This is a genomic window from Paenibacillus lentus (assembly GCF_003931855.1).
Lineage (GTDB): Bacteria > Bacillota > Bacilli > Paenibacillales > Paenibacillaceae > Fontibacillus > Fontibacillus lentus.
Genome location: NZ_CP034248.1, coordinates 4,037,008 through 4,152,350 on the forward strand (window position 1 = coordinate 4,037,008; position 115,343 = coordinate 4,152,350).

Annotated in this window: 100 protein-coding genes and 3 pseudogenes (2 of these 103 only partly in view); 26 read left to right on the forward strand and 77 right to left on the reverse strand. The window is 46.4% G+C overall.

Going from position 1 to position 115,343, the window contains the following annotated elements; genetic code table 11:
• From EIM92_RS18250 to EIM92_RS18265, 4 genes are all read left to right on the forward strand, one after another.
• On the forward strand, positions 1 to 20 hold the 3' end of the coding sequence (locus EIM92_RS18250) for a molecular chaperone DnaJ (protein ID WP_125084038.1). The gene continues 859 nt to the left of window position 1, outside the view; only the last 20 of its 879 coding nucleotides appear in the window; its start codon lies beyond the left edge, outside the window; the stop codon is at positions 18 to 20.
• A gap of 129 nt (positions 21 to 149) precedes the next feature.
• Complete coding sequence (locus EIM92_RS18255; protein WP_125084039.1) at positions 150 to 1,208, forward strand: LacI family DNA-binding transcriptional regulator; 1,059 nt, start codon at positions 150 to 152, stop codon at positions 1,206 to 1,208.
• A gap of 92 nt (positions 1,209 to 1,300) precedes the next feature.
• Positions 1,301 to 3,736: a glycoside hydrolase family 94 protein gene (locus EIM92_RS18260; RefSeq protein ID WP_125084040.1), complete on the forward strand. Its 2,436-nt coding sequence runs from the start codon at positions 1,301 to 1,303 to the stop codon at positions 3,734 to 3,736.
• A 270-nt stretch (positions 3,737 to 4,006) separates the two neighbouring features.
• On the forward strand, positions 4,007 to 5,257 hold the full coding sequence (locus EIM92_RS18265; protein ID WP_125084041.1) for a methyl-accepting chemotaxis protein: 1,251 nt from the start codon (positions 4,007 to 4,009) through the stop codon (positions 5,255 to 5,257).
• 137 nt (positions 5,258 to 5,394) lie between these two features.
• Here the strand turns inward: EIM92_RS18265 and EIM92_RS18270 are convergent, their stop codons facing one another.
• The 3 genes from EIM92_RS18270 to EIM92_RS18280 form a co-directional block, all read right to left on the reverse strand.
• On the reverse strand, positions 5,395 to 7,590 hold the full coding sequence (locus EIM92_RS18270) for an alpha-galactosidase (RefSeq protein WP_125084042.1): 2,196 nt from the start codon (positions 7,588 to 7,590) through the stop codon (positions 5,395 to 5,397).
• 104 nt (positions 7,591 to 7,694) lie between these two features.
• The gene (locus tag EIM92_RS18275) at positions 7,695 to 8,801 is read right to left on the reverse strand and encodes a DUF4349 domain-containing protein (RefSeq protein WP_125084043.1); all 1,107 of its coding nucleotides are present in this window, start codon (positions 8,799 to 8,801) and stop codon (positions 7,695 to 7,697) included.
• A 145-nt stretch (positions 8,802 to 8,946) separates the two neighbouring features.
• The gene (locus EIM92_RS18280) at positions 8,947 to 9,264 is read right to left on the reverse strand and encodes a hypothetical protein (RefSeq protein WP_211344386.1); all 318 of its coding nucleotides are present in this window, start codon (positions 9,262 to 9,264) and stop codon (positions 8,947 to 8,949) included.
• 1,050 nt (positions 9,265 to 10,314) lie between these two features.
• On the opposite strand from EIM92_RS18280, the gene EIM92_RS18285 reads away from it, so the two are divergent.
• The 4 genes from EIM92_RS18285 to EIM92_RS18300 are packed head-to-tail and all read left to right on the forward strand — an operon-like array spanning position 10,315 to position 14,061.
• On the forward strand, positions 10,315 to 11,313 hold the full coding sequence (locus EIM92_RS18285) for a FecCD family ABC transporter permease (protein ID WP_246021038.1): 999 nt from the start codon (positions 10,315 to 10,317) through the stop codon (positions 11,311 to 11,313).
• A complete protein-coding gene (locus tag EIM92_RS18290) occupies positions 11,310 to 12,107 on the forward strand; it encodes an ABC transporter ATP-binding protein (RefSeq protein WP_164515147.1) in 798 nt (265 codons plus the stop codon). Before EIM92_RS18285 ends, EIM92_RS18290 begins: the two co-directional genes overlap by 4 nt.
• A gap of 44 nt (positions 12,108 to 12,151) precedes the next feature.
• Complete coding sequence (locus EIM92_RS18295) at positions 12,152 to 13,102, forward strand: ABC transporter substrate-binding protein (protein WP_125084046.1); 951 nt, start codon at positions 12,152 to 12,154, stop codon at positions 13,100 to 13,102.
• Between the two features lie 32 nt (positions 13,103 to 13,134).
• Entirely contained in the window at positions 13,135 to 14,061 is a 927-nt protein-coding gene (locus EIM92_RS18300; protein WP_125084047.1) for a ferrochelatase, read from the forward strand.
• A gap of 88 nt (positions 14,062 to 14,149) precedes the next feature.
• Here EIM92_RS18300 and EIM92_RS18305 read toward each other — a convergent pair whose 3' ends face one another.
• The 5 genes from EIM92_RS18305 to EIM92_RS18330 all read right to left on the reverse strand — a co-directional run bounded on the left by EIM92_RS18305 (position 14,150) and on the right by EIM92_RS18330 (position 19,518).
• A complete protein-coding gene (locus EIM92_RS18305; protein WP_125084048.1) occupies positions 14,150 to 14,869 on the reverse strand; it encodes a 3-ketoacyl-ACP reductase in 720 nt (239 codons plus the stop codon).
• 106 nt (positions 14,870 to 14,975) lie between these two features.
• Positions 14,976 to 15,974, reverse strand: a complete 999-nt coding sequence (gene bioB / locus EIM92_RS18310; RefSeq protein WP_125084049.1) for a biotin synthase BioB — start codon at positions 15,972 to 15,974, stop codon at positions 14,976 to 14,978.
• Positions 15,975 to 16,586: 612 nt separating this feature from the next.
• Positions 16,587 to 17,150: a histidine phosphatase family protein gene (locus EIM92_RS18320; RefSeq protein WP_246021039.1), complete on the reverse strand. Its 564-nt coding sequence runs from the start codon at positions 17,148 to 17,150 to the stop codon at positions 16,587 to 16,589.
• 527 nt (positions 17,151 to 17,677) lie between these two features.
• Positions 17,678 to 18,760: a saccharopine dehydrogenase family protein gene (locus tag EIM92_RS18325; RefSeq protein WP_125084050.1), complete on the reverse strand. Its 1,083-nt coding sequence runs from the start codon at positions 18,758 to 18,760 to the stop codon at positions 17,678 to 17,680.
• Positions 18,757 to 19,518: a class I SAM-dependent methyltransferase gene (locus EIM92_RS18330; protein ID WP_125084051.1), complete on the reverse strand. Its 762-nt coding sequence runs from the start codon at positions 19,516 to 19,518 to the stop codon at positions 18,757 to 18,759. Before EIM92_RS18330 ends, EIM92_RS18325 begins: the two co-directional genes overlap by 4 nt.
• 165 nt (positions 19,519 to 19,683) lie before the next feature.
• Between EIM92_RS18330 and EIM92_RS18335 the strand changes: the two genes are divergently transcribed.
• Positions 19,684 to 20,745 carry a helix-turn-helix transcriptional regulator gene (locus EIM92_RS18335; protein ID WP_125084052.1) on the forward strand — a complete coding sequence of 354 codons (1,062 nt, stop codon included), beginning with the start codon at positions 19,684 to 19,686 and terminating at the stop codon, positions 20,743 to 20,745.
• Here the strand turns inward: EIM92_RS18335 and EIM92_RS18340 are convergent.
• The 4 genes from EIM92_RS18340 to EIM92_RS18355 form a co-directional block, all read right to left on the reverse strand.
• The gene (locus tag EIM92_RS18340) at positions 20,742 to 21,206 is read right to left on the reverse strand and encodes a GNAT family N-acetyltransferase (RefSeq protein WP_164515148.1); all 465 of its coding nucleotides are present in this window, start codon (positions 21,204 to 21,206) and stop codon (positions 20,742 to 20,744) included. The genes EIM92_RS18335 and EIM92_RS18340 overlap by 4 nt on opposite strands.
• 100 nt (positions 21,207 to 21,306) lie before the next feature.
• Complete coding sequence (locus EIM92_RS18345) at positions 21,307 to 21,657, reverse strand: cupin domain-containing protein (RefSeq protein ID WP_125084054.1); 351 nt, start codon at positions 21,655 to 21,657, stop codon at positions 21,307 to 21,309.
• A gap of 22 nt (positions 21,658 to 21,679) precedes the next feature.
• Entirely contained in the window at positions 21,680 to 22,984 is a 1,305-nt protein-coding gene (locus tag EIM92_RS18350; RefSeq protein ID WP_125084055.1) for an ABC transporter substrate-binding protein, read from the reverse strand.
• A gap of 15 nt (positions 22,985 to 22,999) precedes the next feature.
• Entirely contained in the window at positions 23,000 to 23,914 is a 915-nt protein-coding gene (locus tag EIM92_RS18355; RefSeq protein ID WP_164515149.1) for an ABC transporter substrate-binding protein, read from the reverse strand.
• Positions 23,915 to 23,981: 67 nt separating this feature from the next.
• Here EIM92_RS18355 and istA point away from each other — a divergent pair, with 67 nt between their 5' ends.
• On the forward strand, positions 23,982 to 25,469 hold the full coding sequence (gene istA / locus EIM92_RS18360) for an IS21 family transposase (RefSeq protein ID WP_164514990.1): 1,488 nt from the start codon (positions 23,982 to 23,984) through the stop codon (positions 25,467 to 25,469).
• 1 nt (position 25,470) lies between these two features.
• Positions 25,471 to 26,196: an IS21-like element helper ATPase IstB gene (gene istB / locus EIM92_RS18365; RefSeq protein ID WP_125081065.1), complete on the forward strand. Its 726-nt coding sequence runs from the start codon at positions 25,471 to 25,473 to the stop codon at positions 26,194 to 26,196.
• A 53-nt stretch (positions 26,197 to 26,249) separates the two neighbouring features.
• Here istB and EIM92_RS18370 read toward each other — a convergent pair whose 3' ends face one another.
• From EIM92_RS18370 to EIM92_RS18380, 4 genes are all read right to left on the reverse strand, one after another.
• Positions 26,250 to 26,684: a type 2 periplasmic-binding domain-containing protein gene (locus EIM92_RS18370; protein WP_125084057.1), complete on the reverse strand. Its 435-nt coding sequence runs from the start codon at positions 26,682 to 26,684 to the stop codon at positions 26,250 to 26,252.
• A 31-nt stretch (positions 26,685 to 26,715) separates the two neighbouring features.
• Positions 26,716 to 26,868: a hypothetical protein gene (locus EIM92_RS23765; RefSeq protein ID WP_164515150.1), complete on the reverse strand. Its 153-nt coding sequence runs from the start codon at positions 26,866 to 26,868 to the stop codon at positions 26,716 to 26,718.
• Positions 26,869 to 27,022: 154 nt separating this feature from the next.
• A complete protein-coding gene (locus tag EIM92_RS18375) occupies positions 27,023 to 27,763 on the reverse strand; it encodes a GTP pyrophosphokinase (RefSeq protein ID WP_125084058.1) in 741 nt (246 codons plus the stop codon).
• A gap of 102 nt (positions 27,764 to 27,865) precedes the next feature.
• The gene (locus EIM92_RS18380; protein WP_125084059.1) at positions 27,866 to 28,525 is read right to left on the reverse strand and encodes a phosphatase PAP2 family protein; all 660 of its coding nucleotides are present in this window, start codon (positions 28,523 to 28,525) and stop codon (positions 27,866 to 27,868) included.
• Positions 28,526 to 28,812: 287 nt separating this feature from the next.
• On the opposite strand from EIM92_RS18380, the gene EIM92_RS18385 reads away from it, so the two are divergent.
• Positions 28,813 to 29,454: a copper amine oxidase N-terminal domain-containing protein gene (locus EIM92_RS18385; RefSeq protein WP_125084060.1), complete on the forward strand. Its 642-nt coding sequence runs from the start codon at positions 28,813 to 28,815 to the stop codon at positions 29,452 to 29,454.
• A gap of 78 nt (positions 29,455 to 29,532) precedes the next feature.
• Here the strand turns inward: EIM92_RS18385 and EIM92_RS18390 are convergent, their stop codons facing one another.
• The 4 genes from EIM92_RS18390 to EIM92_RS18405 form a co-directional block, all read right to left on the reverse strand.
• Positions 29,533 to 30,054: a tubby C-terminal domain-like protein gene (locus EIM92_RS18390; protein WP_125084061.1), complete on the reverse strand. Its 522-nt coding sequence runs from the start codon at positions 30,052 to 30,054 to the stop codon at positions 29,533 to 29,535.
• 138 nt (positions 30,055 to 30,192) lie between these two features.
• On the reverse strand, positions 30,193 to 30,402 hold the full coding sequence (locus EIM92_RS18395; RefSeq protein ID WP_246021040.1) for a helix-hairpin-helix domain-containing protein: 210 nt from the start codon (positions 30,400 to 30,402) through the stop codon (positions 30,193 to 30,195).
• A gap of 126 nt (positions 30,403 to 30,528) precedes the next feature.
• Positions 30,529 to 31,215, reverse strand: coding sequence for a phosphoribosylaminoimidazolesuccinocarboxamide synthase (locus EIM92_RS18400; protein WP_125084062.1), 687 nt, complete (start codon positions 31,213 to 31,215; stop codon positions 30,529 to 30,531).
• Positions 31,216 to 31,288: 73 nt separating this feature from the next.
• The gene (locus EIM92_RS18405; protein WP_125084063.1) at positions 31,289 to 32,029 is read right to left on the reverse strand and encodes an alpha/beta fold hydrolase; all 741 of its coding nucleotides are present in this window, start codon (positions 32,027 to 32,029) and stop codon (positions 31,289 to 31,291) included.
• A gap of 280 nt (positions 32,030 to 32,309) precedes the next feature.
• Here EIM92_RS18405 and EIM92_RS18410 point away from each other — a divergent pair, with 280 nt between their 5' ends.
• Together EIM92_RS18410 and EIM92_RS18415 are read left to right on the forward strand one after the other, a co-directional pair.
• On the forward strand, positions 32,310 to 34,196 hold the full coding sequence (locus tag EIM92_RS18410; RefSeq protein WP_425464165.1) for a rhamnogalacturonan lyase: 1,887 nt from the start codon (positions 32,310 to 32,312) through the stop codon (positions 34,194 to 34,196).
• 108 nt (positions 34,197 to 34,304) lie between these two features.
• The gene (locus EIM92_RS18415) at positions 34,305 to 35,702 is read left to right on the forward strand and encodes a M6 family metalloprotease domain-containing protein (RefSeq protein ID WP_125084064.1); all 1,398 of its coding nucleotides are present in this window, start codon (positions 34,305 to 34,307) and stop codon (positions 35,700 to 35,702) included.
• A 58-nt stretch (positions 35,703 to 35,760) separates the two neighbouring features.
• Here the strand turns inward: EIM92_RS18415 and EIM92_RS18420 are convergent, their stop codons facing one another.
• The 12 genes from EIM92_RS18420 to EIM92_RS18475 all read right to left on the reverse strand — a co-directional run bounded on the left by EIM92_RS18420 (position 35,761) and on the right by EIM92_RS18475 (position 54,741).
• On the reverse strand, positions 35,761 to 36,510 hold the full coding sequence (locus tag EIM92_RS18420; RefSeq protein WP_125085268.1) for a MerR family transcriptional regulator: 750 nt from the start codon (positions 36,508 to 36,510) through the stop codon (positions 35,761 to 35,763).
• 145 nt (positions 36,511 to 36,655) lie between these two features.
• Complete coding sequence (locus EIM92_RS18425; protein ID WP_125084065.1) at positions 36,656 to 37,531, reverse strand: arylamine N-acetyltransferase family protein; 876 nt, start codon at positions 37,529 to 37,531, stop codon at positions 36,656 to 36,658.
• A gap of 27 nt (positions 37,532 to 37,558) precedes the next feature.
• A complete protein-coding gene (locus EIM92_RS18430; RefSeq protein ID WP_164515151.1) occupies positions 37,559 to 38,101 on the reverse strand; it encodes a hypothetical protein in 543 nt (180 codons plus the stop codon).
• Positions 38,102 to 38,950: 849 nt separating this feature from the next.
• The gene (locus tag EIM92_RS18435) at positions 38,951 to 39,169 is read right to left on the reverse strand and encodes an MbtH family protein (RefSeq protein ID WP_125084067.1); all 219 of its coding nucleotides are present in this window, start codon (positions 39,167 to 39,169) and stop codon (positions 38,951 to 38,953) included.
• Positions 39,170 to 39,172: 3 nt separating this feature from the next.
• Positions 39,173 to 46,540, reverse strand: a complete 7,368-nt coding sequence (locus tag EIM92_RS18440) for an amino acid adenylation domain-containing protein (RefSeq protein WP_125084068.1) — start codon at positions 46,538 to 46,540, stop codon at positions 39,173 to 39,175.
• A 2-nt stretch (positions 46,541 to 46,542) separates the two neighbouring features.
• Positions 46,543 to 47,607, reverse strand: coding sequence for an isochorismatase family protein (locus tag EIM92_RS18445; RefSeq protein ID WP_125084069.1), 1,065 nt, complete (start codon positions 47,605 to 47,607; stop codon positions 46,543 to 46,545).
• 89 nt (positions 47,608 to 47,696) lie between these two features.
• Entirely contained in the window at positions 47,697 to 49,430 is a 1,734-nt protein-coding gene (locus EIM92_RS18450) for a (2,3-dihydroxybenzoyl)adenylate synthase (RefSeq protein WP_125084070.1), read from the reverse strand.
• Positions 49,430 to 50,704, reverse strand: coding sequence for an isochorismate synthase DhbC (gene dhbC / locus EIM92_RS18455; protein ID WP_125084071.1), 1,275 nt, complete (start codon positions 50,702 to 50,704; stop codon positions 49,430 to 49,432). The genes EIM92_RS18450 and dhbC overlap by 1 nt, the downstream gene beginning before the upstream one ends.
• 27 nt (positions 50,705 to 50,731) lie before the next feature.
• Positions 50,732 to 51,517, reverse strand: a complete 786-nt coding sequence (locus tag EIM92_RS18460) for a 2,3-dihydro-2,3-dihydroxybenzoate dehydrogenase (RefSeq protein ID WP_125084072.1) — start codon at positions 51,515 to 51,517, stop codon at positions 50,732 to 50,734.
• A gap of 87 nt (positions 51,518 to 51,604) precedes the next feature.
• Positions 51,605 to 52,417, reverse strand: a complete 813-nt coding sequence (locus EIM92_RS18465) for an alpha/beta hydrolase (protein WP_125084073.1) — start codon at positions 52,415 to 52,417, stop codon at positions 51,605 to 51,607.
• A 25-nt stretch (positions 52,418 to 52,442) separates the two neighbouring features.
• Positions 52,443 to 53,465: an ABC transporter substrate-binding protein gene (locus EIM92_RS18470; RefSeq protein WP_125084074.1), complete on the reverse strand. Its 1,023-nt coding sequence runs from the start codon at positions 53,463 to 53,465 to the stop codon at positions 52,443 to 52,445.
• Positions 53,466 to 53,514: 49 nt separating this feature from the next.
• Positions 53,515 to 54,741 carry an AraC family transcriptional regulator gene (locus EIM92_RS18475; RefSeq protein ID WP_246021042.1) on the reverse strand — a complete coding sequence of 409 codons (1,227 nt, stop codon included), beginning with the start codon at positions 54,739 to 54,741 and terminating at the stop codon, positions 53,515 to 53,517.
• Positions 54,742 to 55,183: 442 nt separating this feature from the next.
• Here EIM92_RS18475 and EIM92_RS18480 point away from each other — a divergent pair, with 442 nt between their 5' ends.
• Positions 55,184 to 56,422, forward strand: a complete 1,239-nt coding sequence (locus tag EIM92_RS18480) for an RICIN domain-containing protein (protein ID WP_125084076.1) — start codon at positions 55,184 to 55,186, stop codon at positions 56,420 to 56,422.
• Between the two features lie 171 nt (positions 56,423 to 56,593).
• Here the strand turns inward: EIM92_RS18480 and EIM92_RS18485 are convergent, their stop codons facing one another.
• Positions 56,594 to 57,061 carry a GNAT family N-acetyltransferase gene (locus EIM92_RS18485; protein ID WP_125084077.1) on the reverse strand — a complete coding sequence of 156 codons (468 nt, stop codon included), beginning with the start codon at positions 57,059 to 57,061 and terminating at the stop codon, positions 56,594 to 56,596.
• 202 nt (positions 57,062 to 57,263) lie between these two features.
• Positions 57,264 to 57,422, reverse strand: a complete 159-nt coding sequence (locus EIM92_RS23770) for a hypothetical protein (RefSeq protein ID WP_164515152.1) — start codon at positions 57,420 to 57,422, stop codon at positions 57,264 to 57,266.
• A gap of 324 nt (positions 57,423 to 57,746) precedes the next feature.
• On the opposite strand from EIM92_RS23770, the gene EIM92_RS24510 reads away from it, so the two are divergent.
• A complete protein-coding gene (locus EIM92_RS24510; protein ID WP_281279683.1) occupies positions 57,747 to 62,765 on the forward strand; it encodes a rhamnogalacturonan lyase family protein in 5,019 nt (1,672 codons plus the stop codon).
• A gap of 128 nt (positions 62,766 to 62,893) precedes the next feature.
• Here the strand turns inward: EIM92_RS24510 and EIM92_RS18495 are convergent, their stop codons facing one another.
• The 3 genes from EIM92_RS18495 to EIM92_RS18505 all read right to left on the reverse strand — a co-directional run bounded on the left by EIM92_RS18495 (position 62,894) and on the right by EIM92_RS18505 (position 65,067).
• Positions 62,894 to 63,685, reverse strand: a complete 792-nt coding sequence (locus EIM92_RS18495) for a lipid II flippase Amj family protein (protein WP_125084078.1) — start codon at positions 63,683 to 63,685, stop codon at positions 62,894 to 62,896.
• A gap of 205 nt (positions 63,686 to 63,890) precedes the next feature.
• Positions 63,891 to 64,283, reverse strand: coding sequence for an anti sigma factor C-terminal domain-containing protein (locus tag EIM92_RS24515; protein WP_125084079.1), 393 nt, complete (start codon positions 64,281 to 64,283; stop codon positions 63,891 to 63,893).
• The gene (locus tag EIM92_RS18505; RefSeq protein WP_125084080.1) at positions 64,243 to 65,067 is read right to left on the reverse strand and encodes a sigma factor regulator N-terminal domain-containing protein; all 825 of its coding nucleotides are present in this window, start codon (positions 65,065 to 65,067) and stop codon (positions 64,243 to 64,245) included. The genes EIM92_RS24515 and EIM92_RS18505 overlap by 41 nt, the downstream gene beginning before the upstream one ends.
• A gap of 175 nt (positions 65,068 to 65,242) precedes the next feature.
• Between EIM92_RS18505 and EIM92_RS18510 the strand changes: the two genes are divergently transcribed.
• The gene (locus EIM92_RS18510; RefSeq protein ID WP_125084081.1) at positions 65,243 to 65,806 is read left to right on the forward strand and encodes a TetR/AcrR family transcriptional regulator; all 564 of its coding nucleotides are present in this window, start codon (positions 65,243 to 65,245) and stop codon (positions 65,804 to 65,806) included.
• Between the two features lie 68 nt (positions 65,807 to 65,874).
• Entirely contained in the window at positions 65,875 to 66,285 is a 411-nt protein-coding gene (locus EIM92_RS18515; protein WP_125084082.1) for a DUF5360 family protein, read from the forward strand.
• Positions 66,286 to 66,389: 104 nt separating this feature from the next.
• Here the strand turns inward: EIM92_RS18515 and EIM92_RS18520 are convergent, their stop codons facing one another.
• The 18 genes and pseudogenes from EIM92_RS18520 to EIM92_RS18605 all read right to left on the reverse strand — a co-directional run bounded on the left by EIM92_RS18520 (position 66,390) and on the right by EIM92_RS18605 (position 82,024).
• Positions 66,390 to 66,947 (reverse strand): P-loop NTPase family protein, encoded by a 558-nt coding sequence (locus EIM92_RS18520; protein ID WP_211344387.1) that lies wholly within the window; start codon positions 66,945 to 66,947, stop codon positions 66,390 to 66,392.
• Positions 66,948 to 66,981: 34 nt separating this feature from the next.
• Entirely contained in the window at positions 66,982 to 67,128 is a 147-nt protein-coding gene (locus tag EIM92_RS24335; RefSeq protein ID WP_246021048.1) for a GNAT family N-acetyltransferase, read from the reverse strand.
• A 379-nt stretch (positions 67,129 to 67,507) separates the two neighbouring features.
• Complete coding sequence (locus EIM92_RS18530) at positions 67,508 to 68,155, reverse strand: pentapeptide repeat-containing protein (protein WP_125084083.1); 648 nt, start codon at positions 68,153 to 68,155, stop codon at positions 67,508 to 67,510.
• On the reverse strand, positions 68,139 to 70,367 hold the full coding sequence (locus EIM92_RS18535; protein ID WP_125084084.1) for a DEAD/DEAH box helicase: 2,229 nt from the start codon (positions 70,365 to 70,367) through the stop codon (positions 68,139 to 68,141). Before EIM92_RS18535 ends, EIM92_RS18530 begins: the two co-directional genes overlap by 17 nt.
• The gene (locus EIM92_RS18540) at positions 70,364 to 71,704 is read right to left on the reverse strand and encodes an ATP-binding protein (protein ID WP_125084085.1); all 1,341 of its coding nucleotides are present in this window, start codon (positions 71,702 to 71,704) and stop codon (positions 70,364 to 70,366) included. Before EIM92_RS18540 ends, EIM92_RS18535 begins: the two co-directional genes overlap by 4 nt.
• A gap of 37 nt (positions 71,705 to 71,741) precedes the next feature.
• On the reverse strand, positions 71,742 to 73,328 hold the full coding sequence (locus tag EIM92_RS18545) for a TerB N-terminal domain-containing protein (RefSeq protein ID WP_125084086.1): 1,587 nt from the start codon (positions 73,326 to 73,328) through the stop codon (positions 71,742 to 71,744).
• Positions 73,329 to 73,424: 96 nt separating this feature from the next.
• Positions 73,425 to 73,673, reverse strand: a complete 249-nt coding sequence (locus EIM92_RS18550; protein ID WP_125084087.1) for a hypothetical protein — start codon at positions 73,671 to 73,673, stop codon at positions 73,425 to 73,427.
• A gap of 113 nt (positions 73,674 to 73,786) precedes the next feature.
• Positions 73,787 to 75,127 (reverse strand): annotated as a pseudogene (locus EIM92_RS18555) (ABC transporter ATP-binding protein).
• 83 nt (positions 75,128 to 75,210) lie between these two features.
• Positions 75,211 to 75,534 (reverse strand): DUF5316 family protein, encoded by a 324-nt coding sequence (locus tag EIM92_RS18560; protein WP_125084088.1) that lies wholly within the window; start codon positions 75,532 to 75,534, stop codon positions 75,211 to 75,213.
• Positions 75,535 to 75,654 (reverse strand): annotated as a pseudogene (locus EIM92_RS24340) (N-acetyltransferase); the annotation flags it as partial.
• A 186-nt stretch (positions 75,655 to 75,840) separates the two neighbouring features.
• Positions 75,841 to 76,725 (reverse strand): copper amine oxidase N-terminal domain-containing protein, encoded by an 885-nt coding sequence (locus EIM92_RS18570; protein ID WP_246021050.1) that lies wholly within the window; start codon positions 76,723 to 76,725, stop codon positions 75,841 to 75,843.
• A gap of 69 nt (positions 76,726 to 76,794) precedes the next feature.
• Positions 76,795 to 77,601, reverse strand: coding sequence for a GNAT family N-acetyltransferase (locus EIM92_RS18575; protein ID WP_125084090.1), 807 nt, complete (start codon positions 77,599 to 77,601; stop codon positions 76,795 to 76,797).
• A 73-nt stretch (positions 77,602 to 77,674) separates the two neighbouring features.
• On the reverse strand, positions 77,675 to 78,556 hold the full coding sequence (locus tag EIM92_RS18580; protein ID WP_125084091.1) for a phosphotransferase: 882 nt from the start codon (positions 78,554 to 78,556) through the stop codon (positions 77,675 to 77,677).
• A gap of 189 nt (positions 78,557 to 78,745) precedes the next feature.
• A complete protein-coding gene (locus EIM92_RS18585) occupies positions 78,746 to 79,828 on the reverse strand; it encodes a DUF1835 domain-containing protein (protein WP_125084092.1) in 1,083 nt (360 codons plus the stop codon).
• Between the two features lie 29 nt (positions 79,829 to 79,857).
• Positions 79,858 to 80,313 (reverse strand): VanZ family protein, encoded by a 456-nt coding sequence (locus tag EIM92_RS18590; protein WP_125084093.1) that lies wholly within the window; start codon positions 80,311 to 80,313, stop codon positions 79,858 to 79,860.
• A gap of 38 nt (positions 80,314 to 80,351) precedes the next feature.
• Positions 80,352 to 81,002 (reverse strand): SMI1/KNR4 family protein, encoded by a 651-nt coding sequence (locus EIM92_RS18595; protein WP_125084094.1) that lies wholly within the window; start codon positions 81,000 to 81,002, stop codon positions 80,352 to 80,354.
• Positions 81,003 to 81,067: 65 nt separating this feature from the next.
• Complete coding sequence (locus tag EIM92_RS18600; protein WP_125084095.1) at positions 81,068 to 81,577, reverse strand: GNAT family N-acetyltransferase; 510 nt, start codon at positions 81,575 to 81,577, stop codon at positions 81,068 to 81,070.
• Between the two features lie 54 nt (positions 81,578 to 81,631).
• Positions 81,632 to 82,024: a VOC family protein gene (locus EIM92_RS18605; RefSeq protein WP_125084096.1), complete on the reverse strand. Its 393-nt coding sequence runs from the start codon at positions 82,022 to 82,024 to the stop codon at positions 81,632 to 81,634.
• Positions 82,025 to 82,686: 662 nt separating this feature from the next.
• Between EIM92_RS18605 and EIM92_RS18610 the strand changes: the two genes are divergently transcribed.
• Together EIM92_RS18610 and EIM92_RS18620 are read left to right on the forward strand one after the other, a co-directional pair.
• Entirely contained in the window at positions 82,687 to 83,016 is a 330-nt protein-coding gene (locus EIM92_RS18610; protein ID WP_164515154.1) for a hypothetical protein, read from the forward strand.
• 797 nt (positions 83,017 to 83,813) lie between these two features.
• Positions 83,814 to 84,524: an ABC transporter ATP-binding protein gene (locus EIM92_RS18620; RefSeq protein ID WP_125084099.1), complete on the forward strand. Its 711-nt coding sequence runs from the start codon at positions 83,814 to 83,816 to the stop codon at positions 84,522 to 84,524.
• Positions 84,525 to 84,683: 159 nt separating this feature from the next.
• Here EIM92_RS18620 and EIM92_RS18625 read toward each other — a convergent pair whose 3' ends face one another.
• From EIM92_RS18625 to EIM92_RS18660, 9 genes are all read right to left on the reverse strand, one after another.
• Positions 84,684 to 85,751, reverse strand: coding sequence for a polysaccharide deacetylase family protein (locus tag EIM92_RS18625; protein ID WP_125084100.1), 1,068 nt, complete (start codon positions 85,749 to 85,751; stop codon positions 84,684 to 84,686).
• Positions 85,752 to 85,926: 175 nt separating this feature from the next.
• Complete coding sequence (locus tag EIM92_RS18630) at positions 85,927 to 86,991, reverse strand: glycoside hydrolase family 11 protein (protein WP_125084101.1); 1,065 nt, start codon at positions 86,989 to 86,991, stop codon at positions 85,927 to 85,929.
• 322 nt (positions 86,992 to 87,313) lie between these two features.
• Positions 87,314 to 88,363, reverse strand: a complete 1,050-nt coding sequence (locus EIM92_RS18635; protein WP_125084102.1) for a protein-glutamate methylesterase/protein-glutamine glutaminase — start codon at positions 88,361 to 88,363, stop codon at positions 87,314 to 87,316.
• A gap of 20 nt (positions 88,364 to 88,383) precedes the next feature.
• Positions 88,384 to 89,196, reverse strand: a complete 813-nt coding sequence (locus tag EIM92_RS18640) for a CheR family methyltransferase (RefSeq protein WP_125084103.1) — start codon at positions 89,194 to 89,196, stop codon at positions 88,384 to 88,386.
• A 59-nt stretch (positions 89,197 to 89,255) separates the two neighbouring features.
• On the reverse strand, positions 89,256 to 90,128 hold the full coding sequence (locus EIM92_RS23940) for a methyl-accepting chemotaxis protein (RefSeq protein ID WP_211344388.1): 873 nt from the start codon (positions 90,126 to 90,128) through the stop codon (positions 89,256 to 89,258).
• Positions 90,125 to 90,871 (reverse strand): MCP four helix bundle domain-containing protein, encoded by a 747-nt coding sequence (locus EIM92_RS23945; RefSeq protein ID WP_211344389.1) that lies wholly within the window; start codon positions 90,869 to 90,871, stop codon positions 90,125 to 90,127. The genes EIM92_RS23940 and EIM92_RS23945 overlap by 4 nt, the downstream gene beginning before the upstream one ends.
• A gap of 137 nt (positions 90,872 to 91,008) precedes the next feature.
• Entirely contained in the window at positions 91,009 to 92,202 is a 1,194-nt protein-coding gene (locus EIM92_RS18650) for a transposase (protein ID WP_125081308.1), read from the reverse strand.
• A gap of 286 nt (positions 92,203 to 92,488) precedes the next feature.
• Positions 92,489 to 93,367, reverse strand: coding sequence for a GNAT family N-acetyltransferase (locus EIM92_RS18655; RefSeq protein WP_125084104.1), 879 nt, complete (start codon positions 93,365 to 93,367; stop codon positions 92,489 to 92,491).
• Between the two features lie 79 nt (positions 93,368 to 93,446).
• Positions 93,447 to 94,079, reverse strand: a complete 633-nt coding sequence (locus EIM92_RS18660) for a hypothetical protein (protein ID WP_125084105.1) — start codon at positions 94,077 to 94,079, stop codon at positions 93,447 to 93,449.
• A 280-nt stretch (positions 94,080 to 94,359) separates the two neighbouring features.
• Here EIM92_RS18660 and EIM92_RS18665 point away from each other — a divergent pair, with 280 nt between their 5' ends.
• On the forward strand, positions 94,360 to 95,718 hold the full coding sequence (locus tag EIM92_RS18665; RefSeq protein WP_125081064.1) for an IS4 family transposase: 1,359 nt from the start codon (positions 94,360 to 94,362) through the stop codon (positions 95,716 to 95,718).
• On the opposite strand, the gene EIM92_RS18670 is transcribed toward EIM92_RS18665, so the two are convergent.
• From EIM92_RS18670 to EIM92_RS18695, 6 genes and pseudogenes are all read right to left on the reverse strand, one after another.
• Entirely contained in the window at positions 95,688 to 96,311 is a 624-nt protein-coding gene (locus EIM92_RS18670) for a class I SAM-dependent methyltransferase (RefSeq protein WP_125084106.1), read from the reverse strand. The genes EIM92_RS18665 and EIM92_RS18670 overlap by 31 nt on opposite strands.
• A 50-nt stretch (positions 96,312 to 96,361) precedes the next feature.
• Complete coding sequence (locus EIM92_RS18675; RefSeq protein ID WP_246021054.1) at positions 96,362 to 96,784, reverse strand: hypothetical protein; 423 nt, start codon at positions 96,782 to 96,784, stop codon at positions 96,362 to 96,364.
• A 544-nt stretch (positions 96,785 to 97,328) separates the two neighbouring features.
• Positions 97,329 to 97,796, reverse strand: a complete 468-nt coding sequence (locus EIM92_RS18680; RefSeq protein ID WP_125084107.1) for a DinB family protein — start codon at positions 97,794 to 97,796, stop codon at positions 97,329 to 97,331.
• Positions 97,797 to 98,043: 247 nt separating this feature from the next.
• Complete coding sequence (locus EIM92_RS18685) at positions 98,044 to 98,601, reverse strand: histidine phosphatase family protein (RefSeq protein ID WP_125084108.1); 558 nt, start codon at positions 98,599 to 98,601, stop codon at positions 98,044 to 98,046.
• Positions 98,602 to 98,805: 204 nt separating this feature from the next.
• Complete coding sequence (locus EIM92_RS18690; protein WP_164515155.1) at positions 98,806 to 100,302, reverse strand: serine hydrolase domain-containing protein; 1,497 nt, start codon at positions 100,300 to 100,302, stop codon at positions 98,806 to 98,808.
• A 207-nt stretch (positions 100,303 to 100,509) separates the two neighbouring features.
• A pseudogene (locus EIM92_RS18695) lies at positions 100,510 to 100,941 on the reverse strand (GNAT family N-acetyltransferase).
• Positions 100,942 to 101,286: 345 nt separating this feature from the next.
• On the opposite strand from EIM92_RS18695, the gene ytxJ reads away from it, so the two are divergent.
• Entirely contained in the window at positions 101,287 to 101,625 is a 339-nt protein-coding gene (ytxJ, locus tag EIM92_RS18700) for a bacillithiol system redox-active protein YtxJ (protein ID WP_125084110.1), read from the forward strand.
• Positions 101,626 to 102,181: 556 nt separating this feature from the next.
• Here the strand turns inward: ytxJ and EIM92_RS18705 are convergent.
• Positions 102,182 to 104,881: an adenosylcobalamin-dependent ribonucleoside-diphosphate reductase gene (locus EIM92_RS18705; RefSeq protein ID WP_125084111.1), complete on the reverse strand. Its 2,700-nt coding sequence runs from the start codon at positions 104,879 to 104,881 to the stop codon at positions 102,182 to 102,184.
• Between the two features lie 675 nt (positions 104,882 to 105,556).
• On the opposite strand from EIM92_RS18705, the gene EIM92_RS18710 reads away from it, so the two are divergent.
• The 3 genes from EIM92_RS18710 to EIM92_RS18720 all read left to right on the forward strand — a co-directional run bounded on the left by EIM92_RS18710 (position 105,557) and on the right by EIM92_RS18720 (position 109,426).
• Positions 105,557 to 107,320, forward strand: coding sequence for a DEAD/DEAH box helicase (locus tag EIM92_RS18710; RefSeq protein WP_125084112.1), 1,764 nt, complete (start codon positions 105,557 to 105,559; stop codon positions 107,318 to 107,320).
• A 3-nt stretch (positions 107,321 to 107,323) separates the two neighbouring features.
• Positions 107,324 to 108,259 carry a YqhG family protein gene (locus tag EIM92_RS18715; RefSeq protein WP_125084113.1) on the forward strand — a complete coding sequence of 312 codons (936 nt, stop codon included), beginning with the start codon at positions 107,324 to 107,326 and terminating at the stop codon, positions 108,257 to 108,259.
• 156 nt (positions 108,260 to 108,415) lie between these two features.
• Complete coding sequence (locus EIM92_RS18720; protein WP_164515156.1) at positions 108,416 to 109,426, forward strand: hypothetical protein; 1,011 nt, start codon at positions 108,416 to 108,418, stop codon at positions 109,424 to 109,426.
• Between the two features lie 59 nt (positions 109,427 to 109,485).
• On the opposite strand, the gene EIM92_RS18725 is transcribed toward EIM92_RS18720, so the two are convergent.
• Complete coding sequence (locus EIM92_RS18725; protein ID WP_125084115.1) at positions 109,486 to 109,704, reverse strand: YqzE family protein; 219 nt, start codon at positions 109,702 to 109,704, stop codon at positions 109,486 to 109,488.
• A 238-nt stretch (positions 109,705 to 109,942) separates the two neighbouring features.
• Between EIM92_RS18725 and EIM92_RS18730 the strand changes: the two genes are divergently transcribed.
• Positions 109,943 to 110,632, forward strand: coding sequence for an N-acetylmuramoyl-L-alanine amidase family protein (locus tag EIM92_RS18730; protein ID WP_125084116.1), 690 nt, complete (start codon positions 109,943 to 109,945; stop codon positions 110,630 to 110,632).
• 29 nt (positions 110,633 to 110,661) lie between these two features.
• Here EIM92_RS18730 and EIM92_RS18735 read toward each other — a convergent pair whose 3' ends face one another.
• The 5 genes in view from EIM92_RS18735 to EIM92_RS18755 are tightly spaced (at most 16 nt apart) and all read right to left on the reverse strand, a layout consistent with a single transcriptional unit that may run on beyond the window.
• A complete protein-coding gene (locus EIM92_RS18735) occupies positions 110,662 to 111,120 on the reverse strand; it encodes a hypothetical protein (RefSeq protein WP_125084117.1) in 459 nt (152 codons plus the stop codon).
• Positions 111,121 to 111,125: 5 nt separating this feature from the next.
• Positions 111,126 to 113,159 (reverse strand): S9 family peptidase, encoded by a 2,034-nt coding sequence (locus EIM92_RS18740; protein WP_125084118.1) that lies wholly within the window; start codon positions 113,157 to 113,159, stop codon positions 111,126 to 111,128.
• On the reverse strand, positions 113,156 to 114,166 hold the full coding sequence (locus tag EIM92_RS18745) for an ABC transporter ATP-binding protein (protein WP_125084119.1): 1,011 nt from the start codon (positions 114,164 to 114,166) through the stop codon (positions 113,156 to 113,158). The genes EIM92_RS18740 and EIM92_RS18745 overlap by 4 nt, the downstream gene beginning before the upstream one ends.
• Positions 114,163 to 115,137 (reverse strand): ABC transporter ATP-binding protein, encoded by a 975-nt coding sequence (locus EIM92_RS18750; RefSeq protein WP_125084120.1) that lies wholly within the window; start codon positions 115,135 to 115,137, stop codon positions 114,163 to 114,165. Before EIM92_RS18750 ends, EIM92_RS18745 begins: the two co-directional genes overlap by 4 nt.
• A 16-nt stretch (positions 115,138 to 115,153) precedes the next feature.
• Positions 115,154 to 115,343: the 3' end of an ABC transporter permease gene (locus EIM92_RS18755; RefSeq protein WP_125084121.1), read on the reverse strand. Its footprint extends 746 nt past the window's final position; 190 of the gene's 936 nt are visible here — the last part of the coding sequence; the start codon falls outside the window, past its right edge; the stop codon is at positions 115,154 to 115,156.

Consider the following 115,343-nt stretch of genomic DNA (forward strand, 5'->3'; position numbering starts at 1 on the left):
ACTTGGAAAATATGAATTAAATGAATGATACGAGCACGAAGCGATTTCACCGCTTCGTGCTTTTTTAGCGCACTTTTTGCGATTGATTTATCTCTGGGCTTCAATTATGATATGGTTATAAACGCGCGTTTACAGAAAGAGTGATTAGCATGCGCAGCGAAGATATCGCTAAGTTGGCCGGGGTGTCACGCAGTACCGTATCCCGCGTCATCAACAATTATCCTAACGTCCCGGAGGCTACCCGGGCCAAAGTTCTTCAAGTCATTGAGCAGCACCATTACGAGCCGAACAGCTTTGCCCGTGCACTAGCCGGCAAGCGGACGGACACGATCGGACTGTTCGCGATCAGCATGAGTGAAAAGCAGGATGCTCGGCGCATATACCAGAACAGCTACTTTGCGCCGATCGTCGATCTCGTGGTCGACACAGCCAACGCCAAGGGATTTTACGTGCTGATCCACACGGTATACTCACGCAGTGATTTTCAGAAGGTCAAACAGGCATTCCAGCAGAAGCGAATAGACGGCGGGATTCTCGTGGGTACCCAAAAAGATATCGAACTCGTACGTGAAATGGTCGGACAAGGCGCACCTCTCGTTCTAATCGATTATGACATTGCGGAAATTACTGCTGAACGCCTCGACAAAAACCATTTAGCTATCATTAACTCGATGGATTATGAGGGTACGGTTGAAGCTATGGAATATCTGATTGGACTAGGCCATAAGCATATCGGCATCATCCAAGGACGACTGAATACTTATTCCGGTCGTGAGCGCTATATGGCATATGAAAATACGCTGAGGAGGCATCATCTGCCGATTCCAGAAAGCAGCATCCTTCAAGGTGACTTCCTGAAGGATCAAGCCTACACCGCGGTAATGAACCTGCTCGATTCCGGCAAAGAACTGCCCTCGGCCCTATTCTGTTCCAATGATGATATGGCAATCTCAGCCATGGAAGCCTTTACAGAACGCGGCATATCTGTTCCCAACGATCTGTCCATCGTCGGCTTTGACGATGCGCAGCTTGCCTCTCGCGTCAATCCCAAGCTGACCTCGGTCAGCCTGCCGATCGAAGAGATGTCCAAAGCCGCTGTGGACACTATCATTCGTCTTTGCAACGGGGAACAGACGGGTTTCAGCACGCTAAGCTTTCCTACAAGACTGGTGATTAGAGATTCTTGCAAACCGAGGCCAGCGCAGTAGCCAAATTAAAGGATCACAGGGTTCTCTCCCATGGAGAGATTCCCTTTGCACCAAAATAAACGCGCGTTCACAAGCGAAAGGAGCTAATAAATATGAAATTCGGAAAGTTTGACGATCAACGCAAGGAATATGTCATTAACACCCCAAAGACTCCTTATCCCTGGATCAACTACCTTGGCAACGAGGAATTTTTCGGTCTGATCTCCAATACGGCTGGGGGATATACATTTTACCGTGATGCCCGGCTACGCCGGATTACCCGCTATCGCTACAATAACATTCCGATAGATACAGGTGGACGATATTACTATCTGTACGATAATGGAGATTTCTGGACGCCGGGTTGGATGCCGGTCAAACGAGAGCTCGATTTCTATGAATGCCGCCATGGCCTTGGTTATACCTCCATTACCGGGGAGCGAAACGGCATCTCGGTTACACAGCTAGCGTTCATTCCGCTCGGATATCAAGGCGAGGTACATCGTTTAACCGTTAAAAATACCGGCAGCGAGACTAAAACCGTCTCCCTGTTCTCCTTTGCCGAGTTCTGCCTCTGGAATGCACAGGATGATATGACGAACTTCCAACGCAATCTTAGCACAGGTGAAGTCGAAGTGCAGGATTCCGTCATTTATCATAAGACCGAATACCGTGAGCGCAGAAATCATTACGCCTTCTATTCCGTCAACCGCCGCATCGACGGCTTTGATACAGATCGTGAATCTTTTGTAGGCCTATATAACGGCCTTCATGAACCACAGGCCGTCGTCTCCGGCAAGGCAACGAATTCAGTGGCCAGCGGCTGGTCCCCGATCGGTTCCCATGAAGTGAAACTGACTTTGGCTCCGGGTGAGGAGCAGAGCCTTATCTTCATTCTTGGTTATGTCGAGAACGAAGAGGATGATAAATGGGAAGCGCCTGGCATCATCAACAAAAAGCGTGCTCTTGCGATGATCGAACAGTTTGCCACCGATGAGGATGTAGAGCGTGCCATGCAGGAGCTTGCTTCCTACTGGGATGGCCTGCTGTCCAAGTATCAAATCCAAAGCGATGACGACAAACTAAACCGGATGGTCAATATTTGGAACCCGTATCAATGTATGGTTACGTTCAACATGTCACGCTCCGCATCGTATTTCGAATCTGGCATCGGACGTGGCATGGGCTTCCGCGATTCGAACCAGGATTTGCTCGGCTTCGTTCATCAAATTCCGGAGAGAGCTCGAGAGCGAATTCTCGATATCGCAGCTACCCAATTTGAAGACGGTAGCGCCTATCACCAGTATCAGCCGCTTACAAAGAAAGGTAATAATGAAATCGGCAGCGGCTTCAACGATGATCCGCTATGGCTGATCCTGGGAACGTCCGCTTACATCAAAGAAACCGGGGACATGAGTATCCTCGATGAGCAGGTTCCGTTCGATAGCAACCCCGACAATACAGCAACTCTGTTTGAGCATTTGAAACGTTCCTACTATCATGTTATTAACAATCTCGGCCCTCACGGTTTGCCATTGATCGGCCGTGCCGACTGGAACGACTGCCTCAATCTGAACTGCTTCTCCAAGGAACCGGGCGAGTCGTTCCAGACGACGGCCAATATTGAAGGACGCGTGGCGGAATCCGTCTTTATCGCCGGACTGTTCGTCTTTGTCGCTCCAGATTATGTGAAGCTATGCCGTCTGCGCGGCTTGGAGGAGGAAGCTGCTGAGGCTGAAGCCCATATGGAAGCCATGCGCAAAACAACGATAGAGCATGGGTTTGACGGCGACTGGTTCCTGCGTGCCTATGATCATTACGGCGAGAAGATCGGCAGCAAGGAGAACGAAGAAGGTCAAATTTTCATTGAGCCGCAAGGGATTTGCGTCATGGCGGGCATCGGAGTTGAGGAAGGGCTTGCCCAAAAGGCGATGACCTCCGTAGAAGAGCGACTCGATACAAAATACGGCATCGTTCTGCAGCAACCGCCGTATTCCAAGTACTACCTAAACCTGGGCGAGATTTCGTCTTATCCTCCGGGCTATAAAGAAAACGCCGGTATTTTCTGCCATAACAACCCTTGGATTATGATTGCCGAAACAGTGCTTGGCAACGGGGATCGTGCCTTCGAGGTATACTCCAAGATTGCTCCAGCTTACTTGGAGGATATTAGTGATATTCACCGGACGGAGCCTTACGTATACTCGCAAATGATCGCGGGTAAAGACGCGGTTAACCACGGGGAAGCCAAAAACTCCTGGCTGACAGGAACAGCAGCTTGGAACTATGTGGCGATTACACAAGCTATTTTGGGCATTCAGCCTGAGTTTGACGGCTTGAAAATTGATCCGTGCATTCCAACCTCCTGGAACGGATTAAGTGTGACCCGCGTATTCCGCGGCGATACGTTTGAAATTTCCATCAAGAATCCAAGCCATGTCTCCAAAGGCGTCAAGAGCATCACGGTAGACGGCAGGGCTATTGAAGGCAACATTATCGCTCCAATCGGCGACGGCCGCACGCATCAGGTCGAGGTTGTGCTTGGCTAAGCTTGCAGTTCTTATTAAATATTAACAATAATATGCCGCCCCCTATCCTTGGACAGGAAATGGAGGGCGGCTGCTTTCTTATGGCTAATAAAGATTAAGAACCGAGCTGCCCTATTCAGCAACAACAAATCACACGATGTTAAACTGTAAACATTTAGTTCGAATTATCTAAGTAATCTCTATGATCTCACAAAATCGTTGTACCCGCTTGGCCTTTCGAATGATATAATGGGATAAACATCCTATTTATTTAAGGAGGGTATCATTCTTATGTCATGGTTCAACAGACTTCCCCTCGGAGGAAAAATATCAGCAGCATGTTATTCCATCGCCGCCCTATTCGGATTTCCAACACTGATTACTTTCATTCTACAGGGCCACTTATTGACGGGGATCGTCTTGGTTGTCGTTCTGGGCGCACTTACTATCCCTCTTACTCGCCTCGTACAGAAAGCGCTTACGGAGTCGTTTGATGACATTTCAAATGCCTCGGCTAAAATTGCCAAGGGAGACTTCACAAGCCGTCTCCATGAATCAGGGAGCATGGATAGCTTAAGCCGTTCTTTCAACAGCATGGTCGAGAGGTTGCGGAAAATTTTGCAAGAGACTTCTGACATTACTCGTAAAGTCATGGATTCCAGCCGGGCGATTTCGGACAGAAACGAAGAACTAATCCATGTCATGGGCCAGGTAGCCCAGTCTTCCAATGAACTAGCGATTGGAGCCAATGAAATTTCCGAGGATGTAAGCGAAATGACTGATTCCATCCGGCAGATTGAAGAAAAAGTTAGCAACTACACCGACTCTACCAAAGCAATGAATGAGCGTTCCATCGAAACGCTGGAACTCGTCGAGCAAGGCCGGGATTCCGTATCCAGACAAGCGGATGGGATGCTCCGCAACATTGAAGCTACGCAGAAGGTAGCGGAGTCGATCAATGCGCTTGCTATTAATGCACAAGGCATCACCCGTATTACGGCGACAATCTCGGAGATCGCCGAGCAAACTAATCTGCTGTCACTGAACGCTTCGATCGAAGCAGCCAGAGCCGGGGAGCATGGAGCTGGCTTTGCCGTGGTTGCCCATGAGGTGCGCAAGCTGGCGGAAGAATCTACCGCTTCCACCAAAGAGGTATTCAACCTCGTACGCGGCATCGAGAACGACGTAAAGCTGGCCGGACAGAATATTAGAATTAACGAAGAAGTTGTTCAGCAACAAAATCTAATGATTCGGGAAGCCGAACAAATATTTCAACAAATCGTTCAGAGTGTTCATTACATTTCCGAGCAAATCGCCGCCTTCTCCAAAGAAAGCGAGAATATGCTGGAAAGCGCTCACCACATTTCCCAATCGATCCAGAACATATCAGCAATTACGCAGCAGTCCGCTGCAGGTACGGAACAGGTATCGGCTTCCATGAATGAGCAAATTCAGTCCATTCAGAAAATGGCGGAGGAGACGGAAGCGATGAAAAATGCCGTTTTCCAACTCCAAAAAACGATACATATTTTTAAATTCTAATTGCTGTTTTTACTTATTAACCAAATTTGAAGAAATGAATTTAAGAGAAATTGTTTGCTAAATTGCCCTAGTCTGGGCAGTGAAAACGATGAAGCCATGGTCAAAATGACCATGGCTTCTCTTGATTTCGATTAATTCTACTGAGAAACGGCTTTGAGGTGCACGACTCTACTCTCGAAATCGCCTCGAATAGAAGTGATCGGCAATCCAGCCGACATGAGCCTGTCACCGCCATAAACGGTACCCGTATCCCCCAGCTCGTAATCCAGCATCGGATCAAGACCTTCCAGCTTTACCCGTTTCAATGGTCCATTTGGCTCATTAAGCACATGGAAATAGAACAGCAGCGCTTCCCTACGATCCTCGCTGACAAACATCCAGGATGTCTCATTGCCTTCAAAAGGACTTAACAAGCGATACAAATCCCCCTGCTGGACTAATCCGCGAAACTTCTTATAGCTTGCAATCTGAGCCTTCGCTATCTCTACTTCCTCTGGGGTAAACGTCGTTAGATCAAGCTCATAGCCAAAGTTCCCAGACATCGCCACATCCCCGCGGAATTGCAATGAAGTTATGCGACCGACCTGGTGGTTCGGTACAGCGGAAATATGTGCCCCCATGGTGGATATCGGGTAAACAATACTCGTGCCGTATTGGATTTTCAAGCGCTCCACCCCATCAGTGTCGTCGCTCGTCCAGGTTTGCGGCATATAATAAAGCATTCCTGGATCGAAACGCCCCCCGCCTCCAGAGCAGCTCTCGAACAAGATATGTGGGAACTCGCTCGTCAAGCGTTCCATCAACTCATATAAACCCAGCATATAACGGTGAGCCGTTTCCGCTTGCCGATCAGCAGAGCTAAGGGCAGTTCCGATCTCCGTCATGTTGCGGTTCATGTCCCATTTAATATATGAAATCGGCACATTCGCAAAAATATCGCTTAACCGCTCATATAAGTATTCTCTAACATCCGCTCTGGACATGTCGAGAATAAGCTGATCGCGCGCCTCGGTTCGGCGATGATTCGGAACATGCAAGCACCAGTCCGGGTGGCTGCGATATAAATCACTATCCGGCGAGATCATCTCAGGCTCAAACCATAACCCAAATTGCAAGCCGGTTTGCTTAACCCGCTCCGCGAGATCCTTCAAGCCATCCGGTAGCTTACGCCGATCCTCAACCCAGTCGCCAAGGGAGCAGTTGTCAGAATCCCGCTTGCCGAACCAGCCGTCATCCAGCACGAACAGTTCAATACCAAGCTCTCCGCCCTTCTTGGCAATCGCCTCGATCTTGTCAGCGTTGAAATCAAAATATGTTGCCTCCCAGTTATTGACGAGAATCGGACGTTCCTTATCGCGATGCACACCACGGCACAATCTTGTACGGTATAGCTTATGGAACGTACGGGACATGCCTCCAAGACCTTCGGCCGAATAGACCATAACCGCCTCCGGTGTCTGGAAAGACTCTCCTGGTTCGAGCTTCCAAGAGAAATCAAACGGATTAATCCCCATTGAAACGCGGGTCGTGCCGAATTGGTCCACTTCAGCTTCCGCCACGAAATTACCGCTATAAATCAAGCTGAAGCCGTATACCTCGCCCTGCCGTTCGTTGGCATCGGGACGAAGCAGCGCTAGAAATGGATTGAATTGGTGCGAGCTGGCTCCTCTGCGGCTGTTAATTCCCGTAATCCCCGGAGCAAGTGCTCTTCGTTGAATATGACGTTCCCGTGCCCAAGCTCCAGATAAATACAGAGCATCATAACGGTCATCAGGAAGGTCGATTGAAGTGCTTAATGCCCTTTCCAACTTCATAGGCGCTGCCGCCTCGTTCGAGAGCTTGGCCGATCTTGCAATGGCGCTGAACTGCTCAAATACTGTATAATACAGCGTCACGCTTAGACCTGCATTGGCATCATGGAGCACCAGCTCCAGCGTCTCCGCTTCGCTCTCCTGCTCAGTATAAGTCGCTGGCAGCCCTTCCAGAGCCGGTTTACCAGCTACGATGCGATGGGAGTGATAGACCAGCTCGGTAACACGAGTTCCATCAGACAACTCAACCTGGTAAGCCGGGTTTCTAAAATCGCTTGTACCATACTGCGGGTATTCCTGCGGCAAAGTATCCAGCGAGATCGTCTTGTCGTCCGGAAAAGGGTTAGGGCAGAACGAGGAGCGCTCCACCCTGTACAGCAGATCGTCCAAATTACTTCCCTGACGAAGCTTAGGGCCAAAATATACATGTGCCGGCAAGCCCCGCACGAGTTGAATGACATAACTGGTTTGATGCGATTGTAAATGAAAAATACCTGATCCTTCATCATAATAAATAGGCATTCCATATCCTCCTATCAATAGCTGATACCATGTATTCTACTATGTTCGGCTTGTTACGTAACGTCAGTAAAGTGATATTCTATATGGAATTTTGTGTCCTAATTTTAGTTTGACGATGAGTCTGTGTCTTCTTTATGATCGTCATCAGACTTATTGGTCCGCTCCTTAGCCTGTTCTGGAGCGATGGTTTCGGCATGCGGATTGACTGTATTTTTGCGCTGAAGGCGATATTCTTTTACTTTAAGTATCCGCTTACGGTTCATGATCCAGATCGGTACGGCGATGATACCTAGGAGCAATAGAATCGGCAGGGCTCCGGACAAAATGACGACTAACCATTGAAAGACAGCTGCTATCGCTTGGAGGCTGTCGTTCAATGCATTCCATGCTCGCTTTCCGAGCGGCTCCGTTCCTTTTGCCGACGGGTTCACCTGGTTTACCTCCGGCTGATACAAGCGAATCTCGATCGTAGAATAGGCGACATTCTGATCAATATACCGCATCCGTCCCCTGATACGCTCAATTTCAGTCTGGATGCGCTCCAGCTCATTAGCGAACTCGACCATCTGACTGCTCTTCGTCGCTTCCTTCAGAAATTGCAGATATCTGGACTCCATAGCCTGTTTTACTTTAAGCCTTGACTCCAAATCGACATACTCCTCCGATACGTCCTGCCCCTGCATACCGCGCTGCATAGACTCATGCTCCAGCTTCTCCAGCCGATCCAAAAAGGATGAAAAACCGGAGGAGGGTACCTTGAGTATGATCGTCCCGCCTTGCTCGTGCTTCGACTGATTTTCCGTGAACTCTACAATGTAACCGCCTGACATAGCCACGAGATTTCTGATCTCCGACTGGGCATAGCCGTAGTCCTTAACCTCCATTACGACGTTCGCCCGATAGATCAATTTCTTATTCAGCCCGGCCGAAGTATCGAGCGTTTGAATACCCTGGCCTCCCCCAGCGGCTTCTATCACTTTGTTGTGCGAACTAGAAAGCTGCTCACTGCTGTCAGAAATCTTGTCCTGCTCGGTAGGTGCTGTCTCACTTAGATCCGTGGACACAGTCGAGGACTCCGCATTCATCGCAAAGCTGGTGTCTGACATGGTGTCGGCTGCTCCGCTGCTGTCACTCGCACTTCCGCACCCCCCAAGCACTAAAGATAACGCTATACCGGCAATACATAAAATAGATATCCATTTTTTCTTCATTATTATTACCCCCTTTGCCCTCTGGACGCTTCCATTGTCTGGATGGTTGCAGCAGCAGATAAAAATAATGAAAAATTAGAAGATAAAAAAGGCTCGAGCCTCAATGCCGAGCCGTTTCTTCCCCTTAGATGTATCTCATCTTAGCTTACTTATTCTTACCTTTACCACTAGTTCCCCCCGTTTCATATAAATCAAATTCATTCCAACTGCTCTTTATTTGTTCGATCTGCTTACGCATGCTCGTGCCTTCTAACTCAGCTACAAGTAAATATGTAATCCCCAATAATAATGCAATTGTGCTAAAAATGATAGGGCCGTTACCAATATAATTCAGCATGTCATTAAAATGATCCGTACTCCAGACAGGGGAGCTTGATCCATAAATCGCCGCAGCCAAATAACGCGTGCCGTACAGCAATGCAGCGATCATAATCAGAAGCATTCCTGTAGTCCTTCTATGCATGATTATTCACCCCAAGTATATGTATATAATGTCGGACATATGCATCATCTGTTGTCTATTGTCGAATTTTCTAGGTGTGCAGCTCCTTAAAAATCAGCGTGAATCGTCGCACCAAAACCTCCTTCGGGACTAAGCGATGCATGCCTATATCCTCATGTCACAATTTTACAAGCAGTCACTTACTTTATACAAGGGACTTAATTCACACTATGAGTTATGCTTTTTACACAAAATATAAGAAGGCAACGAGAAATATCCCGCTAACCTCCTATTTTAGCTGCAATTTTAACTAATTAAACCGCCAAATCTTCATCCGCTGCAGCCTCAGCGCGTTCAAGACAACGGAAACTGGGCTTAGCGCCATCGCAGCACGGCTACCCATGGTGCTAATAACCCAGACGCAGCAACTAAAAAGCTCAGCAAACTGTTGCTAAGCACTAAAAAAATGTCGAATATTGTTCAGCGTCTTGCCCCGTGCAACATAGTATGTACTATGACAACATCCCTCCCACATGGTATATATCAATCATTCATGTCTGCGAGATTTAGGGAACGATTAGCGGATAACAGTAAAGCCAAGATGAATATCGTTACACCTGTAAGCTTGACCTGCTTCTTAGCCCGTCTCCTCCTCATATTTTCTCCTCCTTCCCAAAACTCATCTCCTCTTCTAAACTCAGACGAAATCATGAAGCTATCATGAGAAATCCAAAAATGTTTCCTTAGGTAAAAAAATATAGCTATAATTAAAATAGTTTCAAAAAATCCATTTGTCAAGAAATAAATTCCAATTAATATAATTATTTCTTTTTAATCTTGACAAATAAAAAATCTTTTATTTATAAAAAGACTGTATATAACTCATGCATTTATGAAAAATCAGAGATTTACGATCTCTTTTTTGCCTAGGGAAACAATTTTGGTCTATACAAATAATTTTTCAAATATTATAATTATCTCTAATTTATTTATCGGGAGGCGAATAGAATTCTGGGTCATCTCACTGCTTACAGAAGAAAAATAAAATGGCAAACCATAACGCTACTCCTGTTGCTCATTACGCTTGGGTTAACTGCGATTGCAGCATGTGCGATTGGACCGATTAGCATTCCATTTCGAAAGACGATGGGAATTCTGCTGTCAGCCATGGGTTTCCCTTCATTTACTTCTTTTACAGATCGAGAACTGCTGGTCGTTACTGAAATGCGTTTGCCGCGAGTGCTTGCCGGAGGCTTAGTGGGGGCAGCTCTTGGGGTTTCCGGGGGCGCAATGCAAGGACTATTCCGTAATCCGCTCGTTGAGCCTGGTTATGTGGGGGTATCTAGCGGCGCTGCTTTAGGGGCGGTGTGTGCTTTATATTTTGGCTGGAATCAGTTCGGTTCATGGACACTTCCTCTGTCCGCTTTTCTAGGTGCAGCCCTCGCTGTCATGATCATTTTGGCCGTATGGCAGAAACATCGCCATAAATCCATCGCATTATTGCTGCTGCTTGGCATTGGAGTCAATGCTCTGCTATCTGCCGTGATCAATATGCTTGTGGCAAGTTCGAACAGCGAGCAGGAGCTGAGAAGCATTGTATTCTGGCTGCAGGGGGGGCTGGAAGCCCGAACATGGCATCATGTCCAACTGATTGCTCTACCCATTTTAGCGGGATGTGTGATTCTCTTTACATTCGGACGCGACCTTAACACCATGCTGCTCGGTGATGAGCAGTCAACTCACGCTGGCATTAATGTCGATAGAATGCGTCCGTTACTGCTTATCCTAATCTCCCTCATGACCGGATCGGCCGTAGCGATCAGCGGCATCATCGGCTTCGTAGGGCTTGTGGTTCCTCACGCCGTTCGTCTGGTTACCGGTCCGGACCACCGCTTTCTGCTTCCTGCGAGTGCCCTTGGAGGGGCGATTTTCTTAATCTGGGCCGATCTGGCCTCACGCATGATGCTTCAGCCTATCACTTTACAGGTCGGAGTAGTGTGCGCGCTTATCGGTGCTCCTTTATTCATTGCTCTAATTATGTCTTCTCGACGTGGAGGTGCTCTCAGGTGAACGTACTTGATTTTCGCGATGTTAGCATCTTGATTCAGAGGAAATCGATTCTACGAAACCTTTCCTTTGAAATCCCTAAAGGACAATTTGTCGGATTAATCGGCCCAAATGGCAGCGGAAAATCGACCCTGCTGCGTACGATGTCAGGATGGCTTCCGCGAGCTAAAGGGAGAATCAGCCTTTTCGGACAACCTTTGGAGAGCTATAAACGAAGAGATATTGCTCGTCTGGTTAGTTTTGTGCCCCAAGATACCGTGGTGGATTTCGACTTTTCTGTAAGGGATATTGTCATGATGGGTAGACACCCTTACATGTCCCGCTTTAAAGAGGCGACTCGCGAGGATTTGCTCGCTGCCAAGCGGGCTATGTCCACAACGGAAATTTCCCATCTGGCTAATCGCGCTGTAACAAGCCTGTCCGGCGGTCAGCGGCAAATGACGTTCATCGCCAAAGCATTGGCCCAAACCCCAAAGCTGCTGCTGCTTGACGAGCCGATCTCGGCGCTGGATATCCGGCATCAATTACACACGCTGGAGCTTGTCCGGCAGCTGACTTCTGACGGACTCACCGCCGTCGCCGCTCTTCATGATCTTAATTTGGCGGCGCGATACTGTGATCTACTGATTCTGCTCCATCAAGGGCAGATTCACGGCGTCGGCCTGCCCAAGGATGTACTTACTCCGTCGTCAATATTGGAGGTGTACGAAGTGCATGTTGAGCTCCAGCAAGATCCGTGGTTAGGCAGCTTATCGATAACTACGATCAACACAGAGGAACATTTTCACAATAGTTAGCTTCGATCCAAACAACTATATTTTTAATTGGAGGAGTATAAATTATGAATCTTATCAGGCTTACAAAGGTCTGGAATGTTATGATCATTATACTCGCAGCTGCTATCATTTGCGGATGCAGTAAACAGGCTGAGTCCAGCGGATTAACCAAGCAAGCAGCAAATTCCGCCATGAATCCCGACAAACCTATGCGGATTGCTGCTCTATCGCTCGATGCAGCAGAGGCAGTTCTGGAGCTCACCGATCCCTTGCGAGTCGCTGTATTGACACGCAGCGCCGCCGATCCTGATCTAGCTTTCAATGCCGACAAGGTATCCGAGGAGATCATTCAAATTGCCGGTGCCACCTCCCTTGATCCGGAAAAGATCATGTCCTATAATGCAGATTTACTCATAATGACCAAAGGGCATGAACAGGAAAAAGAGGCTGCGCAAATACTAGAGCAAGCTGGTGTTCCATTAATAAGCCTCGATATATGGGATACGTTCGAGAAGATGGAAGCGAACTACCATGTCCTAGGTCAAGCCCTTGGTGAAGAGGAAACCGCTGAGCAGATTACCTTTGAAATAAATAATAAATTAGAAGCAGCTCATCAGGCCGTTGCCGGAAAGGAACAGCCCTCGGTACTCGTAATTTCCCCCGTCGGCCCGGGGACTGGTCCCTTTCTGATCGGTTCATCCAACATTTCGTACGACATCGTAAGCCATGCCGGAGGGAATCATTTAGCCGATGAGCTATCACTCACCCGGTCAGCCAAAGCTTCTATGGAAGCTCTCCTCAAAACAGATCCCGATTATATTATCCTGCTACAATGGAGGCTGGGTGACGATTCAGATTTAGAAGAACTGACAGAGGCTGCTGGCTGGTCAACGCTCACAGCGGTGCAAAGCAACCGGGTACATACGATGTCCGTGAAGCAATTGCTGTATCCAAACCGTTATAACGCTGATACCGTCATTGAGCTCGCTCGCCTATTCCATCCAGATGCCTTCTAAATATCTTAGTGCAGGTATAAGGAGTGATTTTCATGAAAGCCGTACTGTTAATGTCTTACTGCCATTTGCCATCGATCGATGACATTCCCTTGTTCTATCATCATTTATATCATGGAAGGCTCCCTTCTCCCGACATCATGGAAAGAGCAGTCGACCGTTACCGTAATCTGGCGAAGCCAGATCCGCTCGGTTCCACTACCCTCCGTCAGGCCAGGGCTCTAGAGAGAAGACTGATGCAACATCTTGGAGAGCCAATTCCTGTTTATACGGCTCACAAGCATACACGGCCTTTCGTCCATGAAGCAATGGAGCAAATCATTGCGAGTGACGTGAAGCATCTGTATACTTTGCCGCTGTCACCCCTCTATTCTAAGACGGGAACCGGCAGCTATCAGCGAGCTGCCGAGCAGGCCCGCGATCAGCAGGATGCGGATGTATCCATTACGCATATTCCCGCTTGGCATCTTCACGATCGCTTTGTTGAAGCGCTAAGTACCCGATTAATCGAAGCGCTGCGCTGGATTTCCGCTAGAAACCGCAGTCGTACGGTCGTCATTTTTACCGCGCACAGCAAACCAGGCCTTCCCGCGCCACACCGGGATTACATCGCTGCCTTTACCGAGCTGGCTGAAGCGGTTGCTACACAAGCGAATTGCCATAATTGGAAATTAGCCTACCGAAGCGGCGGCCCCGCTCCGCAAAAATGGCTTGGGCCAGATGTACTTGAGGTCATGGAGAACACGGCCCAGGAAGGCGCATCCGCCGTCATCATTTGTGACCTGCTCTCAATGACCGAGAACATTGAGACTTTACAGAACTGCAGGCTCGATGGCTTAGTCAAAGCACGAGAGTTGGGACTGGAATTTGCGACTACGGAATTTCTAAATGATGCGGATGATTTTATGACAGCTCTTGAGGAAATCGTACTCGCCCAAATCCTACATGAAGCACCTCAATAAGCCCCACGCGATTCTACGCTAAATGAGGAAAGGCTTTGCACCTTTTCAAGGGTACAAAGCCTCTCCTTTCTTCTGATATTTCGCCCGTTTATTGCGGATTCGTCGTCCAAATGCCAGCGGTTTTCACAAATACGCGCTGCGGCAGCTTCAATGTCGCAAGAGCCAATTCCGCGACGTCCTCTGGCTGCATCATCCGATCCTCATCTCCAATATTCAAGCCTGCATTAACGGCTAGCTCTGTATTCACCGTACTTGGTGTCAAAGCCACTACGCGGATGTTATTTTTCCGCACCTCCTGCATAACGGCCTCAGTAAGACCCATTATCGCAAATTTAGATGCATTATATGCCGAGCCCGTCGCAAAGCCTCTCTCTCCGGCTGTAGAAGCTATATTGATGATATTCCCTTGATTTTGAACAATCATCCTAGGTAATACGGCGCGTGTCATATAGTAGGTTCCCATCAGATTCACTTGAATGATGCGCTCCCAATCCTTAGGATCCATCTCCACCAGCTTACCAAATTTGGCAATGCCGGCGTTGTTAATTAGAATGTCCACTCCGCCAAGCTCAGCCACAAGCGTATTCACGGCTTGCTCAGCTGCTGCCTGATCGGAAATATCCGCAGAAGCGATTGCCACCTTAATGCCATACGACTTTTTGAGTTCCGATTGCAGCGTCTCAAGATCCGAAGTCGTACGGGCGATTAATCCTAGATGAACGCCCTCTTTAGCAAGTGCTTCAGCGATCGCCTTACCAATCCCTTTCCCTGCTCCAGTAATGATGGCCACTTGATTGTTTAAGCTCATTCAACCCATCTCTCCTTTTTCTCATCCTATCATAATCATGGTTATGTGACTCCATGTTCTATTATAGGCGATAGGGTTGACCCATAACAAATTATGGAATGAAATATCAAATAGCGCATGACTCAATTTCAAAGCCCAGATCTTGGATCATTTGGTGATCTGTATTGATTTCTTGCCCTCCGGTAGTCAAATAATCGCCAATAAACCATGAATTTGCTGCATAGAGAGATAGCGGCTGCAAATGCCTTAAACTCGATTCCCGGCCCCCCGATACACGAATTTCCTTCGTTGGGCAAATAAAGCGAAATAGTGCCAGTACCTTCAAGGCATGCATAGGCGTAATTCGGGTATACGATTCCAGCGGCGTGCCCGGAATTGGAACGAGAAAATTAACAGGAATCGAATCGGCATCAAGCTCCCGTAAGGCATAAGCCGTTTCCACGATTTCGGCGGCGCTCTCCCCCATCCCGATAATAACTCCGGAGCAAGGCGACATGCCGGAGGCCTTCACCTTCTCCACCGTTTCTACACGCTGTTCATAGGAATGTGTGGTTGTAATGGAAGCATAATTCGTTTGGCTTGTATTCAAGTTATGATTATAGCGATGGACGCCTGCCGCCGCGAGCCGATCCGCTTGATCGTCCCGCAACAAACCGAGGCAGGCGCATATTTTAAGCGGCATTGTACTGCGAATTTCTGTTACTGCATCAATGACCTGATCAAGCTCTCGCGGAGTCGGCCCTCTTCCGGACGCCACGATACAATATGTCCCGGCTTGGCGAGCCATCGCTTCACGTGCACCCGCCAACAGCGACTCCTTGTCTAGTAGAGAGTATTTGGCAACCGGAGCGTTAGAAACGATCGATTGCGAGCAGTAGCCACAGTCCTCGGGGCATAGGCCGCTTTTTGCGTTCATAATCATGTTAAGCTTCACTTTATTACCAAAATAATAACTGCGCACTTTATAGGCGGCCTGCATTAGAGGCAGTAATTGCTTATCGTCTCCATCAAGCACCGCCAGCCCTTCTTCCATGGTCAGCCTTTCCCTAAGTAGCGCTTTATCTGCAAGTTTATCCCAATACAACACTTCAGTTACAAGACTCATGCTTCTATCATCCTCTCCTGCTTTCTAACAGCTATAATCTAAAAAAGTAGGCATGCTTCAATCGAATAAAATTGTTAACCATAATTAATCTATTCGGTTGACAATACGATTAAACGAGAACATCTTACCAGACTTGTTTCGATATTGTAAATAGTGAGGGAGCTCCCCTGGCAATATGTTCCGCCATAAAAATTTATAAATATGCATGACCAGCTTGAATTTCTCAGCTAAGCGTAATGATCGAACTCTCCTTGATCTGTTACCACCTTTGAGGATGTCATCGAGCTTGGTTTGCATCTATACCAATAAGTATATAATTGTTGATAGTGCTGCCGCATAAATACCCTCGCAATAACTAATAGATCGTTCGATGTCTCCTTCGTGTTGCGTGTAAATGACACTTATTGAATTCGATCTCTTCGTATAACCATTGGCAAAACGCAATAGCCAGCCCTCGTGAACAATCGTTCTTAAAGCCGGCCATGCATTTAATGAAAGTTCTTCAATCAATAATGACATTTGTACCGCCACTTTAATATTCATAGAATTGTATAAACATACATCGTTTCGGTTATACATTCAACTATGATCTCATTGACTCAAGCTAATCATTCAGTTATTTCTCCAAACACGTGTTACTCTATGAAACGATTGTTCTACAAAATCAAGTCGGTATACATCCGGGTTAGACAAGCTACTCCACTGGTCAAATCCAAATGTTGGGTCAAAATATCCGATAATTAATGACATAAGTGCGCCATGTGTTACAACTACCATATTTGATTCATCTCTTCTTAGCAGCTCGTTGATTACCTCGGCCCCCCGATTCATCGCCTCTCTCGTTGATTCACCGCCAGGAAATTTGAGATCCACATCGTCATAGGTGGCCCGAAGCTTATCCATCCAATTATCGAGATGCATTGAACTAAGTTCTCTTTCCTTCAAATTCTCTTCAATAATAAGCTCCAACTGTCTGACCTCGCATAATGGAGTAATCGTATCGACAGCTCTGACATAGGGGCTTGATATGCACCGTTCAACTTTAATATCCGTGAAGAAGTCCACTAGCTCCTTAGCCTGTTCTTTGCCTTCGAGCGTTAATTGGGCTTCCGGCTCCTGCCCTTCGGCCCTGCAATGTCTGATTAAGTAAATATGCTTCACTGTGCTCTCAGCCATAGCTCTGCCTCCTTATCATTTGAAGTACGACCATCTATAATCTCATTTCTAGTCATTGGCGTTAAGGTTAATCCGTGCTGCAATCATACTTCACTATTTTACCAATGTTTCATACCCTTCAGTTTGTCTCTTTTCATATGTATGGTTGGAGACACATTCACAATGCGTTGAAATGTCCGGCTACAATAAAACTCGCTGCTGAAGCCAACCGTAGTGGAAACCTCTTTGACTCTACTGCCTTCCTTCGCATAAAGCAGCAGATTTTCTTTCCAAGTAACTCTAAAATTTCTACAAACAAGTTGGCGCGATTTGACTCGGTTGATCATGTATGTCTTTTATTTCCAATAATCAGATCCGGCTTCAAGCAGTCGATCTTCTCTAAGTTAGTTTCGTTAACTGAACCGATGTTCTCGATTCCACAAGCACTGTAGGCACTTTCTTTCACGCAGTCAGCGAGAAGTAAAGTTTAATAACATTATATGAAGTACCCTTAGTACTACTCATCGATAGAATCAACATTGATACTGCTAATCCAAGTCATCCTCTATTTGAAGATCAAAGTAGGTGAATTGCCTCAACCAAATCTCCATGCTGCTGAGCTCGACCAACTGTTCCAAATGGTATACGCCAGGTATAAATTCGGAACGACACACCGTATCCGCTGTGAAGGCAGCTGCAAGTGCCGTCATTTCGGATTGGTTCCTTCCTTGCAGCATACATTGGATAGTAGCATCTTTCCCCCTTCTTCTCCCCCATGCATCGATTTTGATTGCAAATTTATCTTCTCCAAACCTCAGCTTATGGAACGCTCTAACGGCAGCTCTGCGCACCCAGTGGTTACGAAACACATGTGTAATTCCCCACGCTCTCAATTTTGCAACTATGGTTGTTACCGCGGCGGAATCAAAGCATAATCGGGTAGCTACATTCGGCACGTTTAAAGTCCTGGCAAGTGTCAGTTGATCTGAAAAAGGAAAGCGATAAACCTGTCTTGCACCGATTTCTAACCCGAAATTAATCGTTCTAGCATCGGTAAAACTAGCTACAATCTGTTTCTGCCCTTCTTTCACCACTTCAAAGCTTGCGTTTATCTGATCAATCGTCCACTCAATTGCAGCTGCCCCGTGGCGATCTCCAAGTCCAAGCATGATCGATATTTCGATCGCTTCCGTCTGTTCTAGACATTGAACTGCTCTCGAGGCTAGAAGGTTCGTTATACCAGGGGCCAACCCTACACTCAGAACAGCTATTGCGCCATGTCCCCTTGCTATATTCCCCAATTGCTCCACTTGATTTATAAAAGTGTATTTCGCTGAAATGTCGATATAATGGGTTCCCGACTGCAAACAGGTATGAACGAAAGCAGGATTCACTTGATCAAGGCACATAATGACGAGCTTAAATCGGCTTAGCAAATCCGGATCGACGGCCTTTTGAATATCAAGCCGCAGCGCTTTGACTTTACCGGCTGTTTCCTGTGATAGTTGCTTTGCACGCTGCTGGCTCCTGCCTGCTGCAACAACTTTACCTGGGAAAATATCACCTAGTTTTAAGCAGATGACCTTGCCGACATGACCGTATCCGCCCACTACCAGTATTTCGGTTTTCATAGACGCTCGTCGTCCTCTCCAGCCGATTTGACCACATACCAGGCATCGATCAGATAGGAGCCGAAATAATGGGTTACTTGTGTGAATCCGGCCTTCTCCAGAAGTTCTAGTACTTCATAATCCGGTATAGGATCGGATTCTCTGCCGATCGAAGCGGCAAATCGCTCCCATTCTTGTAGGGAGATGCCATTATCGAGCATATGGCCTTTCCATGCTTTCATTTGGATCGAGAACGGCGCGCTGCTCGGATTTCCATTGATTGAGGCGAGAAACAACGGCGCCCCCGGTTCTAGACGATCAGCTATGTCTTGAAGTAATTTGCGCTTGTTCGATTCTCCATGAATAAAATGAAGGACAAGCAGGCAAGTGGCCGCATCAAAAGCGGGCTGCGTTGAAAGCTGTTCAATCGTTCCCTCTTGAAGGGAGACTCTATGCGCTACTCCTGCCTCAGCAGCCCGCCGCCGTGCAATCTCAAGCATAGAACGGGAGGGGTCTATTCCTGTAAACGTCCAGTCTTTATGACGATTGCCTAACGTTACAAGTTCTTGACCTCCCCCAGCTCCAACAATAAGCAGCTTAGATGAATCTTGACTAAGGTGAAGATGTGCTCTTAACAGTCGTTCTGTCATCTCGTATAGAAGCATGTATCCGGGAATCTTCAAAGGGATCGTCTCTTCGTACCTCTGGACACGGGGATGCTCCCAGCTCATGGATTCATCCGGATTAGTTGTAGAGCTCTCTATCAATGGTTTGTTCATATCGCAATCTCCCATTTCATTTGCACCTCATTCTATACTTGTTGAAAAGATCAACTTTCCTATACACTTGTATTAATAATCGTTCTCATTATATAGGCCATACAATGATACATACCATCCCATGAATGTGGGATTTGTTACTATGACAAATTAGGGAGAGTCGATATGAAGGCACAAAACAATAAGATGAAACAAAGCATTTACCGATTATTTGACGCAGCTACCACTTCTCGCGACTTTAGAAAGGCGTTAATAGAACAGCTCCGCGAGCTGCTGCCTTTTGATGCTGCCTGTTGCACTACGGTTGACCCAGAGACGCTTCTGTCCACTGGGGCGGTTACGGAAATGGGGATCGAGGCTATTCATGACCATCTGTTCGAATATGAATATTTACGTGAGGATTTTAATAAATACGAGTTGTTGGTTCAAGAGGATATCCCCGTTGCCATCTTAAGCATGGCAACAACCGGAGAACTTGAACGAAGCAGTCGGTATCGTGAGGTACTACAGCCTGCTGGTTTTGCAGATGAAATGCGAGCTGCTCTGATATACGAAGGAAAATGCTGGGGTTACTTAACCTTATTTCGCCGACATTTATTTACGGAGATAGAGCGGAAGCTGCTTAATGATCTCATTCCCGCCATCGCCTCCTGCTTACGCACGACCAGCCTCTTCTTGCCCGAAGATGCTGTAACTAGAATCGGACAAGGGCCTGGCATAATGGTACTGTCAGACCAACTGAAATCATTCTCTGCGAATCAAGCTGCCAAGCAATGGCTAACCCTTATCCAGCAATGGGAAAATATCGACAGCAGAACACTGCCAAGGCCAATTCGGGCAGTCTGCTCCCGCTTGTTGTCTCAATCCATAGGGAATGCCATGAGCTCAGACGAGGCTAAAGTGTCTCTTTGCCTCCCTGACCTGCCATGTGTAACGATTCGTGCAAGCCGTCTGCACGGATCGGTCGATTCTATTGCGGTCTGGATGGAACAGGCAACCCCCTCGGAAATGCTGCCGATGATTGCAGATGCATACGGATTAACGAAGCGCGAAAAGGAAATTATCAGCGAGCTTGTAACAGGAGCATCTACGAAGGAAGTAGCCCACACACTCCATATTTCAACCTATACCGTACAGGATCATTTAAAATCGATTTTCGCCAAAACTGGGGTAGCTAGCCGCAGGGAGTTAATATGGCAGTTGTTCTCTAGATTTAGCTGCGTCTAAATCTTTTTCTCATAAATAACAATCTCTTTATTGTCTTTCATCGTGAACTTTACCGGCTTCATTCCTTGTCTTCTCCAAAAACGATGACCTGGTTTATTCTCGGAAATCACCCCAAGTCTGAACCTCTCGACTTGACGCACCCTCATCATGTCATAAAATAAATTCAATGCTTTATAGCCATATCCTTTGCCTTGGTGCTCCTTTTTGATCTCGAGCAAACCGAGCCAGGTATAACCGTCGTTAGGATTTCTCATTAGTATTTCCAATATGCCGACGTACTCGCCCTCCTCTTTAAGCAAATACCGTTCTACGCCTAGCTCCAGCGACTCATGGATCTCAGCCTTGATCTCTTTCATCGTGAGAATTTCTTTATCTTTGGCAATACGATTGTAATAAGGATCAGAATTAAGTATACTCGCTTCGACCTCTATCATGCTCATATTAGATTTTTCTAATTTCATCTTCGAACAGCCTCTCATGTAATGTTTGGGTTTACATTCTGCAGCTCCATTCTACTATTCAAGAGGTTCGAATTCTCTTTACAAGTTCATTTTATTTCCCTTAATTCCCCTCATCCAAATTAACCCTATCCCTGCTAGTATTCGGGTTTGAAATGACGAGAAACTCTACATCCCGTTCCGACTTATTAAATACTTGATGCGGTATTGGAGGCAGCACTTGGATTCCTTCATGTTCGCTGAGTTGATGCTCTGTTCCATTGATTTCAATTGTCATAACTCCAGATAAAACAAAGAAAAACTGCGTCGATTTCCGATGGTAGTGCCTGAGCTCTCTTGTCCCCGGGGGCATGCGTTCATGGATAATGCTTCTCTCTTCGTCATGAACCAGTCGCCAACCATCGCACTCATCACCCCAAGTGTAATGCTCGGCATTCTGCTTATTTTTCTTCATAAACTTCGCTCCCTTCCAAAGTTTATTTTGAATTGATCCTAATGACTAAATTCATTTCGTCAATTACTCTCTGCCCCTCTATTTCAATTTTATAAATGGCTTCGTCCACGGGGATTGAATTTTGTATAGCCTCCTCAACAATGCTTTGTCCGACAACTTTAAATGCATTTAAAATTTCATAGTCTATATAATCATAAGGATTATTGCTGTTAGCTACAGGATTTAATGTGTACAGCGGGCTTAAGTCATGGTCATCCACTGCTCTAATGAGTTCAGTTCTGGCAGGTAGTCCATAGATTAGTTGATTATCCATATTAGTTTTCATCTTTTGAATATCCCCTGTCATGAATTCAATTAATTTCCAAGCTTCTTCAGGATGATCTGCCGTTGAGGATATGCCGTAAATCTCCTGAATATCGTAGTAATCGCTTTGATCAGACATCCTAGTTGCAACAGGTACGGTTACCATATCCCACTTAATCGTCGGTGTTCCAACAAACTGACTATGAGCATCAAAGTTATATGCTGTCGAATAAGATTGAATTTCCATAGCAGCTTGGCCAGTTAACATTGGTGAAGGCACAATCTCGCCAGTCATAGTATCCTTTTGATCATAAACAACATCATATTGAAATAATTGAATAACGTCTGAGAAAATTGCCTTCCACTCATCCGATTGAAAATTAACTTTCAATGATTCAGGGTTAATAAATTGAAGTCCTTCCGTCTGACCCACCCGTAAAATCATAGAAAAAGCAATCGCCGTATAATAATTCGATTTAAACCCATATATACGCTCTCCGTCAGATCCTTGATTTGGAAACCTTCTTGCTAGTTCGAAAACTTCTTTCCATGTCATTTGGTTTTTAGGAAGTGGAATCCCGTATTTCTCAAAAAGATCTCGATTATAATAAAGAGCGTGACTGATAAATGACGGACTTAGTCCATATATACCTTCATCTATTTCTGAACGCAATGAATTAACAACTATAGGAGATAGCTCTGATATTGGATACGCAGTTTTATGTATATTGCTCTCCAAATTGATTAATTTTCCTTCTTCAATCAAACGGTTATAGACTTGTAGTTGATCGATAAATATAACATCGGTAGAAGGTTCAACGGACTGTTCATTCATATCTTGATGAACAACTTTAATTGTTATAAATGGATATTTTTTCTCAAAATCATGAGCATACATTTGGTAAAATTGTTGTTCAGAAGGGTAATTGATTGTGAGAGTAACAGGTTCATCCTGCTTCCCAAATGAACATCCACTCAGTGCCAACAATAAAATAATTAAGATCATTCGTCCCCTGCCTATCATTACTTTCCTCCTACATCATTTCCTTTCTCTCACTCCCCCTAGTTGTTGCTCAGCCTCGTGCTGTAATGCATCCAATCCTTCTTGTAAAGATATTGAACGATTTAATATCTTATCTATGATTTGACTGAATAGTTCGGAATCTTCTAGAATCAGTTCCTTGCTGTTATCGCTTATTGCAGGAGATAATTGATAAAATGGCAGAAGCTGATCCCGATTCACTATGTTTAATTGTTCCAAACGTGTGGAAAATCCATCATTTGATTGATAGTCCCAGCGTGCTGCTTCGTTGGAAACAAAAAACTTCAGTAACTCCCAAGCCGCTTCCTTATTACCTGTTGAGTTAACTATCGCATATATTCCTGGAATCCTTATCTCATCTGATCGTTCCGGCTGCTCTGGATCGACAGGCATAGTTACAATAGACCAATTGAAAGAAAGCTTTTCTTGCTCAATTCTCTTATACTCCTCATATGAAATGACGGCCATCGCTCGGTTACCGGAAAGAAAGGGAGATAAATAACTATTAAGATCAGCATTTAAATCAAGAGAACCAGTTTCGTAGGCTCGAAGCACATTCTCCCACACTGTGGCCCAAGAACTGCTATTCAAGGTTACCTGATTGGGATTACTAAAGAACTGAAGCCCTTCCACCCTTCCGATATGCTGTATTAACTCAAACGGGTCTGAATATCTAATAGAAATCCCCTTTAAATCGGGATTAATCGTTGAAAACTTGGCTGAAAGCGTCAGAATCTCCTCCCAGCTCATTTGGTTGTTAGGATATTCGACATTGAATTGATCAAAAAGTTCTTTATTAAATATAATGGCTCTACTATAAAAGGTAGGGGGTAAACCATATGTTTCTTGCATAATAAAAGTGCCTAATATTGCAGCGTAAAAATGCCGAACTTTGATGCAAAAAAGAGACACTTGTCAGCATCCCATTATCATCCTATCGTTATGTTTGCGACAACGTAGCGAGAGGAGAAATGAAAGGATGTTGAAAATGCCTCAACAAGACTATATCAGATTTCTACGCGAAGTAGAAGGCTGTTCTGTAAATGAAATAGCTGAACGTGTGGGGGTTCATTGGCGAACAGCAAAAAAATATGCCGATCAAACTAACTGGAATGTATCTGTGGCCAAACGAAAAAGTAGAAGTCCAGTCATGGGGGCATTTATGGAGATTGTCGATACGTGGTTGGAAGAGGACCGCTTGCTCCCCCGAAAGCAACGTCATACAGGTGTACGCATTTTTCAAAGGTTACGTGACGAACATCAATTTACAGGCGGACAACGTACAGTGCTAGCCTATGTGCAGAAACGAAAGAGTGAAATGGAACTGGAACGTGCCAAAACGTATGAACGACTAGAACATCCGCCTGGAGAGGCTCAAGTCGACTTTACGACCCTTGAGGTAAGCCAAGGGCACCAAATGCTTACATATAAACTTCTGGTGATGTCTTTCCCGCATAGCAACGCTGCATTCGTTTATCCGACACCGGCGGAAAATCAGGAATGCTTCTTAGAAGCGATGAAGCAATGCTTCGAACAGATGGGCGGTGTTCCTCAGCGGATATGGTTCGACAACCTGTCTGCCGCCGTCGTGCATATCGAGAAAGGAGGCGAGCGGCAATTAACCGAAGGCTTTCTGCGATTCTGTGCCCATTACCGGTTTGAAGCTGTCTTCTGCAATCCGTATAGCGGTCATGAAAAGGGGCATGTGGAAAATAAATGCGGCTACTCTAAGAGGAACTGGGCCGTCCCCATTCCCATCTATGAAAACCATGAACAACTTGTCGCGTATTTCGCTGAGCAGGCAACTCAAGATCACCAGCGTAAGCATTATGCTCAAAACCGCCGAATCGCTGATCTGTGGGAGGATGACCGACGTAAGCTCCTTACATTGCCGGAGCATGGATTTGATGCTTTTCGCTTGGCTGCTGCGGTAGTCAATAAGTACGGGGAAATTCGGATTGAAGATACGACGATTCCGTTACTAGGAATGGTTGCGCCAGGTAGCGAGGTGCTGATCCAAACGTTCTGGGATCGTCTGGTTATCCTGAACGGTCACCACCAGAAGATTCGGGAGGTGCCTAGACCTTACACGGGACGAACGGCGGACGTTCCGTGGTCGAAAGTATTTAGCGGATGGTTGAGAAAACCGCGCAGTGTTACACATTCGCAGTTCCTTCGCATGCTGCCGGAGACACTGCACGTGTATGTGACGGTGAAGGATCTGGCTGAGCGAAAAGAGCGCCTTCAGGCGCTGTTGCACTGGAGCGATGTGTACACCATAGAACAGATCCAAGAGGCAATCGCTTTGCTAGGCCAGGATGCGGCAGTTTCCCGCGTCACGGGTATCCTTGGTATGAAATATGGAAGCCGAGACTTGCCCATTACGTGGGAGGAGAAGCTGTCGCCCCCGGGAACTCGTTTGGAGGGCTCTCTTGAGCGCTACGACCAGCTTGTGGGGGTGAGCTAACATGCCAACAGAATTAGCCAATTTATGTCGGCAGCTACGATTGGCCCATGTCATGGACTATGTATCGCTTCAACAAAATGAAGAGATTCGAAGCATTGTGGAACAGATTCTAAGTGCGGAACTGGACGGACGCCGCCGTGCCAAGCTGGGAAAGCTCGTCCAGCAGGCAGGATTTCCGCATATTAAGACCTTTGAGGGGTATGCCTATGACCATATCACTTTTCCGAACGGCAGCAGTCCAGAGAAAATTCAGGGATTGGAATGGTTAGAGCGCAAGGAGAATTTACTCTTAATGGGTGCCGTAGGCACAGGCAAGACGCATATGGCAACGGCATTGGGTGTGGAGGCTTGTCGCCGTGGCAATGCGGTGCAGTTCTACCGAGCCTCCGATTTAGTTGCCATGCTTCAGGAGAAATTTACGACGGGAACACTTAACCGATTTCGAGATAAGTTGAGAAAAGTTGACTTGCTCATTCTTGATGAGGTTGGTTACGTCCCATTCAACCAAACCGGTTCTGAACTATTATTTAACGTGATAGCGGATTGCTATGAACAAAAGAGTGTGATCGTTACATCTAACTTAGAGTTTGGTCAATGGACATCGATATTCGGCGATACCAAACTCACGTCAGCACTCGTCGATCGTCTGGTGCACCATGCTCATATTCTTTCCTTCACAGGTGAGAGCTTCCGCTTCAAGCAAGCAATGGAACGAATTCCTATGTAACTTTGATGCTGGCAAGTGGGTTTAGCACTTTTGGCTGCAAAACTAAGCATTTTCTACTTGCAAAACACACCATATAACTTTCCGTTCCCATATTCTTTTGTTAGTTCAATAACACTAGGTACAAATTGTTCTAAATTCAATTGATCTCTCTTGATAAGAGGCTCAATATCGATAAGCATTCCAGATTCTATGAAATTCTTTATTCGAAATGATGGGATAAAGATGATGTCAACGGGATTTTGTTTTACCCATGATAAAGAGTCATCTGACTGGATTAGTCCTTTCGTGGATACGATATTCAACCGCATATTAGGATACTCTACTTCAAGCAAATTCGAATATCTTTGCTTAAAATGTTGTTCGCTCGTATATGCAATATCAATTTCAAGCTTCGCATCCTTTGGAAATGGTTCCGTTGCTCTCATAGAGCAACTGGTTATAATCACGGCTATTAATACAACAATTGCCATTAGTGGAGCTGATTTCATCAAATAAAACCTCCGTGAATTTTTCCCACATTCATTTTATTTCGTTATTACCATTTACTTCCGTAAGTTGATCCAGCTTCTCAATGAGTAGCTTATCTCTCTCCTCCATTTTCCTTAGTCTGCCGTCAATACTGAGTATTCCAAAAAAAATCAACAATAGCATAATAACAGTTAAAATATCCATAAAAACTGCTCCTCCCCAATAATAACTCTCAAATTTCTTAAACCTGATTATTGCTGCGCGTCCTGATACTATAAAAACAACCCAGCTCTAAGATCACTCTTATCTTAGGCTGGGTCGTCGTTGGTTTATTAAATTTATCCTTACTTGCTCTTGCTTACTCCTGCTTGCCTAATACATCAATCAAGGCCCGCGGCAAGTTAAACTTCTGATTATTAATTATAATGCTAGTAAGATCTTCTGCCGAATTTTCGTCATGCAGATCCTTGATCGTCTGAACCTCATTCATTAAGCGCTCCATTTGATGATCCAATTCATCCGCGGTATCTGCCGCATCCTTAAGCTCCTGCAGCAATCGCTCGGGCACGGACTGATTGTATTTATAAAAGATTTTATGCTCCAAACTGGCCCAAAAATCCATAGCGATCGTGCGAATCTGCACTTCAACACACACATGCTCCACTCGATCAGACATAAATACAGGAACCTCAATGAGTAAATGCAGACTTTTGTAACCATTGGGCTTAGGATTCTTGATGTAATCCTTAACTTCAAGCACCTTTAAATCACTTTGCTGCTTCAGCATATCACTTACTCGATATATATCGGAGATAAAGGAGCAGGTAATGCGCATTCCTGCGATGTCCTTCACCGTTTCCCGGATGGATTCAAAGGAGAAATCTGCACCCTTACGATACAGCTTACCCATAATGCTCTCCGGCGATTTCAACCTCGTTTTCGTATGCTCGATCGGACTATAATCATGGAGGGATTCAAACTCTTCTTTTAAAATCTCAATTTTCGTTTCCATCTCATCTAAAGCAAATTTGTAGCTTAATAAAAATCGTGTAATTTCATTACGCATGATTTTTAGTTGTTCCAGTTGTCGTTCGCTCATTTAGCTTTCCCTTCCTGCTCATTCACTTTTCCTATTATTATAACGAATTCGGATTGACGATGCACGAAAGCTCAGGCAGCCTTGTCAGCTATTACAGAAACGCTATCTCGACACCGCAATAGAGCGCCCTTTATACCATTGGAAAATCCCAACCATCACGTTTAACCAAAGGCCGCTAGCCAATAAAGCTCCCACAATGTCGCTTGGATAATGAACACCGAGATAAATTCGGCTTATACAAATCATAAAAACCATTAAGCTGCTGAGAATGATAAGTAGAATGCGTCCCCATCTTGGTTTAATATGACGCCATAAGAGAAAAGCCAACGCCCCGTATAAAGCGAAGGCTGCCATGGCATGTCCGCTAGGGAAGCTGAAGCCTGTCTCCTCTACCAAACGATGAACAATTGGCCGCTGCCGCTGAAAACTAAGCTTCAATAGCAAATTCAGTAAAACAGCCCCGCCTAAAGAAACGAAGAAAAATAACAGTTCCATCCGATGCTGCAGGACAAAGAACAAGGTGCCCATGGCCAATAATGCGATGAGAATCGTAAATTTCGTTGAACCGAGCATAGAGAAGAACAGCATAACACTGGTCAAAGGCTCTGTCTCAAGGCTCTGCACCCAAGCAGCGGCATTGAGATCATAGGAATTTAACGGATACTTTACGGCTATAACAGCCACAGTACTAAAACCTATTAAGGCTAATATGCCAAAAATAAAGTTTGGAATCAAAGGTCCTTGTTTCTGCGATTGTCTCATTCCATCTCCTCGCTTCCTTTTACAAATAAATTTCCCAAACAGTCCACCAGAACCGAATGGGTTATTAGCTTTCCCACCTATTCTTTCACTTCAAAAATGGAGTCATCGATGGTCGGCAAACTCTCTCTCACCGATACAGCCCCAAATACCGAGCTCATTGCGGTTTGTCTAGCGAATTCGATCAAGTCAAGCATCCCTGTTGTATTCTAGATCTTATCACTTGGACGAGATATACCGATATAATTAGTTATATATGTAAATATGATAACTCATAAGGAGACTGTACGATGAAAAAGATTCTAGTTCTTCTTGTCAGTCTGACTTTACTGCTCTCCGCCCAGACGGCGGCTCTGGCTCATCCGGGTAGAACCGATGCCAGGGGCGGACATAACTGCTCCGAGAAATCGAAGCAAAAAGGGCTCTGCAGCGGCTATCACTACCATAACTCCGGCACGACCCAGTCAAGTTCAAAATCAAAATCCACGACAACAAAATCAAGTACTTCCACCAAGAGTAGCTCATCGACCAAAACCAATACAAACCATAAGAAAACCGCACCTAAAAAAGCTTATATCACGGTGGACATTACATTGATTATCAATGGCCATGTCGTACCTTTGGATCAAAAAGCAGTTGTCGTCAACGGCACGATACTCATTCCATTAAAAAACATGTTCGATGCCCTTGGTGCAACGATCGAGTGGGATCAGGCCACAAAGAAAATCACCGCCTCCAAGGACGACACAACCGTTGAACTGACCGTAGACAGCACAGCAGCGCGGAAGCAAGGCAAGCAGCTTACATTACAGGCCAGACCCATTGTAATCAATGGCTATACGATGGTGCCTGCCCGCTTTGCTGCTGAATCGTTCGATGCCGCCGTCGATTGGGATTCGCAATCGAGTACCATTACGACTACAACTCCGTAATGCATTCGAACCGGTTGCCGAACGGAGCTCTGAACAATCGAATTTTCATACCCTGGAATCGGAGGATTCCGGGGTTTTTCACACCGTTCTTAATAAACGATCAATACATGCCACAAGCAGTGGATTTAACTCTTCTTCGTACAATGTGATTTTTCTAATGTAAAGTTCGCTCAGCGATTTACTGGTTATTTCAGCGCATAACTTGTGCTGAGTTTTGTTCATAATGCGGGTTCTCTTGTCCAGCAAATCTTTGGCAACCTCGAACGATTGGCCGTTAAAAGTAAAAACAAAACGGGGATTCGTTCTTACGACACTCTTATCCTCTAGCATAAATTGCTGTTCTTCCCCGGCAACGGTACACGTCACCAGCCACTTGTTCCTTCCAAACCATACCCACATATCAGACAACTGAATAGTACATCGCTCGGCTTCTGCCCAAAAACTTATTTCCCAGCTATCTATAATCCAACTCATAGTTTTGCTAAGGCGACTTTTAAATGTTCTTGTCATATAGCCGCTATCATCGCCATTCTCGCTTGTCAATTTTACGGGAGCACCCGACATTTTCATTACCGGAAGCTTATAATAATATAATTTCATTTCACGTCTCCATATAAAAATAACCCAGCCCAAGATCATCATTCTCTTTGGCCAGGTCTCTGTGCTGTACAACTTCTTTCATGATTATACATCAAGACTACTTCATGCCGAAAGGGTTATACCGTGCGCTGTCTACTTCTAGCTTTCGCTAAACGCCAACCCCTTCTCTTCCAATACATTTTGAAGTTTCTTTATCGCATTCGGGCCTATCCCGTGCAGCTGCAGCAATTCCTTCTTACTATAGGCTGCAATCTGATCCAAGTTAGTAATACCTGCATTAGCGAGTGCTCGAAGAGCTGGCTTGGCCAGACCTGCTGGAAATCCATTTTCTAATTCTGAATTCATCATCTATCTGCCTCTTTTCGGATGAACTACGGACTTTGGATTGCTCGGATGGCCGTCCTACAATAATAGAACAAAGACCCGGCCTAACAAGCCGGATCCTTGCGTTATCATATTCTTTATTTTGGCTAATTAACCTTCGACGATTAATTTTTCCAACTGCAGCGGCTCTACATATTGCCCATTCTTATAGGCTCGCATATTTCCGCCGGAAATTTCATCGATCAGGACGATTTGTGCGCCGTCATCGACTCGGCCAAATTCAAACTTGATGTCATACAGCTCAATATCTTTCTTCGCGAGCTCAGATTTAACCACGTCACCAATCGTTTGAGTCAGCTCTTTTAACACCTTATACTCCGCGGAGGATAGTAATCCCAGCATATCAAGCGCATCCTCAGAAATCGGCGGATCTTGGCGCTCATCGTCTTTAATCGTAACCTCTACGAAAGCGTCCAACGCTTGCCCTTCCTCGGCATACATGCCATAACGGCGCAAGAAGCTTCCTACCGCTCGGTAGCGACAGATGACCTCAAGTCCTTTACCGAATACGGTAGCAGGCTTTACAGTCATCGTGGCATTGTCAATATCAGCATCTATATAGTGTGTAGGAATTCCTTTTTCCTTCAGTATTTCAAAGAAATATTTCGTCAATCGGAGTCCTGCTTTTCCCGCGCCTTCCAACGTGAGTCCAACTGTATTTGCACCCGGGTCGAATACCCCGTTCTCGCCTGTCACATCATCCTTAAATTTCAGCAAATAGTTCCCGTCTTCTAAAGCATATACATCTTTTGTTTTACCTGTGTAGACCAATTTCATTCCTGTTGATCCTTTCTCGATAAAATATTTTATTTACAATATAGCATGCCTGTGAGTGGCAGTACCAACTTTTTTAGTCCAAGAACGATTCAACGATTCTATGGAATAACTCTGGCTGAGCCAGTGACACGCCATGACCAACATGAGGTATGATTAGGCTGCGGCAATTGGAGTTGCTGTTCTCAATATCTGCTGCAGATTTCCTCATCATACTGCGTTCATTCTCTCCCACGGTAACGAGGATCTTCGTCTCTACTTTATGAAAGTTCCCCGGAATTTGAAAGGTCATATTCTCCTGCAAAATATCGACGAGGGTATCAGCCTTCATTTGGCAAGTCTCCTCATAATACGTCTCAAATATGTCCGCTCCAATGTATAACTGCCTGGCCTGGAGCTTTGAAAAGCTGCGAAGCTTGGTCAGCCCATGCGTCAGCCTGATCAAAGGCCGAATTACATGGCTTGCTAACGGTACAGGTCTTACCAGAGCACTATTAATCATTGCATATTCTATACGATAGGGTGCCATACCCAAAATTTGGAGAGCGATTTGGGCTCCAAGCGAAAAACCGATCAAAATCACCGGCTTGTTCTTTGCCTTAAATTCAATCAAATTGATCAGAAGTCCAGCACTGCCAGCGATAGAAAAAGCCATGCCAGAGCTCCGTCCATGCCCCGGTAAATCAGGCACCAAGCAATGGTAGTGCTGAAAATACTCCGTTTGCTTATCCCACATCCAGCCGCTCACCCCGCCGCCATGCAAAAAAACGAGAAGGGGCGCGCTCATATCTCCCGACTCTCTGAAATATAGTTCCATTCCCCGGCACCTCTTAACTACGATGGTTAACACTTTATTTAACTAAAGATAACATTGATATTTCTATATGTCTATGAATCTGCAATTTACGATAAATGACTACACTTATTTATGAATTAATTTAAGGTTTTTCATAAATGCTATTCATTCTGCATTATTTTTTATTAATTTAGTCTAAAACTATTGTAAAAAATGTAATTTATGTTTAATATTTCTTTATGTAAGCCCTTTCTTTTCTGAGCAATAAAAAACATTTTAATCATATTAAGGAGGTTGGCACATGAACTATTCTACGAGAGTGAACGGAAGAAAATCAATGGTTTGCTTTTTGACCCTACTATTAGTACTGCCTTTGTTCGTCTTCGGAGGAAGCTCTGCCTCTCATGCAGCATCTGCCAGGCAAATGGAGTCGCTGAAACGCGGCGTGGTCGCAGTAAAAGTAAGTAATGGGGTTTTCGTAAGCTGGCGATTGTTCGGTACTGAGCCGGATAACATCGCCTTCAATCTCTATCGGGGAAGCACTAAGGTCAATGCTAGTCCCATCACAAACAGCACCAATTATGTTGATCCGCAAGGGACAAGCAGTTCCACCTACACCGTAAGAGCAGTTTTGAACGGGCAAGAGCAAGCAGCTTCGGAGAAGGCAAACGTCTGGGGACAAAATTATTTAACTGTCCCGATTCAACAGCCTCCTGGCGGAACCACACCGGATGGGGTTGCCTATACGTATAGCGCAAATGATGCAAGTGTAGGCGATCTGGACGGGGACGGAACTTATGAAATCGTGCTCAAATGGGATCCTTCCAATTCCAAGGACAACTCCCAAGCCGGATACACGGGCCCAGTCATTATGGATGCCTATCGCCTCGACGGTACTCGCCTATGGCGGATCAACCTTGGCAAGAACATTCGCGCTGGCGCGCACTATACACAATTTCTCGTCTATGACTTCGACGGAGACGGAAAAGCGGAAGTCGTGTTCAAGACGGCTGACGGAACGGTGGACGGTGTTGGCAAAACGATCGGCAATGCAAGTGCGGATTACCGCAACTCCAGCGGGTACGTATTGTCTGGACCCGAATATTTGACGGTTTTTAAAGGAAGCAACGGCGAAGCTTTAACGACTGTCAACTATGAGCCGCCTAGAGGTAAAGTTGCCGACTGGGGAGATAGCTACGGCAACCGGGTAGATCGTTTTCTCGCCGGAGTCGCTTATCTAGACGGCCACCGTCCAAGCATCGTGATGGCTCGCGGATACTACACACGAACCGTGCTCGTTGCTTACAATTGGCGGGACGGAAAGCTCACCAAGCTCTGGACTTTTGATTCCAACACGTCTGGGAACAGTGCTTATGCTGGCCAAGGCAATCACAGCCTTAGCGTCGCCGATGTCGATAATGATGGCAAAGACGAGATCATTTATGGCTCTGCGGTCATCAATGATAACGGCAAGGGGATCTATACGACAGGGCTTGGACATGGTGACGCGCTTCATGTGAGCGACCTGGATCCCGACCGTGCCGGGCTTGAAGTATTCGGAGTTCACGAATCGACCAGCGCGGCATACGGGGCAGAAATCCATAATGCGGCTACAGGTCAAATCTACTGGGGCATTCGTACCGGAGCGGATACCGGACGTGGTCTCGCGGCTGACATTGATCCGCGGACGAAGGGGGCGGAGCTGTGGGCTTCTGGCATCGGCCTCTACTCCGTAAAAGGTGTAAAAATCAGCGATGCGACGCCGAACTCCACCAACTTCGCCATTTGGTGGGATGGTGATTTATTACGAGAACTGCTGGATCATACCGGCGGAACGGGTAAAATCGATAAATGGAACTACAGTCAAAGCACCACACAGCGATTGCTGACCGCCACCGGAACGGCGTCTAATAATTCCACTAAAGGCAACCCGAGCCTTCAGGCCGACATCTTCGGCGACTGGCGGGAGGAAGCCATCTGGAGAACCGCCGATAATACTGCGCTGCGTATCTACACGACAACTGATGTGACTTCCCACCGCATTTACACTTTAATGCATGATCCCGTTTACCGCCTGAGTGTGGCCTGGCAGAACGTTGCCTACAACCAGCCTCCGCATACGGGATTCTACCTCGGAGATGGAATGAACACACCGCCAAAGCCAAATATTTATCTGACAGGTAATTAATATCCAGAAGTAATGCCGTCATTGTTTAAGAGAGAACTGAACTGAATCCTCTCTTTTGCATAGTCATATGTTGATTACCAATACTAAACCATAGAAAGGAGAATCGTTATGAAACAATTACGCCAAGTCCCACCCTCGCCGGAGGTCACTGCTTATTTGGTTAACGAGTATCATAGAAACTGGAAATCTGCCGGTTTTACCTATAATCAGTTTCTGATCGCCAGAGGTTACCAGAACCCTGCCCATAACCATCCGGGAATGGATGACCACGTAACAGGTATGGCTCCTGCAGGGGCCGAGCTGATTCATACGCCGCGTAAACCGGTTACCGGCGAGCTGAACGTCAAGGTGCTTCTCATCGATTTTTCCGATATGCAGGGCACGCTGTCCAAAGAGCATTATGAAGACTTGCTCTTCTCCCGCAATACCCACACAACCGGCAGTATGGCAGATTATTATGACGAAGTTAGCCGTGGGCTGGTGCAAATCCATGGTGAAGTGCATGGCTGGCTCAGAATGCCACAGACATACAGCTATTATACGAACGGCAACTCAGGTCTTACCGATAAGTTCAATCGGGAATCCTATCCGCGGGATGCCAGAAAACTCGCTGAGGATGCCGTCGATGCTGCACTGGCCCACGGTGTTTCTTTCTCATCCAATCTGGATGCCCTAGACAATGGTACGATTACAGCGTTATTCATCGTCCATGCCGGACGCGGAGCTGAAAAAATCCTCCCTCCGCTGAGTGGAAATCACATTTGGTCCCATAAATGGCAAATGGTCAAGCCTAAAGTAGTTGCCCCGGGGCTTACCGCCGTTACTTACTTAATGGTGCCTCAAGAAGCCCTGCTCGGGGTGTGCGCGCATGAGCTTGGGCATCTAGCTTTCCAATGGGATGATTTCTATGATCCGAACTATGATTCAGACGGTGATCATTGGGACGGTAACGGGATGTGGGATGTGATGGCCAGCGGGTCCTACGCCGGCAGGGAGATGCGTCCGGTTCATCCCGCAGGGCTCCATAAACTGCAGCATGGATGGATTGAAGGCGAGAAGATTCATCAGAGCCGGAGCGGGCTGACACTGCTCCCGGTAACATCGGCCGAAGGGAAAGTGGTCAAAATTAAAGGGCCGGGCTATGCCAGCAGCCAATATCTTCTACTGGAGAACAGAGTCCGGGAGAAATTCGACGGTGAATTGCCAGGTGAAGGTCTGTTAGTATGGCGAATCGATGAGGATCGTGATCAAACGAGAAGCGCTGCAGCCGGCATGTATTTGATCCAGGCGGACGGGAATGAGGACTTGAATGATCCGAGCGACCGCAATAGCGGCGATCGGGGAGATCCTTTCCCGGGAAGCAGCAACAACACCGAGCTTCTGGATCATGGAAGACTGTCGACATCATTTCCAGGGCAGCCATCGGGTATTTCGCTGAAGAACATTGCCTTTGACCCGATAACGAAGGAAATAAAGCTTGATATTGAAATTGAAGAGAGAACATGACGACGGAAAAACAAGATCCGGCTCTTAGCGGTTTATTGCTAAGGCCGGATCTCTTATTTTATGTCATATCCGCATAAGACTCGGCCGCTGCCGCAAGATAATACGCCAGCCCTGTCTGCTGCCCCTCCAGCATCTGTAGATGGAACGAGTCGCTGAGGAAAAAACGCGTCTGCCCCACAAAATCCTGAGCCGAAACTGCGTGGCCGTGACGGTTCATAAATTCCAAATGGTTGCAGATCAACTGACCTGTTTCCAGACTGTTATGCATCACGCCCATTTGTAAGTTTCGGGCCATTTCATCCATAAAAGCCTTAGCTTCCCGAGCCTGCTCATTCATGTCCTGAACCTCGATCTGTGCCAACTCCAGTTGATCAAATTCATATCTCTCCTGCAAATGTGCATTATGCTCTTTCAAGGCTTCCCGCCATTCTTCCTCCCGAGCAAAGCCCATAAACAATTCTGAATTATCCATAGATTCTCCTTTCTCCATACAATGGATGGAATGCCTCAATGTTGCGATGACTGTCTGCAGCCTGTTCTGCCTAGTCAGAAGCAGTTCCTCCTGCTGCTTAAGAACGGATAAACGCTCGGGCTCTCGTTCGAGTAGCTGCTTGATCTGTGCCAATGGAAACTCCAGTTCGCGGTAAAACAAAATTTGCTGCAAACGTTCCAGCTCTTCTTGACCATACAAGCGGTATCCTGCTCCACTTATTTTACGGGGCAAGAGCAGGCCAATTTTGTGATAATGATGCAGCGTCTTGACCGTTACGCCGGATAGCGAAGACACCTCTTTTACCGTGTAGAGCATTTGGTATCCTCCTTTCAATTCCACTTTACTGCCTCCCCTAGCAGGAGGGTCAAGGCCTTAAATTGTCATCGAAAGATGAATTGGTGTTCAGGGCTAGCGGGATATGTTTTATGGTGGGGGTTGGTAAAAACAGCAAAATAGCAGCCTACTGAGTCCTTTTCCCTTCCTCATGGGCTTTTAATGCCTTCGCCCATAGCTCGTCTTTCTCAAGCTGGCTAAAGTGGTTCAGCGGTTCTTTAAATACCTCGCTTAGCAGATCAAACCATTCAGAGCGATTGGTAATTTCATTTTTGACCAGACCATGCTCATCGCGTCTGCTGTACACGCATCCTCTGAGTTCATTGCTCCCTGATTCATGCCTATTGCGTACCAACAGCATATTGATCCAAGTCGATTCCGGAGACATACTTAAATGCGCATGCTTAGGGATGAATTCATCCATATTCCGCACTGGTATAGAGTCGATATCCACTCCAATAAAAGCTCCTTGGGGGTCATGCTCCAATCGCCACCCTGAGGGATTGACAGAGGACTGAGCGAGCTTATAGGTATGAAAACCCTGTTTATGCACGCCAAACCTAAGCGGTATAGGCTCATACAGCATATCGCCTAATCCAACGTCAACCAACCATATTTGCATTTCCTCGTGCCCATATTCACTTTGCTCTCTAGCCCGAATGCATACGGAGAGAGACAAGTGATAGGAGTCAATTCTCGGGTCTTGGCCACGAGACTGCACTCCAGCCCGATGCCAAGACACCTCATATCCCAGTGCACGCAGCAGGAGACTGAATGCCCCATTCAGATGGAAGCAGTATCCTCCTCCGTCATAGACAATATGATGAATCAACTCTTCAGAGTCAATCGGAACTGGCTTCCCTGCAAATATATCAATCGTGTGCCAGGCGACTCTCTCTACATGTGCTCGGTGCAAAGCAAATAAAAACTCTTGCGTTGGCGGCTGCCGCTCAAGGCTTAATCGCCGCAAATAATCCTCGGTTTGTTTTAAAGTTAACCTCATCTCACTCCACAGCTCCTTTTGGCAGGCCTATTCTTCGGCTCTGATCTTAATCTCTTTATCCAGTTCAAGATTGATGGTTTCTGTGTGTTGCCGCCCTTCGTTATCTTGCCATATGATCTCTAGCAAAGAACTCTCATAGTTCGCCCTGCCCTTCTCTAATTCACCATGGGAATATTCCCCTGTTAATGATCCAGTGTCCTTGATATTATTTAATATTGACAATGGCCCGTTGTAGGAACGAAATTCATTAGCGTAAACGACTTCCTTCTCTCCTCGGTCATTATTTTCATAAAACTTATATTCGAAAAAAGTACTCTGACTAAGCTCCGCAGGGTCTCCTTTATAACTTAAAGAGGCATGGCCCCTTAAAATTTTATCCGGCGTAATTATGATTTTATAATCGTGTACATCCCAATTTTCGCCTGTTCCATGAAGGGAATAAAAACTTACATCTGAATTGAGGGCAACTTCGACATCCTTATCCCAATACAAATAGAGCCAAAGAACATTAGTAATAACAATAATACTAGATAAGAGTAAAACAGTTTTCTTCATGATCCTTTTATTCAAAATGATTCTACTTCTCAAAAAGTACCTTCACACGTATAGTCAGTACTGAATCGAGGTCAACGCCTTCCAGCAAGCAATTCAGCATTCCAATCCTTCGAACATTCGAGCATGCTTTCGAGGTCGAATGAACTGAAGTCATACCCGGTTTTTGGGTAGATACAATAATTAACGACAAGCTCAAAGTGAGGTAATCCCTGAAATACATATGAGGTAATGGAATTCATGTATCTAAATACGCTTTAAACGAGTGGTCGGGGGATTAGATGGATTTTATGCACATAAAATTAAGAACTCAGGCCATGATAGGTATTTCCCCTTCTTTTTACGACATGAAATCCATTTAAATCTACTTTCCCTTCTTTTATGCGAAACTAACTACTATAAATCCATTAATATAAGTTGAGGCATTGATATCGATGTGAGCAATATTACTTAAAATATCCCCCCGATCGTTATTGTTCCAAATTCCTTCAAAGATGTAGGCGCTTAATAGGAGAAATCTGGTCATAACGGCGACCACAAACGCAATTCCAAACTCAATTTACCAGCTCAAGCTCAGGCTCAGGCTCCCGAGGCAGCTCTCTTTTCATAAAGCTATCCGTTTCTGCGGAAGTATTTTTCTCTTGTTCATCCCATTCTTTAGTTCATCTTATATAGCGCTGGCTCCTCATCCAAATATAACACCGATCCCCGAGCCATTTCCAGAAATTCCAATAATAAAGCCTCCAAGCATCACATGAGGTGATCCTGGAGGCTTTATGTGAATGATGCGCCGTCCTGCAGTTGCTTCGCGCTTTGAAAGGCGGCTGTTTCGTCCTGCTCTATGCTAGACGTGCAGTATCGTTGGCGTTAAATCGCATCTACTGGTGCTGCATATTGTAAAGAAAGGGGGCGCATATCTTTCCAATTCGATTCAATATATTCAAGACATGCCTCTCTCGTGTTCTCGTTCAGAGCAACCTTCCAGCCTGCAGGCACCTGAATGAATGCGGGCCAAATGGAATACTGCCCTTCCCTGTTCACAAGTACAAGATAAACGCCATCTGCTTGTTCAAATGGATTTGCCATGGCTTATTCCTCCTCGTTTCTGTATACTTCCAATCTTTGCGCAGCTTGCAATTTGGCCAACAAAACTTCGCCGATCTCCGCTAGAGGCCCCGGTTGACAAAGATCCTTGTGCCGGCAAGCTATATCATGCCTCTCTATCTCTCCACCGATATAAGGAGCCCACATCTCCGGTTCGATCGGATCGAACCATTCCGGAATAATCGTCGAATGGAAGAAGAGAAGATCTCCCTCGAATTTTTCCGGGACAAAGGCACTCAACAGACGCACCGAATTTTCATACGTATTTTTCAAATTTAAAATGATTTCCTCATCCAAACTGGCAAGAGCACTGCCGTCACTGCGTAAAATCTCAATCGCCCGGGCGATATCCAACGGGCCGTCTTTTATCGAGTCGGGATCATAACCACCTAGGGCTAGCAGGGCAATTAAGGCTTCATCCTCGCTGGCTTCACCGCGTAGCGGTAAATAATGGCTTGGAAAAGCATCCAGCATCGCTAAAAATGCCACTTCCTCTCCCTCGCGCTGCAGTTGCACCGCCATGGCCTGGGCAACGTTTCCTCCAAACGACCAGCCCAGCAGCCTGTACGGTCCCTTCGGTTGAACGGTGCGAATCTGCGCAATATAATCATCCGTCATTTCCTGCAATGTTCTAGGATACTGCTCGGCTTCGGCAATGCCTCGAGCCTGAAGGCCGTAAATTGGGTAATCCATACCCAAATGCTTCATGAGGCCTGCATAACACCAGCTCAGCCCTCCTGCGGGATGCACACAAAATAGCGGGATTTCCTGGCCTTCCGTACGGAGCGGGAGCAATACCTGGAGTGCACTTTGGCTTTGTTCCGAGTACAGCTTCTCTGCAAGCCCAGCTACGGTCGGTGCCTCGAAGAGCAGGCCGATGCCTAGCTCCCTGCCCATCGTTTCGCGAATTCGGCTCATTAGACGCACCGCTAGTAGTGAATGACCGCCAAGCTCAAAAAATCCGTCATCGATGCTGACTCGCGGCAAGCCAAGCACTTCAGCAAACAAATCGCATAGCACTTCCTCCTGCGGGGTTCGCGGACCTCTGCCATTCGGCATTAGGTTGAATTCAGGCGCAGGCAAAGCCTTGCGATCCAGCTTCCCATTCGGGGTAAGCGGCAGCGCATTCAGTTGAATCATCGCCGCTGGCACCATATACTCCGGCAGGAGGGAAGCCGCATGACGGCGCAGCTCAGCTGGTATAATCTCCGCTTCCGTGCCAGGCACGATATAGGCGGCCAGACGTTTGTCCCCCGGCTGATCCTCCCGGGCGATGACCGCCACCTGCTCTACGCCAGGATAGCTGGCCAGCACCGCTTCAATCTCTCCCAATTCGATACGGAAGCCCCGAATTTTAACTTGTTGATCGCTACGGCCCAAATAGTCAAGCGTGCCAATTGCCGACCGCTTGGCCAGATCCCCGGTCCGATACATTCGCGTGCCCGGCGGTCCATAAGGATCGGCGACGAAGCGCTCGGAGGTTAAATCTGGCCGGCCCCAATAACCTTGCGCCAATCCCTCGCCCGCTACGTACATCTCTCCGATAACGCCCGGAGGGACGGGCTGCAAAGATGAATCCAGCACGTAGACCCGAAGATCAGGTATCGGGCGGCCGATCAGGCTGCTTCCTGCTTGTAGGGCACTGCTCTTGTCCAGCTCAAGATAGCTAACATGCACGGTAGTCTCGGTAATTCCGTACATATTGATGAGCTTTGGCGCATCATCAGGATGACGCTCATACCAATCCTTCAGGCGGCCAAGCTCCAGGGCTTCGCCACCGAAAATCACATAACGTAGGGCGAGTGATCGCCCTAACTCAGCATTGTCCCGATCCGCCTGCATAAAGGCGTAAAATGCCGACGGCGTCTGATTGAGCACGGTAACCTGCTCCTCTACCAGCAGCTGCAGAAATTGTGCTGGCGATCTGCTGATGTCATGCGGCACGACCACGAGACAGCCACCATGCAGCAACGCGCCCCAGACTTCCCATACAGAGAAATCAAAGGCATAAGAATGGAACAGCGTCCAGACGTCATCAGCCCCGAAGCGGAACCACGAGTCCGTGGCCGTGAACAGACGAATGACATTGCTATGCGGAATGACCACTCCCTTTGGTTTGCCTGTCGAACCCGAGGTATAGATCATATAGGCCGGACTGAGCGGACTGACGACGCCTTTGCGTTCATGGTCGCTCGGATTCAGCGTAGAGAAATGGCTTAACCGCTCCTTTGTTTCTGATTCATCGAGAACAATCTTCTGAATTCGAAGCATGCCGGACATCTGAGCAGCTGCCTGCATATTCGTAATCATATATACCGGCTTCGCATCCTCAACCATCCATTCCAATCTTTCCACAGGATAATCAGGATCGAGTGGAAGATAGGCCGCACCGGTCTTCAACACGGCCAGCAAACCGACGACCAGCTCCAAGGAGCGCGGCAGTGCCAGTGCTACCATTTGGCCGGCGCCGACACCTCCCGCAATCAGTAAATGCGCAAGCCGATTAGCCTCAATGTTCAACTGTTCATAGCTTAATGCACGACCTTCGCAGACAACGGCTACTGCCTCAGCATGCCTGGATGCTTGCGATTCAAACAACGTAAACAAGCTGGTCGAGGGCTGGGGCTCTTTGCGTATTAGCTCCTGCGTTAGTTCGTGTGTTTGTTCATGTGTTTGTTCATGTGTTTGTTCATGTGTTTGTCCATGTGTTTGTTCATGTGTTTGTTCGTAAGTTTGTTCGTGAGTTATTTCGCAAGTTGTTCCGTGAGTCGATTTACGGGTTGCTCCATACGACCATGCCGCTTCCATCAAGAAGGCTTGGCGCTCCGCCGGGGTAAGAATATCTACTCGGCCAATTGGCTGCTCAGGCTCATGAACCAATGCTTCGAGCACCTGTATAAACCGGTAGACAAACGCTTCTGCCGTTTGCTGTTCATATAAATCCTTGCTGTATTCCAACAACCCGCTTAGCCCGTCAGGAGTTCCATCCGTGCTGCGCCGTTCGTTGAGCTCTACGGTAAGATCGAATTTTGCCGTGCTGGAGTTCACCAAGTGCAAAGAGGTGGTCGCATCCGGAAGCTCCAGCGGTGCTTCCGGCGTATTTTGCAGGACGAGCATAATTTGGAACAATGGATGCCTTGCTCTTGAGCGTACCGGATTCAACACCTCGACCAGCCGTTCAAACGGAAGATCCTGATGCTCGTAAGCGGCAAGGTCCGCTTCCCGGACTCTGGCAATCAGTTCGTAAAAGGTCGGGTTGCCCGACGTATCGGCTCGCAACACGAGCGTATTGATGAACATACCCACAAGCCCACCGAGCGCGTCATCATTGCGCCCAGCAATCGGGCTTCCGATCGGGATATCGTCGCCTGCGCCGAGGCGGGAAAGCAATGCAGCCAGTGCGGCGTGCAGCACCATAAACAGGCTCGCCTTATTGTCTCTCGCCGCCTTCAACAGCCGGGCATGCAATTCCTTGTCGATCTCAAATGGAATTACGCCACCGCTGTAGCTAGAGTATGCCGGTCTGACATGGTCGGCAGGCAGTTCCAATTGATCCGGCAACCGATGTAGCGCTTCCTTCCAGTACTTTAGCTGACGCGCATAGAGACTGTCCGGATCGCTTTCCACCCCGAGCAAATGCTCCTGCCACAGCACATAATCGGCATACTGCACAGGCAGCGGCGACCAGGCCGGACGCTCCCCACGGCACCGCGCGGCATAAGCAGCGGACAAATCGCGGCCCAAGGGAACCAGCGACCATCCATCGCCTGCGATATGATGAAGCAGCAGAAGCAGTACATACTTCTCCGGGCCGAGAATGAACAGATGCGCGCGGAAGGATGGCTCCGAGGATAATTCGAAGCTGTAGCTAACGCTTTCTGCCAGCCTATCCTGCAGCTCAGCCTCGGTGATCCTTGATACAACTAATCGAGGCCTAGCTTGTGCAGCCTCCAAAATCCGTTGCTGCGGCACCCCCATCACATCAGGAAAAATAGTCCGCAAAGACTCGTGCCGCTCCACCACATCGCCAAGCGCTTGTTCCAAGGCTTCTACCTGCAACAGGCCGTTAATTCGAGCCGTCCATGGAATATTATAGGTCGGATTCGGCCCTTCCATCCGATACAAAAACCATAAGCGCTGTTGGGCAAATGATAGTGGAATCCGCTTCGGGCGCGCAACTGAGCGAATCGGAGGCCTAGCATGCTGCGCATGATCCAAATGCTTGATTAAATTGGCCACCGTCGGATTTCCGAATAATTCGCGAATGCCTATTTCCGCACCGAAGACATCCCGAATCCGGGCGGTCAGCCTGCCCGCAAGCAGCGAGTGGCCCCCCATTTCAAAAAAGTCATCATCGATGCCGACGCGAGCCTGCCCCAGCACCTCCGCGAACAATTGGCACAGCAGCTCCTCCTGCGGCGTCCGTGGATCGCGCCCAGCAGTATGAAGCAGATCGGCTGGAGCTGGCAGCGCCTTGTGATCAATTTTTCGATTCGGCGTCAGCGGCATTTCGGAGAGCTCTACGAAAGCCGAAGGAATCATATATTCGGGCAAATGCTCAACGGCATATCGGCGCAGCTCCGACGAGTCAACAGCGCCTGGTGATGCAAGTACCATATAAGCGGTCAAGCGCTTCTCACCAGGCTGATCCTCCCGAGCCATCACCGTGACTTGCTCGATGGCAGGATGCCGGGATAACACGGACGTGATTTCGCCGAGCTCAATGCGGACGCCACGAATCTTAATCTGTTGGTCGGCACGCCCGATATAATCCAGGGAGCCATCGGCGAGCCAGCGCACAAGATCGCCCGTTCGGTACATTCGCGAGCCAGCTTCTCCGTATGGATTAGCGACGAAGCGTTCGGCCGTCATGGCCGGCCGCCCTAAGTACCCGCGGGCCAAACCCGCCCCAGCAATATAGAGCTCACCTGCCACGCCAGGCGGAACGGGCTGCAGCACCTCATCCAGCACATACAGCTGCGTGTTTTGCACCGGCCCACCGATCGTTGGCTTCGCTATTCCTTTATCCAGCCGGCCGGCTGTCGAATAGATCGTCGTTTCCGTCGGTCCGTACTGGTTGTTCACCTGACAGCCAAGCCCCTGCAGTCCTAACTTCAACCCTACTGAAAGCGGCTCGCCTCCCGAAATAATGGATAAACCTTCAAATGGTTCCGGCTGACTGGCTACGAGCTCCTGGAACAAGGTCGGCGTGGCCTGCAGTAGGGTAATCTGCTGCTCCCTGATCCGTTTGACGAGTGCAGAAGAATTCAGGACCGTCTCCTTCAAGGCGATGTCCATGCAAGCGCCCGTGGTCAGCGGCAAATAGACCTCCAGAACGGAAATATCAAAAGCGATCGTCGTTACGGACAGCATCCGATCCTGTTCGCTTAACGGGAATCTTCCATGCATATCCACGATCAAGTTAACAAGGCTGCCGTAGGTGACCATAACCCCCTTCGGCCGGCCCGTCGAACCAGAGGTATAAAGGACATAGGCGGGATGCAGTGGCGATAACTGTCCTCTACGCACCTTAGGATCTTTGCATTCAGCTTTACTCAGATTGTGGGTAGGGTACTTCTCCAGCTTAGCTCGAGTTGCAGGTGCATCGAGAACTAGTCCTAGCAGCTCGCAGGAGTCTGGTAAACATTCGACGCTCGCTTGATCGGTCAGGACATAGGTCGGTCGGGCATCGCCAAGCATATACGCGATTCGTTCCGCAGGATAATCCGGGTCCAGCGGCAAGTAAGCGGCTCCTGCCTTATGCACCGCTAGAATGGCTGAGACCATCCAGACCGAGCGGGAAAGGGTCAGAGCCACGATATCCTCAGGGCCCACTCCCTGTTCAATCAAAAAACGAGCGAGCTGATTCGCATGAGCGTTTAGTTCAGCATAATTGAGGGAGTCTTCCTCACATACGACCGCCACAGCCTTAGGAACTGCTGCAGCTTGCTGCTCAAACAGCTCTGCCGGACTTGTATAGACTACTTCTTTTGCCGTTTGGTTCCAGCCCTCCAGCACCTGCTGGCGTTCTTCGGCTGGCAGCCAATCCATTCCCATAATGGGTCGCTCCAGGTCAGCAGGCGAAAATTGCTCCAAAACCTGAAGAAAACGCCGTTGATGTCCTTCCAGTGCGTCAGAAGTATATATACCGGGGTTCCCATCCATATCGATTCGCAAGCCTCCGCCGGCAGTTTGATGGCGGACGTGAATGAGCATATCATCCACCGGTCCTGCCGACAGATTGTGAACCGTGCCGCGAGCCCCGTTAAAACTTAAATCATCGTCAAAAGGCATAATATTCAAAATCGGGCCGAACAGCCGATGCTGCTCGCCCAGCAGTTTGAGCTCGCGCCGCAAATCCTGGTGCCGATACTTTTGATGCCGCCTAGCGGATCTCAGTTCCTTCGACACCTGTGACACAACTTCCAATGGACTCATATTTTTATGCACCGACAAGCGGAGCGGCACCAAATTCATGACCATCCCCGGCACACGCAGGGAAGCAGAACCTAGACGGCACATCATTGGCAGACCGAGTATGACATCCCTAGCGCCGGTAACCCGGTGCATATATACGGCCGTCGCCGCAACCACCATCTCTGCCCAGCTCGCCCCGGCGGACTGCGCCGCCGCATGCAGTTGAGTCATGCTGTTTGGGGTAAACCACGAGGATTGGCGCAGAAAAGTGCTAGCCGTACGTTGTACCTTATCGCTCAAACCTACAACATCAGGATGATCGTCAAAACGCCCCAGCCAGAACTTTCGGTCCTGCTCCTCCTGCCGGGAGCCGCTATACTCCGCGGCTTCCTGCAGTACGGCTTGCCATGAGTCAAAACTCCGCCCCAACGGCTCATCCCGAGCAATTGCTGTATAAATTTGGGCGACTCTTTTGGCAATAAGCGAGAATCCAAACCCATCAATCGCAATATGGTGGATCTTTTGATACCAGATGAAACGGTTCGGCTCGATCTGCAACAACGCCTGCTGGAACAGAGGCCCTTGCCGCAAATCAATCGGAACGGTCATATCCTGCTTCATCCATGCTTGCGCGGAAGCGAGGGGATCTTCCTCCTCGCTGATATCCACGAAGTGAAGACTCCAACCAATCTCAGCTGCGTCTACCAAACTCTGCCATGGGCCGTCCTGATCTTCACCGAAGCGCAGATGCAAAGCCTCCGCCTCCATTACGGCCAGTCTCAAGGCCTGCTCGAAAATCTCGCGCTGTACCGGGCCGTCGATTTCAATATACTCACCCGTATTATAAATAGGATTATCCGGGTCAAGCTGCTGGGCGAACCATATTCCTGATTGCGCCCCTGTCAAAGGAAATCGAACCTCCGTATGAACAGGCATGCTTACACCCCTTTTCTAACCATAAAGTAGTCTACGTTCGGAATGGATGGGGACATGCGGGCAGACAGGAGAGCCCACCATCCCTCCAGCGTCGGCCGTTCTGCCAATTCCGCAAAGCTGATCTCCAGTCCCTCACGGCTGAACCGTTCAGCCAAGCTCATAATACGGATCGAATCAAGCCCCCAGTAGGCGACCAAATCATCCTGCTCACCGATCGATTCTGCAGCCTCCTGCAATAGGTTGGCCACCTCCTCGCGCAATTGCTCATAGGACAATGTCCATGAAGCCTGGGCCGCTAAAATAGCGGTTTCTTCATTAGCCCCATTAGAATCCAAGGAGCTGGTAGACGACGCGTTTAACTGCTTAGAGGAGGACAATGTCGATTTTTCAGCAGAAGAATCGTCCGACTGTTCCGCTGGCGCCCCCTCCCCAAGCCCGAGTGCATCTAACAACCGCTGCGTCGTCAACGTAACTGCACAGCGTTCAGCAGCGTAGGTGAGAGCCTGCTTATGTTTTTCTAGCGAGAAATCGGCAACCGCATCGGCAACGAAGAACGACTGAATATCCTGCATGAAGGCTTCACAGGAAGTTAGAAGACAGCCAATGTGTGCATAGATACCGCAAACGATCAACTGGTCGCGTCCATGCTCTTTGATGACTTGCAGTAGATTCGTTTTTTGAAACGCGCTGTAACGCCATTTGGTCATAACAAGATCCTGTTCGCTCGGGGCTACCTCATCCGCGATTTGTGACTGGAACGGATCTACCCCCATCCCCGGCCCCCAAAAATCCAGTAAAAGCCCGCGCTCTTCCTGGCTCTGTCCCCCAATTTGGGCCGAATAAACAACGGGAATGCCCAGCTTAGCGCATTGTTTACGCAGCTCCGAAATATTAGAAAAGAGCTCGGTGACAGGCGACTCCTTCGTGTTATAAGCCTGCAAAAAGTAATTTTGCATATCATGAATAAGCAGCACTGCCCGCTGCGGCTCCGGCCGCCAAGCGACCTTATTTGCGGGAAGCTCGGCTTCGACAGGCATAGAGTATGGAAGGATAGCAGGAATACCCATGTTGATCATCCTTTCGACGGTTAATTTTGGACACCCGAAACTATGCTGACCCACAAAACTTTAATAATGATAGAATCAATCCGTTTCATTCAACAACGCTGCTTCTCGGCAAGAAGCTCACGCAGCGCTTTTTTACTTACCTTGCCTACCTTTGTTTTAGGAAATGAATCCAAAAATTCGATGCGATCAGGGATTTTATAAGCCGCAAGACCCCGATCCGTCAAAAAAGCCCTAATTTGCGCACTCGATGGCAGCGAGTCAACTGTTGGCTTTGGAATGATAAACGCGCAGGTTCGTTCACCCAAATACTCGTCCAGCATGGCTACGACAGCCGCATCATGGACTCCCGGATGAGCGAGCAGATGATTCTCTACCTCCTCGGCAGCGATTTTCTCTCCCCCACGGTTAATCTGATCCTTGTCACGTCCCTCAACAACGATATAGCCGGCTGCATCGATACGTACAAGATCCCCGGTGCGGTAAAAGCCATCGCTCGTAAAGGCTCTGGCATTATGCTCCTCCGCTTTGTAATAGCCGCGAATCGTATACGGGCCCCGGGTAAGCAAATGGCCGACCTCGCCCGGTTTCACCTCGACATCCTCGTCATCAACGACGCGAATTTCATCCCAAGTCGACATCGGCCGCCCCTGAGTATTTATAATGGTCTCGTCCGGGTCATCCAGCCTCGTATAATTGACCAGTCCCTCAGCCATCCCGAATACCTGCTGCAACTGGCAGCCTAATAACGACTTCACGCGCGACGCCGCTTCCGCGCTGAATTTCGCGCCGCCGACCTGTAGAACCTGAAGATGAGGAAAACTAGGCTTGATACGTGCTGCCGCGTCGAGCCAGACTAAAGCTAGTGGTGGTACCAGCGCGGTAATAGTAACCCGTTCTCGAATCATTAAGGGAAACGCCTCTTCCGGACTGGCTCCCCGTGCAAGCACAACGCGGCCTCCAGCGTATAATGTCCCAAGCACGCCCGGCGAGCTAAGGGGATAATTATGTGCCGCAGGGAGTACGGCCAGATAGACGCTGTTTTCGTCAAGTCCGCAAATTTCCGCACTGAGGCGCAGGGAGTAAATATAATCATCATGCGTACGCGGTATTAGCTTCGGCAAGCCGGTTGTTCCTCCCGACAACTGCAAAAAAGCGACATCCTCCGGCCTTGGCTCAGCCATGCTGCTGCCCACTTCCTCGAATTCCTCCCGGCTTCTAAGCTTAGACTTCGTAAGCTGACTAGGGTCGTCTGCGCGTTCAGCCTTCTCATTTTCTTTGCATGAGTCAGCTTCATGGCCCGTTTCAGGCTCCATATACAGCTTCTCCAGAGCAACGAATTCCTCCGGTTCACCGACCACCAGAACATGGTCCAGCGTAGGAACCTCTCGAATGACTTCTCTGGCCAGCTCACGATAGTCGAAACCCGCTTCGCGATCCGTTATAATGTAAGCTTTCGCTTCGGAAAACTCGGATATATAGGAAATCTCATGCCTTCGATGCAGGGGTAAGGCGAATACGGGTAATGCACCGATCCGGAATAACGCGAATATCACTTCAAAAAATGCTGCAACATTGGGCAGTTGAACAACCACCCGATCCTTAGGGCGAATTCCAATTCTCTTCATTCCTTCTGCCAGACGATCTGTCCGTGCGTCCAGCTCGGCATAACTGATCCGCCGTTCACCACTAACAATCGCAATCCGATCGCCGTACACCTTTGCACGCTCCCGAAGCATTGACCCAAAGGTCTCGCCGCGCCAGCAGCCCTCCCGGCGGTACAGCTTCGCAAACTCTTCCGGCCAAGCAGAGCATCCAGCCAACATCAAATTCCCTCCTTCTTTCTAACAGCCAGCTGTCGGTCATTTAGCCCCATAGCCAGTAGCAAGGTACGAAACTTTGCGGCCGTCTCAGCAAGCTCGGCCTCGGCACTAGAATCCGCCACAATTCCTGCGCCCGCATAGAGGCGAAGTTTTCTTCCCTCCACCTCTGCACAACGTATCGTGACGATCCATTCACCATCCCCTTGGCTATCGCACCAACCTACCATACCCGTGAAGAAGCCCCGTTCAAAAGGCTCTATTTCACGAATAGCTTCACGCGCCAGCTCCGTAGGAGTTCCACAAATCGCCGGCGTAGGATGCAGAGAGAGCGCAAGGTCAAGCACATTAGTCGCGGAATCGGCAAGCTCACCGTAAATATCCGTAGACAGATGCCACATTGTTTGAGTTTGCACAAGTGACGGTTTTGCGGGTACATCTAAGCTCTTGCAATACGGTCGAAGCGCAGCCTCAACGGCCTCCACGACCAGCCTATGCTCGAACTGATCCTTGGCCGAAGCGAGCAATGCAGCGGCCCTGCGTTCATCTTCAACGGGATCATTGCTGCGCGGTGCAGAACCTGCCAGCGGGTTCGCCCGAATTTGCAGCCCGGTTTTAGTGATAAGCAGCTCTGGACTGGCTCCAAGCAAAGTCCGAACTTCCGCTGCTGCCGGCTCGGCTCCCTCCTTCAAGGACGAAGCGCCTTTCTCTCCGCCCAAATTAACCGCGAACGTATAGCCGTGCTCATTATGGCGGGCTAAATTTCGCAGCAGACGGCGAGTATCCACGGGTTCAGCTGAGTTCAGCTCCAGCGTTCGAGACAGTACGACTTTTTGCAGCATATCCTGCTTGAGTCGTTCCAACATCGTGTTCACAATCGCTTTATAAAACTCAGGATCGGGATGCATGTTCATTTCGTAGTCCAGCTCAGATGCAAACTGTCCACTTCCCTCACTTCGTTCCTCTTCGCTAAAACTCAAAGAAGCGGCCCATTCCGTGGACAAAGGTACTATCAGCTCAGCAGGCTTGGCAAGGTCGAACGGAATTGCACCAACGACAATCTGTTCACTGTGGGAACGGGTGGCAGCGGCCAGCAGTTCTTTGACTCGATTTGACAGAGCTCCTGGAGTTCCGTCTTGCGAATCAGCCCACAATCTAGCCCACTCCCCCTTTGCAAGTAACGTACGTTTTGGTGAGGATAAAAAGAAACACAATCCCGATTCGTATTCCTCGAGAAGTTGTGCCGCCGTTTTTTCATATACAGCTCCATGGTTTACCATTTTCCTTAAACATCCCCTTTCAAGTGGTTAGACTCCCAATGTCGCCCCTCCATCAATGCATAAATCCAACATTGTGATTTGCCGCGCTCGATCGGAAGCGAGAAACATGACCGCATCGGCGATATCCGAAGGGGCTGCAATCCTACCAAGCGGTATGCCCAAGCGGAATGCTTCGGGTGATCCAGCAACAACCGACTGGCCCCCATTTGAATCGTTCCACAGCATTCGCTGCATCACCGTATCCGTTGATCCTGGCGACACAATATTGCAACGGATGTGGTTGGTAGCCTGCTCCAGTCCTAGGCATTTGGTGAACATGACTGCCGCAGCCTTGGAAGCGTTATAAGCCGCCATTTGCATGCGCGGTATCCGCGCTGCGTTGGAACCCACAGTCACGATTGAACCGGATTTACGCACAGCCATTCGTTTAACAACAGAACGGGATACATAGAATACTCCGTTTGCATTAACGGCAAAAGCGGCAGCCCAATCCTCATCACTAAGGGCCTCAACGCTTCCAATTCGCAATAGACCGGCTACGTTAACGAGAATTTCGATCGGGCCGAGCTCCCGCTCAACTTGATCGACAGCCGCCTCAACAGCATGGCTATCAGCAACATCGGTGACGAATACAGAAACTTGGCAGCCTTGGGCACGAAGTTCTGCCGCAAGACCCTCAAGTGCTTCTCCATTCAAATCTAAGGCAGCGACGATGGCTCCTGCACTCGCCAAAGCTCTTGCGACAGCTTCGCCAATCCCCTGGGCTGCTCCTGTCACCAAAGCAACCTTTCCTTGGATCCCCGTATACTCCACCTCACTATTCCACCTTTCTCCTCTGCGAGATAAACATTATTTTAGCGGCTCCCTCTCCTTTTTTTACTGATTCCTCCATCGCCATCCTCACGGTTGAAAAGCAAACTGCAAGGCCCGACTGATCAAGGCTGGCAGCACTGTCACATGCCCCTCGCCTTCAAACTCCTTAAAGCTGGATGTAATTCCAGAGCTCGTGAACATCGATAGACGCTCAGCCAGCCTTCGCGCATTTTTACTATTTTGGGAAATATGATTTTGCTCCAACTCCCCTACACCAAGCAAGACTTTCACATCTAATGCTTCCTGCTGCAGGCGGTTAACAAACATCTCCTCAGCCTCACTGATCATCGCTTTGTTCCAGTGGAACGAAGGGCTGCCAGCAATATAGCAGGTGAAGGACCCAGGGCTCGTAAACAGCGTAAACAAGGTAAATAGTCCTCCTAGCGAATGGCCAAACAGCGTCTGCTTGCCTGGATCGATGTTGTATTGCCTTTCAATTTCTGGTTTCAGTTCTTTCTCGATAAATTGCAAAAAAGCTGCCGCCCCCCCCTGCTTCGGCAGGGGAGTTCCGTCGGGCCTGAACCGATAGTCCGGACTTGTCTCCGGTGTATAATCGTAATAACGCTCCGCTGGGAACAGGTCCAATGTATCGTAGCCAATGCCCACAATTACCGCGGGAAATACCCCCGTGTTATGGGGGCAGCTCCCTTGCAGACGCGCAGTTTCGGCCATTGTGCCGAATACGGAATTCGCATCCAGCACATAAAATACCGGATAACCTGAAGGCGGAGGCGGCTCGGAGGGCGTACTTACCATAATTCGAAACTTGCGGCTTTCCACGCGAGAATGCATAAACCATTCTGCTGCACGGGGAATGACCATTTGCTTTCCGTCAGCCATTTCCTTCCAATCCACCTTTATTCGGTTATTCAGTCATTAGCTTGACTGTATCGTCGATGATTTTTTCATAAGCGATCAGGCCGCTTCCGAGCCAGTATTCATCGCTTACTTCGTATACATTCCCTTGCTGCACGGCAGGGATGCTCTTCCAAATGCTGCTTTCCGTCATTTCTTTCATGCGTTCTGTACCTTGTCCATAAGCATTGATGACAAAAATATAATCTGCGTCCATCTCCGGCAATATTTCTAGGGATAAGTTCAAGCTATTCTCGTTTTCCGTCAGCTTAGTCATTTCAATGCCTAGCTGCTGATTCAAGACATAACCACAAAAGTAATTGCCACCCATCAAGCTCACACCCTTGGCAGCAAAACGAACAATCGCTACTTTTTTACCCGGTGCGTTCTTCTCGATCACCGCTTTGGCCTCGTCAACCTTCTGATGGTAGGACTCTATTGCTTGTTTGGCCTCCTCACTCTTCCCTAGCAGTTCCCCCAACGTCTCGAGCGATTTTTCAACATCACCCGCAGCGTTACTGAACACATAGGTCGGTGCAATTTTAGAATAGTTCTCGTATACACCGTTGCCAGCATAATTGGCCGTATGCAGAATAATGAGGTCAGGCTCGTAAGATAGCAGTACCTCTGAAGACGGTGCCCCGCCTGAGAAGTCAAGCTTCGGTACATCCTGCAATTCCCCTTGCAAATAATCATGACCAAGATTTCCATTCGACCACTGCGCTACTGGCTTAACTCCCAGCTTAAGCAGCGAATCTTCCAAATATGGTGCGAATACGCGCTGGGGCTGAGCCGGAATTTGAATCTCATGGCCAAGTTCATCCTTGAACGTCTGCTCTCTCTTTGCCGCATCCCGAGTATTCTCCCCGGATACGGTAGCCTCCGTCGCACCCTGATTCGCTGCCGGCGACTCGGATGAACTCTTTGCGGAATCCGTACCGCACGCAGTAAGCACACTTCCCGCAAGCGCAACGCACAGCAATAAATAATGCGGTTTAAATTTTTCTCCTATTTTATAAGTAACTCCCAACATGGTGACCCCTCTTCTCTTGATAATGATTATCATTGAGAATGATTATAGATCATATTCCCTTGGTAGCACCATGGACAGTATCCTGCAAAGCCTTTGGACATTTTCCTGTTAACATGAGTAGTGCTTCATCCAGCATCCGGCTTATAGCCACTGCCGAATATTCAAACCAGGGGTCGGATGGAATCGGGTGTACTTGGCCATTCTTTACCGCTTGCAATTGCTTCCACTCCTTAGAGTGCTGCAGAGATAGCCAGTACGTGCGGGATACCGTTTCTGCACATACGACCACCAGCAGCCGATCTGGATTGATTGCCGCCAATTGTTCGAGCGTAAGCTCCGTGTTGACTGATGAGCAAAGCGGCCAGGCTGGCTTTAAATTTAAATCTTCGTATAGAACATCTCCAATTCCACGATTCCAGTAAGTATGAATATGACCTCCGTAAATCCGCAACACCATAATTTTGTCGTTGCCGAGCGCCTTATTGACCTCTCTTCTCGCTGCCTGGACTTTTTGTTCATAGTCTTCGATCCACCGTTCCGCTCTCTCTTCCAGTTCCAAAAAACGGGCAAGCAGGCGAAGCTGATCCCGCCATCCGTAGTGCTCCGTCGGGACGAAGAAAGTCGTCGCTATACTAGTCAGTTTGTTTTGCTCGATCCTCCCCAACTGCTCCGATCCAATTATTGTATCTGGACGAAGCGCAGACAGCTTCTCCAAATTTGCCTCGAAAGAACGAGGACTATACGGATCCATCAGTTGCAGATGATCTGTGATTTCCATTCGATAGTCGTTGTAATAATAAGCCGTCCACTTTGGATCGAGCGGAGCAGCTACCGGAATAATATCCAGAGCAAGCAGTAAACCTGCAATTTCCGGAGAACATGCAGCTACCCGCTGCTTGGCTTGCTTGATATAGTCGGTAGGAGACAGGCCAACCTCTTTTTTAAATTTGCGGCTAAAATAAAATTCATCGCTATAGCCTACCATTAAGGCAATTTCACGCAGCCGCAGCTGCTCCCCCGATGAAAGCAGATAGCGCTTAGCCTGATTGATGCGAAGCTCAGATAAATATTTCATGGCGCTTTTCCCGAAATTCTTCTTAAACAGATCGCCAAAATACTTGGGGCTGATATTGGCCATTTCAGCTAATTGTGCAATAGAAAGCGGTTCATGAAAGTGCTCCTCCATGTATTGCTTTATCTCCGACAACTCTTTTTTAACATTCCGCTCATCCCCGGCGGAGAATGGATGTGATGTATATGAATGATCTGAAAGCAAGATATTTACCCCCCTGAACATAAAGAAATCGCCTTCGATTGAAAATGATTCTCAATATCAAACTCTATTCTACCCAATCTCTGCCAATAGAAGCAATAGCTGATCATATTCCTTTCGAGACCCTATATAAATAAAAAAAATCCATTCACCTCAGTTGTGCCAAGGCATGCAAACCAAATTTGCTCTGCAACTCAGCAACTACATTTAAAAATAATCTGGCGCGGTATAACCGACATTTTCTTCACTATTTTATAATCTCCCGGCACAGCGGTGAACCCTAGTTAATAATTTTAGTTGAATTTCCATTAATTTGAATCTATAATGAAAGTGCAAGTAATGATAGCGTTATCATTTCAAAAAACGAAACCGGTTTAGAGTCTCTGCACGCCAGCGCAGCGTGTACAAATTATGCAGGCAACTTTATGAAAAGGAGCGAAAAATCATGTTAAAACACAGTAAATCATTATATCTTTTTCTGCTGTTAGCTCTTCTGATTTCTTTCGTGCCCGCTGGAAGTACTAGCGCTGCAACCTCTTGGAATCTAATATGGAGCGACGAGTTTGACGGCAGCTCCCTGAATACCACCAACTGGACTGCTGAAATCGGCACAGGGAGCGGTGGCTGGGGGAACAATGAACTGCAGTACTACACGGACCGCCCACAGAATCTTCAAGTAACGGGGGGCAATCTCGTCATTACTGCTCTGAAAGAGTCCTACGGCGGCATGAATTACACTTCTGCCCGGATCAAGACCCAAGGACTAAGGAACTTTACCTACGGAAAGGTCGAAGCCAGAATCAAGCTCCCTTCCGGGCAAGGGTTGTGGCCTGCCTTCTGGATGCTGGGCTCCAACATTACGACGGTCGGCTGGCCGGCATGCGGTGAAATCGATATTATGGAGCGGGTCAACAACAACCCTTTCGTGAATGGTACCGTGCATTGGGACGCCAATGGCCACGCCGAGTTTGGCCGAACTTCGGGAAGTCTCGATTTCTCCCAATACCATACGTATAGCATTGAATGGGATCCGAACTACATCCGCTGGTTTGTAGACGGGGTTCAGTATAATGAATTTTATATCGCCAACGGGACCGGAAACACAGAGGAATTTCAAAAGCCGTTCTTTCTGCTGCTAAATCTTGCTGTTGGTGGCAACTGGCCAGGGAGTCCTAATGCATCGACGCCATTCCCGGCGCAGATGCTGGTTGATTATGTACGGGTATACCAGGCTGATAGCGCGCCGAACATCGTTAGCGGTGGCGTTTATACGCTCACCTCCAAAGCAAGCGGCAAGGTACTGGACGTAGTAGATGTCTCCACTGCCGATGGTGCTAAAATGCAGCAATGGACCAACTATAGCGCCAGCAATCAGCGCTTCAAAGTGGAGAGCACGGGAGACGGATATTATAAGCTGACAGCCATGCACAGCAGTAAAGTACTAGACGTCCCAAGCTCAAGTCCAACGAGTGGCGTACAACTGCAGCAGTGGACAGACAACGGAACCAATGCCCAAAGGTGGATGCTTGCCGATGCGGGCGGCGGATATTATAAGCTAGTATCCAAAGCCAGCGGGCTGGTCATGGACGTTGCCAGTTCGTCGACGGCCGATGGCGCAGCGGTTCAGCAGTGGACGGATAACGGCACGGACGCTCAGAAATGGCTGTTTACGAAGGTGAATTAACGGCTGCTGATTGCTGAGCAGTTGCAGACGCTTTCCAAAAATGAGGAGAAACCCACCGTCATTTGGCGAAGGGTTTCTTTTTATTCTGTTCGCTAAATTGGCAATCGGACATAGACTTGGAGCGGCTTCCCCACCTCATCCCCCTGATATTTCTATGAGATAACAAACAGTTCATTGCTTTAAGATATCAAGACTTAACCTGATCATGTCCCTGCATTGAATTCCGTTCTCAAATATCGCTTGATCATAATGTTTGATAAAATAATCGCGATCCACCCCGGTAATTCTAAATCCGCATTTCTGATATAGCCCCAACTGGCTCAAACTCGAGTTTCCGGTACCTATTTCTACGGTGGCTGCCTGCTGCTCCTTAGCTTTTTCGATTGCGCTTAACACTAAATTTCTGCCGATCCCCTTGCCCTGAAAATGCTCTCGGACGGCAATATTCACGATCTCGATCGTCCCTGGACGTGTTCTGAGTAGTACAAATACCCCGACGGCTTCGAGCCCATTCGCAGCAACATAGCATTGGCCCCTGCGCAAATACTCATTTACGTTCTCCTCGGAAGGATCAGCTAAAAATAACAAGTCGTACGGGGCCTCCTTGATATTTTCAAGTAAATCAATCGAAAGCTTCATATAAAAAATCTCCCTTTACTCGCGACAAAATATTCCTTCTTTAATCTTATTGTTCTTGCTCCCGATATCTAATTCCTCCCTTCATACAAAATCGATATATTTCAAAACATAGCTTTTCTCAAATTATAATTTCCCAAGAATATAAGGGCACCCCTCGGTTTTCTAACCGTCAGGCACCCTTATATTCTCAATTTAAGCCGTACTATTCTTCCTGCTCGGTTTGCTCCTGCCCGAAAGCAGCCTTGGCATCCTCAACCATTTCTTTTGCGAATTCTTCTCTTTGCTTATCGGGAACCGGCATTTTATTCAGCGAATTCCGCTGAACTTCATACTTACTAAGCCCTTGATCCTTCTTACTCATAACGTATCTGGCACCTCCTTCGATGTTAATATAGTCCAACTGTAGGATGCGGAGGCTATAGCGTTTTTATGCATCACTTATAGTAGCCCCGAAGATGCAAAAAGTCTGATTTTTAAGGAAAGTTAACGGTTTTGTGAACCTTTATTACAGAATAAAAATGCTATTATCTTAATTGTAATTAACAGATATTTCAATTTTTTCAGGAGAGGGGGAAAATTATTAGTAGAAACGAAGCAAAGGAGGGATTGTTTCCAACTTAATTTGTAACCGCTTACAGGTTGGGGTTCTTAACAAACTACATTTAGAAAGAGGGTATGGCAATTGATGAAAAGCAGTGTGTATAAGCATCCATTCCTTGTTTTCTTAATCTCGGTTATGCTCTTCACCACGGTACTACCCTTCGGATCCAGTGCCCGTGCCAATGAGACGGAATCCTTGGATGATCCAGCTCCTGGTACCGTCACAAGCGCAGTTTATGACTCTCCTGGATCATTACTGGCTAGCGAGGAGCTTCGCTTCGACTTCGGGCCAGGCAGTTCGGCAGACGGTTACACACAAGTTACAGCGGATACACCTTACTCCCCGGCTCTTGGGTATGGCTTCGCCGATCCGGCCATGGTCTCCGAGCAAGATCGCGGGACAGCCCATCCGTTGAAAACCGATTTCGTCGTACCGAAAAACACTTCGTTCATCGTGGATCTTCCGAATGGTGACTATACGGTTTCCCTCATATCCGGTGATGAAGGCGGACCGACCGATATTGCCATTTCAGTGGAGACCATTCAGAAGGTACAACAAACGGCCAAGCTCCCAGGGCAATATTTGGAGATGGACTTTCAAATTGCATTAATTGACGGCCAATTGAATCTGGACTTTACGGGCACGGTACCAAATATGAATGCACTTGTCATTCGCAAGCAACTGGAGCGTGAGCCTGGAGAGAAGCCCGTTGTTTATCTCGCGAGCGATTCTACGGTTCAAACCTATGATTCCTATTGGCAGCCGCAAGCAGGCTGGGGCCAAATGATCGACCGTTACTTTACGGATGATGTTCGCATCGATAACCGTGCCATCGGCGGCCGGAGCTCAAGATCGTTTGTCTTTGAAGGCCGGCTGGATGAAATTCTGCAGGCAATTCGGCCCGGCGATTATTTACTCGTGCAATTCGGCCATAACGATGCGACGATCAGCAGGCCGGAGCGATATACCTCGCCTGAGGATTTCAAAATCTATCTAAAATCCTACGTTCTCGGCGCCAGGCAGCGCGGAGCTACTCCGATTCTTGTTACCCCTGTCGGACGGAGAGATTTTAATGAGACAACAGGTAAATTCAACGTCAGCTTCCCCGAGTATGTTGCATCTATGAAGGAAGTTGCTAATGAGCTTGATGTGAGGCTGGTCGATTTAAGCGCGCTAAGCGTCGCTTACTATGACTCTATTGGCCCGGAGGCCACCCGTTCCGTTTTTCTACATGTCGATCCGGGAGTATACCAAGCCTTTCCGAACGGCGCTGTAGACAACACTCACTTCCAGGAGTACGGCGCAATCCAGATCGCCAAGCTCGTTGCCGGCGGCATAGAGCAACTGGGATTATCACCGCTCTCAAACAATGTGAAGGAAACCGAACAGCCAGAGCACGTCCCCTCCAAGCCGCAAGGTTTAACAGCAGGCAGTATTAGCAATGCCGGTGCGGTCCTGAAATGGAATGCGGTCGAAACGGCGGAAATCTACAAGGTATACCGTAAGCTGGCCGCGGAACCGGAATCCGCCTATAAGATGGTCGGAACTTCAACTCTTCCCTCTATTACAGTCAGCGGTATGACGGAGGGCACGGCCTATACCGTTCGCGTTACAGCCATCAACGGACGAGGTGAGTCCGAGCCTTCGGATGAAATTCGCATCGGAACCAAATCCGCGCAGTACAAATACGATTTCGGCCCTGTCGGCGCTCCGGTCGCCGAAGGCTATACGGAAGTAACACGCCATAGCCTGTATACGCCGGAGCTCGGTTACGGCCTGACCTCCAGCGCTGGCATGGATGATCGGGATCGGGGAGGCGCAACGGATGTGCTGCGCCGGGATTTCGTCATCTATTTTAGCGGAAGCTATGAATTCAAGGTCGACCTGCCGAACGGCTCCTACTCCGTCAAAACGTATACCGGAGACTGGATCGGCTCCACGAGAACCAATGTCCATATCGAAGGAATAGATTACGGCACAGTCTCCTCCGGCAAAGAAAGTATTGCCGAGAAGGTGTTCAACCAAATCGCCGTCACCGATGGACAGTTGAACCTGGTGTTCAGCGGACAGACTGCACACCTCAACGCCCTGGAGATCACTCCGATCCTGCTTGCACCGGATGCGCTGCAGTTGGATGAGCTGGAGCTCTCTAGTGATCCTATCACAGTGAAATTGTCCTGGAAGGCAAGTGCGACGGATGCGGTCAAATACCGGGTATACCGGCAAACGGAAGGCGCAGCCTATCTGGAGCTGGTCGGCGAAACGCCCGATACATCCTTCACCGACACCAAGGCGGATGTAGGCCTGAGCTATGTATACAGCGTAACCTCGATCGACAATGGCGGATTTGAATCCGTTCCTTCGAATGGGCTTGCTGTAACGACGATCGATCCGAACCATCCCCTGGCACCAGTGCCAACCGCGCTAAGCGTTCAGGCGATCCATAAGAACGATGTTACAATCGCCTGGGATGACGTTGAAGAAGCGCGGTTCTACAACGTATATCGTGCTGCCCAAGAGGATGGCGAATATATGCTAATAGGCAAGGCAAAGTCAGCTTCCTATACAGACACCACCGTGCTTACGACCATTCCTTATTACTATAAAGTCGCTTCGGTCAATGCCGGCGGAATTTCCAATTTGTCGGATGCGCTGAAGACCGAAGCAGTGACAACATTATACCGCGAGATGGAGTATATAGACCGGGCTCCCGTTGCAGTAAAAACGAACGGCGGCAACTATATCGGCTGGCGAATGCTCGGCCTGGATCCAGACGATATCGCTTTCAATATATATCGCGACGGAGTCAAGTTGAACAAGAAGCCGATTGCAGACAGCACCAATTTCACGGATAAGGAAGGCAAAAATCATTCCGTATATAAAATAACGACAGTCGTGGACGGCAAGGAAAAGGACGCCAGCAGCAAGTTTGGCGTATGGCAGCAGCAGTATCTGGCGATCCCGCTCCAGAAACCGGCTGATGCTTATACGAAAGACGGCCAGCCATACACGTATATAGCGGGCGATGCCAGCGTCGGCGACCTGGACGGGGATGGCGAGTACGAAATCGTGCTGATGTGGTCGCCTTCCAATGCCAAGGATAACTCACAAAGTGGTTATACCGGAATTGTCTACTTGGATGCTTACAAGCTGGACGGAACACGGCTGTGGCGCATTAATTTAGGGCATAACATTCGGGCCGGAGCACACTACTCCCCCTTCCTGGTCTATGATCTGGACGGAGACGGCAAAGCTGAAGTGGTCCTGAAGACAGCTGACGGAACGCTTGACGGCCAAGGCAAGGTCATCGGCGATGCTTCCAAAGATCACCGCAACAGCTCGGGTTATGTGTTGCTTGGCGACGAGTTCCTCACCGTATTTGACGGCGAGACCGGCGCTGCATTGTCTACCGTGGATTACGATCCGCCGCGCGGAGATGTAGGTGCATGGGGCGACACCTATGGCAACCGGGTAGACCGTTTCCTGGCCGCTGTCGCTTACTTGGATGGCGAGCATCCTAGCGTTATTTTCAGCCGCGGTTATTACACTCGAACCGTACTGGCCGCTTACAGCTTTAAGGATGGACAGCTAACGAAGCAGTGGCGCTTTGATACGAATGATGACGGCAATGGAAGCTATGTCGGCCAAGGCAACCATAATCTATCGGTCGGCGATGTGGACAATGACGGCAAAGACGAAATCATCTTTGGTGCCATAACCATTGATGACAACGGCCAAATACTGTATAGCACAAATCTCGGGCATGGCGACGCCATTCACTTCGGGGATCTTGACCCGACTCGTCCTGGGCTTGAGGTATTCGGAGTTCATGAGAGCACGGGTGCCAAGTACGGGCTGGAAATGCATGATGCGGCCACCGGTGAAATTCTATGGGGCGTATTTACGGGCAGAGACACCGGCCGTGGCATGACCGCCGATATCGATCCGAACTATCCGGGCGAAGAAGCGTGGGCGTCGACGATTACGAACGAGGAACATATTCCCATTACAGGTCTATACAGTGCGCGAGGCGAGTTGATCAGTGAGAGTATCCCGTCCTCCGCCAACTTCGGAGTCTGGTGGGATGGCGACCTGCTGCGCGAGCTGCTCGACCATCAATGGAATACCGAAACCAAGACAGGTACGGGCACAATCGATAAATGGGATTACAAGAACAAGACGACCATCAACCTGCTAACGGCCGATGGCACCCTATCGAACAACTATACCAAAGGGAATCCATCCCTGCAGGCCGACTTGTTCGGCGATTGGCGGGAAGAAGTCATCTGGCGATCCGCAGACAGCACGGAGCTTCGCGTCTACACGACTGTAAATCCAACAGAGCATAAACTGCGCACCTTGATGCATGATCCGATCTATCGCCTTGGGGTCGCCTGGCAAAACGTTGCCTATAACCAGCCGCCGCATCCAGGCTTCTTCCTTGGTGATGGCATGGAGCAGCCTGAAGCCCCGTTGATTACCTATGTAGGAGCGCCGAATAAACCCGAGGAGCCTGTTCAGGCAACCGGCGTTCCAGGCAAACCGGTATTAAGCGATAATAATGGTTACAATACAGGGCTGCTGGACGGAGACTATACGATTACGATGAATATGTGGTGGGGCAATAACGGCAGCGAATACAAGCTTTATGAGAACGGAAAATTGATCGATACGCAGAAGCTTATTGACGATTCTCCTTCCGCACAGATTGCTTCCACGGAAATCACGGGTCGGCCAAACGGCACCTATACCTACACCTGTGAACTTACGAATAAATTCGGTACGACCGCTTGTGAAGCTAGAACGGTTACCGTGAAGTATGCGGCACCAGCCAAACCGGTGCTTTCGGACGACAATTGGGACGGCGATGGCAACTACCAGTTGACCATGAATTTATGGTGGGGCACGAACGCCGCCATCTACCGTCTTTACGAGGATGGCGTTCTGGTCGATACCCAGACTATAACCGCTTCTACTCCACATGCCCAATCGGCTGTGACGAAGATTGAAGACAAAGCCGCAGGCGTGTATAAGTACCAAGTCGAGCTGGAAAACAGCAGTGGAATCACGAAAAGCGATATTTTAACAGTTACTGTAAAATAAACCGGGCGACGCGCACTCGCTGGATAACCAGACGATGCTAACGACATTACTCTATGACAAGAGCCGATCCGAATTAAATCGGATCGGCTCTTTTTTTGCAACAATATTAAGTTCTCTACCCCTGCATGCTAAATCAGTCGAATAATCACGCTTATGAAATAAGATGCAGGAAGGATTAAGGCTTGCGCAACCAAAGTGCCTAACAGCCTTGACCCCATCAGCAGCAAATATATTTTTCCTAACCGCTCTCGGTACGTTTCGTGATTTAGGGCCCGGTCAGTAATTAAACCTACTTGAGGATCGATAAATATAGTCAATAGAATCGTCGCGATCCCATTGATCAAACCGGAAGATTGCGATGCCATGGTACTTAATTCTGGAACCAAATGAGCCGCATAAAGGGATGACAATACACCAACCGTGTAAATTGCCGTTACAATCACATTTAAAAAAATAAACCTCTTAGAAATACCCAAATATCTAAACTCTCGTAATCGAAACGTCGGCTTCGCGATATAATGCTTCGTATTTCTGAGCTGCGTTACTGTAACACTGGAAATCAGCCGCGGCAGCGAACCTGCTACTTCCAGCTTCGAAATTACTCTCATCCAAATGTTCACAAACGTTGGAAATAGAACAATGGCGATGAAAGTCCCCACCGAGGCGGCGATCAGTATAACTCTGAGATATCCGAGCACGTTAAACGTAGGATCAATTCTGGCAAAATCAATGAACTTCGCCGTGAGCGGCGCTTGTATCAAATTTGCAGTTCTCGAGACAAGCACCATAATTCCTGTTAAGGAGAGGGCTACCGCGATTTTATTTATTTTTACTCCGGCATACCTTAAAGAATAAGACAGCGTTTCAGCGGTATGAATAATCATGGTGAGCATAAAAATGGTGATTAAATAATTTGTCATTGTGCCATCTCCAACCAGCCGTTCCCATTCCCATCGCTAATACCTTGAACGTTTATGGTGATCATTCCTTCGCCTATTTTTAACCTGGCACGCATAAAAAAAGACCCCGCCGTAAATAGCTCTAATTGGGGCCGGATCATCTGTTAGCTGAGCTTCTTCCATGATTATACATCTGACAATCGAATCGCGGTAGCTCTAAATCTATTTAATATTTTTCCACCACGGAGCCTAAAGTGACTCCTCTTACATAAGTTTGATCTATTAGACTATAAAAATCTTGTACGGAGCCCGTAACGACTACGCCCAAAATACGTACGTCCGTTGCATCCGGCTCGGCTTTATCCTTTTTGAGATAGTCGTAAATTTGGCTGAACTCGTAATGATATCTCCCTTTTGCTTTCACCCCCCACTCCAAAGCATCAAGAAATTTCTGTTCGCTCACTTCGCTGGGATCAGCATGTAAGATGCCGAAACCTCTGACGGTGTCCTCACTATGAGGAGTCGCATAACTTTGATTGCCATTGCCGTCTATATACGGTTTATAAAAATCTTTGTTGCTACGTATCCACCCAATACCAGGTCTGAGTGAGTCCGCCAGGAATCATCTGTTTCAATTCGCTAAGCGTATAATCCCGGTCAAACGATATGGCCATTTCCACCAGCTTGTTTTGATCCATATCTTGAAGCAAGGACAGATCGTTAAGTATTTTTCCGTTGTAATCCACTTGAGGAATGTAAAACAACATTTTTCGTTGTCCATTAGCGCTGTTATAAGCACGGGTATATTCGTAGCCTTCTTTTTTCATTTCAGCATCAGGAAGTGTTATGCCTGGTTCTGTACTGCTTCCCCCCAAAGCCGCGAATGCAAAGAAAGGAATGACCTGATAATCAACTTTTTTACTGGGCCAAGGTATGGGTACGCCTTCGATTACTTTAACTTTATGAAACTCCAGTATGCCGGACAAAAGGCCCTGCTCATCGGTATATCCCGTGCCTGCCAAATTCGGCCCACTAATTTCCTCCATCATCCATTCATCGTTCATGGCACGGCTGGAGCTCCAATTGACTAACTGAACATTGCCGATCATCGCTCCAAACAGCACAAAGACGGTGACCATCAACGAAATAACAACCGAACGGATCGTTGATTTTCGCTTGGCTTTTTTAATCATTTTTGTCATTTCCAAATGGTTAATAGCCACCTTGTACAGCCATGCGCTGAACTTTCCATTTTCAATGGAATCTATGTATAGAAATGCTTTATACACGGTCTCCTGTACGATATCCTCCGCATCCGAGGAAGAAGCGCCCAGACGAATCAAATAATTCCGAATTTCTCTAAGCTTTGGCTGCAGTTGTTCATAAAGCTGTCCGGTGTCCATACTTCACCACCTTTCATTGACTATAACGAGCGAAGATCTAAAATGTTAAAGGAATAATTAAAAAGTTTTGAATCCCTTTGTACTGCGACTTGACATTTCGTATATGAGCACCATAATAAAACTTGTGGTACCAAAAAAACAAAAACGGTACCAAGATCAAGTAAGGAGGTCCTTCTTGAAGAAGAGATTACAAGAAACAGTACTTGAGTTAATTGTACAAAAAGGGTTGAAATTCACGATGAATGATATCGCGGCAAGGCAAGGGATAAGTAAAAGAACAATCTACGAGCATTTCAACTCGAAACAACACATCATAGAGACCCTTGTCGACGATGCAATTAAAGAAGTAAAACAACGCGAACAAATGATTTTTCAACAGAAAAATTGGAGCTACGAACAAAAGTTGAAAGCCGTATTATTGATTGTTCCTAGTGGGTTGCGCTTTGGGGATACCGAAGTATTAATGCAAATGAAACGGTTCGCTCCTAATGAATGGGAAAAAATCGATCATCTTCTTCAAGATGAGTGGAAAACCGTTCAACAAATTATAGAACTTGGTATTCAAGAAGGGGAGTTTCGCTCACTTCATGTTCCAAGCGTCATTCAATTATTGCGAGGGGCATCTATGGCCATTTTTGATCCTGACTTTCATACTCATGAAGTAAAACCCTTGCCAGAAGCCGTAGCAACGATGGTCGATGTTGTCATGCATGGAATGATAAACAAGAGAGAGCTGTAGGTTTGAATTTTGCCTTAAACACGATTGGGAGATTCAATTGAATTTACAACATAAATTGGAGGTATAATATGGATTCGACTCAAAAAGAGCCATCAATGCGTGTGTTAAAATGGTTTTTTCTCGTGATAGATTTTTCCTTTATTTTATATTTCAGTGCAACAGCAATGAAATTAATTCCCGTTGAATACGCATATTCTGATTACACAAATCCGATTTTAGTCGCTTGGAACTGGTCCTTCTTTCCACTTGATATGGTCATCTCCATTACAGGTTTGAGTGCAATTTATTTACATCGAAAAAGATGTTCGGAATGGAAACCAGTCGCATTAATTTCACTTGTTCTTACATTTTGTTCTGGATTAATGGCAATATCATATTGGTCGTTACGCTTGGAATTTGATCTTACATGGTGGATTCCGAATTTAGCATTGATGCTTTACCCTTTGTTTTTCATCCCTCGATTTCTAAAAGTGGGCTAGAGAGCGGAGCTATTTTAATATCACTATAGTATTTTTTTACCATCCCAAATTGGTTTAATTAAGACAATGAATTTTGTTGGTCGTGGTTAGTAGAGGAGGGTACCTTAAAACCCTCTTTCCACACTTTTTTCCGAACCCTCTTCCCTCAACTCAAGTCTCATTTTAGCTATATGATCCGATGCTTCCTTGGATTTTTTAAATATATAAATCTGTTTCTGTTCTTTTGCTTGATCTAGCGTTTCTAATATTGTTGTGCCTCTGTTTCTTTTCCTAAAATTCCAAATCCATTTCAAAAATTCTAAATCTATTTTCTCTCGGCAGCCTTCTGCCATATCCTCTCTCACTCCTCCATGATTCAAAATCCTTCGTTTAATGACTCGATAGATGCATAATGAACGCGGCATATCGAAATAAAATACGACATCCGCATCGTGAAGCCGCTTGTTCAGTGTCCTTGAGTAGTTCCCGTCCATAATGTAGGACTCAAGCTTTAGCAATTCGTCCATCGTATCATCCCATTCTTCCTCTGTTGAAGCGATCCAATTAGGTTTCCAGTATAATGAATCAAGATGAATAACGGGTAGTCCAGTGACTTCTCCTAACTGGGATGAAAAGGTAGATTTCCCTGAGCCTGCGCAGCCTAATACAAGCACTTTTTTCATAAATTCACCTCATAGCTCCATAAGGTAAGTACCATCATTGCTTTCCTATTTCTACAACCATAGTAATGGACGTATCGATCTTGCCAACCGCCTGAAAGCCAAATCGTTGATAAAGTTTGACTGCGGCTAAATTTTCCGGTGCCACACTCAAGGATATTTTTCTTACTCCCCTAATTCTCAAATCATCTATTAAAGTTTTTAAAAGCGCCTGGCCTGCCCCAATCTTCTACGTACTTAGCCAGGAATGGCTCATGAATAATTTCTCTGCTAAACCTTTCTTGCCCTTCCGGTACATACAATGACTCATATAACATGTCCCATAAGAAAGGGATGTCCTGTGCGGTTACAGGTCTAATTTTAAAAGATAGAGTCATGATTTCACCTCACTTCTCCGTTTACAAAAAAACGTAGATAGCTTTATCTTAGGCTGAGTCGGTTGTTGTTTAAGCTACTTCCATGATTATACATCTGACAACTAAGGTATAAAAGCCCTTAACAAAAAAAAGACAGCCCTCCATAAGAGTTCTGTCTTCTCATTACGATAGTATATGCCAAGAAGGTTAATACTTGACCTTCACTCCGAACAGCCTAGCGAAACCGATCGCTTGCTCTGGCGACACGGTACAGCCCGCCAAAGCCGATACAGGGATATTAATCCGCTCATAAGTGCAAGTGCTGATATCCATACCTTTTAGCGAGGTTTCCGTAAAGTCCGTTTCACTCAGGTTGCAAGCATCCAGCTGTACCCCCTTGAACTTGCAGCCATAAAAATTAGCGTTCTGCAAAGAACAGTCGATCATCTTTACCTGCTTCAACGAAGCCTCCACCAGATCAACCAGATTCATGACGCAATTTTCGAACGTTACATGGCCAAGGTTGGCCTTGGACAAATTGACGCCCGTTAATTTGCAGTCCTTGAAATGAACGCGGTGAATCACACCCTTCTCTAGCACAGCGTTGGACAGGTCACAGTTTTCCAATACAACGTCCGTCATATCCATCCGCTCAAACCGGGTATTGGAGAAAGAGCAGCCACGAAACCGCATTTTGGCTAGGATGCATTTCTCCAAAACCTCATATTCCATTTGTCCTCCGCTAACTAATCCATTAACCATCTCTTGATCCTCGCTGTCGAGCAAATCACTGAAGTCGAATTCGTCCAAACCCGACGGTAGTTGAGGAACCAATACTTTAACTTTCGCCGCCATTCCCGGTCTCCTTACTATCATTTTTATCTGAAGCAAACGCCTCTGTCAGCCCTGTTACATCTAGCCCATCCACAGCAAAAGCTCGGCGCACCAACTCAGGGGGTACAAATTCATCATACTTGCCGAGGTATGGCGCTTCATCTGCAGCCAGCAGCGCTTCAGGATCAGCGACCACAGCCAGCTCAGCCTGAATACCTGCCAGCAGCTCTGCAGCGTCTGCTCTTCCTGAAACGATCATATAATACGGTTCCATCGGGACAATCTGACGCAGTCCCATCGCTTCTGCGAGATTATGCTTCAAAAGACGCTCCAAGGTACGGAATTGCTTGCTTCCCACCCAGGGCAAAATAAACAGTGAATCACCGCCAGCTGGAATGACCGGACTCCGCAGCAAGCCGCTTTCCCGGGCCAGCCTGCGCGCACGTTCCAAACGGTTCACCGCGCCGGGTGCCAAATACGGATACAGCGTCTGCTCCAGCAGCACCTGGCGCATTTTTTGCAGCACCCGTGTATGAATATCGCCCCCGGCTCCAAGCCAAAGCGTGTCCACCTTGCCTCTAGAGGATTTTACGTATACCGCCTTGTGCTTGCTGTCCACTTCCTCTACCTTCCACAACTTGCCGGCCAACGTGAAGCAGTATCCTGGCGGCGGTACAGTCGTGATGCTTCCGATCTCCTCAGAGCCGTTATACACCGCGTGTTCCTCGTCATCCTTAAACACCGCCAAGAATCGAAAGTTATTCACAATCTTCTCTCCGCCAAGCCCGATGATCAGCGTGCCTTCCTCCGTCTGTTGAATATGGTCGGTCTGCAGTAGATAGCGCAGCAACTGCTTGAACTCATCCGGCTCAATACCGCGAAATACCGGCAAGGTCAGCACCGCCCGCGCCAGTTCGGCAGGCTCCGCCTCGCCGATACTCTTGAGCGTGCTCATTGTCTGATGATAAAGGACGCCAATCGGCTTTCGGCGCAAATCCAGCGGCTCTACCCAGCGTTCGCGAACGTACAGCTCAATGACCGCGATTGCCCGCAGCAGTGTCCACGGCATCCGCGCAGGCAGCTGCGCCTCCTCATCCTCTTCTTCCGCGCAGAGAAACATCATCTCCGACGCCTGGTCACCTCGGCGGCCAGATCGGCCCAGCCGCTGCACAAAACTGGAGCAACTGTACGGCGCGCCGAGCTGTATGACCCGCTCAAGCTCACCAAGATCAATACCGAGCTCCAGTGTGACTGTCGCTGCAGCCACCGCTGGCCCAGGGCCAGAGCGAAGCGCTGCCTCCGTCTCCTCGCGAAGCATCGCCGATATGCTCCCGTGATGTACGTGGAACACGTCACGCTCCTCCCGCTTCGCGGCAATCCGGCGCAGCTCCAGCGTCGTCAGCTCGGCATCGGAGCGGCTATTGGTGAAGACGAGCGCTTTTTTTCGGTGGGTGTGATCATATATAAAACTGTAATATTGCTGCTTCGCCAGCTCTAGATGCTCAGCTTCCCGTTCATCCCGGGCATCCGGGAACGAAAAATGCTCCACCGACAGTTTTAATTTCCGCCCGCCCTGCGGAGACACCACCTCGACAGGCTGAGCGGTTCCCGCCCCAAGCCAGCGTGCCGCAACCTCGTAATCACTTAGAGTAGCGGACAGGCCAATTCGCCTCGGTGAACAGGAAGCCATTCGCTCTAAGCGGATCAACTGACTTAGCACCTGAATGCCCCGATCCGCCCCCATAAACGCATGAACCTCATCAATTAGGATGTACCTCAGATCATGGAACAAGGCGGGAATTGCATTCGGCCGATTCATGAGCAGCCCCTCCAGCGATTCGGGCGTAATTTGCAGGACGCCAGAGGGTCGCTGCATCAGCTTCGTTTTCTCCGCTTGGGAGACATCACCGTGCCAATGCCAAACCGGCACCTCTCCCTCCCGCAGCAGCTCGCTAATCCGCTCGAACTGATCGTTGATCAATGCCTTCAGCGGCCCAATATATAGAATGCCGACAGACCCGGAAGGACACTCGTACAGCTCCGTAAGTGCAGGAAAAAAGGCCGCCTCCGTCTTGCCAGAAGCCGTTCCAGAGGCGATCAACAGATGATGGCCAGTATCTAACAATACGCGGCAGGCCTCGATTTGCGCCTCGCGGAGGCTGTCCCATTTTTTGCGGTAAATGTATTCCTGGATAAACGGTGCCAATCGAGAAAAAAGAGAAATGCCGCTCATAGCTCAAACTCCGCCAGGAAATCGTCCAATTCATCCTTCTCCCCGCTCTTTCGGCCCCTCACACTGGCAGCATACTCCTGCTCCCGCTCCCCCATTAGCTCCTCAAACGAAAGCCCTTTATACTGATGCAGCATATGTAGCATGTCCATGAAATCCCGTACCACCTCACGGGTCGTTAGCAACTCCTCGGCACCCAGCCGATTCACCGCCGCCTGCATGAAGGCAACCAGTTGTTCATCCGTAAGCCGCGTCTCATAGCCGAAGTGCTGGGCATGAATGTCGCTCAGTTTTTGTAGTAATATTAGGATTTCCTCATGGGACAGCATGTCCAACTTTAGAATCGGCGAGGTGTACGTCCGGCGTGTACCACTGCTGTAGCGCCCGTCCATCAGCCGCGAACGCAGGGCATCATAACTGAACAGCCCTCTGCGCTCGTCCTCCACAAACTGTGGTGTACCTCCTAGGTAGATGCCGAGATGTTGGGCTTTGCCTTGCATTGTATCGTTGAACATCGTCAGCAGCTTCTCGTAATTGCTCTGACGGGAAATGCTGTTTGTGATTTTATACAAATTCACACCTTCATCAATAAACAGCAGAAGCCCCTTATATCCAATCCGTACCGCAAACTCTGCCCATAGCTTCATGTAATCATACCAATTGTCATCGTCAACGATGACGCCAACCCCAAGCTCTTTACGCGCTTCCGTTCGGGTCGGGAACTCCCCGCGCAGCCAGCGCAGCGCTGCCGCTTTCAGGTCATCGTCCTCCAGCTTGCAGCCTTTCCAATAAGCAGCGAGCACCTTGGCAAAGTCAAACCCATGCACCAGATTCTGCATTTCATTACACACTGCGTAAATCCGCAGCTCTACCGCTTCGTGCAGCGCCGGATCTCCGGGACGCAAGCCGGATGCCTGCATTTGTTCCTGCTGGAGCGAAGCGATCCACTTTTGCAGCATCGTCTCCAAAGCACCGCCGTCCGGTCTCGTTCGGGTAGATATATTCATCATGAGCTCCCGGTAGGTCGCCAGCCCCTGCCCTTTCGTTCCTACGAGCCGCCGCTCCGGCGACAGATCTCCGTCCGCTACGACAAACTCTCGATCCATAGCATAATTGCGCATCATTTGCAGCAAAAAGCTCTTGCCGCTGCCATACCTTCCGGTAATCAGACGAAAAGCCGCTCCACCTTCCGCGATGTTCTCCATATCCTGCAGGATCGAGGCTACCTCGGCTTTTCGTCCAACTGCAATATGTTCCAGTCCGACCCGAGGGACTACCCCCGCCGTCAGAGAATTCACCAGCGCCGTGGTAAGCCGTTTCGGAATCCGAATTTGCTTCACTCATATCACCTCATTGATTTGAACATATTTAGATATATTAAAAACCGCTGCCTCCAAGCATACTTTGGAGCTCTGCTCGGTACTCCTCCACAATCTCATCGCCATCGACGAGCAAGTCACCCATCCATTCCATGGATATTTCATTAATCTCATCGAGCAGCAGCTCAGGCATGGAGCCAGCCTGCTCGGCAATTCTGAATCGTGCCGCGGTATTCTCTCCATTAAGCAGAACGGAGAGCAATTCGCGATGAGCGCCGGAAAGCTGAGCAAATAGCTCACGCCATTCCTGGGAAAGCCCTGTCGCAGCAGCCTCGGCCGCGATTTCAACCTGCTTACCGCCTTCACTGCTAACTTCCTCATCCCGGCGCTTACTGTAGGCGCTCATAGACCCAGCACGAAGTACAGGCTCAATCTGAAGGCGCTCGAAATCGATCTCCACCTGCTCCTCTGCCATCAGCATATCCCGCACCTCATCCGATTCCCGCTGCAGCCTATGCAGCTTCACCGTATTTATCTTAACTTTGGACAGATGGACTCTGGCCTTCTCCACTTTGCGCTGCTCAAGATCTCTGTGCAGGTAACGGACAACCAGTTCCTCCACCGCCGGCTCGATCGTGATTCCCCTCAGCTTTCCCCTAAAACCTGCAAGCTCGCGCAGCTTGTTCTCGGTAAACCTGGCCAGTTGGGTCAAAAACGAACGCAATGGAAGGTGTTCACTGATCGGCAGGACACTTACCGAAATGCTGCGGCCATACAGCTCGTGATCATATACTGCAGTACGGAACAGCGGTCTGCTCACTTTTTTCTCGCGGGGCATAAAACGCTCCAGCAGCCTGGCCCCCTCAGATTTGAATAAATATGCGTCCACTATAGACACCACCTTCGGGACATAGAGCTGCAGATCCTTTCGCCCTTGCCCGGTATAAAAGCGACTCTTCTCCACATCATAGTCGATCATCGTCCGCAGCATGTCCCATGTCAGCACAAGCGGCTCAGCGGTAAACCTGCGTTTCCATTCCAGCTCCTTGAGCTCCCTGGATAAACCCCGTGGGAGCTTCTGAAGCGGTTCGGCAGGCGGCACCTCCAATTCGAACACCAGACTGTAATCATACAGCCATTCGCGTACATATCCATCCAGCTCCGGATAACGCTCGCGGTAAGCCAGCCAAACCCGACGCATCAGCTCATAGCCTTCCGCGGGTTCACTCCATCCAACTCCATGTATAAGCTCATACAAGTACACAAAAAGATACGATAAATCCGTATCCGGATACCGCCCGGAGCGTACCTCTCCCCGCCAATACAGATACCAGCGCAGTTGCCTCGGCTGCATTTGTTCATATGTGGGCCAGTATGCGTGAAAAGGGATGAACTCTGCCACTGCTTCGTTTTCCCACTCCAGCACCCGGGCTTGCTCGACAAATTGTCTTTCACGGGAGACATAGCGAAAATCGCGCTGCCAGTCCATTTCCCGTTCTTGATGATCCGAGCTGACCACAATGGATTTCGCCTGCTCCGGCCCCTGCTGTTCCAGCTCGATCTCAGCAAACGTAAGCTGATGCTCCTGTATTCTTCTTTGGTTATTATTTATATGATCAACGTGTCTATCCGCTCTATCGTTCATCGTCCACAGACCCCCATAGACTCACTACGACACTATTATACCACCAACACGAAAGTTTGTTCGCATTTTTCACAACGATTGAAGGACTATATTTCCTTATTGCTCTATGTCCTTCAGCAACTCATTTTCAATTTCTTCATCGCTCATATTAAAATCGTCTTTATCCTCGATTCCTAACTTTTCCTTGATTCGCTGAATATCGCTATACATCTCCCTATTCCTGATATACATGCTAAGCACCAATCCAAAACCAACAGATATGAGAGCCAGCGTTCCTGTAGGTCCTATAAATAGAGAAATCAATAAAGCAATAATAATCGCGACAATCGTGCCAATAGCACTCATTTTATTCCCCTCCTGTACTTGTTATTTGTTGTTTTAGACATATCCTCTGAAAAAAAGAGCGAGTTTGTGTTGGTCTTCCCACCATTAATCTCGCTCTAATCTTTATGTTAGCTTTATGCATGTTGATATTGATATTGCGCTTGATGCAGCCTGCTGTAAATTCCCCCGGCAGCAATGAGTTCAGCGTGCCGCCCTTGCTCAGCGATGCCGCTCTCGTCGATAACAATGATCCGGTCGGCATTTTTGATGGTCGCTAGACGGTGAGCGATAACCAGTGTCGTCCGTCCGATCGACAGCTCGGCCAGCGATTGCTGGATCGCCGCTTCGGTCTCCGTGTCCAGCGCCGATGTCGCCTCGTCAAGAATCAAAATCGGCGGATTTTTAAGGAACATCCTGGCAATAGCAAGCCGCTGCTTCTGCCCTCCAGACAGTTTAACGCCCCGTTCACCAATGACCGTATCCATCCCATCAGGCAATTGGCTAATCATCTCCTCCAGAGATGCCCGTCTCGCCGCTTCCCAGATTTGCTCCTCGGTGGCCTTCAGATCTCCGTACATGATGTTCTCTCGAATCGTGCCCGCGAAGAGGAACACATCTTGTTGAACGATACCGATATTTCTACGCAGCGACTGCAGCGTCATCTCTCGGATATCCATGCCATCCACCGTGATCCGTCCTTCGTTCACCTCATAGAACCTCGGCAGAAGGCTGCAAATCGTCGTTTTACCAGCGCCAGAAGGACCAACAAATGCCACCGTTTCCCCCGCATGTATTGACAGATTAATGCCATTCAGAATATTTCGATCCGGCTCATAGCCGAACGTCACATTTTCAAAACGAATATCGCCTCGCAGCTTATCGACCGCGACAGCAAGATAAAGGCCATAAATTCACCCAGCTCAATTTTCCCTTGGATATAAAACCAGGCCCCACACACCATGACAAAAATAGTAATCAGCCTCGTCAGCATGTAATTGACCGAGATGCTCTTGGCCATCGTCTTGTAAGCCATTAGCATCGTCTCGCGGTAATTCATGTTGTCAACTGCAAACAGCTTTTTCTCATGTTCTTCGTTCGCGAACGATTGCACAACACGAATTCCCCCAACGTTTTCCTCAATCCGGGCATTGAAATTGCCAACATTAGCAAACAACCTGCGGTAGGTCCTGGTCATCTTCCCTCCAAACACGATAATCAACCAAGCCATAATTGGGATGATGACCCCAGTAGGTGACGATATAGTTCAAAATAGTATTCAGTGCATAAACACATAGCAGCCCAACACTTGCAAGCACAATCATGCTCCAGTTTCCTCCCGGCAGCAGATCGTCGATAAATTTGCTTATGGCTAGCGGGAACCCAAGCTCCAAGACACCCGCGATGACCGCGCAGCTGAAATCCAGCAAAAATAAGCCTTTATAAGGCCGGTAATACGAAAAAAATCGACGCCACATTGCTATTATGTCTCCTCTTTACATTAGTTGACTTTACCTTGTTTCATACATGACACTTGTTTAAAGAACGATCGGGGAGAAATTTATTTTACGACAAAAAAAAGGGCTATTGCCATCAAGAAAAAAGGGAAGCCCAATAGAAAAAACGTAGAAGTTAACTTGTTTCTTAACTCTTTATCTTCAGCCGATTCAATCTTCCTATTGGCTCTCATTTGAACCCCGCTAATAAAAGTCCCGTTGAGAATGCCCGCTAGCAGCAGCATAATAACTCCTATTCCGCCCGTAATGTTTATAGCCAGCTTCCATTCCCAAAAGAAGCCTACGGATAAAGATAACAAGACACTTAGAGTTATTCCGAGCAGCAGCTTTTTAATCGTAATTCCTCCTATCTGCGAAAATGAGTTCATTCACCATAAATTTTTAGTAAAAATTATTTCGAGCGGAGCATTTTCTTGCATTAAACATCCGGCATCCTTATACCCAAGCTTTCTATAAAAGTGCTGTGCCTCTTCATCGGATTGCGTTGATATTCTATGTAAAAGTCCTCCAGATACGGATTGAGGAGTAACTACCATCTCTCCAAGATGAAGGCTTCTACATAGTTTATCCAATTGTAAACCATAGGACGCGGCACTCATAAATTTTCCAACCTCCAGGGGAACAAAATAAATGTTTAATCCATAGTTCTCTCCTTCGCTTTGACTAGTTCGCCACTAATGACGTTGAGGTCTGATATCTATACGGTTCTCCCCCTCGATTGACATGACTGAGTCCTTTAATCCATCATAATAGAACTTCCCCAGCTCCTTATCGTTCCCTTGAGCGTCCACAATTCCATAAGTAAATAAGCTAGCCATAAATTCATCTAAGAAATATACATAGCTTTTAAAATCTGGTTTCTTCCCCCACTCCCGGTTAGCTACGTGATCCATCTGCCACTTATGTATCGCGAGCCCTTCGTCATTGATTTCATAATAATGTTCGCTATAACCAGCAGCATTAAATGTAAACCGCAACGCTTCACCTTCTGGAAAGGTATAACGGAAGTCGTGATAGCCTTCTCCGAATTGGAGCTGTGGCGCTTCTCCATTTACTCTCGTTAGTTTGAGCGCAATTTTACGCGCTTCTGTAAGATCTCCTTGCATTAAAATTTCATATTGAGCCTGCCCTGTAGGGGTACGAACGATTACACGACCATTCTTAGCATTAAACTCAATATGCGCCCCAAACGTCTCCGTGATAAACCGAAGCGGCACATAGGTTAGGCCATTTTTATTAACAACCTCAGCATCTAATTGCATTTTTTTGCCGTTAACCGTAGCTGTCTTTTCTCCCACTCGAAGCTCAACTGTTGTGGTGTTATCTTTGTCATGGACCGAAGCGATTCTCGTCTTGGGATCATAAGCATAAACAAGCCATTCTTGGTCGGTCAATGCTCTTATAGGCACCCATATTCGTCCTCCCATCGTTATAGCATTATGCTGATATTCTCCATTTACGAAAACAGCAGGGGCTGCATATGCGGAAGAGCTCACAAAGAAGAAGCTTCCGAGGATTACGGAACCAATCAGGTATTTGATCCATCTTTTCAAGAACATCCCAACTCCTTTTTCAAATTTACAAATATTAGGACGTTAATATAGCGGAAAAGTTCCGTATCATTAAGTTCAAAGCTCTGTCCAAGTTGTTCTTACATAACCCATCTTCATACCTATAATCTCCATATTTCTATGGCTTTGGGTTAAAAAACCGGCCTGGCCAATTACGATATTGCAATGGGTTATTGTCGCTTCATATATTCTTCTTCGTATTAATGCTTGCTGAAGACCATTATTTCGGTATTCGGGCAATGTTCCAGCAAAAGTTAGAGACGCCACCGAATCCTTCATATACATGACACCTACGGCAGCCGGAATATCACTCTTCATGGCTACGAAAAATTTCCAGCCTGGTCTACCGCATAAAATGAGATTATTTTGAGCGACATGAGGAATGCCTTCATCGGGAAGTCCAGTACTCCGGCAATGAATAGTTGCATAGGTTTGAATTTCCTCTGCGGTAATCTCCCTGATCCTTATATCACTTAACTCAATAATAGAATCGTCTACTATTGGATAGTATAACGATGTATGGAATCCCGATTGATAATAACCGCGTTGGGCAAGTTCTTGTAATAGTGCCTGATTCACCCGCGATGGAACAATTTCAAATTGAACTTTTCGCTTTCTAGATTTATAAAATTCAACAATCTCGTCAAGTAATTCAATCTCATTAGTGTTAATGCCCTTTACCGTATTAAAAGCTGGCCAAGGCATTGTTTCACTATATAGCGCTAATGCGTTGCCAAACGATTTTATCTCAACACCCTCAGGATTTCCTGGTCTTTCTTGAATAGCTTTCATCCTGTCCAGCATATAATCCCGTTCAGACTTTTCTATTAAGTTGACTGTCTCTTGGGTTAAAGTTTGTGACATAGTGGAGCACCTCACCGTTTTGGATTACCCATAACCAAAGGTGGAATCCCTCGGCATTAGGGTTGTGACTATTTTAATATTCTTCGAGTTGTCTACATATTTTTTTCCAATCTTCCCATGCCTTTTTATATTCAGTAAAATCACTGGGGTGATGTTTTATGCTAAGCCCTATTCGGCAGTATAGTTGGATGAGTGTCTCCGCAATCAACCTTGATTTGTTTACTCGTCCCTGTTCAAGAGATTCATAAGCAGCAATTAGCGTCTCCTTATTAAGATCATCAGGCGAAGAACAAAAAGCATAAATAAAATCGTAAATGATAGGTCCAACCATAGGTGATGGATCAATTACACCAACCAAAGTTGAGTCATGATATACGAAATTATGAACCCCTGTATCTCCGTGCAAAAGGAATCGTTCTCCTTGCTCTAAGTCATTCGCAAACAAATGATCTGCTGTTGATTTAACAAGCTTGTAATCATCATTTGACAACTCGTTTCCGATATTTATTCTAGCTTCCTCAATACTTATATCATTGAATTCTTTCCATGACTGTCGCGGGTATTCTAGCCTTCCCCACATACTTTCGCCCTGATACTTAATATAATTATTGAATAAATCCTGAGTCAGTTTTTTTAGCCAACTCTTCTTTATTCCTCGATCTACATGTGTTGTACCTTCAATAAAAGAATAAACTAGATATGTACTGTCTTGTGATGAATGTAGGATATTGGGTAATAATATCGAATTTTTATAAACGCTCAACAATTGTTCTACTAATTGAATTTGCTTTGGGGAATCGTATTTCAAAATATATTTGTCGTCTTTAGATGATTCCACTCTTAAAACAAGCCCATCTGTCGTTCCTGACAATCTTCGTAGTCTAATGATTTCATCATTCATACCGTGTAGTCTAAATAGCTTATTAATTTCATTTAAGGTCGGTTCAAGTAACATTCTTTCTTCTCCTTATTCTCCACTAATCCATGCTTATTTTTCCTTTTCCATTAGAACTCGATGCTTTTGATTCAGGTCATCTAATGACCTTTGAAGGCCATCCATCCTCCTTAATCCCGCATATTGGTTTCCAATAATTCCTGCTAGTCCAATGAGAAGTACAATAACAAGAAGTAAATTCATATTTGTTCATCCCCTTTCAGAGCCTATTGAAGGTTTTCTTAGATCTTTTGATATTTTTGTTTTACCTTTGCGTCTAACGCTGTAATACCTCATTGCTGCAGGAACGCCCTTTATTTCAAGAACCCCTTTGTAAATCAGCTCCCTCAACCGGTATTCAAAATAAGAGTCCCCGATATACTGGTCGCAATAACCAAGGGCCTCTCCAATCACACGGGCTGCCTTAATAAACCCATTCCCTTCCACAGGAGGACTTATCTTGTCTAACTTCTCCAATAAATATTGATCGTAATAATCGTCAGGCACCCCAATCACTGCATCTTCCCGCCAAATACGCAGGACTTCCCCCTGCTCCGTGATCGCCTTCCATTCCTCAGCCAACCGATTGATGTCAGTACTCGGATTACTGCAGTCATCTACGCGAAGAAATACTTCCTGAAGCCGATCGGATGGAATTTCCTTCGAGTACATATAAACGATGGTCGTTTCCTTGTGCCTATAAAGCTCTTTACAAATTTCACAAGTATCATATACCGCGATTGTATTGCTGCTACCACGCAACAAATAAAGCGCATGCCTCATTCCCACCTGCTCGATGACACTGTTCCCCGTCCAGACAATAACTTTTGCCTGTTTAGGAATGTGCTCGAGCTTATTTAGAAGCTCATTATATTCTTCTTCAAATTCGGTGTAATCGATATAAGCATCCGTAATATTATCCCGGAACCAATCGCTTCGGGCTTTTCTTCCTTCTAGCGCGTCCAAATCTCTTAACGGGCCAATCGCGTAATTTTCTCCAAACGTAATCATCTTATGCGTATCCGCCCAGCCAAGTGCTTTTAATGCCTGTCTTATACTTCCTGAAAAAGAGTCGCCAAATGCAATATGGACATGGGTACAGTTCGGCACAGGATCCCAGAATGTTCTTTTTTCCTGAAATCTCATTAAATCATCATAGTACTCAATTAAATTAGCAACAGCAGTTTCATGCGATTCCTTCTGTTCTTTAAGCAGTTTAATCTCCGCTAAAATAAATCGCAAAAATGCCTTTGCTTCATCAGCTCCTATGTGATCCAATTGTTTTGTATTCATCTCTTTTTAACTCCCGATATATTTTATTCTCACAGTTGTGCTCTTATTTTTATGTAGCGAATTAAATCGTACATGCTAATGCCAATCAGACAACCTACGAAGTTTAGAATAATATCATCAACATCAAAATAACCAAGCATAGTAATAAACTGAAGAGACTCTATTCCTACTATACTAGCTAAGCAAACCACGCTTGTAACATATTTTCTGCGAATCCTTGTAAGACCTGATATAAAAAAACCCAGCGGAACGAAAGGTACTATATTTCCCAAAACATTAAACAACACATAATCACTATTTATATTTCTTAAATATGATTTAATACTCCGAAATGGAGTCAGGTTATAGTTCCAATACCCCTGATTCCTATTCTCTTGTATTGAAATAATTCTATCCACAAATGATTCATTAAATTTGAACACCACAAAAGATAATAGCAAAAAAATATAACAGAAAAATAATATCTTCCATGCTCTTGAATTCACTAGGGAACCTCCGGGATCTTAACACTTAATAGTAACCATTATATTTTTAATCCTAAGCCCTTTCTAAACTCTTCAGCATTTTCACTGTGAGGGTTTAATCCATCCTTCTTATTAACTACGAAAGGCAGCCACTGCCAATCTTCTCCACCCACAAAAGCAAGCCTCGACCATCTGTCAAGAAAATCAATATAATTTCTTCCTAGCGTATATCCGTGCCCATTCCCATCATCATGACTTAAATATACAACTGGTGGATCCTCATCCCCATTTAGATCAAACGCGATATAGTCTCCGTTCCCTACACTTAAAAAAGCCAACTTATTATGCCAAACTCTATCGTATGGATCATTGGGATTAAAGAAAACATTTTCGACCCATTCCTTCCTCTCTTTATCCAAATCAACCATCAGGTTTAATCCCAAATGAGGTGTCCCCCCGAATATTTCCCTTAAATTATCAGGCAAGCTATATTCATCGGGTAAAAACCACCAAAAACTAAAGTTAGACGAAAACTCTAACATCGCTTTTCTGAAACTATACGGCAGTCTGGATCCTAGCTCTTCTTCAACTTTTAAAATATCAATTTCTCTTGCGGGTCCATCAATTACTAATTCCGGGACTTTACCACCAATTTCAATAATCCTATTTGAAGTAGCACTGATTCTAGCTTTTAATAACCCAAAGTCCATGAATATCCCTCCATTTCAATCGATGTTATTTGCAATATCAACCATTCGCATAAATAGCCCCAAAATTATCGTGCGTCTAACTTGATCCAATATCGACAAATTCCATTTGTTATGGAATCAAGCTCCCCAGCATTTCTTTCTATTACTTTCCTGGAGGGTTCATTGATTTCATCGCAAGTAATTAATAGCTCATAAATACCTCGTTTAGTTGCTTGCTCAATCATTTTGCTGAGAACAAGCTTCCCATATCCCTTACCTCTCTCAGTTGGCCTAACGATGTACCCAACATGGCCTCCATACATAAGCAAACTCTCATTTAATTGATGCCTGAGCTTCCCGTATGCCACAGGTCTATCATCAACATACAACCAATAAATCGTCTCAGGCACATAACCTTCAGGGAGTTCTATTCCCTTCAAGCTTTTAACAAACTGCGGCAAACTTCTTTTAAATTCTTCAAAATCATGATCCGGAAAATGGGGTGTAAAACCATTCTCCCCTTGGCCTATTTCTTGTATCATCTCAAAAATATCTTGACCTTCTGCTTCTCTCAGCTCTTTTAATTCAACCTTCATCAAAATAACCTCCCTTGCAATGTTCTGCCCTAACAATACCTGGTTGCGCACATCCTACTTCCAAATTTCCATGCGTTCATCCAAGTTTGACGTGTGTAATTCTAGTTCAATTCCATCGGGATCCAAAAAATTAATACTCCAGCCTTTACCTCTCTTTATCGGGCCTCTTACAATAGTTACGCCTTTTCTCTCAATCACGCTTACTGCTTCCTGAAAATCATCTTCGTTTATATAAAATGCTACGTGATCGACGCCCATACCTTTTTCTATTTTCTTATTCAATCCTGGTCTTTGAATCAGGCAGATCCAGGCCGATCCCCACTCTAGATAAGCATCCGCTTTTCCTTGATGCCTCAATTTCATCATCAATAAATTACAATAAAAATCCAATGACCTATCCAAGTCACTTACATTTATCGTGACATGACTGAAGCCGACGACATTCATACTTGATTCCCCTTCTTAAGCCCGTTTCCTCATACCCTTCTCGTTTTAGACCGACTAAAATCGGTTCATATAGAACATCAACAAGTCTCCTTCACCTGTTTTCCTAATTGCAAAAAGACCCAGCCTAGGTGCTCTTCTCTTAGGCTGGGTCGTTTGTTGTCTAAGCTTCTTCCATGATTATACATCTGTAAGCCAGGGGACGGTAGACCCTATTGCGACAAATATACATCTTAGGGAAATTTAGTTTATCCGTATTTTAGAAAACAGCCCCCACTTGGACAGCGCATAACCTAGGCCGGGTTGCTTATTAACTTAGTTTCTTCCATGATTGCATATTTATTAACCATCAGACGGTAGGCTCTCAGCTCGACTTCCGCATTCAAAGTATTGTTATTGAATAAAATGTTTAATATAGGTATCATTATTATAACCATTGGCAATCTTAACCAATTTCTTGATAGGGGAAAATTAAAATGAGCTCAAGCTTAAAGCTTTACGCATCCATTTATCTCGTTCGAATAAAGAATATCACATGGCGTGACTGCGTTATAACACTGTTGCTCCTCCTTTTTCTACCCCGTGGGATGTATCAGTTCACTACAATGTTAGCTGCCAAAGGCTTCTCACCCTCATTTATTACGGCAAGTTGGGGGATATTTGGCATGATCGTCGGCATCAGTCTGTTTGCCGCCAGCCTGATGATGGCGGAAATGCGATTCTTATGGTCGCTAGGACGAGGTCCTGGCTTTTTAACATCATATATGCTTTGCAAAAAGTCCCCCATTGTTCTAGCGATTGTCTGGATACTGCTTGGTCAGTTGTTCTGGTCCCCGTCTTATAGCATCGAACTAGCATTCCTAATGCTGTTTCTTGGACTCTCTTGTGCAGAACTGGTAGTCTATTGCTTCGTAGCGCTTAGAGAAATGACGAGAAAGCGAAAAACCAGAGCGCTGTCTTTAGCATTACTGATATTAACCCGTACTGGCTCTTAATCTTTCGATTATGATGCTGCCCATTATATCTGTGGTCCGGTTGATTGTTGCAATTGTCATTACCGCTCTGCAATACTACGCCGCTTACCGAGCGTCACACTTCACTTGGCCACTCATGATAAGCGCAGCGCCACCGGCTGAATCCTGCGCCAAACAGCATATCCTGTCCCGCTATCCGTTACTTCGTAAAGAGATTTATTTTTTAACCCGCTTCAAAGATATGTTTCCTTTACTTATTTCCGTATGTTTATTACAGCTCTTTACCTATTATGCAGCAGTTGATACCACGATAGTTGTCCCGGTAGGCGCAGCCCTATTGCTCTGGCTGATCAGCGACGTTTGGGTGATCGGAAGCTTTGTTAACGAAGGCAGGGGACTAGCACTATACACCGCTACCTTGGATGCCTGGCGTAGAGGATTAAGGGCAAAATGGCTTTTTTATGGGGCAATAGGCATAAGTACATCAATCGTTCACACCTTAGTCTGGCAATCCCGCTTAGCCTGGTCTTGGACGGCATGGTCGTTTCCCTATTTATGTGCGCAGAGCCTGTTGCTCACTTCCACGTTTATTTCATTCAGTTTGCTGGTTGGATACCACTTTACAACTCAAGGGCGTATTTCACTGCACGCTCAGTTGTTAATTACACTTTGCATGTTTTTGCTAATATACTTGCATCACGCGCATCTAGTTTTATTTTTATTCATCTCCGTAGCTATACAACTCGGATTCTATCAACTTTACCGCCGTATACCTAGCAGTCTTCCTGTCAAATTTCCAATATGAGGAGAGAATAATAATGATGAAAAAAAATTTAGCGCTGTCCCTTCAATTGAAGCAAGTCAGCTATGCTTACGAAGGCAAGCCCATCCTGCACAACATCGACTGGACCCTGCAGGGAGGAGAAATTACAGTCTTGCTCGGCCCCAACGGAGCAGGTAAAACGACGCTATTGCATTTGCTAGCAGGGATGAAGCCGGCACAGCAAGGTAGCATTTTACTCAACCAACAAGTAGTGCATTGGCAGGACCAGCAATATAAAAAACGTATTGGCTATATGATGGAGTTTCCGTTTCAGTATCCGTTTCTAACCGTGATCGAAATAATGCGACTCATCGGCCAACTGCGCGATGTCCCCACTGGTCAACTGGAGGAATCTATACAGTACTGGCTCAAGCATTTTTTGTTAGAATCCTACAGCAACTACCCGATTGGCGCTTTATCTCAAGGAACAGCCAGGCGGGTCGCATTAGCATCTCAGCTGCTGCACGAACCAGATATCCTTCTTCTGGATGAGCCGACCAATGGACTTGACCCAGATCAAGTCATTATCGTGCGTGATACATTACAACAATATTGCTCGCGGGGGGCTCTTATCCTCTTATCCACCCATATCATGGGACTGGCGGAAAAACTTTCGCATCAAGCTGCTATTTTACGAAATGGACGTATTGTATATGCTGGCGAGTCTGATGGAGATTTGGAAAGTCTATATGTAGCAAGTAAATAGTCTGCAGATTATTGTTGAAAGAAAGCTCACCAACAGCTCTCAGTTCTGCCAAGAATACCTACAAAAATCCCAGCAGGAAAGATCCCGCCAGGATTTTGTTAAAAAACGATCAGAATTCAAGTCAGAATTTTAAAAGGATCATTTACCGCTTCCGCATTATTAATGAATCTCCAAATAATCAATGTAAGCATCCCATGTTCCGTTATCGGCGGTTACCACGAGTTCAACCTCTTGATTTCCTGTCCCATGGCTTACATTATTCAGGGTATAAACCGCAGGACTGCTTCCGCCGAAATAGAAGGTCCCCTTCGTCTGTCCCCCGATTTTCAAATCGACTCTGGCCATATTGGAGTTATTAGAAGCCCCCCGGAGTGAAAAATTATGAGTGTCCGTCGTAAAATTCTGCGTAAATTTCACGGAATCATTGTTAGCATATAAAGCGACTCCGTTGAACGGCGAGCTGATATTCCCAGTGTACTGACCGCTTTTTCTCATACTTTCGGCTTCCACTTTCGTTCCTGTGCCTGGGGAAGGAGCTGGGTCGCCGTCCGGTGCAACAGCCCGACCAGTGCTTGGCGAGATCATGCCCGAGCAAAGGCCGCGACTTTTGAGGTTCTGTGCGATCTGCGGGATCGCTTGAAGTGTAGTTTGGTACTGCTCGTGCATCAGGATCACATCGCCGTTTTGCATTCGCCCCGCTGCGGCTACAATCTGGGCAGTACTGGCACCATTCCAATCCTGAGAGTCAACGTTCCACAACACTTCGGTAAGATTATTTTGATTCAAGATGGATTTCAAAGTCGCATTAGTCGCGCCGTATGGCGGACGAAATAGCTTTGGAGCAGTTCCCGTAATCGACTGGATCGTCTGCTGCGTCCGAGTGATTTCCGCAGATATCTGCGAGCTGCTCATTGACGTTAGGTTCGGGTGTGTATAAGAATGATTGCCGACCCACATGCCCGCGGCCACTTGATCTCGTACAAGAGACGGGTTATTCTGCACGTTTTGCCCGACGTTGAACATCGTTGCGCGCAATCCGGCTTGCTTCAACGCATGGAGCAGATTTGTCGTGTTATTAGGATTTGGACCATCGTCGAATGTCAGGGCTACGTAACCATTCGGGCAATTCGCATCGGCAGCATTGGCGGCTGGCACCATTGGAATGGAAAACAACGTACTGAAAAGCGCAAAAGCCAATGCACCTTTTGCTAGTTTTGCTTTGAACATCATAATACCTCCTCGCGATTAAATACTAATATAGTTGTTCCGTCATTTCGAACCACTTCAATCAAGCCGGGGTATCCACAAAATCCCGGCGGTTTAGATCCCGCAGGGATTTTACTTGGAATAACTCTCAGAGTTCAAATCAAAACTCAAAAGAATCATTTACCATTCGTAGATTTTAATGAATCTCCAAATAATCAATGAAAGCATCCCATGTCCCGTTATCGGCGGTTACCACGAGTTCAACCTCTTGATTTCCTGTCCCATGGCTTACATTATTTAGAGTATAGACCGCAGGACTGCTCCCGCCAAAATAGAAGGTTCCCTTCGTCTGTCCGCCGATCTTCAAATCAACCCTGGCCATGTTCGAGTTATTCGAAGCCCCGCGGAGTGAAAAGTTATGAGTGTCCGTCGTGAAATTCTGCGTGAATTTCACCGAATCATTGTTGGCGTATAAAGCGACTCCGTTGAACGGCGAGCTGATATTCCCAGTGTACTGACCACTTTTTGTCATACTCTCGGCTTCCACTTTTGTACCTGTACTTGGATTTGTACCGCTGCCGCCGATTGTAAGTGTATTACTGTACACATTCGCACTTCCACTGCTTTGATAACCTTCTACTGTGAGCGCAACTTCGTACATTTTGCCCATGGTCATCCCTAAACGTTCCCACGCCTTAAAATGCTCACTAACGGATATGGTTCCACTTGTGCGCTTCGATGTCCGGACACTCCAATACTGCTTGAAAGTTGCCGTACCTTTAATAGAAGGCTGATTGACTCTGGTCGTTTCATAGATATCATAAGTTCCGCCGTCTACATTAATGGTGCCCTTTGGCGATGCTCCCGGTGGACGCCAGCTGCCCCAGCTATCGACGATATAAAATTCTACAAGCGGGTCAACCGTCCACCCGTAAACAGTTAAATATGAATTACCGTTTGGCTGATAAGTTGCTCCGTACGTTATTGACATATTTCCAATCTGCTGATGTGTCTGAGTCTCGTTGAATTTCTTGCCTTTACGGAATAGAATATTATTGATATTGCTCCACTCGGCACTGAACGTACCGCCGCTACCGAGGACCATAGTTCCGTTTCCACTATCCTTCCAGTATTCATAATCGTAACCGTCATGAGTGCCGACGGAATTACTAGTAATCGTTTGAGCATGTACTACTCCAGGCAATGTAAGTACAAAGCAAAGTAAAAAAGCAACAAATAACTTCATTCTCTTTTGTTTCATTGTTACTCCTCCTTTTTAGCTAAACTATTCCTTAGCGTTTTCATTAGCGTAACTATGCTGCAACGCAGCCCGTAGTAGGTCACACTGATAAATTATCACTTCCTTCCATTATTGTAATTGGAAGGTATTTCAAATTTTATTTTATCAGATGGTTCCTGCCCATTCTTGTAATAAACTAAAGTTCATATCGTCAAAAACTTAGGTTTTTGTCCAATTTCGGCGGGATGAGGTATATTTATTTTTCGAATAGTCAAAAAAGTAAAACCCGTACCTAATTGGTACGGGTTGCTTTAACTCCGTGCTCAAATAACACCTGCTTCAATTACAACATCATACTTAATACCCGTGGAATGTTGGACAATGAACTTTGCTTCTCCACCGCCCCAAGCTCAAAGGCAACCTTGGGCATTCCATATACAACTGAGGATTGCTCATCCTGCCCAATCGTTCTGGCGCCTTTGCGCTTCATGGAGAGCAGCCCTTTGGCTCCGTCATACCCCATACCGGTCAGAATAATGCCGATTGACTGGCTTCCGGCCTCCTTGGCCACCGATTCAAATAGCACATCAATCGAGGGACAGTGCCGATTCACCTTCTCCCCGTGAAAGCACTCCACCTTGAACTGATCCCCGGTTCTTCTGACACGCATATGCTGATCGCCTGGGGCAATAAGAACTTTCCCCTTTTCAATCCTATCTCCGGTTTCCGCTTCTTTTATATGAAAGGGAAAGGTCTTGTTCAATCGTTCCGCGAACATTTTCGAGAACATCGGGGGGATATGCTGAACAATGACGATACCGGGTATGTCGTGTGGAAGCGATTTTAATATCGCTTGTATCGCCTCTGTTCCACCTGTAGAAGCACCAATGGCAATCAGTTTCGTCGTAGTCTGCTTTGAAGCAGCCGACTTCATAGTAGCCATTGAAGGATTGCTGCCTGCAACCTCTGACATGGAGTTCTTTACAGGATGTACCATTTTAGCTTTGGAGGCAATCTTAATTTTCTCGATCAGTTCTTCTATAAAGTTCTCTACATTAGATAGTTGAGAATCCGGCTTGGATATAAAATCAATCGCACCAGCATTCAAAGCATCAAACACAGATGTACTGATAGCACTTACCACAATTACCGGAAGCGAATATTGGGGCAGCAACCTCCTGAGAAATTCAATCCCATTCATTCGCGGCATTTGAACATCACAGATCATAATATTCGGATGATATTTCAAAATTTTATCCCTCGCCTCGTAGGGATCCCCTGCCGTGGCAATTACTTCTATTTGAGGATCGGTCGTAATCCCTCTGGAAATGACTTCGCGAAATACCATAGAATCATCCACAACCAGAACCTTGATTTTTTCTCCCACCAGCATACGGGCAACACTCCAAATCGTTACTCTTTTCGATAAACGGCCGGCATCACATATTTGAACCTGGTGTCTTCTCTATTTATAGTTTCAGAGTGCCCAATAAATAGATATCCTCCGGGCTCCAAACTGTCATAAAATTTACGGATCAAATTCATTTTTGTGTCAGCGTCAAAATAAATCATCACATTCCTACAAAAAATAACATGGAATTTCTTCTTGAACGGAAACGACTCCATTAAATTAAATCGTCGAAACACAACTTCTTTCTTGATTTTGTTTGACACTTCATAGTGGTTGTCCGCATGCCGTTTAAAATAGGAATGCCTCCATCGTTTCGGCAATAGAGCGACTGCTTCACTGCTGTATATTCCTTTCTTGGCTCGATTTAACACCTTCTCGGAAATATCCGTTGCCAGAAGCTGCGTATCCCAGCCAATTCGTGCACTTCCAAGATATTCATCAATCAGGATAGCCAAGGTATAAGGTTCTTCTCCCGAAGAACAACCGGCGCTCCATACCCTCAGATCTTTATCCCTAACCCTGGGCAATAGAGAGGAAAGAACGGTATCCCTGAAGTAGTTGAAGTGGTCTGCCTCCCTCATAAAGAAGGTATGATTGGTTGTCATCTGATTTATAAAGGTTTTGGCAGCCTCCCCACTCTTATCAGCTATGATATAGTCCAAATAATCTGAAAAATTATTGATATTCAGCCTTTGCATAACCTGGCCCAATCTTCCCACAACAAGAATCTTTTTTTCATTATTCAGGTGAATTCCATAATTCACCTTGATGAAGTGGGCAACTCGCCGAAATTCTTTATCCGATATTTCAAACATACTTTCACCCCACAGTAAACGGAAGAGAGAGCCATTGGACTCTCTCCGCACCTCAACCCTTAATATTTGCCGAATTCACTGTCACTTAAATCAATTTTCGTAGGTTTAGCAACTGCAGCATCGCTGTTGGATTCGTTATTAGATTGATATCCAGCTTTCTTTTCAGACATTTTCTCGAACAATTCCAGGAGCTCAGGACTGATATCTTCAATTGCTTTATGGGAACCGCCCTGGCTTTTTAAATTAAACCGGTTGACCTGCTCCTCCAACAGAGCTGCCTGACTAGCCAGTTCTTCACTTGTAGCTGCACTTTCTTCCAATGTAGCCGAGTTTGTCTGCACTACCTGAGAAACCTGCATGATACCTTGATTAATCTGATTGATTCCGATGGACTGCTCATTAGATGCCGTAGCGATATCACCAATGAGTGTGGCAACCTTTGCAACGTCATCAACAATCTGTTGGAGCGCATTTGCCGTTTCATTCGCAATTTTCGTCCCGCCCTCGGCCTTTTTAATCGACCCTTCTATCATTTCGGTCGTTTCCTTGGCTGCATTTGCAGATCTTGCAGCAAGATTCCGAACCTCTTCGGCGACGACTGCGAAGCCCTTGCCGTGTTGTCCGGCTCTTGCCGCTTCAACAGCCGCATTCAAAGCCAATATATTCGTCTGGAAGGCAATCTCGTCAATGACTTTAATAATTTTTGAAATATTTTCCGAAGCCAGATTGATTTCGTCCATGGCGCTTAGCATTTCCTTCATTTGATTGTTGCCGATAATCGCATTTTGTTTCGCTGCTTCTGCAAGCTCGTTGGCTTCATTCGAAGAATCTGCATTTTGACGGGTTTGTGAAGCAATCTCTTCAATAGAGGCCGTCAATTGTTCCACAGAGCTGGCTTGTTCCGTTGACCCTTGCGACAAAGAAACACTCATTGCGGACACTTGCTTCGAACCTGTAGCAACCTGCTCAGCTGCATTTTGAATACTACGTTCAAATCCCCATCGGCAATCTTATCTGCTGAGTCAACCAGTTTTCTAACTGGCTTGCTGATCATTCTGGAAATGAATATGCCAAATCCAATATATACTATCATTATCAAGGCAATAACAATAACCATAATAATACCGGTTCTTTCCGTTTGAACCGTCAGTTGTCTAGATATCTCGGCCCCATTTTTCTTTCTTAAATCAAACATATCCTGGATGGCATTCTCAGTATCCCTTGCGTATTGGTCTCCTTCAGTTATAAGCATAGCTATCGCCTGTTCATTCTGGCCAGAGAGCGACAGGTTGATAACCTCGTCCCGGGCCTTATTGTATTGCTCCAAATTATTCCGCAATGACATATAAGCTTCATATGTATTCTCTGTTTGGATGGAATTCCCAAATTTATCGAGGTTACTCTCCATTACTTTTTCTATTTGTTGAATTTCATTATTTAGCGCTTTTTTCTCTTCTATATCATCCGTTAGCAGAATATTGGTCAGTCTGACCCGGATACTATTAAAGTCGATACCGGCTGAACCCAAATCTCCAAGTGACACGCCATAGTTTTCGTATAAATGCGTATAATCCTTATCCACACTCTGCATATTCCTTAAACCGAATACACCCAAAGCACCCGCTAATATAGATACAATGATAAATGACGAAATTAATTTTGTCGCTATTTTCATATTTGAGCATTTTGCATAATTCCCTATTTGAGAATTGAATAGCAGAACCTAGACCTAGTTGGTGGTGCATTTTCAGCTAAATCCACTCGGTTTTCAAAAATGGGCAGACCTGCAGAATTTTCTGCGCATTCAAAATTTTAAGCAGCGACTTTTCTGTATTTCTGAGCCATTGCCAGGGCAGAAGCCAGCAATACAATTGCATTTAAATATTGGTGAGTTATGACTTTCTCTATGCCCCAAACATGCATGGCGTCTGCGGTCAAATAGGTTTTCATTCGGGAGTTGCAGCGTTCTACACTCGTTCTTTCTTTGTAAAGTTCTTGCCAACGTTTCGTGTTCCGGTGCGGACTTGAATAACGGCGCAAATCGCTTTTTGTATCAACCTTGAGCACCATTCCATAGTTGGAAGATGAACAGGCTGCCATCCCCAGCGGACAATCCACCTTGCCGGTCGCATGGGGACACCGGAATTTCAGGTGATCGCCATCTACTCCCCAGTATGTCATGGCAAAACCCATGGAGCAGCAAGGTGTACCGTTAGATGTTATACCTGCAGGCGGTTCCTTCTCATTGCGAAGATTCATCGGGATAATCGCTTGCGCTTTGAGCTTCCGTGCCGCTTCATAGTTTTTAAGTTGGTCATACCCAGCATCAAACACAAAGAACTTCACTTTCGCATCGGCAGCCACTTGTTCCATAAGAGCGGGTGCCAGATCACCGTCATTGACATGAGCCGGTGTAACCGAGAGGGCCAGGGGCAGTTCGCTAGCGGTGTCGACAGCAAGATGAAGCTTATAGCCGAACCACTTGACCTTGTTACCAAAGGAGTCAAACTTCGCGCCCCAGTTGGCATTCCCCGTCAGCTCACTTTTGCGCTTCGGCTGTTTCTTCTCGTAGGCATGGATCGCTGCGCTGTCCATCGCCACGTGACTTCCATCGATGATTCCTTCCTGCTTACAGCGTGTGACGAGATCCTCAAACAGACGTTTTGCCAATCCCTTATTCGTTAGCTCAGTGAAAACGCGGCTTAATGTGGCGATTGATGGAGCTTTTCGATCAAGCCTGAGTCCGCATTGGTAACGGAAACGAAGATCCATATCCAGACGACGATGCAAGCCACTAAATGTATCCATGTTCTCCAGCGGCGCTGCAAGCAATGCGCGAAGAATCCCTTGTCGGCAGTGCCCATCGGCACCTCGGGGTGAATGACTTCTCAAATCTTTAGCATATGGCCGTAAGTCCAGGGCACTGAAGAAGATAGGCAAACGTTCTTTAAATTCAAGTTTTTGAAGTTCTTCAAAGGAAAATAGACTTTCTTGTAGAATATACATAGTGACTTCTCCCCCTTGGGTTTTCTTGTTTTGTCACTTGAAAACTTCTCCAAGTTGGGGTGAAGTCCTTTTTTTATGTTTGAAAACCTTTGTCTAGCAAGGGCTCAGGTTAATGCAAAATGCTCAATTAAATATCTATGCTGTTTGAATCAAAAAATACTTTACACAGGTATGTACAAATCATTCTTAGATGATCATATGAAGAAATACAAAATGACCCAACCAAAATTGCTCTAATCTTGGCTGGGTTGGCTACAGACGGCATAAAAGTAAGTTGGTTTTATTTTTATTTATGCCAATAAAAAGTATAATGTGAGTGCTGGTAAAAGCCTAATGACTTATAAAAATGATCATCGGAGATAACATACGCTTTTCTCGCCCCTAGGGTGCCACATCTTTTCAATGCCTCCAAAAGAACCGCTCTCCCCAGCCCCTTGTTTCGATATTGAGGGATAGTACACACTGGCTCGATATAAGCATAATCCGTATTCAAATTGTACCAGCAACCACAATAGGCAACATACTCACCCTCTTCATTTTCTGCAACAGTATGCAAGTATGAATTTAGATGAGGCGCTGAAAGCATTCTTTTTTGCTGATTAATAGTCGTTTCATCATTGGGCATCATCCCATCATGTCCAAATCCCAACCATAGTACTTTTTGATGTTTATACAAATCACTTTTAAGATCAAGGCTTTTTATTACGATTCCTTGAGGGATAGCATACTCAAAGCAAAAACTTTCGAACGTACACTCAAGTATGTTTTCTATGTTGTTATTTCTTTCAAATTGATAACTGCGTAATAAATCTATTGTTTTCGTATCCGTATCATTAACTGCAATTCCAAGGCCATCTCCATCGCTGAAGTTATTTACGGCATATTCTAATACATTTTTTTCAAGACCTGAATACCCTTTCTTAACTGCAAAAAATGCCTCGCCAAAATAATGGTCATAGGTTGTCATACCTACTAATTCATTGTTATTAAACCATAATCCTATTTTATTTGATAATTCATTATTAAAATCAGGGTGAAACACCATCCATTCCCATCTGGACCAATTCCAATTCATATGCCTGCGGTCGTCTTTAGATATTTCTATCAGGAAGTTACAAACTGTATCGTAATAAGAATGATCATAATTTCTAAAAATGGTTCTCATTAATTCTTCCTCCATACAGTAGTTCTACATGAGCATTCTAACTACCCTTGTTTTGTTACAGGGAATCTTAACACGGTTTTCAGTAATCATTTCTTTTTTCCACTTTTATTTTCAATAATAAGACTGTTAAGTCCTCGTCAATCATTTGTTTTATTGAATTCAATTCTTGATAGTCATAAGTTCTTAAAGTACGCTCACCTACTCGATAAACTGCTAGTATTTTGGTTTCTTCCGTTTCTAAACCAATGGGTCCACTACCAATGGCATAATCCCAGGTACTAATAGTTCCTCTTATGGAGAATTTAATGTCATCTATAGTATGAGGGGGGATGTTTCCTGATGGAGAATATAAAAAGAATGATGGATTATCGCTACTAGGGTTTATAATTCCAAACCCCATATGACCTTCTTCAATTTCATTAGGACTTAATCCATAGGACATTTCAGTTAGATGAATAGGTTCAGTACTCCCGTTTTTATACCCCTCAAGCCAAACAGTTACCCAACTTTGATTTGCATATGGTAACTTTAGTTTATAATCAAATAAAATCCCCAAACCAATTTGTTCAAATACCCGTTCGTTTTCTGAGTTGATATTCGCAGATATATAAGCAATTTTCTCTTCTTTATTAATTTGATTGCTGCACCCAGCTATAATTAAAAATAAAGCCAAGAGCATCGTTGACGAAATAATTAAATGATTTTTTCTCATACCGCTCCTCTTTTCGATTTATCAATAACTAGATCAGATCCTCGTAATTCACTAATTCAACATAAAAGAAATCTGATGAAAAGATCAGTTTCTCCTCTCACTTTTATTTCTTTAATATATAATCTCAACTTTCGCAGAGCGAAAATCGGCTTACTTGCTTGATGTGATTAGATAAACCCTGATTAGAATATGGATGTTGCAATAATAGAAAAACACCGCTTCATTTGGTAAAGTGAGAGTGTCGAATCAATCACTACCATACAGAAGAGGTGTCCTCTACATGATAGAGCAAAGCATATTACAAAATCAACTTCCAAATGAAATTAAACCCGCTTTTAAAGAGCTGAAAGTATTGCAACATTTAAGAACAGCTGGATTTAAAAAGAGATTTGGTTATACCTGTTCGTTTTTATTCCAGCTTGTCTTTGTCCTTTTGTTTCACCACAAAAACTGGTTCCGCCTGTTGGAAAGCGAGAAAGGTGATACGTTTCCTGGGAAGGATGCGATCTATCGATTCCTGAATCACAGCGGCTATGCATGGCGCAAATTTCTGTCATTGCTTAGTTCCTCCACTATCGATAAAATTCGCCCACTGACAGGTGAAGATCGCATGTCTGCATTTGTTGTTGACGACTCCATGTTTGAGCGCAATCGTAGCAAGAAGGTTGAACTGCTTTCTCGATTTAAAGATCATGCAACGGGTTCCTTTTATAAAGGATTTCGGATGCTTACGCTAGGCTGGTCGGATGGTCATACGTTTATTCCCGTTGACTTCTCCTTGCTAGCTTCGATGAAATCGCAAATAAATGGGATCATGCAAGGGATCGACAAGAGAACGTCTGGCTACAAGCGTCGGGTCGAAGCTTTGCTTCCTGCTCCTGAAATTATTCCATCGATGATTGATCGTGCGCTTTCCGCTGGTGTGCAGGCTTCATACGTGCTAATGGATAGTTGGTTCACACATGCTCCATTAATCCAAGCCATCGTTGATCGAGGCCTAGATGTGATCGGCATGGTCAAAGCGGATAAGAAGCGTTATCTTGTTGACGAACGCCGATTATCTTTGCAAGAACTTTATTATGAAGCCATCCCTGTTCAAGGAAAAAACAAGGGAATCTTACGCTCTATCCGTACCGAGTTGTCTCCAGGGATTCCAGTCATGATGGTTTTCGTGCGTCACCGCTCAAAAAAGAAAGAATGGCTTGCCATTCTATGCACCGACCTAACGATTTCGGAAGAAAAAATGATTCAGATATACGGCATTCGCTGGGATATCGAAGTCTTCTTTAAGTGTGCCAAATCCTTACTGCGCCTACAAAAAGAGTTTCAAGGACGCTCATATGATCTCCTTATCAGCCATACCACGATTGTTTTTTCACGGTATATTTTGCTAGCGTGGCAACACCGACAAAGTACCGACAACCGTACGCTTGGTGGCTTGTTTTATTTGCTATGTGATGAAGTAGGTCAGCTAGATTGGGCTGTAGCCTTAAAACAACTGATTGAATTAATCGAAGATATCTCCAAGAAAGCCAGTAAGAAGATCACAACACTCATTCAAACACAACTACAGCAATGGATCGCTGGCTTGCCCAGTTACATCAAGGCTTATTTGCCGATTTCAAGCTGCGAAAGTTGAGTATAATCAATAAATCCTTGTCGAATTTTCTTGCCCTCATATATTCTTTCTACAACTCGTTCTTCTTTATAAATCAATTTCAGCTCATCAAATAACAAGTCTGCCTCATTATAGTCATAATATGAATGGATTACAGGCTCATCATCTTCAATTTGTTCATATTGGTTATTTCCTAAATCTACACCTTCACCAACTCGAAAATCTTTTAACGTAAGAAAATTTACGAACATTAATCCATGGGGTTGAAGCACTCTTTTCATTTCATTTAATGCCTTCTTCACATCTTCTTTCTTCATATGAAAAATCGAATTGTAAGAGTATACAAAGCTAAATGACTCGTCATTTAAGGGCAAGTTTCTCATATCACCCTGTTGTATATTTAATTTTTGTTTTCTCTTCTCTGCAAATTGATTGGCTTGTTGAATTTGTTCAATATTCAATTCTATTCCACTTGTTGTGTATCCATAACTTGCAAATAAACTTAATGGCGGTGAATCTCCTCCAGCCCCGCAATCTAATACAGTCCTCTTCAGTCCACTCTCATTACAGAGCGCCAAGTATCTATATAGTGGTACTTGTTTGAATATTTCCATACGTCTCCCTCATCCTATGCTTTTAATAGTTTTATTTTTCACTTCTTAGATTACATTAAAAATTTCTTTACCTTGTCTTCCCCAAAATAAAAGCCTTTAAGCTGTTTATCTAAGAACTCCTTTAAGTTTTTTTGAGTGATTGTATAGATTACTTGGTCAGTCCTCACATCTGTTCTTGTTATATAAATTCTTTCTAGATCATATTGAATTCTTATTTCATTTCTATCCTTTAATCTAAAAACAATCCCTGTGCTGATGTTTGTGTTTGATTGCATTTGATTCAACTCTATAACATCTGAATCAGGTACAGAATTAATCCAATTTACAATATTATTAATATCAACCTCACTTAATTCTACTTTTATCCAATCGACAAATACACCCGATTCGTTTCTGATATATAGTGCTTTAAACATCTCGGTCTTAGCTACTTGCTTTACTTGAATTTTTTTATTTAACTTTGACTCACTCATGAAATTATTCATCTCTATTAGAAAAATATATAGTGTCACTATAGCGAGTAAAAAGATAATAAATGCTCTCATATGTCTTTGTTTATTTAATATTGCACTCTCCCCATTTATAATCAGTATCACACTCAGAATGAATGCATAGCGATTCCTGCATCTGAAATACTAAGAAATCTATAACAGGTGTTAAATGATGTACCAAACTACTACGATTGCTACAATCAATTCACTACTAAACAAAAAGAACACCAAGTAATTTCTACACTTGATGTTCTTCAATCCCTTGTTGAATATTCTCTTCCTTATATTTACCATCTGAAGTTTTAAACCCAAATCAATCAATTCTTCTTGCCATACTTTACAGAGCTTCCATTTAAACAAAGTAAAAGCAGCACTTTGCCCTGACCTTCATACCGCCTTAGAACCTAGGCAATGGATTGAGACCCTACCTGCTTTGATAGCCTCAGTGGCATATTTACCGCTCAACCGGCGGCTGGTCAAAGTATGTTGAACGTCGCTACCTGACATCTCACAATCTTATTATTATCTAACCATCCAATGCCATTTCATTTACGATCTGCTGTGGAATTTGGATATCCGTTGCATAACAGAAGCCAATGATTTGACCGATATGCATTTGTTCATGTCCTGTCATGGCTGATAAATGACGATGAATATTCCAGTCTTGACCATGCCAGTTAATGATTTCTGTCCCATTACAATTCTCCAAAATTTCCTCAAGTATAGAATCGTATTTTTCCATCTCTGTTAGAAGTCCGCTTTTTGAATTATCAGCAACTTTATCGTAGTTAAAGCTGATATCACCCGTTTGTATTCCTTTAATATAGCAGGATTGAATCTGAACAAGCTCCTCGCATTGTTTTCTAATCGAGTTTAACTTTTTTCTCGGAAACGGTTTATCCAGATCTGTATCACTTAACTCCTGAACGAAGCTCTTCACAATTCCTCTAGTATATTGCCAATCTTCAAATAGTCCCTTAATCGAATCTAACATACCATAACCTCCCTAATGTTATATCATATATCATTTCCGGTTCCAATACTTCAACAAAACATCCAAAAGACACAATGTACCTGTATACCACTTCTGCTACAAAAAGCACATCGATATCTCTGTTAATGATTCTAGTAGAAACTCCAAATCTATCATTAGACAACATCTAATGAGTTACCCTCAAATAGTCTTTTGTTTTTTGCTCATCCCAGTCGTACATTTCCAAAAGTAATTCATATACGAGGAACTACTCCCACATTTTTATAACTTCTATTAATTCATTTCCTTCTAATCTAAGCTTATAAATATCAGGCATCGAGGTCGATTCCCAAAAGATATAATCATATTGTTTATCAAAATAATTCAGCATCAATGTCATAATGTCACCATGAGTTCCAACTACTATCTTCTTTCCTAAGTTTCTATCAATGATACTTGTAATGACTCTTACCGCTCGCTTCTGCGCTTCAATACTAGACTCTCCCCCTGGAAAAGCAAAGTCCATCGCTTTATAAACTTGAAACTTTGCTTCTTTAAATGTACGGGGTGAGAAATCTCCAATTGTTCTTTCTCTTAAATCTTCTTCTATTTCTATTTCCTTTCTATATTCATTTGCTGCTGAACGGATCGTTTCTATTGATCTTTCATAGGGACTTGAAACAAACAGATCTATGTCTTCCGATTTCAATACAGTTCGTATCGTTTCTGCATCTTTCATTCCTTGCTCTGATAATCCTCTAGTTCTTTCCTTACCTTCAACAAATACAGATTCAGCATGTCTAACAAAATATAATATGGTTTCCATTGCTGCTGTATCACCGCTTTCATTAATCTGTTATGCATGATTTTACCTAACGTTCTTGTATTCACGAAACGCCCCAGCCCTTCGATAGCTCTTATCTTAGGCTGGGTTGTTTGTTGTCGTCTGCTATATCTACCATGATTATACATCTGACAACGAAAGGGGAGATAACAAGGCTTAGCAATTCGATGACATCTTTCTTGTCTTTTACAAACCACTTCTAATTATTGCCATTTTTCTAATATTAATTATTATCGATAAAATACAATTGATAGTAGTAAGACCTATCCACATATATACTGAATACGACATCCATACCCCAATCATTAAATAGTCTAAGTTTAATAAAAATGGCCAAATAATTACCAATACCAATAGCATAACTCTTAAGATTAGTGCGATACTATTTGCTGTTATTTTTCTAAACCTCGTCTTCTCATCATTAATAATTGGCTTTATTCCTCTAACGAGCTTAATGGCTTGAAAACATAAGATAACGACAGCTATTATTACTAAGAATGAAAATACCAAATCAATTAATAGATACACATCATCATAATTAAATTTATTCATATGATTTCCATTCATATTCTCATATGTATTACTAGCAATTAGCGAAGGTGCAGTTGAATTCATATTAGCCAGTACAAAAATGCCCTGCTGCTTTTCTAAATCAATAATAGCCTGTGAGGAATAATTAGGATTAGCTCCATTATGACTAACAACTCTATTTTTAGTATCAATAGTCCATCCAAATGAATAGTATTGATTTTTTTCTTCATATCCAGCCGTTTTTATGTCGATTTCATGGGATTTTTGAATAGCATTCATTAGATTATCCGGTATCTCGTCGATTCCCATCTGGGCATTAATCCAACGTCCTATATCCTTTGAATTTGTTACCAAATATCCTGCTGCAATATTACCATAGTATCTAGGGGCATCATATTCTAAGCTTCTTCCAAAAAAAACACGATATCCCTTAGTAAGTTTATCAGATTCCTTTTCCTGACCTGTTGAAAAATAACTGTCTATCATTTTTAATGGAACCAGTATGTTTTCAGTCACATAATCCTGATAACTTTTACCTGTAACTTCTTCAATAATCATCGCTAAAACATCATAATTAACGGTTGCATAATTATATTCTGTCCCAGGGTATGTATCTAGTGCAATGTCTGAAATATTATGTATGGTCTTTTCAAGCATATCCTCTGTAGTTCCTTCTGGTATTAACCGAATACTCCATGACGGAATTCCACTTGTATGTGCTAGCAACTGATTAATACTAATATTAACCTTCTCCCCCTTAAAGGTTGGCTCAAACCAAGGAATATAATCTGAAATATAATCTGAGTAAGATAAGTATCCCTCATCTGCTAACAAAATGATGGCCAATGCCGTAAACGCCTTAGTCGTTGATCCCAATTCAAACAATGATTCTTCACGAACCATCTTATTATTATTAACATCTGCATATCCGTAAAACTTATATTTTGTCTCACCCTGCTCTGATACTATCACAGCCACTCCTGGAGTCGCTGTTTTGGCCATTATGGTTTCCACCATATTATCCTCATTATCATAATTCCCGGAATTGAACAAAGTTCCAAGTTCATTCCAACAAGCAATCATAGTAATTATCACAATAGACAGCATGGCATAGGCTATAAATGAACCTATTCTACTTCGTATTGTCTTCATTGTAATTCTCCCTTTTGTAACTCTCAAATCCCTCTCATTACTTTCCACTCTGTTCATTCTCTCTAAATTGTTATGAAGAGATCGATATCTTGGACTCCATGAACTACAGACAATGCGACCACTCTCTTCCCGCATTATTACCGACAAGCCCGGGGCGTATTTAATTAAATCTTTAATCATATTTGCTTTCTTAAGCGGGTCAGTAACCTAAAAATAATTTACGAATCTTACCCCAGTGTCCTCATACTAGTTCCTTATAACAACTATGTGCTTCATTTATTCTTTTATGTCCGGTTACTAACCAAGTTCCTTTACATTGATTTTGTTTAGCAAGATCTTCAGCATATTTCATTAAAGTCCTACCGATGCCTTTTCGTTTTACTTCTGCATCTACTACTATTACAGAAATCTCGCCAAATCTTATAACATCTTCTATGTTCTCTCGAATTCTAAATCCTAAAACACCTAATATCCTCCCTCCTTCTTCATAAACATACAAAGAATCAAAAGGACTCTGAGCTACAAAATTCAATCTCTCCTCCATTTGTTTTTCAGTAATTTCTCGATTTGATAGTTGCGTCTTAACTGACTTAATGAATTACAATCAGAAATTGTAGCCTCCCTAATTATATAATTCACAAATAAACTCCCCCTCCTTATGATGAACAAGCAGAACGTACATATCCTTGAGCCTTGCCCATCAGTAATCCAAGTATATTTCCTCGGCAGAACTGAATCGTTAATATAGGTCGATCACAAAAGCTCAACCACCTTCCTTTACCCATGATTATAATCCTTTTTGTTAAATACAGGAAACAACAAAAAGGCAAGAATATATGCCAAGACAAACGAACATTCAAATGTGCAAGATTCTCTTGGCCTTTACAACACCCTTCCTGCTTCGTCACCCACTTGACTACGGGCAGGAGAATGTTAAAATTCAATCAATCGAATGATTACAATTAGCGAGGAGAGTATACATCTATGAACTGGAAAGAAATCACAACACTTGAAGAGTGGAATGAGATCATAGGTAGATCAACGGAGCGCGGACAAGTTATTTTAAAGCATAGTACGACATGTCCGGTTAGCTCTAACGCACTTCATGAATATGAACAATATTTGCAGGACACACCTAATCAGGATTTGGATTATACGCTAGTGAAAGTAATTGAATCCCGTCCCGTGTCCAACAAGATCGCCGAGGATTTAAATGTCAAGCATGAATCGCCACAAATTATTTTCATTAAAGACAAAGCTAAATATTGGGATACCTCCCACTGGTCGGTTACGAAGGCGCATATGGCAGCAGTATTGGACTGATCAGAAGCTTGAGGACGAAATAAACAAATACAAATGACCCGTGAGAGGCTCACTTTCTTCAAAGTGTCCTTCTTACGGGTCTCTGTTTAACACTTGAGGCAGCTTGGTTGCTTAAAGTGTATATTTTTTATGTCTTAACCATGGTAATACGAATAAGATAAGTGGTACATCTTGCTGTCGCTAGTATTGTATATTTGTCTTGAAGCAGAAGGATCTGATGAGGAGTATGTTCCTTCATAGAACAATATATCTACAATGTCAAAATAATGGGTGGCAAGTGGCAATTGATACGCATTCTCGCAGCATTTCAGCGGAAACAAGTTATTAGCGAAAACTTTTTGCACTACGCGTTGACTATAATCATTGTGTAGATTTATTTGTCATCAATCTCAAAGGTAGAAGTTCAATAACAAAATAACCATCCCCCAACAAAAATGACCAGAAGCAACAAATCCCTGTTGTCTGGTCATTTTTTGTGAATATTTATCAATTTTCGAACAGTTAAACTATTCTAATTTATGATATGATGATTCGCTCGTTTCGAAGTTATCCGGTTTTAAGAACACTTGCTATACCCGCAGTTGGCGCAGGTTTTACAGCCTTCCACGTTCAGCAGTGAGGCCGAGCCGCAGGATGGACACAGGTCGCGCGAGGTCGCTGGCGCGCTGAGCTGATGACCGTTGCTGGCATGCTGGTCGCTGACAGCACTACCCGCATAGCCAATGCCTGCTTGCCCGATCTCCTCGTGATGCGCCAGTGTTGCAGCAACTGGAGCCGGGTCATGATCATCGAATGGGCCATGCTCCACATGGATTTCAAGTGCTTTGGCCACGGCATCCGCAATCGACTCGACGCGATTCGGGCCGAAGCCAATGGCGCCGGAGCCGCCAATGCCTTTCAGATGCTTGATCAACAGCTCTACCTTCTGTCCATGGTCGCCGTAGCGCAAGAACAAGGAGCATACGCGGCCGAGAGCTTCAGCCATCGCGAAGACATCCGACCCTGCTTTACCGACATTTAGGAAGATCTCGCTAGGAATCCCGTTAAGATCATTGATTGTAATATACGCCATACCGAATGGTGTGTTTATTTTATACGTTGCGCCGTGAAGAACCTGTGGACGCTTCTTGTACTGCTTATCAAACACCGTTTTCTCACTTGGATCTACTCCGGCAGAGAGTGATTGATCCAGCACGTTTAACGCGGACTGCTCCGTACTTGATACTGTACCGTCTGCACCGTCCGCCAAGACGCTGTTTACAGAATCGCCCTCGGAAGCTTCAGTATCTCCTGAATTAGCATCTACTGCCTCAGCCTTATCTTCCTTCTTTTCCGTTTGCAGAACCTGAATGTCTCGACTGCCATCACGGTAAATCGTTACGCCTTTACAGCCCAGATCGAAGGCAAGCTCATACAAGCGCTTCGTCTCTTCTACAGTGAAATCAGCCGGACAGTTCGCCGTCTTGGAAATCGAGCTGTCTACCCAGCGCTGAATCACCGCTTGCACACGGATATGATCCTCGGCCGACAGATCCATCGCTGTTACAAAGTAATCCGGCAGCTTCTCACCCGGATGTGCATCCATCCAATCCTGAGCGATCGGTACGAACTGCTCGTCGAAGCCAAGCCGACTCTGACGGTAATATTTGAAGGCAAAGTAAGGCTCGATGCCCGTGGATGTGCCAACCATCGTTCCTGTACTTCCCGTAGGAGCCTGGGTAATGATCGTTACGTTGCGTATTCCCTTCTCGCGAACAGCCTCTCCAACCTCTGGATAGACTTCGGTCATGACCTTCATAAATCCGCTCTGCAAATACTTGTCCGCTTCGAAAGCCGGGAATGCGCCCTTCTCTGCAGCGATATCAGCAGAAGCAAGATAAGCTTCTTTAGCGATAAAGCCATATAATTTATCAAGGAATTCCAGTGATTCCGGACTGCCGTAACGGATGTTCAGCTTGATCATCAGTTCGGCAAGACCCATCGTGCCGAGGCCAATGCGGCGCTCGTTCTTCTGGTTCTTCTCGTTCTCTTCAAAATGATACGGTGTCGTGTTGATGACATTGTCCAGGAAGCGCACAGAATAGCGCGTAGTCAACGCCAGATCATCCCAAGCGACATCATGTTTATCTTCATCATAGAACTTGGACAGGTTCATTGCCGACAGGTTACAAACTCCCCAGCCTGGCAGACCCTGCTCACCGCAAGGATTCGTGCAAATAATCGGATTGAAATACCAGCTGTTCGACATCTGGTTGTAGTATTCCATAAATACGACGCCTGGCTCGGCCGACTTCCATGCCGACTCAATGATCGTATGCCAAATTTCCCGCGCCTTCACCGTACGGAAGTGGTTGACTCTACGTCCAGCTGCCTTCCATTTCTCCAAGTCGCCGTCCCATACCTCATTGTAATCGTCATAGGTTGTATCCGGGAAAACGAGCTCCCAGTCCAAATCTTCCTTCACAGCCTTCATAAAGCCATTGCTGACACAAACCGATAAATTCGCGTTGGTCACTTGACCCATCGTTTGCTTGACCGTAATGAAATCAAGCACATCCGGGTGCCAGTCATTAATCATCAGCATGAGCGCACCGCGACGGCTGCCCCCTTGCTCAATCAATCCTGTCGTATAACTGAACAGGCCACCCCAGGATACAGCACCGCTTGATGAACCGTTAACGCCTTTGACGACTGCACGACGCGGACGCAAGGAGCTTAGATTAATCCCAACTCCACCTCCGCGAGCCATAATTTCAGTCATTTCGGACAGTGTCTCCATTATGCCTCCGCGGCTGTCTTTTGGCGAAGGAATGACGTAGCAGTTAAACAATGTCAACTCATCACTGGCTCCAGCACCTGCAGCAATACGTCCGCCCGGCACCAATTTCCAATCCTCCAATACGTAACGGAACTTCTCCTCCCATTCCTGCTGCAGCTCCGGTGTAGCTTCCACCGAGGCCATCGCGGAAGCGAGGCGATCCCACATTTCCTCCGGTGTTTTCTCAATATTTAGCGTCAGCTTCTCAACATCCGATTGTACGAGTTCGCCGGTGCGAGTCTTAACGGTAACCATTTGGCCGTCACGCGCTACAACCTCACCTACTTCTTTCGTCGGAAACTTTGGATCATCCTTGGTCAGTACAAGGACAACATCGCCAACCTTCGCATCGCTGGGATCAGGATTTTTCCAGGCGTACCGATCCAAAAAGATTTTTTCACTAAGCCCCTCCAGACGTTGCTTCTGCCCTGTTTTCAAAGAAAACACCCTCCTCTAAATAATATTTTGCGCACATTTAGCACATCATTCACACGGATTGTCAACTTTTGTCGAATCAAAAAGTCGCATCCTTCCTAAATAGGCACAAAAAAATGTCGGTAGCTGCGCGGGTGTCCTCCCGCACAATTACCGCCGAATTCTGTTATTTCTCTAACCTTTTTCCTATTTAATTTATAACCTTCATCCACATCACATAAACGATCTTTTATGTATAAATCACTATATGTAGTGGGCGAGTATCATTATACTATACAAGATCTCGACATTACAGCTTGGCTACTCTGAAAATTAAGGCAGAATAATGAGATTTAACCCCTAAGTCCTCCTGTTTTCTTCGAATCCCTCTATTTTTCATTATTTCCTTTGAAAACGACTGAAAAATTTTACAAGCTTCTGCTGCTTCCGATCTTGAAATACTTGCTTTAGAATTCCCTCCTTCCCTGCATATCATGCTTCGCTTGCATTAAACTGCCTCTTATATCCCCGATTTCAGCCAGGAATTATCCCATCTTACCTCCATCACAACAGGACAAAATACGATGTATTTCGACATGTATAACTACTCAGCATTTGTAAAGTTATGATTTTCTACTTCATCGTCCATACTACATCTAAATGAATTTAGAAGATGACAGATAAGGGAGGCTTACATTCATGAATCCGAACCTTCCGAATTTCGCCCATTCTCCTACGCAGGCTGTGCCCCTCATCGAATTCGATCACACCTGGTTCGAGGATTTAAACAGCCGTCTGGACAAAGGCGGACCTTGGGACGATTGGAAATTGTTTAATCTAGCTATGGAAGCGGAAAGCGCCTCGCTCGTATCGAGCTTCGAAGAAATATTATGCCTCTCGCACTTGCATGGAGTAGAGCCGCTTCCTCACCAGACCGATACCGCGCGCAAAGTGCTGTTCGAAATGCGGGGACGGGCTATCCTCGCGGATGAAGTAGGACTTGGCAAAACCATTGAAGCCGGACTAATTCTCAAAGAATACATTATTCGCGGACTTGTTCGCAAAGCGCTTATTCTCGTCCCAGCCTCCCTCGTCCTCCAATGGGTGCGTGAGCTCAATCAGAAGTTCGCGATCCCCGCCGTGGCCCAAAAAAAGCTGCATTCCTGGGATAATGACATCGTCGTTGCCTCTATTGATACGGCCAAACGGGATCCCCATAAGGAAATTTTGCTCGGCAGCGAGTACGACATGGTTATCGTCGATGAAGCGCATAAGCTGAAGAATAAAAAAACAACCAACTACCAGTTCATGATCCAGCTTCGCAAAAAATACTGTCTGCTGCTCACCGCGACGCCCGTTCAGAATAACCTGAGCGAGCTGTTTAATCTAATTAACCTGCTCAAACCGGGTCAGCTTGGCGGGCAAAACGACTTTGCAGCCAACTTCGTCGTCGATAAGCGCATACCTAAAAATGAAGAGAAGCTAAAAGCAGAGCTATCCAAAGTGATGATCCGTAATCGTCGCAGCGATGGCGAGCTAGAATTCACCAAACGCATCGTCCGCAACATCCATGTCGAGCTGTCGCCCGAAGAAAAAAATTTGTACGACGGGGTTACTTCCTTTGTCAAAGACCAATATCAAGCAACTGGCGGCGACTTAAGCAGCATGCTGTCCCTGGTTACCCTGCAACGAGAAGTTTGCAGCAGCCGGGACGCCGTGTTCGTAACACTTGTCAATTTATCCAAGAAGCTCGCCCCGGATTCCCCGCTTCGCGATCGCATCTGGGATCTGGTCGGCATTATCAAGACGATTCAGGCCAACAGCAAAGCCGAGAAAGCGATGGAGCTCATCCAGGAAATGGATGATAAGGTGATTGTCTTCACCGAATACCGGGCTACCCAGGAATATTTGCTGAAATATTTTCGCGATCGCAACATGTCGGCCGTGCCATATCGGGGCGGCATGAATCGGGGCAAAAAAGATTGGATGATGGATTTGTTCCGGGGTCGCGCTCAAGTGATGATCGCAACCGAAGCGGGTGGCGAGGGAATAAATCTGCAATTCTGTCACCAAATGATCAACTTTGACCTGCCTTGGAACCCAATGAGAGTGGAGCAGCGTATAGGCAGAGTGCACCGACTTGGACAGAAGAACGATGTGAAAATATATAATTTATCCACGAAAGGTACGATCGAGGAGCATATTTTGAATTTATTGCACGAAAAAATCAATATGTTTGAAATGGTTATCGGCGGCCTTGATGTTATTTTGGAACGTTTTGAGAAAGAGAATTCCCTTGAGAAAAGCATTTACAAAATATTGCTAGAATCCCAGAGCGATGATGAAATCGCCTGCCGCGTCGATTCGCTTGGCCGTTCCCTGCACAAAATTAAAGATGAGCTCGGCAAAGCCCCTCCAAAAGAAACATCTGACAGCAATCTGACTGAATTAATGGGGGGATAACCTATGACTATGACAATGGAACAAATCCAGCAGTATGTTTTGAGCTACCTAAATATTACGGAGTGCCAAATTATCGAGAAATCGCCTCATCACGTTACAGTCAAGCTGTCTCCTCAAGCGGACAAGGATTTAACGAATCGCCCTTATTACTGGGGCTTTATCGAGCGCACGGGAGCCCAGCCGGAGACGATGTCCTTTAAATTCGTCTTTAACGCGGAGCGTCATGATGCAGAACTGGCCGCTGCCGAGCAGCATGCACCTAAGCCGCAGGAGGATGAAATACTCGGACGGCATTTTGGAGCTATTCGGCCACTACCAATACTGGGCCCAGGACGGATTCAGCGGGAGGATCTTTCCTTCGGAAGTCCGCGCCTCCAACAAATTTTTAATGCGGCGCTTCGAGGCGGGCGCTGCGTATATCTGTTTGAAGAGGCCGGTGAGAGACAGCGAATGACCCTATTGCCCGCAGCATATGAGCCGTGGCTAGGCGTCAATTTCAAAATCGAGTTCTGCTGCGATATGAAAAGAGAAGAACTCCGATCCCTAGGCATTTCCCTGCTGACGGGACAGATCGATACCTCATTTACCTCTCGGCTTAGACCGCTTTCGTTGGTCCCCCGGCTACCGGAAAATGTGCATATCGAGCCAACCAGATTAACCTTGGCGGAAGGGCGGGACGCTTTAGAGAAGTTCATCCGCACAGAAGTCGAGGCTTATGACTCTACCTGGGCCGAAGAGGCGAGCGAGCGTCTTGAGGATGAGTTGCTGCTGATCGACGCTTACTATAACGACCTCCTTCGCGATCCCGATGATGAGAAGAAAAAAATCGTGCAGGAACAGTACGAATCGCGCCGTGGGGAAATACGCTGGCAGTACGAGCCGAGGATTGTCGTATCTGCAATAAACTGCGGCATCTTTCATTTGCGCTCCCGAAGATGACGAATAATTGACCCTTCTCGCTAAAAGAAGGCAAAAATAGAATCGCTGACAGACAACCCGTCGCGACAGGTTGAGACAGCCTTCTCTGCAGTCGTCTTTTAAAATTGAAACAAACTTAAGTTCCAAAAATTACGAAAGCTGGTGATCGATCTGCGCATGCTTCGCATTTCATTTAAAATAAGTCTTTCCCTGATGCTAAGCCTCATCTTCCTCATCGCACCTTTACCGCATCTAACGGTGGGACAGGCCCATATCCAGTCTGACCATGGGGCCTCAGTCGATCTGCTGGCCACGGCAACGCATGCACCTGCTCCGAAAGATGCGATTCAGTTTGCCAATCAGCTGATCCACAAGCTATCCGGTGACAAGCCATTTACAAACTGGAAAGGGGCGGACCATGAGTTCCAGCCGCTTGGCCCTGGACTGCACGCCTGGCTCGTTACGCTATATCAGAATAATACACCTGTAGGATACCTCATTATCGGCGCTCATCCTTCGGGAGGCTACGCCTTAATCGAATATGGCGCCGGTTCCGAGCCGTTGTTCGACACCGCCGCACTCAAGCGGGCACTGGCCGCTGAGCATAGCGCGTCCGACCGCCTTGCGCTTCAATCTCTGGAAATCCAGCAGCTCTATGCCGGGCCGCTACTCGCCGAATGGCGCATTATTAACCGTGCTGACAAGTCCATTGGGATGCACGCTGCCAATGATGCACTGGCCCTGCAGTATCGCGATGCCCGCAACGCGGATCCTTTGCCGGATAACGAATCCATATGGCAGAAAATGCGATCTGTACCGATCAAGCTGTCAGCCCTTATCATTACTAGTGGACAACCTCAAGCCGCCCCTGACCCACCTACTATTACAGCGGAGAGCTTTGATCCAAACGATAATCTTTTGTGGCTGACAAACGATAAGCTTAAGCTCACTCCATCATCATTTGCCAAAGAGCTGCGTCAGCATAAATCCCTGATCTTCGCGGCGCGAGGAGAGGGTCGCAATTATACCCTACCTTTACCCGTCTATGGCTACCAGTCCTGGACACAAGTGGATGACACCCGTGCAGAATGCCTTTACATCCTGACCGGATCAGCCAAGTCTCCCCGGTTCATCGCTTTTGACGAGATTGCGAAGGCTGGACAGTTCTACAGCAGCACAACGCCTTAAAACACAAACAGAGCCTGGAGCTTAGCGTTATGCGCTAAAGTTTCAGGCTCTCTCTAAACTCACTTGCGGTCGGCCGTGCCCTTTCCTTTTCCGTTAAGTGACGGTTTTTTCGCTACCTGCCCCCACATCATCCCTAAGCTAAACGGGATCATACCGAACCATCTGCGGCTCCACGGCTCCTTCTCTCTGCCTCGGCTGCGGCGAACATCCTTCGGCGTCTCCATATAGTCGACGACTCGTTCGGTAATGTACTTGACCAGTTCGTCTCCCTTGGCCATGTCATATCCCTCCTTCTAACAATATTGCATCATCACTTGAATTACATATCGTTAGTTTACACCGATTGCCTATCCTCTAAACCGCTGAACCGTCATGATCATGCATTTACTATCTATCTAATAAGGGTAAGCGTTTTTGATCTGTCTAAAAAAGTGCAAGAGCATCTTTTTAAGCAATGCATGAATTTTCAAAATCTGACTCAATCTATAGTAGACATCTAACCCTGGAGGTGAGTTCATGAGACGTAAATATGTTCCCTTGTTTATGCTAATATTCGTCTTTGGCAGCATGTACGGCCACGGCCCTAATGCATATGCTGATGACAGCTCCTTTAGGCATGCCTTCCCTCAACCGGTTATTCTTATCGATGCAGGGCATGGCGGAATCGACGGTGGAACTTCTTATGGAGACATTCTGGAAAAAAATATAAACTTGGAAATCGGGCGGCGTCTTTACGTTATTCTTCGTAGTCACGGATACGAGACAATCCTGAACAGAACTGGAGATTACGCGCTAAGCGATGATAACCGCTGGCTGCGCAGCCGTTCCAGACATATCCGGGATCTAGCACAGCGCAAACAGCTCAGTAAAGAACTCCCTTCGGAAATCGTCGTCAGCCTGCATGTGAACTGGGGCAAGAACAAATCCAAGCGCGGTCCGATTATCCTTCATCAAACCGAAGGCCGCAGCGCATTCCTCGCTGCTTCGATTCAGAACTCTCTAAACAATCTTTATGGCACCTCATCTTTACCACAAATCGGCAAACCGTTTTATTTGCTAAATTACGTGGATAGTCCTGCAGTCATCGTCGAGACAGGCTTTATTAGCAACGCCGAAGACCGCGCCATGCTTAACAGCAAACGCGGCCAACAGAAAATCGCCGAAGCGATATATGGAGGAATCGTCCAATATTTTACGGCAATATAGGATTGTAACTACAAAGATTATTGATAAGATTATTGATACTTCAATTCAAGCCGGACAGTTGTCCGCTGCCCGGTTTTCTCCCCTGTAATGTCATTCTCTTCGATGACGTTCCACTGTCTGCTCACGAGTAGACGCAGCGTCTCGATCTTGTCCGGCTCTATGGATAACTGGCGTAAGGTCAGATTTTCCTGGATGTAGTCATGATCGACTTCCTTCCCGAACCGAAAGCGCAGCAGTCTTTTTAACCCATTAATATGCAGGAACTTAAAAACATAATCGTTGCGGATTGCCTCTTCCCAATCATCGCCCATCTCTTCTGCTGTCTTTAATCGATCCGCAAAATCCATGTCCGGATCCTTTGACTTCTCCAACAACGGAGCATAATTCCCTTGGCGCAAGCAATCAATGATGAATTCTTTGGACTCCCCGCTAGATAAAGCATTCTCTACGAGAAAAGCTACAGGAATAGATAACAATACTTGACCCATACCAATCATTCCTTTTCATGCAAATATTGATTAAACCACCAGATCACTTGATTGTAGCTGTCGACTCGTAACGAGGGCTTGCCGCTTTTCAGCAACGAATGGTTAGAGCCGGGAAAGCGAATAAGCCGAGTCTTTTTCCCGTATCGCTTTAACGTTGTATATAGCTCCTCTGCTTGGGTTATAGGAGTACGGTAATCATTTTCACCGTGCAAAATCAGCAACGGCGTCTCAATCCGGTGCGCGTGAGCCAGCGGCGATCTCGACCACAACAACTCGGCATGCTCCGCTGGGTTGCCGCCGATCACACCTTCGACATAGGATATTCCAATATCGCTCGTCCCATATAGAGACAACCAGTTGGAGATGCTTCGCTGGGTAACGGCAGCCCGAAAACGATGAGTATGAGCGACGATCCAGTTGGTCATAGCACCACCGTAGCTTCCTCCGGTAACTCCAAGCCTGGATTCATCTAGAAAATCATACCGCGACAGCAGCTCATCGACCGCTTCCATTAGATCGCGATAATCTCCTCCAGCGAAGTCCCCCCTGCACGCCTTGGCAAAATACTGCCCATACCCCATACTGCCCCGCGGGTTAACCCACATGACCGCATTTCCCTGTGCGGCCAGTGTCTGCATTTCATGGCTGAATGTTCCGGTATACATCGCATGGGGTCCCCCATGAATTTGCAGTATGAGCGGTATCTTTTTTTCAAATACATGCCCTGGAGGCAGCAGTAGCCAGCCATGAATCTCCATGCCGTCCGTCGATTCGAAGTAAAACCGCTCCGGCGCACGAACCTGAAGAGAGTTCATATATTCCTCATTGCGCCGAGTCAATTGCTGCTCCTTCCCGGTTTCGATATCCACCCGATACAGCTCGCCTGGCCGCTCGCTCGTCAAAGCGGCGACAACGAGGTAGCTTCCGTCCGGGGCTAAGGTATATTGATAGACATCCTTCTCCTGCCCATGCGTCACCGCCCGGTAACTTCCGTCGGCATGGAAGCCATAGACATGAACACAGCCCGCTTGCGTACCGAGCACGAACAGGCCAAACGGCGAATACTCCCAGTTAAACGATGGAATCGCCGAGGGGGCGGCCGCCTTCATATCGCTGAGCGCGGCGTTTCCAAGCTGCATATCCAACTCCGGAGCTAGCCGTACCGGCTTGCCGCCTTCAGTGGATACGACATACAGGCGCTGATGGCTGCCGCTTCCGTAGACGCGGTCGCTTGCCAGCAGCGCCAACTGCCCGCCATCTGCCGAATAAGCCATCTGGCTGATCAACAAGCTGGAATCGGTAATTTTAACCGGTGAGCCCCCGCTGCGACGAACAGTATAAACATCCGAATAATGCAATAAATCCAAGTCTGCCGAGGCAGACTCACTGTAGGGCTGTTTGGATACAAATGATACAGCCTCACTGTCCGGCGACCAGACAGGCGAGGAAATGTCCCATGTGCCTGATACGAGCGATGCAATATTACCGCTATCCAGCTCTAACACAAACAAATGGGTGTATAACCCGTCCCACCAGCCGCGCCCTTCGGCCTTGGGCGTCGTCCGATCAAAAGCATAGCCCTTGCGGTTCGCCTGTTCCTTTGTCTTTTCCGTGTCAGCCTCTTCCCTTGCTGCATCCAGACTTACTCGGCTCGTAAAAGCAATATAGCGCCCATCGGGTGACCAGACAAAGGCATCCACGCCATGCTTCACTTCCGTATGCTGTACCACCGGATGCAAGCTTCCCGCTGCCTGTTCAAACATAGCGCTGTGAAGCTGCTTAACTCCCCTGGCTACCCGCAGAAAGGCAAGCCGCGAACCATCCGGTGACCATTGCGGGGCAGAATCCTGCTCCCCGTCCGTCAGTCGCTGATCTCCGCTCCCATCCATGGCTGCGGCCCGAATATGCGTAATGTATTTATTGTTCTCACGATCCACCGATTGATTGACATAAGCCACCGTCCCAGAAGGGCTGATAGACGGCTGGCTGATAAATTGATAGCCATACAAATCTTCCGGCTGAATTGGACGTTTATTCATCTTGCTCCCTCCTTATCCTTTGAATGCACCGTCGGGAAATGACAGGCTGCAAAATGGCCTTCATTATACTCTTGCAGCAATGGTGCTTCTATACGGCAGCGTTCCACAGCATAAGGGCAGCGTGGATGAAACGCACAGCCTGACGGCGGATTCGCCGGACTCGGCATTTCCCCCGAAAGCAGAATACGTTCCTTGCGCAGTCTGGGGTCAGGCACGGGCACTGCCTCCAGCAGCGCTTCCGTATACGGATGCAAAGAGCGGTTGAATAAATCCTCCCGCGGGGCGAGCTCTACAATTTTCCCCAAATACATGACTGCGATCCGATCGCTGATATGCTTAACCGAAGGCAGGCCATGCGCGATAAAAATATAGGTAAGCTCGAACTGCTCCTGCAAATCCTTGAGCAAATTAAGAATTTGCGCTTGGATAGACACATCCAAAGCCGATACAGGCTCGTCGCAGACAACCAGCTTAGGCTTCATCGCCAGAGCGCGGGCTATACCGATCCGCTGCCGCTGTCCACCGCTGAACTCATGCGGATGCCGATCCACCAGATGCGGGCCAAGCCCAACGGTCTGCAGCAAGCGGTAAACCTCATTGCGCAGCGCTTCACCCTTGGCTAGTCCATGTACCTGGAGCGGCTCCGCGATAATATCGAACACCTTCATCCGTGGATTTAACGATGAATAGGGATCTTGGAACACGAATTGCAAATCCCGACGTACTTTGCGAAGCTCCTGATTGGACAGTTCAGCCAAATTCCTTCCCTGAAAAACGATCTCGCCCTCTGTAGGCTCCAGCAGCTTTGTGATCATTTGGCCTGTTGTTGATTTACCGCAGCCGGACTCCCCGACGATCCCTAGCGTTTCCCCCGGCAGAACCTTAAAACTCACGCCGTCAACGGCTCTGACTACCCCACCTTTACCCGGCAACCAGCCTTTCTTTTGCGGGTAATGCTTCTTTAATCCTTTCACGTCAAGAAGCGGCTCTGTGCTTGTCTTTTTCAATGTGAAATCTCCTCCATCCGCAGACATCTCACCCTATGGTCGGCTTCCTTTACACGCAGCTCCGGCCGTTCCGTCTTGCACTGCTCCTCCGCGTAAGGACAGCGGGGATGGAACGGACAGCCTTCCGGCATATTCAGCATGTTGGGCACAGTACCCGGGATCGAGTCCAGCCTGTCCCGCTGCTCGGTCAATGTCGGCAGGGAGCCAAGCAGACCAAGCGTATATGGGTGACCAGGTTTTTCGAACAAATCGAACACGCTAGCCTCCTCCACCACTTCACCCGCGTACATTACAGCGACCCGATCGGCCATTTCCGCCACGACGCCTAAATCATGCGTGATAAGAATAATGCCCGTATTTTCCTGCTCGCTCAGTTCGGCGATTAGCTTCAATATTTGTGCCTGAATCGTCACGTCCAGCGCAGTCGTCGGCTCATCGGCAATAAGCAGCTTAGGCCGGCAGGCCAACGCCATTGCAATCATAACCCGCTGGCGCATTCCTCCCGAGAGCTGGTGGGGATAATTTCCCGCCACCTTAGCTGCATCCGGAATCCCTACCCGCTCCAGCATTTCAATGCCCAACCTGTGAGCCTCTGCCTTGCTGACCTTCCGATGTTGCACGATGACCTCGCGAATTTGATTGCCGATCTTAAATACAGGATTAAGCGAGCTCATCGGTTCTTGAAATATCATTGAAATCTCATTGCCGCGAAGCCTGCGCATTTCTTTCTTGGACAGCTCCAGCAAATTTTTCCCTTCAAAATGGATTTCTCCCTCTACCTTGCCCGGAGCGCGAACTAGCCCCATGATCGAAAGCGATGTAACACTCTTGCCTGATCCCGATTCTCCTACAATTGCAAAGGTTTCGCCTCGGTTTACCGTAAAGCTGACCCCACGCACAGAGGGAATGATCCCCTCTTCTGTCTTGAAGGAGGTTTTCAGATGCTCAACCTCGAGCAATTTCACAGTCATAGATGATCCCCTCCTTCTAGCCCTTCATTTTCATGTGTGGATCAAGTACGTCCCGAAGCCAATCGCCAAGGAAAATAACGCCCAGCACCGTCACCGTAATGGCCAATCCCGGAAATGTAGCTACCCACCAGCTTGTAGCGACATACTGTCTTCCATCACTCAGCATTCCACCCCAGGATATATCCGGAGGCTTAATGCCCAGCCCC

Bases quoted from the DNA above. Each gene is read 5' to 3' on its own strand.
- EIM92_RS18255 (WP_125084039.1), top strand. From the start codon at position 150: ATGCGCAGCGAAGATATCGCTAAGTTGGCCGGGGTGTCACGCAGTACC.
- EIM92_RS18260 (WP_125084040.1), top strand. From the start codon at position 1,301: ATGAAATTCGGAAAGTTTGACGATCAACGCAAGGAATATGTCATTAAC.
- EIM92_RS18265 (WP_125084041.1), top strand. From the start codon at position 4,007: ATGTCATGGTTCAACAGACTTCCCCTCGGAGGAAAAATATCAGCAGCA.
- EIM92_RS18270 (WP_125084042.1), bottom strand. From the start codon at position 7,590: ATGCCTATTTATTATGATGAAGGATCAGGTATTTTTCATTTACAATCG.
- EIM92_RS18275 (WP_125084043.1), bottom strand. From the start codon at position 8,801: ATGAAGAAAAAATGGATATCTATTTTATGTATTGCCGGTATAGCGTTA.
- EIM92_RS18280 (WP_211344386.1), bottom strand. From the start codon at position 9,264: ATGCATAGAAGGACTACAGGAATGCTTCTGATTATGATCGCTGCATTG.
- EIM92_RS18295 (WP_125084046.1), top strand. From the start codon at position 12,152: ATGAATCTTATCAGGCTTACAAAGGTCTGGAATGTTATGATCATTATA.
- EIM92_RS18300 (WP_125084047.1), top strand. From the start codon at position 13,135: ATGAAAGCCGTACTGTTAATGTCTTACTGCCATTTGCCATCGATCGAT.
- EIM92_RS18305 (WP_125084048.1), bottom strand. From the start codon at position 14,869: ATGAGCTTAAACAATCAAGTGGCCATCATTACTGGAGCAGGGAAAGGG.
- bioB (WP_125084049.1), bottom strand. From the start codon at position 15,974: ATGAGTCTTGTAACTGAAGTGTTGTATTGGGATAAACTTGCAGATAAA.
- EIM92_RS18320 (WP_246021039.1), bottom strand. From the start codon at position 17,150: ATGGCTGAGAGCACAGTGAAGCATATTTACTTAATCAGACATTGCAGG.
- EIM92_RS18325 (WP_125084050.1), bottom strand. From the start codon at position 18,760: ATGAAAACCGAAATACTGGTAGTGGGCGGATACGGTCATGTCGGCAAG.
- EIM92_RS18330 (WP_125084051.1), bottom strand. From the start codon at position 19,518: ATGAACAAACCATTGATAGAGAGCTCTACAACTAATCCGGATGAATCC.
- EIM92_RS18335 (WP_125084052.1), top strand. From the start codon at position 19,684: ATGAAGGCACAAAACAATAAGATGAAACAAAGCATTTACCGATTATTT.
- EIM92_RS18340 (WP_164515148.1), bottom strand. From the start codon at position 21,206: ATGAAATTAGAAAAATCTAATATGAGCATGATAGAGGTCGAAGCGAGT.
- EIM92_RS18345 (WP_125084054.1), bottom strand. From the start codon at position 21,657: ATGAAGAAAAATAAGCAGAATGCCGAGCATTACACTTGGGGTGATGAG.
- EIM92_RS18350 (WP_125084055.1), bottom strand. From the start codon at position 22,984: ATGATAGGCAGGGGACGAATGATCTTAATTATTTTATTGTTGGCACTG.
- istA (WP_164514990.1), top strand. From the start codon at position 23,982: ATGTTGAAAATGCCTCAACAAGACTATATCAGATTTCTACGCGAAGTA.
- istB (WP_125081065.1), top strand. From the start codon at position 25,471: ATGCCAACAGAATTAGCCAATTTATGTCGGCAGCTACGATTGGCCCAT.
- EIM92_RS18370 (WP_125084057.1), bottom strand. From the start codon at position 26,684: ATGAAATCAGCTCCACTAATGGCAATTGTTGTATTAATAGCCGTGATT.
- EIM92_RS23765 (WP_164515150.1), bottom strand. From the start codon at position 26,868: ATGGATATTTTAACTGTTATTATGCTATTGTTGATTTTTTTTGGAATA.
- EIM92_RS18375 (WP_125084058.1), bottom strand. From the start codon at position 27,763: ATGAGCGAACGACAACTGGAACAACTAAAAATCATGCGTAATGAAATT.
- EIM92_RS18380 (WP_125084059.1), bottom strand. From the start codon at position 28,525: ATGAGACAATCGCAGAAACAAGGACCTTTGATTCCAAACTTTATTTTT.
- EIM92_RS18385 (WP_125084060.1), top strand. From the start codon at position 28,813: ATGAAAAAGATTCTAGTTCTTCTTGTCAGTCTGACTTTACTGCTCTCC.
- EIM92_RS18390 (WP_125084061.1), bottom strand. From the start codon at position 30,054: ATGAAATTATATTATTATAAGCTTCCGGTAATGAAAATGTCGGGTGCT.
- EIM92_RS18395 (WP_246021040.1), bottom strand. From the start codon at position 30,402: ATGATGAATTCAGAATTAGAAAATGGATTTCCAGCAGGTCTGGCCAAG.
- EIM92_RS18400 (WP_125084062.1), bottom strand. From the start codon at position 31,215: ATGAAATTGGTCTACACAGGTAAAACAAAAGATGTATATGCTTTAGAA.
- EIM92_RS18405 (WP_125084063.1), bottom strand. From the start codon at position 32,029: ATGGAACTATATTTCAGAGAGTCGGGAGATATGAGCGCGCCCCTTCTC.
- EIM92_RS18410 (WP_425464165.1), top strand. From the start codon at position 32,310: ATGAACTATTCTACGAGAGTGAACGGAAGAAAATCAATGGTTTGCTTT.
- EIM92_RS18415 (WP_125084064.1), top strand. From the start codon at position 34,305: ATGAAACAATTACGCCAAGTCCCACCCTCGCCGGAGGTCACTGCTTAT.
- EIM92_RS18420 (WP_125085268.1), bottom strand. From the start codon at position 36,510: ATGCTCTACACGGTAAAAGAGGTGTCTTCGCTATCCGGCGTAACGGTC.
- EIM92_RS18425 (WP_125084065.1), bottom strand. From the start codon at position 37,531: ATGAGGTTAACTTTAAAACAAACCGAGGATTATTTGCGGCGATTAAGC.
- EIM92_RS18435 (WP_125084067.1), bottom strand. From the start codon at position 39,169: ATGGCAAATCCATTTGAACAAGCAGATGGCGTTTATCTTGTACTTGTG.
- EIM92_RS18440 (WP_125084068.1), bottom strand. From the start codon at position 46,540: ATGCCTGTTCATACGGAGGTTCGATTTCCTTTGACAGGGGCGCAATCA.
- EIM92_RS18445 (WP_125084069.1), bottom strand. From the start codon at position 47,607: ATGGGTATTCCTGCTATCCTTCCATACTCTATGCCTGTCGAAGCCGAG.
- EIM92_RS18450 (WP_125084070.1), bottom strand. From the start codon at position 49,430: ATGTTGGCTGGATGCTCTGCTTGGCCGGAAGAGTTTGCGAAGCTGTAC.
- dhbC (WP_125084071.1), bottom strand. From the start codon at position 50,704: ATGGTAAACCATGGAGCTGTATATGAAAAAACGGCGGCACAACTTCTC.
- EIM92_RS18465 (WP_125084073.1), bottom strand. From the start codon at position 52,417: ATGGCTGACGGAAAGCAAATGGTCATTCCCCGTGCAGCAGAATGGTTT.
- EIM92_RS18470 (WP_125084074.1), bottom strand. From the start codon at position 53,465: ATGTTGGGAGTTACTTATAAAATAGGAGAAAAATTTAAACCGCATTAT.
- EIM92_RS18480 (WP_125084076.1), top strand. From the start codon at position 55,184: ATGTTAAAACACAGTAAATCATTATATCTTTTTCTGCTGTTAGCTCTT.
- EIM92_RS18485 (WP_125084077.1), bottom strand. From the start codon at position 57,061: ATGAAGCTTTCGATTGATTTACTTGAAAATATCAAGGAGGCCCCGTAC.
- EIM92_RS23770 (WP_164515152.1), bottom strand. From the start codon at position 57,422: ATGAGTAAGAAGGATCAAGGGCTTAGTAAGTATGAAGTTCAGCGGAAT.
- EIM92_RS24510 (WP_281279683.1), top strand. From the start codon at position 57,747: ATGAAAAGCAGTGTGTATAAGCATCCATTCCTTGTTTTCTTAATCTCG.
- EIM92_RS18495 (WP_125084078.1), bottom strand. From the start codon at position 63,685: ATGACAAATTATTTAATCACCATTTTTATGCTCACCATGATTATTCAT.
- EIM92_RS18505 (WP_125084080.1), bottom strand. From the start codon at position 65,067: ATGGACACCGGACAGCTTTATGAACAACTGCAGCCAAAGCTTAGAGAA.
- EIM92_RS18515 (WP_125084082.1), top strand. From the start codon at position 65,875: ATGGATTCGACTCAAAAAGAGCCATCAATGCGTGTGTTAAAATGGTTT.
- EIM92_RS18520 (WP_211344387.1), bottom strand. From the start codon at position 66,947: ATGAAAAAAGTGCTTGTATTAGGCTGCGCAGGCTCAGGGAAATCTACC.
- EIM92_RS18530 (WP_125084083.1), bottom strand. From the start codon at position 68,155: ATGGCGGCGAAAGTTAAAGTATTGGTTCCTCAACTACCGTCGGGTTTG.
- EIM92_RS18535 (WP_125084084.1), bottom strand. From the start codon at position 70,367: ATGAGCGGCATTTCTCTTTTTTCTCGATTGGCACCGTTTATCCAGGAA.
- EIM92_RS18545 (WP_125084086.1), bottom strand. From the start codon at position 73,328: ATGAACGATAGAGCGGATAGACACGTTGATCATATAAATAATAACCAA.
- EIM92_RS18550 (WP_125084087.1), bottom strand. From the start codon at position 73,673: ATGAGTGCTATTGGCACGATTGTCGCGATTATTATTGCTTTATTGATT.
- EIM92_RS18560 (WP_125084088.1), bottom strand. From the start codon at position 75,534: ATGAACTCATTTTCGCAGATAGGAGGAATTACGATTAAAAAGCTGCTG.
- EIM92_RS18570 (WP_246021050.1), bottom strand. From the start codon at position 76,725: ATGTTCTTGAAAAGATGGATCAAATACCTGATTGGTTCCGTAATCCTC.
- EIM92_RS18575 (WP_125084090.1), bottom strand. From the start codon at position 77,601: ATGTCACAAACTTTAACCCAAGAGACAGTCAACTTAATAGAAAAGTCT.
- EIM92_RS18580 (WP_125084091.1), bottom strand. From the start codon at position 78,556: ATGTTACTTGAACCGACCTTAAATGAAATTAATAAGCTATTTAGACTA.
- EIM92_RS18585 (WP_125084092.1), bottom strand. From the start codon at position 79,828: ATGAATACAAAACAATTGGATCACATAGGAGCTGATGAAGCAAAGGCA.
- EIM92_RS18595 (WP_125084094.1), bottom strand. From the start codon at position 81,002: ATGGACTTTGGGTTATTAAAAGCTAGAATCAGTGCTACTTCAAATAGG.
- EIM92_RS18600 (WP_125084095.1), bottom strand. From the start codon at position 81,577: ATGAAGGTTGAATTAAAAGAGCTGAGAGAAGCAGAAGGTCAAGATATT.
- EIM92_RS18605 (WP_125084096.1), bottom strand. From the start codon at position 82,024: ATGAATGTCGTCGGCTTCAGTCATGTCACGATAAATGTAAGTGACTTG.
- EIM92_RS18610 (WP_164515154.1), top strand. From the start codon at position 82,687: ATGATCGTCGGCATCAGTCTGTTTGCCGCCAGCCTGATGATGGCGGAA.
- EIM92_RS18620 (WP_125084099.1), top strand. From the start codon at position 83,814: ATGATGAAAAAAAATTTAGCGCTGTCCCTTCAATTGAAGCAAGTCAGC.
- EIM92_RS18625 (WP_125084100.1), bottom strand. From the start codon at position 85,751: ATGTTCAAAGCAAAACTAGCAAAAGGTGCATTGGCTTTTGCGCTTTTC.
- EIM92_RS18630 (WP_125084101.1), bottom strand. From the start codon at position 86,991: ATGAAACAAAAGAGAATGAAGTTATTTGTTGCTTTTTTACTTTGCTTT.
- EIM92_RS18635 (WP_125084102.1), bottom strand. From the start codon at position 88,363: ATGCTGGTGGGAGAAAAAATCAAGGTTCTGGTTGTGGATGATTCTATG.
- EIM92_RS18640 (WP_125084103.1), bottom strand. From the start codon at position 89,196: ATGTTTGAAATATCGGATAAAGAATTTCGGCGAGTTGCCCACTTCATC.
- EIM92_RS23940 (WP_211344388.1), bottom strand. From the start codon at position 90,128: ATGAGTGTTTCTTTGTCGCAAGGGTCAACGGAACAAGCCAGCTCTGTG.
- EIM92_RS23945 (WP_211344389.1), bottom strand. From the start codon at position 90,871: ATGAAAATAGCGACAAAATTAATTTCGTCATTTATCATTGTATCTATA.
- EIM92_RS18650 (WP_125081308.1), bottom strand. From the start codon at position 92,202: ATGTATATTCTACAAGAAAGTCTATTTTCCTTTGAAGAACTTCAAAAA.
- EIM92_RS18655 (WP_125084104.1), bottom strand. From the start codon at position 93,367: ATGAGAACCATTTTTAGAAATTATGATCATTCTTATTACGATACAGTT.
- EIM92_RS18660 (WP_125084105.1), bottom strand. From the start codon at position 94,079: ATGAGAAAAAATCATTTAATTATTTCGTCAACGATGCTCTTGGCTTTA.
- EIM92_RS18665 (WP_125081064.1), top strand. From the start codon at position 94,360: ATGATAGAGCAAAGCATATTACAAAATCAACTTCCAAATGAAATTAAA.
- EIM92_RS18670 (WP_125084106.1), bottom strand. From the start codon at position 96,311: ATGGAAATATTCAAACAAGTACCACTATATAGATACTTGGCGCTCTGT.
- EIM92_RS18675 (WP_246021054.1), bottom strand. From the start codon at position 96,784: ATGAGTGAGTCAAAGTTAAATAAAAAAATTCAAGTAAAGCAAGTAGCT.
- EIM92_RS18680 (WP_125084107.1), bottom strand. From the start codon at position 97,796: ATGTTAGATTCGATTAAGGGACTATTTGAAGATTGGCAATATACTAGA.
- EIM92_RS18685 (WP_125084108.1), bottom strand. From the start codon at position 98,601: ATGGAAACCATATTATATTTTGTTAGACATGCTGAATCTGTATTTGTT.
- EIM92_RS18690 (WP_164515155.1), bottom strand. From the start codon at position 100,302: ATGAAGACAATACGAAGTAGAATAGGTTCATTTATAGCCTATGCCATG.
- ytxJ (WP_125084110.1), top strand. From the start codon at position 101,287: ATGAACTGGAAAGAAATCACAACACTTGAAGAGTGGAATGAGATCATA.
- EIM92_RS18710 (WP_125084112.1), top strand. From the start codon at position 105,557: ATGAATCCGAACCTTCCGAATTTCGCCCATTCTCCTACGCAGGCTGTG.
- EIM92_RS18715 (WP_125084113.1), top strand. From the start codon at position 107,324: ATGACTATGACAATGGAACAAATCCAGCAGTATGTTTTGAGCTACCTA.
- EIM92_RS18720 (WP_164515156.1), top strand. From the start codon at position 108,416: ATGCTTCGCATTTCATTTAAAATAAGTCTTTCCCTGATGCTAAGCCTC.
- EIM92_RS18725 (WP_125084115.1), bottom strand. From the start codon at position 109,704: ATGGCCAAGGGAGACGAACTGGTCAAGTACATTACCGAACGAGTCGTC.
- EIM92_RS18730 (WP_125084116.1), top strand. From the start codon at position 109,943: ATGAGACGTAAATATGTTCCCTTGTTTATGCTAATATTCGTCTTTGGC.
- EIM92_RS18735 (WP_125084117.1), bottom strand. From the start codon at position 111,120: ATGGGTCAAGTATTGTTATCTATTCCTGTAGCTTTTCTCGTAGAGAAT.
- EIM92_RS18740 (WP_125084118.1), bottom strand. From the start codon at position 113,159: ATGAATAAACGTCCAATTCAGCCGGAAGATTTGTATGGCTATCAATTT.
- EIM92_RS18750 (WP_125084120.1), bottom strand. From the start codon at position 115,137: ATGACTGTGAAATTGCTCGAGGTTGAGCATCTGAAAACCTCCTTCAAG.